Genomic DNA, 112,440 nt, shown 5'->3' with positions numbered 1-112,440 from the left:
ACACCCGGGCGATCGACAACGGGATCGACACCAGAAAACCGATGAAAATCGAGGCGCTGAGCAGCCACATGGTCATCGCCAGACCAGTGATGTTGGTGCCGTCGGTATAAAGGAAGGGTTTCCAGTATTCCTGCAGGAGTTCGATCATCGTACGGCCTCCCGGGCACCGGCGGCGTAGCGACGCTCAAGCCAGCGCAGGATGACGTTGGATGCACTGGTGATCAGCAGATAGATCAAGGCGGCGAGTACCAGGAAGTAGAACAGTTGATAGGTGCTTTTACCGGCGTCCTGCGCGGCTTTGACCAGATCCGCCAGACCGATGATCGACACCAGTGCGGTGGCCTTGAGCATCACCATCCAGTTGTTGCCGATGCCCGGTAGAGCGAAGCGCATCATTTGCGGGAACACCACAAAGCGAAAACGCTGGCCACGCTTGAGGCCGTAGGCGGTGGCCGCTTCGACCTGACCACGCGGTACGGCGAGGATCGCCCCACGGAAGGTTTCGGTGAAATACGCGCCATAGATGAAGCCCAGGGTGATCACCCCGGCGGTAAAGGAGTCGATCTCGATGTAGTCCCACTCCATGACGTCGGTCAGGGCGGTCAGCCAGGTTTGCAGGCTGTAGAAAATCAGCAGCATCAGCACCAGATCCGGCACCCCGCGAATCAGCGTGGTGTAAAGCTGGGCAGGCAGGCGCAGCAGTTTGGATTTCGACAGTTTGGCACTGGCGCCCAAGAGGCCGAGCAACACGGCCACCAGCAGCGACAATGCCGACAATTTGATGGTCATCCAGGTGCCTTCCAACAGCAACGGGCCGAAGCCCTTGAGGCTGAAGGCGGAGAGCCCCAGATTTTGTAAGAGGTTTTCGAACATAAATCAGCAACCTGAGCGGATGGAAAAGGCGCCCATCGAGTGATGGGCGCCAGGGCATTATTTACCGCTGTACAGATTCAGATCGCCAAAGTGTTTCTTTTGAATCTCGGCGTATTTGCCGTCATCGTGTAACGCTTTGATACCTTTATCTAAAAGCGCCTTCAGCTCTTTGTTACCTTTCTTAATACCGACAGCGGTTTTGGCTGGCAGCAATTCGCTGTCGACCGGCTTGCTGACTTCGTAGTTGGCGCCATCCGGCGACTTCAAAAAGCCCAGTTCGGCTTGCAGCATGTCCTGAATCGAGGCGTCGAGACGGCCGTTTTTCAGGTCGGCGTAGACCTGATCCTGGTTGGCGTAAGCCTGGATTTTTACCCCGGCCTTCTCCAATACGGCCTTGGCGTAGGCTTCCTGGATGGTGCCTTGCTCGTAACCGACCGACTTGCCCTTGAGGGAAGCGACGTCATCGCTCAGGCCGGAACCCTTCTTGAACACGTAGGAAGTCGGGCCGGAGAACAGCTCGCTGGAGAAGTCGATCGCCTTTTCACGGGCCGGGGTCACGGTCATCGACGAGATCACACCGTCGAATTTGTTGGCGTTGAGGCCCGGAATCATGCCGTCGAAGTCACTTTCAACCCATTTGCACTTGACCTTCAGCTCGGCGCAGATCGCGTTGCCCAGGTCGATGTCGAAGCCCACCAGGCTGCCGTCGGCCGCTTTCGACTCGAACGGTGCGTAGGAAGGATCAACGCCAAAACGCAGCTCTTTGTATTCCTTGGCCAGCGCGGAGCCGGCAGCCATGCACAACGCCAGTGCAGAAAGGGTCAGCAATGCTTTTTTCATTATTCAATCCCTAAGAACCAATATGAGCGCTTGTGGCGCAGAATTATTGTTACTGGAACGCGTACGACCTATAGAAAGTAGCAATTTCCGAACCAGAGTCCCGAACAAGTGTTTTAAAAGGTTGGGGGAGGGAGGAGGGAGAGGGATTGGTGCACGGGAATGGGCGGCTGTTGAAGGCTGCACCAACTTGGGTCGATGCACGCATTTTTAGGTGCTGGGATGAGCCGTTGTGGCGAGGGAGCTTGCTCCCGCTGGAGGGCGAAGCACTCCCCTGGATTTTTCAAATAGACCATCGTTTTGCGACTGCTGCGCAGTCGAGCGGGAGCAAGCTCCCTCGCCACAGGGCGTTCATCCAGTTAAATGTGATCGGTGTCCCCGGAAACCGGGTCAGGCCAGCAAATCCTGCAGCGTCGCCAGGCTGTCGGCCTCATCCACCGTCTTGTCCTGCCGCCAGCGCAGCATCCTTGGAAAACGCACGGCGATGCCGCTCTTGTGCCGCCGCGACAGGGCGATGCCTTCGAAACCCAGTTCGAACACCAGACTCGGCTTGACGCTGCTGACCGGGCCGAACTTTTCCACGGTGGTCTTGCGCACGATGCTGTCGACCTGGCGCATTTCCTCGTCGGTCAGCCCCGAATAGGCCTTGGCGAACGGCACCAGCGCCCGTTGGCTGGACTCGGGCGGGCCGTCCCACACGGCGAAGGTGTAATCGCTGTACAGACTGGCGCGCCGGCCATGTCCGCGCTGGGCATAGATCAACACCGCATCGACGCTGAACGGATCGACCTTCCACTTCCACCACACGCCCATGTCCTTGGTCCGGCCTACGCCATACAGGGCGTCGCGGGCCTTGAGCATCATGCCCTCGACACCGAGGCGCCGTGAGGCTTCACGCTGTCGGGCGAGATCGAACCAGTCGCTGCCGGTCAGAATCGGCGAGGCTAGTAACACCGGGTTGTTACCGTGAGCGATGACCTGCTCCAGTTGTGCGCGTCGTTCGGCCTGCGGACGGTTGCGCCAGTCTTCGCCTTGCCACTCCAGCAAATCGTAGGCAAGCATCACCACCGGCACTTCTTCGAGGATTTTCTTGTCGAGGGTTTTGCGCCCGATGCGTTGCTGCAGCAGCGCGAACGGTTGCACCGCCGGCGGTGCGCTCGATTGCGGATCGAAGGCGTCTGCGGTGCTCGGATGGGTGCTTTTCCAGACTACAATTTCGCCGTCGATCACCGTGCCGTCGGGTAACGCGTGGATCAATGTATCGAACTCGGGGAAACGCTCGGTCACCAGTTCTTCACCCCGCGACCAGACCCACAGCCGGCCCTCGCGCTTGACCACCTGCGCACGGATGCCATCCCATTTCCATTCCACCTGCCAGTTGCTCGCCGGCCCCAGCAGCGCTTCAAATTCCTCCACCGGTTGTGACAAGCCATGGGCGAGGAAGAACGGGTAGGGCTGGCCGCCGCGCTGCGCATGTTCGTCGGCGGATTCCGGCGCGATCAGTTTCAGGTAGCTGGCAGCGTTCGGCCGGTTCGACAGGTCGGTGTACCCCACCAGGCGCTGCGCCACCCGTTTGCTGTCGAGGCCGGCCATCGACGCCAGAGCGCGGGTGACCAGCAGTTTCGACACGCCGACGCGGAAGCTGCCGGTGATCAACTTGATGCACAGCATCAGGCTCGGCCGATCCAGTTGCGCCCACAGTGCGGGCAATTGGCGGGCGAGGTATTCCGGGGTTTCACCGCGCAGTGGCAGCAGCTTGTCTTCGATCCATTCGGCAAGACCGGCTTCAGAGCTGTGCAGGTTTTCCGGGAGCACCAACGAAATGGTTTCTGCCAGGTCGCCGACGGACTGATAACTTTCCTCGAACAGCCACGGTTGCAGCCCCGAGACTTCCACCGCCAGTTCGCGCAGGATGCGCACCGGTACCAATTGCCGTGGGCGTCCACCGGACAAAAAGTACACTGCCCATGCCGCGTCTTGCGGTGCGGCCTGCGCGAAGTAGGTTTGCATCGCCGCCAGTTTGGCGTTGCTCGATGTGGTGGCGTCGAGTTCGGCGTACAGCTCGGCGAAGGCTTTCATGCTTGCACCTCGGCGATAACCGGCTCGGCGCCAATGTTTTCCTCTTCGTCGTCGCCGTATTCGGTGTTGAAACCCTGCGCGTCCAGGCCTTGTTCGCGCAGATGCCGGACCAGCACGCCGATCGAGCCGTGGGTGACCATCACCCGTTCGGCGCCTGTCTGTTCGATGGCCCAAAGCAGGCCGGGCCAGTCGGCGTGATCCGACAGCACGAAACCGCGATCCACACCGCGCCGCCGGCGGGTGCCGCGCAGGCGCATCCAGCCGCTGGCGAAGGCGTCGCTGTAGTCACCGAACCGGCGCATCCAGGTGCTGCCACCGGCCGAGGGCGGGGCGATCACCAGCGCCTGACGCATGATCGGGTCGGATTTTTTGATGTCGCCGGCGTAGATCGTCGGCGGCAGGTACACGCCGGCCTCGCGGTAGACCCGGTTCAGTGGCTCGACCGCGCCGTGGCTGAGGATCGGGCCGAGGCTGGCGTCGATGCCGTGCAGAATCCGCTGGGCTTTGCCGAACGAGTAGCAGAACAACACGCTGGCCTTGCCGGCGGCGATGTTCGCCTGCCACCACTGGTTGATCTCGCTGAACACCTGCGCCTGTGGTTGCCATCGGTAGATCGGCAGGCCAAAAGTCGATTCGGTGATGAAGGTATGGCAGCGCACCGGTTCGAACGGCGCGCAGGTGCCATCGGGTTCGATCTTGTAGTCCCCCGACGCGACCCAGACTTCGCCGCCGTATTCCAGACGTACCTGGGCCGAACCGAGCACATGCCCGGCGGGATGGAAACTCAAAGTCACGCCGTGATGGGTCAGCCGCTGGCCGTAGGCGAGGGTTTGCAGGTTGATGTCCTGACCCAGACGCGCACGCAAAATCCCTTCGCTGGCGCTGCTGGCAAGGTAGTGCTGATTGCCGTTACGGGCATGATCGCCGTGGGCATGGGTGATCACCGAGCGCTCGACCGGGCGCCACGGATCAATATAGAAATCCCCGGCAGGGCAGTACAAACCTTCGGGGCGGGCGATAACAAGGTCCATGTCGTTACCAGAATGGGGGGCTTGTTAGCTATGAGGTTGGCGCGAGTCCGGAAGTTCTATCGATTATTTTAGAGTCGCTACAAAACCAATGTGGGAGCGGGCTTGCTCCGGGCGGCGTTCCGACGAATGCAGTGTGTCAGGCAATACGAAATCGCCTGACACGACGCCTTCGCGAGCAAGCCCGCTCCCACAGGGAGATTGCGTTTATTTGCCGGGGGTCAGGGTCAAACGCGTCTTGCCATACACCCGGTCAAAGTTCTGCGGCTGCATCGGCAAGCCGATGTACTGACCCTTGAGCCACGCATCGATGCCGTTGAGGTAGCTTGGGCTGGCCGGGTTACCGGACTGGCCGGTGCCGTTCTGCCCCATCAGCGGCTCAGCCTGGCTGAAGTCGACGATGAAACGCATCGACGGCGCACGCGTGGTGTTGAAGTCCTGACCCCAGGCAAACGCCGCGGTATTGAGCGTGGTGTGATCGCCGCCGGCTGCCAGCGGGCCGCGAACGGTCTGGCCATTGGCGTTTTTCCACGTGTAGCTGTGCAGTTTGCCCCACTGCCAGGCCTTGTGATCGCCACCCAACTGACTGTCGCCAGCGTTGATCGCGGCGGCCAGACTGCGCGCCAGAGTCACGGCTTTGTCTTCTTTCTGCGGGGTACGCAAGTCATCCCAGAACGGGCTGTCCTCGCGCCCCAGCAGGTGATCGGCCTGCGCCGCGTAGGACAAGTCGCCATTGGCGATAAAGGCTTTCCACGCCGGGCTCGACTCGGGGCCAAGCTCATCGAGGAAGATCTGCTTCATGCTTTCTTGCAGGAACAGTTCATAGATCGCCGCATCCGCCGAGGTCGGGCTGAGCTTGCCGTCAAACGCCATCAACCGCGTGAAGGCTTCGCGCGCCTTGTTTCGATCGGCTTCCGGCAGGGCGTCGATCGCCTGTTTCAGCGGCTGCTTCATGCCCGGCGCTTCAAACATTTTCTTCAGCTTGGCAGCGAAGGTGGTGGTCTGGTCGTACTGCATGGCGATCACGCTGCGACCGTCCTGTTTGCCGCTGTTGGCCAGTTCCGCCAAGCGCTCGCCGCGCTCCGGCGCCGCCCACGAGTTGGACAACTGCATGCCGTAGCCGTGAGGAATGACCCGCTGATTGGCAGTGCCGAGCCAGCCCTGGGTCGGGTCCTGATCGTACGGGTGGAGCATCGGGTCGGCGTAACCGTCCCAGTCGTAGCGACCCTCCCAGCCCGGCGATGGCAGCAGGCCTTCGCCTTCGCGACGGTTGGGGAAACGCCCGGTGACTTGCCAGCCGATGTTGCTGGCGTCGGCGAACACCATGTTCAGGGCGATGGCGCGGATCTCGCGGCTGGCGTCTGACGCACGTTCAACGTTCTGCGCGCGGGTCAGGTCGAAAAATGCGTCCAGCGATTTGTCGTCGGTGAAGCTCGGGGTCTGCAGGGCCAGGCCAAAACCGTTGCCTTGTACGGCCTGAGCACTGTTGAGCAGCGCGCCGTGGCGGGTTTCGTACACCGCTTCGCGAATTGGTCGCTGGCCTTTGACGAAATAGGTTTCGTTGCGCACGCCCAGCGGCTGCCATTTGCCATTGACCTCATAGGTCAGGCTGTTGCCCTGACGGCGGATTTTTTCCAGGAACAGGTCCTGATTGTCGCCGAGCACGCTGGTGGCGCTCCACGCCACTTTGCCGTTGAAACCACCGAGGACCATCGGCAAACCGGCGACGGTGACACCGGCGGCCTGATATTTCGGCGCGCGGATCTGCACGAAAGTCCACAGCGACGGCGCTGCCAGTGGGCCATGGGCATCGCTGGCGAGAATGCTCTTGCCGCTACGGCTGCGTTGCGGGGCGATGGCCCAGTTGTTCGAGGTGCTGGCGCCCAGCAGATTCACCGCCGCCAGTTGTTGGCTGGCGTTGCTCAGCTCCGTCAGGCCGGGAATCTGCCCGTTGAGCTTGAGGCCTTGCAGCTTGTCAGCCTCGGCCAGTGGCAGGTTTTCATCCGGTGCGGACGGGGTCAGCCAGGCGAGTTTGTCGCTGCTCACGGTTTGCGCTAGCACCAGCGAGGAAATCTCTTCCGGCAGGTTGGCCGACTGGCTGAAGTTCAGCAACGCGAACATCAGTGCCGAATCCTCCGGTTTCCAGTATTCCGGCTTGTAGCCGCTGGAAGCGAGATCACCCGGCAGTTTGTCGGCGTAGCGGAACAGGTAGGCGTTGACGCCCCGCGCATAGACTTCGAAGAAACGCTTGAGGCGTGGCGACGAGGCCTTGTACAGCTCGTCGGCGCTTTTCTTCAGGTTGACCGCGCGCATGTAGCGGTCGGCGTCGAGCATCGAGGCGCCGGACATTTCCGCCAGACGCCCCTGGGCCAACAGGCGCAGGGTGACCATCTGGTTGATGCGGTCGCTGGCATGCACGTAACCGAGGGTGAACAGTGCGTCGTGGAAGCTGTTGCTTTCGATCAACGGCATGCCCATGGCATTGCGTCGCACCGAAACGTTCTGCGCCAGGCCCTTGAGCGGTTGCACGCCGGAGGTAGGCGGGAGGGTGTCCTGCGCGTTCCAGGTCTGGCAACCGGACAGGCTCAAGACACCGGTCACTGCTGCGGCAACGCCGAACCGGGGTAGAAAATGTGTAAGGGCTGGCGAGGCCATGGCAAAGCTCCTGCGGGGGTGTAGAGGCTGGGGGCGCAATAAAGCCGCTACGTTAGTGAGCAGGAGATGGCCGCGCAAGCGGGGCGAGTGGTTATTTCTTGCCATTGATCGATGATTGTCTGATGGCTTGCTTATTTGCAGGGGTGGGTGATGAAGTGCGGGAATCAAATGACTCTCGTGAGAAGACGCCATGGAGCTTCAGGCCAACGCTGCACTGATCATCATCGACCAGCAACAAGGCATTCTGCAGCCGCGCCTGGGGCGGCGGAATAATCCGCAGGCTGAAGAGCGCATGCTCGATTTACTGAGGGCGTGGCGCAGTAGCGGGCGGCCGGTGATTCATGTGCAGCATCTGTCGCGTGAACCGGATTCGGTGTTCTGGCCCGGGCAGTCAGGGGTGGAATTTCAGCAGCGATTCATGCCGCAGGACGGTGAATGGCTGATCCAGAAACAGGTACCGGATGCGTTTTGTGCCACGGGGCTGGAAGCGCAGCTGCATGAGGCGGGGATCGGGCAATTGATCATTGTTGGTGTAGCGACCAACAACTCGGTGGAATCCACAGCGCGCACGGCGGGCAATCTGGGGTTTGAGGCGTGGGTGGCGGAGGATGCGTGTTTCACCTTCGACAAGGCCGATTATTTCGGCACACCGCGTTCAGCCGAAGAGGTGCACGGGATGTCGCTGGGGAATTTGCAGGGGGAGTATGCGACGGTGGTCAGTGCGAAGCAGATTCTGGCGGCTGTCTGAACAGTTTGGGGTGAATGTACCGGCCCATTCGCGAGCAAGCCCGCTCCCACAGTCGACTGCGTTCAGTCAGTAGGAATGCGGTCGAATGTGGGAGCGGGCTTGCTCGCGAAGGCGGCTTGTCAGGCGAAGAAGGACTTCACCTGAAGCATCAAGCGCCGTGGCACTTCTTGAATTTCTTGCCGTTGCCGCATGGGCAAGGGTCGTTGCGGCCGACGTCTTTCAGGGCGTTGCGCACCGGTTCCTGGTGGGCGTGGCCGCAGTTCGGGCCGTGGACATGGCCATGGTCGTGATCGTGATGATGGTCATGATCGTGGTTGCAGTCAGGGCCATGGACATGAGGTTGCTGAGTCATCGGTTGTGCTCCGGAATTAAATCGGCGGGGATTATCACGCCATTGCGCTCCAGGTGCACGTAGTGGGCGATGAATAAACCGGTTTCCATCTCACCCTGCAATCGATAGGGCACCTGCTGGTGCTGACTTTTCAGCATTTTCACCACGTCCTTGACCCGCGGCCACAGGTTGGTGCGGATCGGTATCCGATAGAACGCGCTGCTTTTCGGCCCTACCGTGATCCAGTGTTCATGCTCGCCTTCGGCCAGCAACAGGTCTGCCAGATGAATGCGATATTCCATGCCGCGCACCGTCAGGTCGCTGTCGTTGGGGTTGTCGATGCGAAAGTGCAGGATGAATTTCTGTTCGAGCAGCTTGGCCCGCACCACCTCGACTTTTACCAGGTGCACGGCGGGGTCGACGCTGTCGTCGCTGAACCATGAGGCGCAACCGCCGAGGTTCAGGATCAGCATCAATAACAAGCCATGCAGTGTGCGACAGTGACCGAGCATCGAAAAAACTCCCTTTGTGCCCCAGTCTAGTCGGCACTTCCCTTTATGCGCCGAAATACCCCGCACAGCACTTCTTGAACTTCTGTCCGCTCGTACACGGGCACGCGTCATTGCGCCCCAGCTTCAACTGCACGGTCGGGTCTATGAAGTACCAGCGCCCGGCGTTCTGCACGAACGAGGAGCGCTCGCGGTGGCTGTGTTCGCCCTGGCTGTCGTGCCAGCGCGCGGTGAAGGTGACGAAGGCGTGCTCGGGTTGGCCGCCGAACACTTCCGAGCTTTCGACCTCAAGGCCGAGCCAGGTGCTCTGCGCGCTCCAGGCGCTGATCGACTGGCGATCCAGACCGGCCTGCTGGGCGGGCAGGGTGGTGGCCACCAGATAATCGATCAGCCCCAGCACGTAGGCGCTGTAGCGCGAACGCATCAGCGCTTCGGCGCAAGGCGCCGGGTGGCCTTCGTGATAGTGGCCGCAGCAGGCCTCCAGCAGGTTGCCGCTGCCGCACGGGCAAATGGCTGTACTCATTGCATTACCACCAGTATTTGCCGAAGTTTTCCGGATTGGCCCAGAATCGCGAGTTGAGCCAGTCGGGGACTTGTTTGTAGTCAAGCAGATCATAGGTGAACAGGGTCAGTACCTGATCGTCACGCTGGAAGCGTTCACTGGCCTGCAGCGCCAGCGAGTAGAAATCGGTTTCCTGCCAGCCGCTGGCCGGCAGATCCGCCAGCACCGCGATGCGACTGGCGTTGAGGTTGCGAATCCCGCCCAGCAGATTCAAGCCGTCACGCTTTGGCAGATGCTCCAGGCAATCGACCACCAGCGCCAGGTCGAAGCGCCGCGCCGCGAGTTCGGCGGGCAATGCACCGGGTGCGGCGTGGGCCACGCAGGTGTCCGGATGTGCCTGCTTGAAAGCGGCGAGCGCCGGAAATTCGCTGGCGCCGATCAGCAGCAGACGCGCCGGGGCATAGCGATCCAGTAAAGCAGCCAGCGCCTGTTGCGGCGTGCGCGAAGAAATGGCGACGTTCATCGAAGCTCCTCAATCAGATCGCCAAGACTAGCGCGCCAGACGGATCCGGCCTAGACCCCGATTTGCCGCGGGCGGCAAAAGTGCCGAATCCCTGTGAACACGGTCCCAAATGCCAGTGGCCTATTGCTGGCGGAGATTAAAACTCCGGTCTTTACTCCGTGAATCGGTTCTAAGCCGATCCCTCAGGAGAAAACCAGATGAGCATAGTTCGGACAGCATTACCTTTGATTCTGCTAACCAGTGTGTTGACTGGTTGCGCAGGTTTGCAGAAAACCGACTGGCCGACCTGTGCGGCGGTCGGTGGTGTAGTCGGCGCCGGCCTCGGGGCGACGGAGAGTTCGTCGTGGGCCGGCTACGGCGCGCTGATTGTCGGTGGTACGGCAGCGGCCTATTGCTGGGTACACGGTGATGGCGACGAAGACGGCGATGGTGTGCCGGACAGTCGCGACAAGTGCCCGCACACGCCTAAAGGCGTGCAGGTCGATGCTGACGGCTGCCCACCACCTGCCCCTGCGCCAGTGGTAGAAGAGGCGGTTGTGGTCAAGGAAGAAACTATCGTCATTCGCGATGTGCACTTCCAGTTCGACAAAGCCACCCTGACCGGCTCCGACAAACAGGTGCTGGATAAAGTCGCCACGCGCCTGAAACAAGAGTCGTCCACGGCGCAACTGACCGTGACCGGCCACACCGACAGCGTCGGCAGCGATGCCTACAACAAGAAACTGTCGGATCGTCGTGCGCACTCGGTGGTGGAATACCTGATCCAGCAGGGTGTACCGCGTGCCAGCTTCGTTTCGGTCTCGGGCATGGGTGAAAGCCAGCCAGTGGCGGATAACAAAACCGCAGACGGTCGCGCACAGAACCGTCGTACCGAAATCAAAATCGTCCGCTAGCCCCTCTCGCATCCGCGGCTTGTGCAGTCGCGGATGCGGGTCTTTACTCCTGTGTAACCGGTATGGGCCGGTGACACAGGAGCTTTCACAATGACTGTTTTCTCAAGGTCCGTCTTGCCGGTGCTGCTGCTGGGCAGCCTGCTCACCGGTTGCGCCACTCATAGCGATGGCGATGCCCCCCTCAATCAACGTACGTGGCCGATCTGCAGCCTGATCGGCGGGCTGGTCGGTGGCGGTCTTGGCGCCATTGAAAGTGGCGGCTGGGCCGGTGGCGGTGCGGCGTTGGGGATTCTGACTGGCGGGCTGATCTGTTATGCCCAGGATGGCGATGAAGACGGCGATGGCGTGTTCGACCGCCGCGACCGTTGCCCTGACACCCCGGCCAATACCCCGGTCGATCATCGCGGCTGTCCGCTGCCGCAATATCCGGTCACTACAAAAGCTCCCGAACCTGCGCCGCAATCGGAAGTCATCACCCTCAGCGATGCCGGCAATGTGTTGTTCGATTTCGACAAGTCGGATCTGACCCCGGCCGCCAAGGCCCAGCTCGATACGCTGATGGACAAATTGCGCAATGCCGACGTGGTCAGCATCAAGGTTATCGGCCATACCGACAGCAAAGGTTCGGATGCCTATAACCAGGCGTTGTCGGAACGACGCGCCAGCAGCGTGGCGGCGTACCTGCTGAGTCAGGGCCTGGCGCCGGACAAACTGACCAGTGAAGGGCGCGGCGAGAGCGAGCCGGTGGCTGACAACGCAACGGACGAGGGACGGGCAAAAAACCGTCGGGTGGAGTTGCATATCAATCGCTAGGACTTGTCTGTAGTCCGCAGGCTAGAGCTGCCGGTCGACGATCGTCGTCGAACCGGCAGCGATCCGACGACTGACAAATGTTTTTTCTTTTGCCCCTCTGGCTTATCCCCCGCGTAAGCCGTTACTGTGCGCCCAAAGAATAATTCCGACACGGGGGAGCGTATGAAGGTTTTCTGGGGGCTGGGGCGTTTGCTGACCCTGCTGTTCTGGTGCGTGGTGGTGGTCAATCTGCTGCTGCCGTTTGTGCATCCGCTGCATGCGCTGGTCAATCTGGCCGGTGCCTCGCTGCTGGCGCTGCATGTGCTGGAGTTGCTTTTCTCGCGCCTCAAAGGGCGTCCCAACCCGTGGCGCGACCGTCTGCGCATCCTGCTGTTCGGCGTTTTTCACCTGCAAACCATCCCGGCCCCGGCCGCTCCGGAGGCTTCTTCCCATGCGTAAACTTTGCCTGCTCGCTGCACTCATCAGTCCTCTGGCCTGCGCCCAGGTGGTCAGCGTCGAAACCAATTCCCTGATGCGTTTGCCCAACACCGCCAGCACCTTGCAGCTGGAACGCCTGGAAGTGGCGGACTACGGCACCTTGCTGATTCCTGCCAATGTGACCGAGCTGACCGTCGGTGAATTGCGTCTGGGCCATGAAGCGCGCATTGCGATCGTCCCGAGTGAACAGGCGCTGGACATGAAAGTCATTCGTGCCGAACTGTCCGAAGGCAGCCTGATCACCGCACGCGGCGCGCCGGGCACCTATGAAAAAGCCGCCCGTGCCGGGCGTAATCTGAATTTGCAGTTCAAGGCACTTAACGCGCCAAAACTGTTTGTCGATGCCCGTGGCGGCACCGGCGCACCGGGTTTCGTCGGCCTGGATGGCGGCAACGGCGAAGATCCGGGCTGCACCTGGGGCGCGGCCGGTCATGGTTTTGACGGCAGCAATGGTAGTGACGGCCAGCCGGGTGCACCTGGGGCGCTGGTGCGTCTCGAAGTACCGCGTGAGTTCCCGGCCGAGCTGATCAAGGTCAACGTTGCGGGCGGCGCCGGTGGTCCAGCGGGTGTTGGCGGTAAGGCGGGCAAGGGCGGCCAGTCCAAGGGCTGCCTGGTGTATCGCGCCGATGGCGGCAAGAACGGCAAGGCCGGGGCGGATGGTCAGCCTGGGCCGGTGGGTGCGGCGGGGGCTGTGACCGTACAGCGCCTCTGAATAACAGCACTGTTCACAATTGAGGTGAGGGGTTAAATCCCCTCACCTCAAATAGTGCTTTTAGTGCTTGCCGTCAGCGGGTCAGAACATCGGCCGCGCCGCCGCAATCGCCACCAGCACCAACCCGACAATCAGGTTGATCCCCACCACTCGGCGAATCCGCCCCAATACCGCCGCACCCGCCGGCCAGTCCTTGGCTTCCACCGCTTTACGCAATTCCGGCAGCATCAAGCCCTGAATCCGGATAAACAGCGCCGTCATTACCACATACAGCCCGATCATCACCTGTACGTACTTCGGCGCGGTCTCGAAACCGACCTGCTGCAAGTGCAACATGCCGACGCCGCTGATCGGCAGCAGGATCACCGCGACCCAGACCCAGCGGAAAAAACCTTGAAACACTTCCACCCACAAGGTCAGGCGGCCAGGGCCGTCGAGAGCCTTTACAGCCGCCGGACGCAGGACCATCCAGGCGAAAAACATGCCGCCGACCCAGACCAGGGCGGACAGGACATGCAGCGGATAAACGAGGCTAAAAGGTGTCATTGGGGCACTCCGTTCTGCGCGGGATTAATTAGCGGGGTATGATAGCCGCCATCCGAAACCACTGAAAATTTATCCAGCGTTTTTAGCGCCCGACAATCAATGATCAGCACTGAACTCAAAACCACGATCCAGGGCGCCTATTCGCGTTTTCTTGAAGCCAAGAGCCTCAAGCCGCGTTACGGCCAGCGCCTGATGATCGCTGAAATCGCCAAAGTCCTCGGGGATATCGACACCGACGACGAAGGCCGGCGCAGTGGCGACCCCGCGATTGTCGCGGTGGAAGCCGGCACCGGTACCGGCAAGACCGTGGCCTACAGCCTGGCGGCGATCCCGACGGCGAAGCTGGCCGGCAAGCGCCTGGTGATCGCCACCGCGACCGTGGCTCTGCAAGAGCAGATCGTCTACAAGGACTTGCCCGACCTGATGCGCAACAGCGGGCTGAACTTCAGCTTCGCGCTGGCCAAGGGCCGTGGTCGCTACATGTGCCTGTCCAAGCTCGACATGCTGCTGCAGGAAGGCCACGCGCAAACCGCCACCGCCCAGTTGTTCGAAGAGGAAGGCTTCAAGATCGAGGTCGACGAGGCGAGTCAGAAGCTGTTCACCAGCATGATCGAGAAGCTCGCCGGCAATAAATGGGACGGCGACCGCGACAGCTGGCCCAACGCGCTGGAAGACGCCGACTGGGCGCGCCTGACCACCGATCACAGCCAGTGCACCAACCGTCACTGCCCGAACTTCGGCCAATGCGCTTTCTACAAGGCGCGCGAAGGCATGGGCAAGGTCGACGTGATCGTCACCAACCACGACATGGTGCTGGCTGACCTCGCTTTGGGCGGCGGCGCGGTACTACCGGATCCGCGTGACACCATTTACGTGTTCGACGAAGGCCATCACCTCCCGGACAAGGCCATCGGCCACTTCGCCCACTACACGCGTCTGCGTTCCACCGCCGACTGGCTGGAAACCACCGCGAAGAACCTCACCAAACTGTTGGCCCAGCATCCGCTGCCGGGCGATCTCGGCAAGCTGATCGAGCAAGTGCCCGAGCTGGCGCGCGAGATCAAGACCCAGCAGCAATTCATGTTCACCGCGTGCGAGCAGATTGCCGACTTCAAACCCGGCGAAGACGTCGAGGGTCGCGAGCGGCCACGCCATCGTTTCGTCGGCGGGGTGATTCCCGAGCACATGCGCGAAATGGGCATCGAGCTGAAAAAGGGCTACTCGCGGCTCAACGATCTGTTCACCCGTCTGACCGACCTGCTCAAGGAAGGCATGGACGGCGAGGTCAACATCGGCATCGCCAGCAATCAGGCCGAGGAGTGGTATCCACTGTTCGGCAGCCTGTTGTCCCGGGCTTCGGGCAACTGGGAATTGTGGACTGCATTTACCGCCGAAGATCCGGAAGACAGCCCGCCGATGGCGCGCTGGCTGACGCTGGCCGAAAGCGGTTCGCTGTTCGACATCGAGGTTAACGCCAGCCCGATTCTTGCCGCCGAAACCCTGCGCCGCAGCCTGTGGAACGTGGCCTACGGCTGCCTGGTGACGTCGGCAACGCTGACCGCGCTGGGCACTTTCGACCGTTTCCGCATGCGTGCCGGTCTGCCGAAAAAAGCCGTCACCGCCGTGGTGCCGAGCCCGTTCCATCACGCCGACGCCGGCGTGCTGCGGGTCCCGGATCTGAAGGCCGACCCACGCGACGCCGCTGCTCACACCGCGGCGATCATCCGCGAGTTGCCGGATCTGGTCGAAGGCTCGCGCGGCACGCTGGTGCTGTTCTCCTCGCGCAAACAGATGCAGGACGTGTTCGATGGCCTCGACCGCGACTGGCGCAAGCAAGTATTCATTCAAGGCAACCTGTCGAAACAGGAAACCCTGAACAAGCACAAGGCGCGGGTCGATGGCGGCGATTCCAGCGTGCTGTTCGGCCTCGCCAGTTTCGCCGAAGGCGTGGATTTGCCGGGTGCCTATTGCGAGCACGTGGTGATCGCCAAGATCCCGTTCTCGGTGCCGGACGACCCGGTCGAGGCGGCGCTGTCGGAGTGGATCGAGGCCCGTGGCGGCAATCCGTTCATGGAAATCTCGGTGCCCGATGCCTCCTTGAAACTGGTCCAGGCCTGCGGGCGTCTGCTGCGTACCGAAGAAGACCGCGGCACCATCACCTTGCTCGATCGGCGACTGGTCACCCAGCGCTACGGCAAGGCGATCCTCAATGCGTTACCGCCATTCCGTCGTGAAATATCCTGAGACAACGGTGGGCAGTTTTGCCCGCCGCGCTGTCTATCTCTCTGCCATGCTTTTCCATTGACCTTAGTTGGTCGTTAGGGAGAACTCCGTTCTTATGATTCGCCGTTCGTTGCCTGCCGTATTCGCCTTGATTTTCGCTGCGCCGTTACTGGCGGCGCCTGCGGGTCAGCAGACCCTGTTCAACTTCGTCCGTCCTGCCGACGTGGTGAAAGTCGTCACCGAAAACACTGACCTGCCACAAGCCAACGCCGAGCAAACCCCCGAAGGTGAAGTGCTGCGCCGGGTGACGTTCAACCCGGTAGCCCGTCCGACCCTACGCCTGACCCCGCAGACCGGCGCCTGGGACTGGTCGCAGTCGGGCATGATGAGCCTGCGTCTGCAGAGCGCGATGAACTGGGCCGTGACGGTCTACGTGCAAATCCAGAGCAACAACGGCCAGACCCTGACCAGCCGCGTCGACCTGCCGGCCGGCCCCGCGCAAACCCTGCTGGTGCCGTTGGTTGCGACCTCGCCACTGAGTCAGGGCATGAAGGCCGGGCTGCCAATGCCGATGACCGTCGACGGTCAGCGGATTCTGCTGGCCAGCAGCAGCGGTGAACTCGATCGCAGCCAGGTGGTGTCGGTGAGCTTGTGGATGGATCAGCCGAAAGCCGCGCAGAGCCTGCTGCTCGAACGTTTCGGCGTGCAGGATGGCGATGCCGTGACCCAAGCTGTCTACGGCAATCTGGTGGACGCCTACGGTCAATCGACCCGCAGCAAATGGCCGGAAAAAATCAGCAACGACGAACAACTGAAATCCGCCGCCGCCAAGGAACAGCAACAGCTGAAAACCTGGCTGGCCGAGCGCGAAAAGTCCTCGCTGGACAAGTTCGGTGGCTGGAATAAAGGCCCGGCGTTCAAGGCCAGCGGGTTTTTCCGCACCGAAAAGCGTGACGGTCGCTGGTATCTGGTGACCCCTGAAGGGCATCCGTTCTATTCGTTGGGGGTCAACACCGTCAGCCCGCAGGTCAACCAGACTTACGTGGCCGGGCGTGAGTGGATGTTCGAATCCCTGCCCAAGGCCGACGAGCCGCTCGCCAGCCATTTCGGCGAGGGCGACAACCGTGGCGGCAACGGTGCCGATCAGGGCCGTGGCTATGGCAACGGGCGCTGGTACGATTTCTACGGCGCCAACCTGCAGCGGGTTTACGGCGAGCCCTGCAAACCGGACAGCGATACCAAGGCCGGAATTGCTGAAGCGGCCAAGGCTGGTGCGGTTGAAGAAACCGCAGTAAAAGCTGCCGAGCCTGTGCCAAAGTCAAACGAGGCGAAGGCCGGTGTCGCCGCAGCGGCGAAAACAGACGCCGTAGCGACGACTGCTGAAAAGGCTGCCGATCAACCCGTCGCTGCGCCGTGCAAGGCCACGGTCGATCAGCAGAAGTGGGCCACGCACACCCTCGATCGCCTGCAGGCCTGGGGTTTCAACACCGTCGGCAACTGGAGTGCCGACTCGCTTGCCGACGCCGAACGGGTGCCGTACACCTTGCCGCTGTCGATCGTTGGCGACTACACCAGCATCAGCACCGGCAGCGACTGGTGGGGCGGCATGCCTGACCCGTTCGACCCGCGTTTCGCCATGGCCACCGAGCGTGCCGTGGCCATTGCTGCCCGCGATCATCGTGATGATCCGTGGCTGATCGGTTACTACGCCGACAACGAGCTGGCCTGGGCCGGTCCGGGCGACGATCCGCAGTCGCGCTACGCCCTGGCCTACGGCACATTGAAAATGACCACCGACGTGCCGGCCAAGCGCGCATTCCTCAAGCAACTGCGCGACAAGTACCGCAACCAGGCGGGGCTGTCGAAAGCGTGGGGCATTGATCTGCCGGCGTGGGAATTGATGGAAGACCCGGGTTTCGTGCCACCAATGCCGAATCCGGAGCACCCGGAAATCGAAAACGACTTCAAATACTTCCAGAAAGTGTTCGCCGACACTTACTTCAAAACCATCTCCGATTCGCTGAAGTGGCACGCGCCGAATCAGTTGCTGCTCGGTGGCCGTTTCGCCACCAGCACTCCGGAAGCGGTGGCGTCCTGCGCGCAGTATTGCGACGTGTTGAGTTTCAACATGTACACGCTGAAACCGCAGGACGGCTATGACTTCGCCGCTCTGCGCGCCCTCGACAAACCGGTACTGATCACCGAATTCAACTTCGGCTCCAGTGATCGTGGCCCGTTCTGGGGGGGCGTGACGCAACTGGCGCGGGAAGAAGATCGCGGCCCGGCGTACGCCAATTTCCTCAAACAGGCGCTGAGTGAACCGTCGATTGTCGGCGTGCACTGGTTCCAGTATCTGGATCAACCGGTGACCGGGCGTCTGCTCGATGGCGAGAACGGGCACTTCGGCCTGGTGGGGATTACCGATCTTCCGTATCAGGGCTTTGTCGAGGCGGTACGCAAGAGCAATTTGCAGGCGATCGATCAGTTGGGCAAGCAGGCTGAGAAAGCGGCCGCCGCCGGTCATGAAGCCGAAGGCGGGCGCAAGGCTGAAGCCGGCAAAGGCCCGGGGGGCGGGCATGCCGGTGGGCATTCGGGCAATGGTCATTAAGGTTTAGACCGCGTCATCGTTCTTCGCGAGCAAGCCCGCTCCCACACTGATCTCCAGTGCCGCAGAGATCAAATGTGGGAGCGGGCTTGCTCGCGAAGGCGGCAGCCGTCTCAGCAAACATCTGGAAGTAACCGTCTGGCCCGCAGCTGTTCCCAAATCCGTCAAGGGCTGGAACAATGCGGGCCACTTTGTAGAGCGTTTTCGCGGGGGAGTTGCGGGTGCAGATTCAGGGACATTACGAGCTTCAGTTCGAGGCAGTGCGCGAGGCTTTCGCGGCATTGTTCGACGATCCCCAGGAACGCGGCGCAGCCCTGTGCATCAAGGTCGGCGGAGAAACCGTCCTCGACCTCTGGTCCGGTACGGCCGACAAGGATGGTACCGAAGCCTGGCACAGCGACACCATCGCCAACCTGTTTTCCTGCACCAAGACCTTCACCGCGGTCACGGCGCTGCAACTGGTGGCCGAAGGCAAACTGCAACTGGATGCACCGGTTGCCCGCTACTGGCCGGAATTCGCTGCCGCCGGTAAAGAATCCGTCACCCTGCGCCAACTGCTCTGCCATCAGGCCGGTCTGCCGGCCCTGCGCGAGTTGCTGGCGCCCGCGGCCCTCTACGAATGGCAAACCATGGTCGACGCCCTTGCGGCCGAAGCGCCGTGGTGGACGCCGGGCACCGGCCACGGCTATGCCGCCATCACCTATGGCTGGCTGGTCGGGGAGTTGCTGCGTCGCGCTGACGGTTGTGGGCCGGGCGAGTCGATTGTCGCCCGCGTCGCCAAGCCGCTGGGGTTGGATTTCCACGTCGGCCTGCCTGACGAAGAGTTCCACCGCGTGGCGCATATTGCACGGGGCAAGGGCAACGTCGGCGATGCCGCGGCCCAGCGCCTGTTGCAAGTGACCATGCGCGAACCGACCGCCATGACCACTCGCGCCTTCACCAATCCGCCGTCGGTGCTCACCAGCACCAACAAACCGGAATGGCGCCGCATGCAGCAGCCGGCCGCCAATGGGCATGGCAATGCACGCAGCCTGGCCGGTTTCTACGCCGGTTTGCTCGACGGCAGCCTGCTTGAAAGCGAAATGCTCGAAGAGCTGACCCGCGAACACAGCTACGGCGAGGACAAGACCCTGCTGACCCGCACCCGCTTCGGTCTGGGCTGCATGCTCGATCAACCGGACATGGCGAACGCCACCTACGGCCTCGGCCCGCGGGCGTTTGGTCATCCGGGGGCGGGTGGTTCGGTGGGTTTTGCTGATCCGGAGCACGATGTCGCGTTCGGTTTTGTGACAAATACCCTTGGGCCGTACGTCTTGATGGATCCGCGCGCGCAGCAACTGGCGCGGGTACTTGCCACTTGTCTGTAAAGCTTTACATGAGGTTCCAGGGTTGGAACCAGATCCGGTTTTTCGATTCAAAGCGTCAGTTTATCCGGGCAAAAGAGCTCTGATTTTTCATTACTTCACTTTGTGGATTTTCAATGTCATCCAAAAAAACTCTCGCCCTGGCCCTGTGTGTTGCGATCACCGGTTGTGCACAGACTCCTAAAAACGATGCGGACGGCGGTAGCTGGTGGCCGTTCGGTTCCTCCGACAAAGTGGCGGCCAAAGAGCCGGCCCCAGCCCCGGCTCCTGCCGCAGCCCCGGCGCCGCTCAAACCTGCCGCGACCGCACCGGTGGCCAAGACTGAAAGCAGCAGCCACTGGTACTGGCCGTTCGGCGGTTCCGATGATGCGGCGGCCAAAGCCGAGGTGAAACCCGAAGTCAAACCAGAAGCCAAACCGGCGGTAGTGGCCAAGGCCGATGCCGACACCGGCACGAAGTGGTGGTGGCCGTTCGGCGGCAAGGATCAATCCACTGCCAAAGTGGTGCCGATGCCTGACCCGAAAGTCACCCAAGCCTGGCTGGATGACTACGAGCCACGTCTGCGTGCAGCGATCAAGGACAGCAATCTGCAACTTGAGCGCCGTGACAACGTGCTGGTGGTGATCGCGCCGGTTGAAGGCTCGTTCAACCCGAAACGTCCAGCGATGCTGCTGCCGGTGACCCTCAGCCCGTTCACCAATGTCGCGAAAATCCTCGAAGCTGACCCGAAAACCGCAGTCCTGGTGCTTGGTCACAGCGACAACACCGGTGCCGCGCCGGCCAACGTCAAACTCAGCCAGGAGCGCGCCCAGTCCGTAGCGGCGATCTTCCGTCTGAGCGGCTTGCAGCGTGATCGCCTGATGTTGCGTGGCATGGGCGGCGATGCCCCGCGTGCGGCCAACGACAGTGCCGAAGGCCGTGCCCTCAACCGTCGCGTCGAACTGCTGGTGACCCCGCAGAACACCATGGTTGCGCTGCTGAGCAAGTACAACATGCCGGCGCCGGCACCGACCACGATGCTTGCCGCACAGGACGTCAAGCCTGCAGCCAAACCGGTCACCCCGGCGCCGGCTGCTTCGAAGGCCGCCGTACCTGCAACCAAAAAGGCTCCAGCGAAGAAAGCCGCCGCCAAGGCACCTGCGAAGAAAGCAGCGACCAAGGCACCGGCAAAAACGCCGGCCAAGAAAACCGCTCCGGCCAAAGCGGCGACCACAGACAAGAAAGTCGCCGCCAGCGATACTTCCAAGCAGTGATCCGCTAACGAAAAGGAATGCGCCATGACCCAGGCTCTGGCAGATATGCGTCGTGATTACACCCGGGACGGTCTGACCGAGGCGCAAGCCCCGGCCGAACCCTTTGCGCTGTTCCACCAGTGGTTTGCCGACGCGGTGAAAACCGAACAGGCGCCAGTGGAAGCCAACGCCATGACCCTGGCCACGGTGGATTCGGACGGTCGACCGCATTGCCGCATTCTGCTGCTCAAGGGCCTGGACGCGCAGGGCTTCACCTTTTTCACCAACTACGACAGCGCCAAGGGCCAGCATCTGGCAGCGAATCCTTTCGCGGCCATGACATTTTTCTGGCCAACCCTGGAGCGCCAGGTGCGCATCGAAGGGCGGGTGGTCAAGGTCACGCCGCAAGAGTCCGACGCGTATTATCAGGTGCGACCGCTGGGCAGCCGGCTCGGCGCCTGGGCCTCACCGCAGAGCCGGGTGATCAACGGGCGTGGCGAGCTGGAAGATCTGCTCAAGGCCACCGAACAGCGCTTCAGCGATACTCAGCCCGACTGCCCGGAACATTGGGGCGGTTATCGCCTGCTGCCCGAGCGCATCGAGTTCTGGCAGGGCCGTCCAAGTCGTCTGCACGATCGCCTGAACTACCGTCAGCAGGGTGCCAACTGGATTCTTGAACGTCTGGCGCCCTGAGCAGTCTACCGAGCGGGATAGCCTGCCGCAGCGGCCTCAAGCCACTTCGGCAGGTCCCGACGCTTGATCTTCTGCATGCGGGCATCGGCCAGTCGTTCCAGCATGAAGGCGCGTTTGTCTTCATCCTTGCCCGCCAGCGACAGGGCCAGATCACGATCCATCCAGCGTTTGATCCGCACGTACAGCCACCCATGGAAGTACAGACCGGCGACGGTGGCGACGAAAATGATCAGGTAATCCATGAAAATCCTTGGGTCGGCAGGGCGGATTGAGCGATTTGGCGCTACTGTTGGGTGAGTTTGCAGGTGCCTGTACCGGGCCTGAATAAAATCAAGTTTATCCGGGCTGCGTCGTGACAGGCGTCAAGCAGCGGGGTTTAATGAACACATGTTCTTTTGGAGTTGATGCTATGCGTAAGTCTGTTCTGCTGGTTGCTTCCTTTTCCACGATGGCGATGTTGCTGACCGGCTGCCAGTCGAGCCTGACCGGTGACTCCTACTCCCGTGACGAAGCGCGTCGTGTGCAGACGATTCGCATGGGCACCATCGAATCCCTGCGTCCGGTGAAAATCGAAGGCACCAAGACCCCGATCGGCGGCGCTGCAGGCGCAGTGGTCGGCGGTGTCGGCGGCAGCGCCATCGGTGGCGGCAAAGGCAGCATCGTCGCGGCGGTCATCGGTGCTGTGGCCGGTGGTCTGATCGGTTCCGCGACTGAAGAAGGCCTGACCCGCACCCAGGGCGTGGAAATCACCGTGCGCGAAGACGACGGCAGCATGCGCGCCTACGTGCAACAGGTTCAGGAAAACGAAGTGTTCCGTGTTGGTGAGCGCGTGCGCATCTCCACCGTCGGTGGCACCAGCCGCGTTTCGCACTAAGCGCGAACGAGCGGTAAAACAAAACCCCGATCAGGTGACTGTCGGGGTTTTTTGTTTGTTTCAATTCGCTCGCTCAATGCTGGGCACAGGTGCCCATGAAATATTCCAGACCCTTCGGGAATCTGACATTCAGAAGGTTCTCTAGCGCGGGTATCTGATCTTGATTCAACAGCAACTCGCCGGGTTCAACCTCACCAAGAGGCTTGGACTCTATGAGCAGGGCGATTTTTTCATTCATCTCGCTGCTCGTGATCTCCAGCTCGAACTGCAAAGAGTCGTCCTGAACTACATCGGGAAAAAAACCGGTGATCGAAAGGTAGCGCATTGAGGTCAAACAACCTGTTTATCGATATCAACTGTAGTCAAACGAAATTTGATAGTCGTTAGTATTCAGAGCGATGCGATGTTGAAAGTACGGCTGAATGGTAGCAACCCAATTTTCGACGACGTTGAAGCTGCCATTGTTGATGTTGCCATCCACTGGAATACCTAAGGCATTTAATACTGATTCATCATCTCCCAGATCTTTTGACGTCTCCTCGCCCTGAAATTGCAGGGTTGTCGTGTCGTACCACTCAAGTCTTAGTTCCAGTCCCATTTCTTCCTCACAGATACCTTTTTTTAATGCTTCTTTCTTTTAAAGGGCCTTCGCGTCGTTCACCTGTTTGGGGATCGAAGGCTCCCAGGTGTGCTCCATCGCTTCGATACATTTCTAACTCCCCATGCCTTGAATCCCATTCGTAAATTTTCTTTCCTTTGGCATCTGTCCAGCGCTTACGAAGTCCACCTCCACCCTGAACCGGATTTTTGTCTTTAACTTTTTTCAAGTCTGGAAATGCGGTGATTTGCTCCGTAGTCGGCGGTTTATGGTAGCTATGACCAGCAGGTGCCAAGCCTTTGCGTTCTGTACTCAGTACAACGTATAACGGTTTTACCCCCGAATCCGCCGGAAACACCAGAATGAAATCCCGATACTCCGGCGGATAAACCGGATTCACCAGAATCCCGTCCGCCGCTTTCGTCGGCGGATACACCCAGATGTGCGGTGTTTGCGGTGCAGCCTCCAGCGCGGGGATGCCGAGGGTGTCGGAGCCGTCCACGGCGGGCGTCCAGATCAGTTCGATGCCTTCGCCGAGGTCTGCGACAAAGCGGTTATCACGTGCGGTGAACTGCGCGACATCGACCATTTCCCAGTCGCGATTCTTGCCGGTGTAAAAACCATAACCCTTGAGGCTGCCGTCGGCCTGTTGTTCGACATGTAGGCGCACGCGGGTGCGGGCCTGTCTGAGGGCGAGCAACTGGTCTTCGGTATAGAGGGCGCTGTCGCCCAGGTTCGATGGCATGAGCAACGCCACCAGCCCGACCAAAGGGGTCACAACGGCGGCGGAAGCGATGGCGGGCAATGCCTTGAACGCTTCACCCGCAAGGGCGAAGGTGCCCAGGCCTGCGGGAATGGCAGTGCCGCTGATTTTCTTGAGTGGAACGCCGCCGCTGTCATCGGCTTCACGGCCGCCGAGCAGGACCAGATCTCCGTAATCTTTCAGGCTGTCGGTCGGCACCATCCCCGAAGGATTCGAGTAATCGATGATCGCGTCCGGCAACTTGCAGGACTTGGCGAACACGCACCCGGCGCGTACGGGATCAGGCTTTTTCGCCGCAACCTCTCGACTGCGCTCGAAAGCCTCCTGCCGCGCCAGCATGGCGTCGTATGCATTTTGTCGGGCTTCGCGCTCGGCCAGTTCAGTGGCCGTCATGTAGCGCCAAGTGACGTGATGGCCGTCGCCCGCCGGTGGGTTGGGGACCCGGGGAATGTCCTTGTTGCGAGCCACTGAGCGTCCTTTCGTTCATCCATCGACAACCCTTCGAAAGGGCTGTGCGACGTTAACGAAGCGGACAAATGCTGGCTGTAGGACGGATCTTTGATTAAGTGCGGATTGTTCGCTATTTGTCAGGCAGGGGGGCGAGCAGGCCGCTTCAGTTCAAAGAACGGGGGGATAGGTTTCTGCGCAATTACTGCAAAAGCCTGATACCCATTTGCCCAGAACCTGGCAGTTGGTGGATGAATTGAGCCTCAGCTGTATCTGTGAGCCTTGCCGGTTTTTTCCTATGCTGGGGGACTGAGCCTGTGACAAGGCTACTCCTGCCCGATTCAACGAGAGCATGACCATGAGCGACAACCGCCAGTGGGCCCGCGAAGCCATCCGCATCATCGAAGCGGACTTCCAGCGCAGCGCCGACACCCATCTGATCCCCTTGCCGCTGCCGGGGTTTGCAGGCATCGAGTTGTATTTCAAGGACGAGTCGAGCCATCCCACCGGCAGCCTCAAGCATCGCCTGGCGCGGTCGTTGTTCCTGTATGCGTTGTGTAACGGCTGGCTCAAACCCGGCGCGCCGGTGATCGAGGCGTCCAGCGGTTCGACGGCGATTTCCGAAGCGTATTTCGCGCGCATGCTCGGTTTGCCGTTCATTGCGGTGATGCCGGCGACCACCTCGAAAGAGAAGATCGCGCAGATCGCTTTCTACGGTGGCCAGAGCCATCTGGTGAAAGATCCGACGCAGATTTACGCCGAATCCGAACGTCTGGCCCGCGAGCATGGCGGCCACTTCATCGACCAGTTCACCTACGCCGAGCGGGCCACCGACTGGCGGGCGAACAACAACATCGCCGAATCGATCTTCCAGCAGATGCGTTTCGAGAAACACCCGGAACCGAGCTGGCTGATTTCCAGCCCCGGCACCGGCGGCACCACCGCGACCCTGGGTCGTTACGTGCGTTACCGCCAGCATTGCACCCGGGTGTTGTGCGCCGACGCCGAGCGCTCGGTGTTCTTCGATTACTACCAGACTGGCGACGCCAGTCTGCGTCTGGACTGCGGTTCGCGGATCGAAGGCATTGGCCGGCCTCGGGTGGAAGCGTCGTTCCTGCCCAAGGTTATCGATGCAATGGTCAAGGTGCCGGACGCCTTGTCGCTGGCGGCCATGCATTATCTGGCGCAGCGTCTGGGACGGCATGTCGGCGGGTCGAGCGGCACCAATCTGATCGGCGCGCTGATGGCGGCGCAACAGATGAAAGCGGCGGGGGAGTCGGGGTCGATCGTGGCGATTTTGTGCGATGGCGGCGAGCGTTATGCCGACACCTATTACGATCAGACGTGGCTCAAGGCGCAGGGCTATGAGCTGGAGGGATTGATTGCGGCGGTGGCGGCGAGTGCCGAGAAAGGTGAGACGCTGCCGACTTCAGTGCTGCGCGCCAATATCTAAAGCCAAACGCGGAAACCAATGTGGGAGCGGGCTTGCTCGCGAAGGCGGTGTGTCAGGCAACATTGTGTTGAATGACACTCCGCATTCGCGAGCAAGCCCGCTCCCACAGGAGGTTGGTGTTACTTCAAGACAGATGTATCAGGCTTCCAGACCAAGAATGTCCCGCGCCACAGCTTCCGCAATCCGAATCCCGTCCACACCCGCCGACAGAATCCCGCCGGCATAACCCGCACCTTCACCCGCCGGGAACAGACCTTTGACGTTCATGCTCTGCAGCGACTCGTTACGCGTGATGCGCAGCGGCGACGAGGTGCGGGTTTCGATCCCGGTCAACACCGCGTCGTGCAGCGAGTAGCCGCGAATCTGCTTTTCGAACGCCGGCAACGCTTCACGAATCGCTTCGATGGCAAAGTCCGGCAGCGCCAGGGCCAGGTCGCCCAGGGCCACGCCCGGTTTGTACGACGGCTCGACTTCGCCCAGCTCGGTGGACGGGGTGCCGTTGATGAAGTCGCCGACCAGTTGCGCCGGGGCCTTGTAGTCGCTGCCGCCGAGGATGAACGCGTGGGATTCCAGACGCTCCTGCAACTCGATACCGGCCAGCGGGCCGCCCGGGTAATCGACTTCCGGGGTGATGCCGACGACGATCCCGGAGTTGGCGTTGCGCTCGTTACGCGAGTACTGGCTCATGCCGTTGGTGACCACGCGGTTCGGCTCGGAGGTCGCTGCAACCACGGTGCCGCCCGGGCACATGCAGAAGCTGTAGACCGAACGACCGTTCTTGGCGTGGTGCACCAGTTTGTAGTCAGCGGCACCGAGTTTCGGGTGGCCGGCATATTTGCCCAGCCGCGCACGGTCGATCAGCGATTGCGGGTGCTCGATGCGGAAACCCACCGAGAACGGCTTGGCTTCCATGAACACGCCACGGCTGTGAAGCATGCGGAAGGTGTCGCGGGCGCTGTGGCCGAGGGCCAGAACCACGTGTTTCGAATGCAGGGTTTCGCCGCTCGCCAGTTCGACGCCGACCAGTTGGCCGTCTTCGATCAGCACGTCGGTGACGCGCTCCTGGAAGCGCACTTCGCCGCCCAGGGCGCGGATCTCTTCACGCATGGTCTCGACCATGCCGGTCAGACGGAACGTACCGATGTGCGGTTTGCTGACGTAGAGGATTTCTTCCGGCGCACCGGCCTTGACGAATTCGTGCAGGACTTTGCGACCGAGGAACTTCGGATCCTTGATCTGGCTGTACAGCTTGCCGTCGGAGAACGTGCCCGCGCCGCCTTCGCCGAACTGCACGTTGGACTCGGGGTTGAGCACGCTTTTACGCCACAGGCCCCAGGTGTCCTTGGTGCGCTGACGGACTTCGGTGCCGCGTTCAAGGATGATCGGCTTGAAGCCCATCTGCGCCAGCAGCAGGCCGGCGAAGATCCCGCACGGGCCGAAACCGACCACGATCGGGCGCTGGCTCAGGTCGCTCGGCGCCTGGCCGACGAATTTGTAGCTGACATCCGGCGCCACGTTGACGTTACGGTCGTCGGCGAACTTGCCCAGCACCTTGGCCTCGTCGCGCACGGTGAGGTCGATGGTGTAGATGAAGCACAGTTCGGAGGACTTTTTGCGCGCGTCGTAGCTGCGCTTGAACAAGGTGAAATCGAGCAAGTCATCGCTGGCGATGCCCAGGCGCTGCACGATGGCGGCACGCAGGTCTTCTTCGGGATGGTCGATTGGCAGCTTGAGTTCGGTGATTCGTAACATGGCGAGGATCCGGATTCGCGGGGCGCACAACTGCGCCAGGGCGTTTGAAGGCCGCGATTATAAGCCGCAAAGGCCGGATCCGGTGAGGCTAAAACGCTCAGTCGTTGCGCGATCCGCCGAAATACCCGCAACCACGCTCGACCTTGCCGTCGATGCGCAGCTCGGCGCTCATGTGCTGCACGCTGCCGGTGCTGCTGTCGACGCAGCGTTGCGGCGCGACCCACAACTCGATGCGCTGATTGTTGGCTTCGCTGCTCAGGTTGAAGCGGCCGTCGCCCAATTGCTCTTCGACATAAGGCACCGCCAGCGCCGGCTGGCCTTCACGGTCGATGACCATGCCCTTGCCGCTGACTTTGACGTTCCACTCGGGCCCGTGGCCGGCGGCACGCAGGATCAACAGCTTGAAGTTCGGGTCATCGCACGCAGTGCCAGAGCGCTCGACCCGGTACAACTGGCCGAGGTCGATGCGGTCGCCGACGAGCTTGCCGCGCACATCGGCAAACAGCTTGCCCTGTTGGTCGGCGAGGGTCGCGGCTTCTTGCAGCACGCTGGTGCCGCCGATGTCGTTGACCACGTACTGACGCTGTTCGCCACACGGCTGGAACACCAGTTTGCCCTCGGCTGCCGTCAACTGCCCCTGCATCCGGGTCTGCCCGACGTGGGACGCGCTTTCACGCGGGCCATCGAGCAATTGGCAGGCGGCGAACAACGGCAGCAGGGCAACAACGATCAACGAACGGGCAACACGCATCTTCGGCTCTCCAGACAAGTGCCGCCACGTTACGCAGGCTGACCGTTGATCACAAGGGTTTAGCCCACGTGAAAGGTCTGACCGGTTTGCAGGCCTTCGACACTTTTCGCGTAGGCCAATGCCACATCGGCTGCCGGAACCGGCTTGTAGCCACGGAAGTACGGGGCGTAGCTGCCCATCGCTTCCAGCAGCACGGTCGGGCTGATCGAGTTGATGCGCAGGCCTCGCGGCAACTCGATGGCGGCGGCTTTGACGAAGCTGTCCAGAGCGCCGTTGACCAGTGCCGCCGAGGCGCCGCTACGGATCGGGTCGTGGCTGAGCACGCCGGTGGTGAAGGTGAACGAGGCGCCGTCGTTGGCATATTCGCGGCCGATCAGCAGCAGGTTGACCTGGCCCATCAGCTTGTCTTTCAGGCCCAGGGCGAAGCTGTCGGCGTTCATCTCGCCGAGCGGAGCAAAGGTCACGTTACCGGCGGCGCAGATCAGCGCGTCGAACTTGCCGGTCTGCTCGAACAGCTTGCGAATCGATGCACTGTCGCTGATGTCCACCTGGAAATCGCCGCTGTTGCGACCGATACGGATGACTTCGTGACGCTGGCTCAGCTCTTTGTCCACGGCCGAACCGATGGTGCCGGCGGCACCGATCAACAGAATCTTCATGGGCTGTTCCTCAATGGGTTGAACGAGGTTTCAGTCTAGAGTGGTTTTTTCTGCGGATAAGCGCACTAATAGGCAACCTTTGGTTTTCAAATGGAAACAGTCCATGAGTGAAATGGATGATCTGGCGGCGTTTGCGGTGTTGATCGAGGCCGGCAGCTTTACCCTGGCGGCGCAGCAACTGGGTTGCAGCAAGGGCCAGTTGTCCAAACGCATCAGTCAGCTGGAAGCACAGTTTTCCGTGGTGTTGCTGCAACGCACGACGCGCCGTCTGAGCCTGACTGCCGCCGGCGCCGCGCTGTTGCCCCAGGCGCAGGCGCTGGTCGTTCAGGTGGAACGCGCGCGTCAGGCATTGGCGCGCTTGAAGGACGACATGGCCGGCCCGGTGCGGATGACGGTGCCGGTGTCGCTGGGGGAAACGTTTTTCGACGGCTTGCTGCTGGAGTTCTCGCAGAAATACCCCGAGGTGCAGATCGAACTGGAGCTGAACAACCACTATCGCGACCTGTCCCGGGATGGCTTCGATCTGGCGATTCGCTCCGAGGTGGCCAATGACGAGCGGTTGGTGGCCAAACCCCTGCTGGCGTGGCAGGAATTGACCTGCGCCAGCCCGATATACCTTGAACAATTCGGCGAACCGCTGACCCCGCAGGAGCTGGCCGAACACCGTTGCCTGCTCAACAGCCACTACAGTGGCCGCGAGGAATGGCTGTATCACCAACAGCACGAATTGCTGCGGGTGCGGGTGTCGGGGCCGTTCGCCAGCAACCATTACAACCTGCTGAAGAAAGCCGCACTGGCCGGCGCCGGTATCGCACGATTGCCGTCGTACCTGCTGCAAACGGAGTTGGCTGATGGCCGGTTGCGCTGGCTGCTGCGCGATTTTCAGACGCGCCGGATGCCGATGTATCTGGTGCACCCCTACCAGGGCGGTTTGCCCAAACGCACGCAAGTGCTGGCGGATTATCTGATTGGCTGGTTCAAACGCAGCGGCGAGGCGCTGGATCGCCTTCAGCGCTAACTCATTTCCTGTAGGAGTGAGCCTGCTCGCGATTGCGTAAGCAAATTCAACAGAAATGTTGGCTGGATTACCGCTATCGCGAGCAGGCTCACTCCTACAGTTTGTGGTCAGCTGGCAAAACGTCGTGCGATCAGGTGATCAATCGACAATTTCCCCGGCCCGGTCGCCATCAGGTACAGCAACACTGCCGCCCAGGTGCCATGGGTCGGGTAGGCATCGGGGTAGACAAACACCTCGATGACCAGCGTCATGCCCAGTAGCGCCAGCGCCGAAAACCTCGTGGCGAAGCCAATCAATATCAGCACCGGAAAGAAGTGTTCGGCAAACGCCGCCATGTGCGCGGCGATTTCCGGTGACAGCAGCGGTACGTGGTATTCGCTCTGGAACAACGGAATCGTCGAGTCCGCCAAGCGTGGCCAGCCGAGTTGAACGGTGCCGTCGATCAAGTCGATGGCCAGCCCCTCGACCTTGGTCTGCCCGGATTTCCAGAACACCGCGGCAATCGAGAACCGCGCGATGAAGGCGATCAGGCTGTGGGGGATTTTTTCCATTAATCCGATGGCGCGAATGATGAGGTTGTTCATGGCGATACCTTGGTGTTCAGGTCAGTGATGGCGTTGTGGCCGATCAGCAGGGCGAGGGTCTTCGGCAGATCGAAAGGTGGACTGTCTTGCGCGGCTTGCAGCAGCGGTCGGTGATGGAGCAGATGGCGGATGAATACGCTGGCGCCGTGATCGAGGGCAAACACCTCGACCTCCAGAGTGTTGCGCAGCACCAGTGCGTGTTGCCCTTGATGGATGTCGATGCCTGCCAGCGTCGCTTCTCCTTGATGCGCCGCCCAGATCGAAACCACCGCGTAAGCCGAATCGAGCAGGTGCAGCGAGGGATGCAGGGTGATGTTCAGTTCGGCGAGTGTTTGTGGATCGGCCAGTGCAGCGCTGATCTGTTGCGCACTGACCGTCGCGGCATCGGCGGCGTGATAAGCGCGGGTGCGCAAGCGTTCGAGCCGTGCGACATCGGCCAGATACGGCACCTCGGCCGCCGGTTCGAATGCGTCAATGAAGTCCGCCAGACCGTCGCCGTAACGGTTCATCAACGGACTGTGCGGCGGCTGCTGCTGGATGAATATGCCGGCCATGCCACGGAAGAATTCCTCGCCGACCAACTGCTGCACCACCGGATAACTGTCGGCCAGCGCGTTGATCAACGAACCTTGCACGTTATTGCGATACACCGAGAATCGGCTGGCAGGATCGGCACCGTTGGCGCTGCACAGGCCGGCGGGGCAGGGCAGGCGAGTGTCGAGCAGGGCGGCGCTGAAGTCGGCTTGCGTGCTCATGGCCGACTCCCAGCGTGCAGCAACAACGCTTCGGCCTGATGCGCCTCGGCCAGCAGCACACTGAACGCCGGGACCTGATTGTCCCGCTCGATCAAGGTTGCCACCGGGCCGACTCGTTCGAGCGCCTGTCGGTATAGCGCCCAGACCGCGTCATCAATCGGCGCGCCGTGATCATCGATCAGCAAGCGGTCGCCGAGGCTGTCGGCGTCTTCGGCGAACCCGGCCAGATGAATCTCGCCAACCGCGTGCAACGGCAGCGCGTCGAGGTAGGTCAGTGGATCGCGTTGATGATTGATGCACGAGACGTAGACGTTGTTGACGTCGAGCAGCAGACCACAGCCGCTGCGGCGGATCACCTCGGTAATGAACTCCGGCTCATCGATGGTCGAGCGTTCGAAGCCGAGATAGGTCGCTGGATTTTCCAGCAGCATCGGGCGCTTGAGGCTGTTCTGCACCTGGTCGATATGCGCGCAGACGCGGTTCAGCGTCGGCGTGTCATACGCCAGCGGCAGCAGGTCATTGAGGAACACCGGGCCGTGGCTCGACCAGGCCAGGTGTTCGGAAAAGGCTTGCGGTTGATAGCGCTCGATCAGCGTCTTCAGGCGTTGCAGGTGCTGAACGTCCAGTGGCCCTTCGGCCCCGATCGACAGCCCGACGCCGTGCAGCGACAGCGGATACTGCTCGCGGATCAAGCCGAGAAAATGATGAAACGGACCGCCGTCGACCATGTAGTTTTCGGCGTGGACTTCAAAGAAACCGATGTCCGGTCGGGTGCCGAGCACTTCAACAAAGTGCCCGGTCTTGAGCCCCAGCCCCGCGCGGGGCGGGAGCCCGCAGAGGGCTGCCCGAGTGCGCGGTGGGACAGTTTCGCGGGTGGTGAACATGAGCGTCACTCGGGCAGGCAATGGATCAGGACTTGGCTTTGAAGGCTTCCATCTGACCGAAACCGGTCGGCGAGGTCTTGCTCTCGGTGGTGGTGCAGGTGCCTTTTGGCACGAACTTCCAGGAGTTGGCCTGGTAATCCATTTTCGCGGTGCCGGCACATGTGGTGCCTGCGCCCGCAGCGCAATCGTTGTGACCCTTCATGGCCACGCCGAAGCATTTTTCCATGTTGCTGTTGTCGGCGGCATTGGCGCTGGAAACGGCAGTCATGCTCAGGGCGGAACCAAGAGCCAGAACCAGCGCAGCGGCGGACAGGGTGCGAGTGGTAGCAGTCATGATGTTTCTCCAGATTTGAGCTTGGGTTTTACAAGCGAAGTGCGCTTGCTTACCCCACTAGAGAACGCTCATGGCGATGCGTTACAGCGCAGTGCAAAGTTTTTTCGAAAAGATTTTCGAACACTGCAATCCACTGTGGGAGCGGGCTTGCTCGCGAAGGCGGTGTGTCATCAAACATCAATGGCGTCTGACACTACGCCTTCGCGAGCAAGCCCGCTCCCACACTGGATTGTGTTCACTCTCGCCTGTTCTATAGTCATTTCAACGGCCACTCTGACAGGCCGATTTACCAGGACGGTATCTCATGACGAAGGATCGCTCAGCCCGCGCTGCGCTATTGCGCAGGACTTCATCTTTTGCGCTCGCCTGCACGCTGCCCTTGCTGTTTGGCACGTTTGCGCCCAGACGCAGGTTGATCCGCTGGACACGCTCAAACGCATCAACAGTAATTACAACACCCTCAAGAACAGCTGCCAGGAACCCGATACCGGCGCCGCGCGCGGACTGTATTACTGCAGTGGCGTGACCTTGCGCATGGTCAATGACGGGCCGTTCAATCCGTGGGATTACAGCCCCTATGCGATCAAGATCGGCGCGACGTCCTACTCGTGGATCCGCAAGGATCTGAGCACGCGGATTCTGATTCATCCGGCCGGTTTCATCCTGCGCACACCCACCGATGCGGCGGCGTTGAAGCTGCCGGTCAAAGAGCAGGGTTTCACCTGCATCTATGCGTTTGATGGCGGCACCGGGCCGGAGCGCAAATGGTATGGCTGCGGTTTCTTCGACAGCCGCGAACCGCCGCGCGCGGCGCAAGGCACGCTGAACAATCGCAATGCCGCGCTGGCATACGGCACCTGTGCCGAGGCCGGTGTCACCACCGCCGAGCAGTGGACGCAGAAATACACCGGGCTGATGAAGGGACCGATCCAGTACAGCCAATGTTCGTGGAACGCGGAAAAACCCAGCGACTGGCACGCGATGATCCGCGTGCACGAGTCGCGGCCGAACACCACCAACAAGGATCCTTTTGCCTTCAGTGCCCAGGTCAACGAGTTCATGTTGAAGAACGCTACCGCGACCAACGATGGCAGCGAAAACATGAAGTACATCGATGCCTTCATCTACAACGTCAACAGCACGCAGAATTTTGCGACCCGCGGTGATCAGGCGCCGCCGAAACCGGAGAACGGTCTGAACAGCGCGCGCAATTTCCAGAAAAAACTCCAGGCCCAGGGCTACAGCGTGCCGATCCTGCGTCTGGACTTCACCAAGCCAGCCGAACAGCGTTTCAGCTATGTCGCTGCCGATCAGGCGATCGCCGAAATGGTGGTGGGTGGCGCCCCGGTGCCGCAATACATCGCCTCCGCCGACTGGATCAAACGTTACGACCCCGGCACCCGCAAGGATGAATGGAGCCTGAGCATCGTGCCCACCGCGGCGGGGCGCGCCTTGCCCGGTGAGCAGGTCGGCGCTCTGTACGATCAGTTGTTCGCCCTCAAGGGGCCGGACAGCAACTGGCGCGACAACGAAAAGTCCGCTGGCAGCATGCGTCAGCAACTGCGCTGCGTGCTGGTCAATTACCGCAACAAGACGCCATGGAATCTGGAACCGTTCAGGCCGGCGTTGTCGGACAGCGAAACTCGCGCCGCGGGTTGCAACCCGGTCCCGCGTTGAGTGTGTTGGCTAATCAAGGAGATGCAAGCCATGAAGAAACGTCTGAACAGGATCGCCCCGTTGCTCGTGTTGCCGCTGTTGGTGCATGCGGCATGGGCCAATGCCGAGTCATGCGACGAAACGCTGAGGAAGGTTGAAAAACTCTACAACAATACCGTCGACAGTTGCGGTCAGGACCCCGCGTCGGACTGCTCAGGGCTGCTGGTGCGCGGCACGCACCGGGCCGATCCGGCCAAGGGGCAAAAGTGGGACGTCTGGAACCCCAGCCCGAAAGCCGTGGAGCTGGGCACGTTTGCCGCCTCGTTCATGCGGGCTGACGGCATCAGTTATGAAGACCCTGGCATGAGCACGCAGAACGGCTACCTGATTACGCCACGGGATCTGGTGAAAGACCCCGAGACGCCGGTGCATGTCTATTGCGCGTTTCCCAACGATGCCTGGACCGACTTTCGCAATGACCGTGGTTGTGGTGACAACAAGAATACCGCCCCGACCGAGGCGGTCTGCCAGGCCATGAAACCGCCGATTGCCAGTCCCAATGCCTGGGTCGCGCACTTCACCCAGTACAACAACAATCGCCAGCAGGACCAGTTGCAGTGCGGTTTCAACATGCGCAATCCGATGAGCAGCAAGGAGCGGGTCGACGCCTTCCGCAATTTCATGGGCGCGCGCAAAGTCATCAACAGCCGTGAGTTTCAGACTCAGACGGAGCTGCGCCTGGGCAATCCGAAAACCGATGAACTGCCGATTCTGGCGTTTTTCTACAGCGATCAGCGCGGCTTGAATGATGCCTTGGCCAATCAAAAGGATTACAAGGCCAAGACCGGCAAGGATCGCAACATCATCAAGATCGACTTCCCGAGAACGCCGGTGGCCAAGGCCTCTTTCTCGTGCATCCAGACCTCGACGCCGACAGAACCGAAATTCTGCGACAAGTACATCGAGTCCAGCACCTGGGTACAACGTCCCGATCCGAAACTGGGGCCGAAGACCTGGTCGCTCTCGGTCGTACCGACTGCATGTGGTCGGGCGATCAAGGACGACCAGACCGACCGGATGTTTGCCGAGCTGTACAACAAGCACAAGGACGATGCGCAATGGCGTGAGTACAGCGTCAATGGCGGGTCGTTGCGGCGGCAGATGGTCTGCCATCTGGCGGCGGTCTACGACGGCAAGCCTGTGAGGAACAAGCCTGAGTGGAACCTTGAGCCGGCACGGCCTTATGTCGATCAGGCGAAGGCGGTGGCGCAGTACTGCAACCCCTACTGACGGCTTTTGATTGTGTGGGAGCGGGCTTGCTCGCGAAGGCGTAGTGTCAGACACCATTGATGTCGGATGACACAGCGCTTTCGCGAGCAAGCCCGCTCCCACAGGGGATCTGTGTTGGATTCAATCTATCTGCCAGGCACAAAAAAACGGCCCGAAGGCCGTTTTTCTGTTCAGCGAAAAGCCTCAACCGCCGAGGTACGCCTCGCGCACTTTCGGGTCGGTCAGCAGCGCTTCACCGGTGCCTTGCATGACCACGCGACCGTTCTCCAGAACGTACGCACGGTCAGCGATTTTCAGCGCCTGGTTGGCGTTCTGCTCGACCAGGAACACCGTTACACCGTCCTTGCGCAGCTGTTCGATGATGTCGAAGATCTGCTGGATGATGATCGGTGCCAGGCCCAGCGACGGCTCGTCGAGCAGCAGCAGTTTCGGCTTGCTCATCAGCGCCCGGCCGATGGCGAGCATCTGCTGTTCGCCGCCGGACATGGTGCCGCCGCGCTGGTTGAAGCGTTCTTTCAGGCGCGGGAACAGGCCGAGGACCTTGTCCATCTGCTCCTGATAGTCGCCCTTGTCGGTGAAGAAGCCGCCCATGGACAGGTTCTCTTCGACGGTCAGTCGGGCGAACACCCGACGACCTTCCGGCACCACGGCGATGCTCTTGCGCATGATCTGCGACGAGTCCTGGCCGACCAGTTCCTCACCCATGTAGCGGATGCTGCCGCTGTGCGCCTGCGGCGAACCGCAGAGCGTCATCAGCAGCGTGGACTTGCCGGCACCGTTGGCACCGATCAGGGTCACGATCTCGCCCTGGCGGACTTCGACGTTGACGCTGTGCAGGGCCTGGATCTTGCCGTAAAAGGTGGAAACGTTTTCGAACTGCAGCATTTACGCTTCCCCCAGGTAGGCTTTGATCACTTCAGGATTGTCGCGGATCTGTTCCGGCGTACCGTCAGCCAGAGGTGTGCCCTGGTTGATCACGACGATGTGGTCGGAAATGCTCATGACCAGTTTCATGTCGTGTTCGATCAGCAGCACGGTGACGTTGTGCTCTTCACGCAGTACGCTGATCAGCGCCTTGAGGTCTTCGGTTTCCTTCGGGTTCAGACCGGCGGCCGGTTCGTCGAGCATGAGGATCCGCGGACGGGTCATCATGCAGCGGGCGATTTCCAGGCGCCGTTGCTGACCGTAGGCCAGGGTGCCGGCGGTACGGTTGGCGAACTCTTTCAGGTTGACCTTTTCCAGCCAGTATTCGGCGTATTCCATGGCCTCGCGTTCGCTCTTGCGGAACGCCGGGGTCTTGAACAGGCCGGACAGGAAGTTGGTGTTCAGGTGACGGTGCTGGGCGATCAACAGGTTCTCGACCGCCGTCATGTCCTTGAACAACCGCACGTTCTGGAAGGTGCGCACCACGCCCTTGAGGGCGATCTTGTGCCCCGGCAGGCCCTGGATCGGCTCGCCGTCCAGCAGGATGCTGCCGCCCGAGGGCTGGTAGAAACCGGTCAGGCAGTTGAACACGGTGGTCTTGCCCGCGCCGTTCGGCCCGATCAGCGCCACCACTTGTTTTTCCTTGACGGTCAGGGCCACGCCATTGACCGCGAGCAAGCCGCCGAAGCGCATGCTCAGGTTTTCAACCTTCAGGATCTCGCGGCTCATTTTCGCAACTCCATGTGTGGGCGTTGCATCGGCAGCAGACCTTGTGGACGCCAGATCATCATCAATACCATCAGCGCACCGAACATCAACATCCGGTATTCGCTGAACTCACGCATCATTTCCGGCAACAGGATCATCACCACGGCCGCGAGAATCACGCCCAGTTGCGAGCCCATGCCACCCAGCACGACGATGGCGAGGATGATCGCCGACTCGATGAAGGTGAACGATTCCGGCGTCACCAGACCCTGACGGGCAGCGAAGAAGCTACCGGCGAAACCGGCGAAGCTCGCACCCAGGGTGAACGCCGACAGCTTGATGATCGTCGGATTCAGACCCAGTGCACGGCAGGCGATTTCATCTTCACGCAGCGCTTCCCACGCACGGCCGATCGGCATGCGCAGCAGGCGGTTGATGATGAACAGCGCTGCCAGCGCCAGCAACAGGGCAACCAGGTAGAGGAAGATCACCTTGTTGATCGAGTTGTATTCGAGGCCGAAATATTCGTGGAAGGTTTGCATGCCTTCCGCCGCTTTGCGTTCGAAGGTCAGGCCGAAGAACGTCGGTTTCTCGATGTTGCTGATGCCGTTCGGACCACCGGTGATATCGGTCAGGTTACGCAGGAACAGACGAATGATTTCGCCGAAACCGAGGGTCACGATCGCCAGATAGTCACCGCGCAGACGCAACACGGGGAAGCCCAGCAGGAAGCCGAACGTCGCCGCCATCAGGCCGGCAATCGGCAGGCAGATCCAGAAGCTCAGGCCGTAGTAGTGCGACAGCAGCGCGTAGCTGTAGGCGCCGACGGCGTAGAAGCCGACGTAACCCAGGTCAAGCAGACCGGCCAGACCGACGACGATGTTCAGACCGAGGCCGAGCATCACGTAGATCAGGATCAGCGTGGCGATGTCCACCGCTCCGCGGGAGCCGAAGAACGGCCACACCAGTGCACCGAGGATCAGCGCAATGATGATGTAGCGTTGCGTGGTCGGCAGGGTCAGGAAGTTGCTGGCCTTGGCCGGGATCAACGGCAGGCCCGGCGAGGATTTCCACGCCTTGCTGATCTGCTGGTTGAACAGCACGCGCAGGAACATCAGCACCGAGCACACGGCGATGGTCGCCAGAATGGCCGGGCTGGTGCCGTGCACTTCGAGGTTGATGCCGACGATGGTCAGTTTCAGACCGAGTACCGGGTAGGCCACGGCCCACACCAGCAAGGCACTGAACAGTGCCTGTTTAAGATTCCTAGTCATACTTTCTCAACCTCCGGACGGCCCAGAATGCCGGTCGGACGGAACAACAGCACCAGAACCAACAAGCCGAAAGCCACGACGTCCTTGTACTGGTCGCCGAAGATATCGGCGCCAAAGGCTTCCGCCACCCCAAGCACCAGCCCGCCGAGCATCGCGCCGGGGATGCTGCCGATCCCGCCGAGTACCGCAGCGGTGAAGGCCTTGAGGCCGACGAGGAAACCGGCGTTGGGGTTGATCACGCCGTACTGCATGCTCAGCAGCACAGCCGCAACGGCTGCCAGCGCGGCACCGATGACGAAGGTCAGGGCGATGATGTTGTTGGTGTTGATGCCCAGCAGGTTGGCCATCTTGATGTCTTCGGCGCAGGCGCGGCAGGCGCGCCCCAGGCGAGAGCGGGAGATGAACAGCGTGAGGCCGAGCATGGCGATCAGGGTCACCACGAACACCACGATTTGCATGTAGGAAATCAGCACTTCATGTGCACCACCTGGCCCGATGGAGAAGTTGCCGGGGATCAGGTTGGGGATGGATTTGTCCTTGGAGTCTTGCGCGAGCAGAACCGTGTTCTGCAGGAAGATCGACATACCGATTGCGGAAATCAGCGGGATCAGACGGTTGCTGCCGCGCAGGGGGCGGTAGGCGATCCGTTCGATGCTGTAACCATAGGAACTGGTGACGACGATGCTCGCGATGAACGCGGCGGTCATCAACAGCGGGACGTTGTCGATTCCCATCATGGCCAGCCCGGCGATGGCGATGAACGCCACGTAGGAACCGATCATGTACACCTCGCCGTGGGCGAAGTTGATCATTCCAATGATGCCGTAAACCATCGTATAGCCGATGGCGATCAGGGCATACGTGCTGCCAATGGTCAGGCCATTAACCAGCTGTTGGAAGAAGTGATAGATGTCAGGCATTACAACGCTCCTAAAAACCTGATACGCATTTCACTGGTGGAGTCATTTTCCCGCCCGGCCCCGTGGATCTTTATCCACTTCGAATCCGGGTTTTGCCAGCGAACCGCTGATGACGGTTTTGAGATTTTCAGGTGGGGAGACTGGCGGATCACGCCAGCGCGGCCCATACATTCGTAAAACAAAGCCCACGGCACGCCGTGGGCTTTATTGGCAGTCAGTCAGGGCGCGCCTTACTGAGGCGAAACTTCAGTTTTCGGTTTGCCGAAGTGCCACTCGTAAACCACAAATTTGAAGTCCTTCAGGTCGCCCTTGGCGTCGAAGCTCAGGTCGCCGGTAGGGGTCTTGAAGGTGCCGGCGTGGATGGCTTCGGCCACTTTGGCCGCGTCTTCGGATTTGGCTGCCTTGATGCCTTCGGCAATCACTTCAACCGCCGAGTAGGAAGGGAACACGAACGGGCCGCTCGGGTCTTCTTTCTTCGCCTTGAAGGCATCAGCCAGGGCAACGTTGGCCGGATCCTGGTCGAAGGATTTCGGCAGGGTCACCAGCAGGCCTTCGGAGGACTCTTTGGCGATCTGCGAAATGGAGTCGTTACCCACGCCTTCCGGACCCATGAACTTGGCTTTCAGGCCTTTTTCCTGGGATTGACGCAGGATCAGACCCAGCTCCGGGTGGTAGCCGCCGTAGTAGACGAAGTCGACGTTGGCTTGCTTGAGCTTGGCGATCATCGAGGAGAAGTCCTTGTCGCCGGCGTTGACGCCTTCGAACACGGCGACTTTCACGCCTTTCTTCTCCAGGGTCGCTTTGACTGCGGTAGCGATGCCTTCACCGTATTGCTGCTTGTCGTGCAGTACGGCAACGATTTTCGGCTTCACGTGGTCGGCGATGTAGTTACCGGCGGCAGGGCCCTGGGCGCTGTCCAGACCGATGGTGCGGAAGACCATTTTGTAACCACGGGCGGTGATGTCCGGGCTGGTGGCAGCCGGGGTGATCATGATCACGCCTTCGTCTTCATAGATGTCCGAAGCAGGCTGAGTGGAGCTGGAGCACAGGTGACCGACCACGAACTTGACGCCGTCGTTGACGACCTTGTTCGCGACCGCTACCGCTTGTTTAGGATCGCACGCGTCATCGTATTCAACGGCTTCGAGTTTCTTGCCGTCGACGCCGCCCTTGGCGTTGATCTGCTCGATGGCCATTTTCGCGCCACTGAACTGCATGTCGCCGTATTGGGCTACAGGACCGGTTTTAGGGCCGGCGATACCGATCTTGATGGTGTCAGCGGCGAACGAATGGCTGGCAACCCCGGCCAGAACCATAGCGGCAAACAGTTTGGAAATCTGCTTAGTAGCCTTAGTCATAGTGCTCCACTCTTACTGTTGTAATTTTTTTGAGTTCTGGCGCCGTAGCAGCAGAACCGGGTCAGATATCTTTGCGATACCCTCCGGAAATGCCCCCGGCAACTGTACCGGTACAGTGTAGAGCGCCGGTTGTTGGCCTGGGAAGCAGGCGCCGAGGGGCAAAACTTGGAGGTGTCGCATTTTTGAATGAAAAAGACAGAATTGCGGCGGGGCTTTCGTGGGCATATATCCCAAACACCAGCATTCCTTGGCGTTCCTGCTCTTTTCGTTCGGTGAAGCCATTTGCAACCGGGTTTTTCTGCCGGACCACCGACGTTATCATTCGCGTCGATTTCTTTTCCGGACAGTCCCATGAATCAAGAACCTAGCACCCTCTATGCCAAGCTGCTTGGTGAAACCGCATCTATTACCTGGAAAGAGCTGGAGCCGTTCTTCGCCAAGGGTGCCCTATTGTGGGTCGACCCAGCCCTGGATTTGATCGCCGCCGCCGAGGCCGTGGCTTCGGATGATGGCGAGAAAGTCGCCGCCTGGCTGGCCGAGGACAAGGTCGCCAAGCTGTCTGAAACGCGGGCGCTGGATATTTTCGAACGTGATCCAGCGCTGTGGGCGGTGGTGGTGAGTCCGTGGATTCTGATCCAGGAAAGGGCGGTCGCCTAAGTCTGCGCACCTTTGTGGTGCGCCTGACCAGCAGCGAAAAGTGTGTAGCCGAGTAGCGTGATGGCACGTTGCCGTAGAGAAAGGCCACAAGCGTGGGTGGCCTCACGGTGACGTAAACGTAACGGGAACAGTTTATTGAGCAGCCTGAGGGCTGCTTNCAGGTTGCGACCGCGACGGAAGAACAGTCGGCGGTGACCGAGGAGATCAACCGCAACGTGCAGGGGATTTCCGATCTGGCCCGGGCGACGGCGGGCGAGGTGCGGGCGTGTCGTGAGGATTGTCAGATGTTGCAGAAGCTGGCGGATGATCTGGCACGGCACATGGGTGGGTTCAAGCTGTCCTGAGAGATGTGTTGTTTGAACTGACGCTATCGCGAGCAGGCTCACTCCTACAGAGGAACGCATTCCAACTGTAGGAGTGAGCCTGCTCGCGATAGGGGCAACTCGGATCTGGATCAGACCGAGTAAGTCTTCCCGGTATGGTTATTCAGCGAAATAACCTTGGTCTTGCCGATCCTGTGACGGTAGATCTCGCGCAGGTACTTGATCGACTTCTTCACGCAATCGCGCGACAGGCGAATGTCGTTGATCGAGACGAACTTGTCCTTGTCGTTGATCAGCTCGCGGTACTTCTTCTCGTACATCGGCTTGATCGCGTACCAGTTGGTGTCGAGGATCTTCGCCGGGTTCTCGAACTCGTTGAGCAGATCGTCGATGCGGCCTTCGTCGAAGTCTTCATTGATGATGAAGTCGAGGATCGAGTTGTCCAGAGTCTCGTCAAAACGGTACGGGGTCTTGGCGAAGCAGCGCTTGATGAACGCCACGATCAACGTCAGGAAGTCGTCCGACAGGCAGGGGCTCTTGGCGATCAGGGTGGTCAGCGACAGGTTGGCCGAGGCACCGATCACCAGCGCATAACGCTTGAGCGTGGTATTGGGGAACAGGCTGTTGAGGTGGGTCTTCAACCGGTTCAGGTCCATGTACGACAGCTTGTAGTCTTTGGGCAACGAGACGATCGACACCACCGACGAGCAGTTCTTGAAGAAGTGCAGGTCGTGCAGCGCGGCGGCGTCGTAGCCGGAATTCTTGTACTGCTCCAGCGAGGCGCGATAGCGCTTGGATTCGATCGGCAGCAGGCTGATGCCTTCGATGGCCTGGGTGACTTTATTGAAGTGCGGCAGGTCGATCGAACGGAAGAACAGGTCATCGATGTTCAGACGCTGTGGCTCTTTGTCGAACACCTTGAACTTGTCGCTGCTCGGCGGCGGGGTTTCCGGCACCACCGATTCGGCGTAGGCAATCGCCACCGGGCCGGCCAGACTCATGAACAGGTCGTTGGCATCGAGGCGAATGGTTTCGCCGATGTCGATGCCGGCGCGGCGGAAGTAGTTCTGGTCGTAGTCGGTGGTCACCGCCTGCGCCGTCAGAATGTTGAAGATCTGCTGCGAGATGTACTGGTTGGCGTGCTTCTCCATCGCATTGACATCAATGTTCTGGATGTTGCCGTCATCGCTCTCTTCGGCGTAACGCATGATGTCGTTGGAGATCAGCATCATCGCGTTCCATGGGCGGATACGGCCCATGACGCTGGCTTCGCTGCTGTCTTCATTGGCGAAGTTGTAGGAGAAATCCCATTCCTCCGACAGGTATTTGCACAGCAGGCGTCCGGCGTTGATGTGCAGCGCCTCGGACATTTCACTGCGGTGATCGGAAATGTTCGGCAGCACGCAGATGCCGCTGGTGAAGATCGGCTCGAACACGAACGAATGTCCGCTCTTGCCGTCGTGTTCGTCCATCGGCTTGGTGTCGAACGTCTTGTTCATGTACGAGTGCTGCTGGGCCAGACCGAATTCCGAAGCCATGCCCGAACCGGTACCGCCGCCGGCACTGAAGATCGAGAAGTACAGGCGCGACTGGTTGGCCTTGATGCCGCAGCTGTCGATCAGGTACGAGTGGATCATTTTCCAGTCAGGGCTGGAGAAGCGTTGGGTGTCCTTGTTGAGGATGATCTTCGCCAGATACTGGCCGAGGATCGGCGCGTTACCGGCGCCACCGGCGTGGACTTCGGACAAGTCCATGATCTTCATTTTGCTGTAATCGCGCAGGAAGCCGCTTTTCTCGCCCTTGCGCGAGAAACGGATGCGCCCGGCGATGTCCTTGTCGAGGTCGCCCAGCATCACCAGCGGTTCGACGAGGAACACCGGTTTGCTCGACTTGTTGGTGCCGATCCGCAGGTTGTTTTTGATCCACTGCGCCGGGCTGTAGCCCTTGTCGGCCAGACGGCGGTCAGCAGCGCGGTCTTCGTTGTTGAATTCGTTGAGGTAGAACTTGCGCGCGTTGTACACCAGCTCCGCGACATCGAGGGCGATGTTCGAGCCGCAGCGACCGAGGCCGATCAGGCACACCGACGGAAACTCCTGATCGTTGTGCTGTTCGTTGTCGCCTTCCAGGTGCGGTGGACGCGGGAACACCAGATCACGCAGGCCATCGAGGTTGTCGAGGATGCGGTCGGTGTTGGTTTCGGTGTAGTACAGATATTGCTGAGTGCCCAGCGGGCGCGAGGGAGGCAATGGCTTCGATGATGACGGGCTGTTTGCGGCAGGGCTCAGGGGCAGATCGGATACCGCAGTGGCGGGATTGTTTTTAGAAGTCATTGTGCGCCATATACCTGGACTGGTTGGTCCGCTGACCAGTGTCAGCGAGCCTCACGGAATAAGATCTCGCGTCTTTTATTGCGCGAATTTGGCCCGGGCGTCAGGGGCTTGGCCTGATCGTCGCACGGGGGAATCCTTTCCTGATCGCTCATGAATCGGCCATTATTCAGTGATCTTTAATCAAAAAGAGGCGAAATGATGTCAACGCTCCCTTCGTTGGGTTTTGCCGGAATCGGCCTGATGGGCCTGCCGATGTGCCGCCGTTTGCTGGCTGCCGGCTACCCGTTGACCGTGTGGAATCGCAACCCGGCCAAGTGCGCGCCACTGGTCGAAGCCGGCGCCCGGCAGGTGGCAAGCCCCGCTGAACTGTGCGAACACGCGGACGTGGTGATGCTCTGTCTGGCCGACACGGCGGTGGTGCGCGAGGTGGTGTTTGGCGCCGGGGGTGTCGCTGAAGGTGCGAAAAGCGGCCAGTTGCTGGTGGACTTTTCCAGCCTCGAACCGACCGCTACCCGCGAAATGGCCACCGAGTTGGCCGACAAGACCGGGATGAGCTGGCTCGACTCACCAGTGTCCGGCGGCGTGGTGGGTGCCGAGGCCGGCAGTCTGGCGATCATGGTCGGCGGCGCGGTGGCGGATCTGGAGCGGGTGCGCCCGGTGCTGCTCAGCCTTGGTCAACGGGTCACGCACATGGGTGGCATCGGCGCCGGGCAAGTGACCAAGGCCTGCAACCAGATGATCGTCGCCTGCAATGCGCTGGTGATCGCCGAAGTAGTGGCGCTGGCCGAACAGGCCGGAGTCGATGCGAGCCTGATTGCCGAAGCGCTGGCCGGTGGTTTTGCCGATTCGAAACCGTTGCAGATCCTCGCCCCGCAAATGGCCGAGAGCCGTTTTGAACCGGTGAAATGGCACGTGCGCACGCTGCTCAAGGATCTCGATACCGCAGTGAAATTCTCCCGCGAACAAGGCTCGGCCACGCCGATCAGCGGATTGGCCGCACAATTGATGCGCCTGCATGGGGCGCAGGGCTTTTTGCAGAAGGATCCAGCGACACTGGTACAAATGTACCGCGCGCCAGACTCAACGGATTGACTGCATGCGAGTGTTTGCGCTGATTGATTTCTTCCAGCACCGGGCGTAACTCGTCCAGCGGCACCGGGCGGCTGAGCAGGTAGCCCTGAATGAAATCGCAGCCTGAGCGCTCGAGGAATTCGTACTGTTCCAGGCTCTCCACGCCTTCGGTCACCACCTGCAAATGCAGGGTGTGGGCCATGACGATGATCGCCTGGACGATCTCCATGTCGGCGGTCGCCGTGGGAATGTCGAGGATGAACGAGCGGTCGATTTTCAGCGTATTGAGCGGCAGGCGCTTGAGGTAGGCCAGCGACGAATAGCCAGTGCCGAAGTCGTCGATCGACAGCGAGACGCCGAGAGCGCGGATCTGCCGCAGTAGCACCAGGGTGTTGGCGATGTTGCCCATCAGCGCGTTTTCGGTGACTTCCAGTTCCAGCCGTTCCGGCGCAACGCCAGCGCTGCGCAGTGCGCTTTCGATCTCATCGGCCAGCTCTTCCCGGGCAAGGTTGAGCGGCGAGCAGTTCCAGGCGATTTTCAGGTCGTTGCAGCCATGCCGGGTCAGTTCGCCAAGATCGGTGCAGGCCCGGCGCAGCACCCAGTTATCCAGTTCGGCGATCAGGCCATTGGTTTCGGCAATCGCGATGAAGCGATCCGGGGCCAGCAAGCCATGCACCGGATGCTGCCAGCGGATCAGCGCTTCGAGTTTGGTCACTCGACCGGTTTTCAGTTCGAAGATCGGTTGGTAATACAGCGTCAGCCCGTTTTCTTCGCGCAGGGCCTGGCGCAGTTCTTCTTCCAGTTGCAGTTCGAGGCTGGCGCGGGTCTTCATGTTGGCACTGAAAAAATGCAGGCCGTTACGCCCGGCGCCCTTGGATTGATACAGCGCCAGATCCGCGTGCTTGAGCAGTTCTTCGCAGGTGGTGCCGTCGTCGGGGAACAGGCTGATGCCGATGCTGGTGGTCATCACCATACGGCGGCCGGCCAGTTCGATCGGCTCCTTCATTTTCAGCATGATCCGTTGCGCCATGTTGCGCGCTTCCTCACGTTCACGCAGGCTGATCAGGATGCAGAACTCGTCACCGCCGAAGCGGGCGACCACGTCTTCATGGCTGCGCACCGAGCCTTTGATGTGATTGGCGATGACTTTGAGCAGGGCGTCGCCGGCGTCATGGCCGAGGCTGTCGTTGATTCGCTTGAAGTGGTCGATGTCGAGAAACATCACCGCGAGCATGCCGCCTTCGCTGGTTTTCTGGTTGAGTTTCTCGGCGAAAAGCTGGTTGAAACCGCGGCGGTTGATCAGGTTGGTCAGCGCGTCGTAATTGGCCACTTGCTGCAATGACATCCGCGCCTGATCGAGCTGGCCGAGCAGGGCGTTGACCCGGCGCAGATCGTGTTCCTTGCTTTGCAGTTTCTTGTCGGCCAGTGCCGCGCTGATCGCGCTGCCGAGAATCAGCAGGATGATCAATGCGACGGTCAGGCCCAGTTGCAGGTAATTGGTTTCGCCGCTCAGGGTCGGTGCTGCGCCCTCGGGCACCACCAGATTCAACGCGGCCATGCCGGTGAAGTGCATGCTGATGATGCCGGCGCCGAGGATCACTGCGGCGGTGTATTTGAGCAACTGATGAAAACGGCCGCTGCCTTCACGCAGATAACCGGCGACCCACAGCGCGGCGAAGCTGGCGCCGATGGCAATCACGATCGACAGGCAGAACAGCAGCGGCTGGTAATACGCAGTGGCCACCGAGTGCATCGCCGCCATGCCGACGTAATGCATGCCGGCGATGCCCAAGCCAATAACGATGGCGGTTTTCAGGTATTGCATCAGCGAGGGTTGAGGCACGCTCAGGGTGTGCATCGCCAGCCATGAGGCGAGCAGGGCGATCACCAGGGAAAACAGAGTGGTGGCCAGTTCGTAATGGATTTCCAGCGGCGCCTGGAATGCCAGCATGGCGATGAAGTGCATGGCCCAGATGCCGCCAGCCAGGCAGGTGGCGCCGATCCAGCGCCAGACCCGTTGCGAACCCGGATCTTCGGCGTGGCCAACCCGCTCGGCCATGTCGAGGGTGGCAAAACTCGCGGCGCAGGCGACCAGATAGGCCACCAGCACCAGCAAGGGATTGTGTGTGCAATCGAGAATGACCTGCCCGCTCTGCGGCAGCTCGGTAACAAACTGCAAACCAAGCCACTCCATAGCATCCCCGTCTGTGAAGTCGTCCCTGCTGCGTCAGCAACGCAGGCGAATGAGAGGAGTATAGAGGCGGTTTTTGCCATGCAAGCGGTAGTGGCACATTGGCGCCAACCATTTCGGCATGAGCCTTATAGCGATTGGCGCTAAACCATCAGGCGGTTTGGTCGTAAGGGATCTGATTCCATTCCGGTTCGAGCGGCGGCAAGCCGAAGCGGGCGCGCGCCTTGTCGCAATCGACATTCTGTTCGCCGTATTCCCAGGAAGCATCGAATTCGCGGCAGGGACTGGAGCGTTGCTCGTAAATCGAGCACTGCACGTTACTGCCCACTTCACCGATCAACGCCGTACACCGCGGCGATTTGCAGTCGGTGCCGTTCATCGCTACCCGACTGGGACTGATCTGCGTCACCAGTTCATCGGGCACCGTACCGCCGGAGGAGGCGCATTCACCCCAGAAAAAAGACACGCGAAAATGGGAACAGCAGGCACCGCAATTCAGACACGGACTGACTTCGGACATGGGGAGGGTATCAAAGGGGTTGATCGGCGAATCCGGACGGATCCGGCGGCTATTCTAGGCTTCGCCATGAACTTGGGAAGGGGGGCGCGAAAGTATTTTTTTGTAGCCGGGTTTTGCCGCGAAACCCCCGGTTTATGGGGGATTTCAGTGTTATCAAGGGCTTACGTTTCGTTACAGTGCCATGGCCCGTTATCAGGCTGACGAATGATCACAGACAGCCCCGGCAGGCCTGTCTAGATTGCAGGTTCCGGGCTCGGATGCGTCGGCAGTGAAGCCCACATAACAATAAAGAGACGGACCCATGCAGAACTCGACCCAAGCGGCGAATGCCTGGCGCATTCTGTTCCTGTTGTTCCTTGCCAACCTGTTCAATTTCTTCGACCGCACCATTCCGGCGATCATCATCGAGCCGATCCGCATGGAATGGCACCTCAGCGATTTTCAACTGGGAATCGTCGGCACCGCGTTCACCCTGGTTTATGCGATCGCCGGCCTGCCGCTGGGGCGCATGGCCGATACCGGTTCGCGCAGCAAACTGATGGGCTGGGGCCTGGCGACCTGGAGCGCGCTGACCGCGGTCAACGGGCTGGTCGGCAGTTTCTGGAGTTTTCTGCTGGTGCGCATGGGCATCGGCATTGGCGAGGCCAGTTACGCGCCGGCCGCCAACTCGTTGATCGGTGACCTGTTCCCGGCGCACCGTCGGGCGCGGGCCATGGGTATTTTCATGCTCGGCTTGCCGTTGGGCCTGCTGCTGGCGTTCTTCACCATCGGCGCGATGGTCAAGGCCTTCGACAGCTGGCGCGCGCCGTTCTTTATCGCGGCGGTGCCGGGGCTGATCCTCGCGGTGTTCATGTTCTTCATCAAGGAACCCAAACGCGGCGCGGCGGAAACCGTGCAGGTGTCCCAAGAGAGAGTCGACAAGCCTATCCGCCGGGTGCTGGCGGTGCCGACATTCCTGTGGCTGGTGATGGCCGGTTTGTGCTTCAACTTCGCCACCTATGCCTGCAACTCGTTTCTGGTGCCGATGCTGCAGCGCTACTTCCTGATGCCGTTGCAGGAGGCGGCGGTGGCGACCGGCGTGATCGTCGGTGTCACCGGGTTGATCGGTCTGACCCTCGGCGGCTGGATCGCTGACAAGATTCATCAACGAGTCGCCAACGGTCGGCTGCTGTTTGCCGGCTTCAGCCTGATCATCTCGACCCTGTGCACCGCGTGGGCGCTGCATGCCGGACGGGTCGAGATCGGCGTGTTCGTCGCGGTGTTCAGTGTCGGCTGGCTGTTTGCCTATAACTTCTACACCTGCGTGTACACGGCGATTCAGGACGTGGTCGAACCACGCCTGCGGGCCACGGCGATGGCGCTGTTCTTTGCCGGGTTGTACCTGCTCGGCGGCGGCTTGGGGCCGGTGGTGGTGGGGGCCTTGTCCGACCATTTCGCCAAATCGGCGATGATTTCGGCAGGCGCCGAACAGATGACTGAGGCGTTCAAGGCTGTGGGGCTGCATGACGCGATGTACCTGATTCCGGTGGCGCTGTTCTTGACCATGGTGTTTCTGTTTCTGGCGGCGCGGTGTTTTGTGCGCGATGCGCAGCGGATGAGGGAGGGGTTGGTGGCTGTGGTTGAGCCTGATGTTTCTGTGGCGACTGCATAACCGCCTTCGCGAGCAAGCCCACTCCCACATGGGAACGCATTCCAAACTGTGGGAGCGGGCTTGCTCGCGAAAGGGCCATCAGCATCAGCCGATAAATACCAGACAAACAAAAAGGCCCGCATCGCTGCGGGCCTCTTCATTTATAGCGCTAGAGCGGGGGACTTAACCCGCCACCAGCACCCGGATCGCTTCCAGACGCAACGCCGCTTTATCGAGCATCGCCAGACCCAGTTCACGCTGCTTGCGCAACGCATCCAGTTCGCTGTCGCGCACGGTCGGGTTGACTGCTTGCAACGCGGTCAGGCGCGCCAGTTCTTCGTCGGTGTCCGCCGCCAGACGACGACGGGCCTCGGCCACGCGCTCGGCGTGACGCGGGGTGATCTTGTCTTCACCAGCGTTGATCCGTGGCGTCAGCTGATCGCGCTGGGCCTGGATGAACTTGTTGGCGCTGGCGCGGGGCACGCTTTCCAGTTGATCGTTCAAGGTTTCGAACGAGACGCGGGCCGACAGATCGTTGCCGTTGGCGTCGAGCAGGCAGCGCAGGGCGGCCGGCGGCAGGTAGCGGCCCAGTTGCAGCGAGCGCGGTGCAACCACTTCGCTGACGTAGAGCAGTTCCAGCAACACCGTGCCCGGTTTCAGCGCCTTGTTCTTGATCAGTGCGACGGCGGTGTTGCCCATCGAGCCGGATAGCACCAGGTCCATGCCGCCCTGCACCATCGGGTGTTCCCAGGTGATGAACTGCATGTCTTCGCGCGACAGCGCCTGGTTGCGGTCGTAGGTGATGGTCACGCCTTCGTCATCGCCCAGCGGGAAGCTGGCGTCGAGCATCTTCTCGCTCGGCTTGAGGATCAGGGCGTTTTCCGAATGGTCTTCGCTGTCGATGCCGAACGCGTCGAACAGGGTTTCCATATAAATCGGCAGGGCGAACTGATCGTCTTGCTCAAGGATGTCCTCGACCAACTGATCGCCTTCGCCCGAACCACCGGAGTTCAGCTCCAGCAGACGGTCGCGGCCGGTGTGCAGCTCGGCTTCCAGACGCTCACGCTCGGTGCGCGCTTCGTCGATCAGCGCTTGCCACTCACCGTCGTCGGCTTCTTCAAGCAGCGGCAGCAGGCGCGGGCCGAACTGATGCTGCAAGGCGTTGCCGGTCGGGCAGGTGTTGAGGAACGCGTTCAGGGCTTCGTGGTACCACTGGAACAGGCGCTCTTGCGGGCTGGTTTCCAGGTACGGCACGTGCAGTTCGATGATGTGCTTCTGGCCGATCCGGTCGAGACGACCGATACGCTGCTCAAGCAGGTCCGGGTGCGACGGCAGATCGAACAGCACCAGGTGGTGAGCGAATTGGAAGTTGCGACCTTCACTGCCGATTTCCGAGCAGATCAGCACTTGCGCGCCGAACTCTTCGTCGGCGAAGTAGGCGGCTGCGCGGTCACGTTCAAGGATGTTCATGCCTTCGTGGAACACCGTGGCCGGGATGCCGGAGCGCACGCGCAGGGCGTCTTCCAGGTCCATCGCGGTTTCGGCGTGGGCGCAGATCACCAGCACTTTGGTGCGCTTGAGCATTTTCAGCTGATCGATCAGCCACTCGACGCGCGGGTCGAATTTCCACCAGCGCTGTTCTTCGCTGGCGTCCGGCTGGGCCTGGAAGCTGACTTCCGGGTACAGCTCGGCGTGATCGCCCAGCGGCAGTTCGAGGTATTCGTCCGGGCATGGCAGCGGGTACGGGTGCAGTTTGCGCTCCGGGAAACCCTGCACGGCGGCGCGGGTGTTACGGAACAGCACGCGGCCGGTGCCGTGGCGGTCGAGCAACTCGCGCACCAGACGGGCGCTGGCTTCGCTATCGCCATCGTTGACCGCAGTCAGCAGGGCTTCGCCTTCGTTGCCGAGGAAACCGTGGATGGTCTTGTGCGCTTCCGGCGACAGGCGCCCTTTGTCGAGCAGTTCCTGAACGGCTTCAGCCACCGGGCGATAGTTCTCACTCTCGGCGCGGAACGCGGCCAGGTCATGGAAACGGTTCGGGTCGAGCAGGCGCAGACGGGCGAAGTGGCTGTCCTGACCGAGTTGTTCCGGGGTCGCGGTGAGCAGCAGCACGCCGGGAATCACTTCAGCCAATTGTTCGACCAGCGAGTACTCGGGGCTGGCCTTGTCTTCGTGCCACACCAGGTGGTGGGCTTCGTCGACCACCATCAGATCCCAGCCGGCGGCGAACAAGGCGTCCTGCGCCTTCTCGTCTTCGACCAGCCACTCCAGGGCAACCAATGCCAGCTGGGTGTCTTCGAACGGGTTGGTGGCATCGCTTTCGATGAAGCGTTCTTCGTCGAACAGCGCGACCTGCAGGTTGAAACGGCGGCGCATTTCCACCAGCCACTGGTGCTGCAGGTTTTCCGGCACCAGGATCAGTACGCGGTTGGCGCGGCCCGAGAGCAGTTGGCGATGGATCACCAGACCGGCTTCGATGGTTTTCCCCAGACCCACTTCGTCCGCCAGCAGAACCCGCGGCGCGATACGGTCGGCGACTTCACGGGCGATGTGCAACTGGTGCGCGATCGGTTGCGCACGCACGCCGCCCAGGCCCCAGAGCGAAGACTGCAACTGGCGGCTGGTGTGTTCCAGGGTGTTGTAGCGCAGGGAGAACCACGACAGCGGGTCGATCTGCCCGGCGAACAGACGATCGCTGGCCAGACGGAACTGAATGAAGTTCGACAGCTGGGTTTCCGGCAGGGTGACGGCTTCGTTCTGCCCGTTGAGGCCGTGATAGACCATCAGCCCGTCGACGTCGTCGACTTCGCGCACGGTCATCTTCCAGCCTTCGAAGTGAGTAATGGTGTCACCCGGCGAGAACCGTACGCGGGTGAGGGGCGCATTCCGTAGCGCGTACTGGCGGGTTTCGCCAGTGGCCGGGTAAAGCACGGTCAACAAGCGGCCGTCCTGTGCCAGAACGGTGCCTAAACCAAGCTCTGCTTCGCTGTCACTGATCCAGCGTTGCCCCGGTTGATACTGCTGCGCCATGCTGCCTGACTCCCACCTTGAAAAAGCGGGCTATCTTAACGGAATGCAGGCTTCAGGGCCAAAGATTACTGGGCAGAAGCTACCGCAGACAGCGATCTTCTGATCTTTGGAAACACTTGAGTTTTGTGATGTCCGATTAAAAGATCGCAGCCTGCGGCAGCTCCTGCAGTGCCAACCCGATCACAGATTTGCGACGGATGGCTCAAGGCGCCTTTGCCGCAGCCGATAGCCTGCTGACAGGAGACCCTTTATATGCTGCCACCGATGCTCCCCCTGAGCGCTGTGCCGATCACTTCCCAGCAGGATCCGATTCGCCAGCGGCCGGACATTCCTCCGGTGGTGCCGGTGCAGGAAAGCTCCAACGAAAGCACGATTGATCTGCAAAAACGCGACCCGGAAGAGGATCGACTGCTGGCGCGCGAGGAACAGCGCCGTCAGCAGGAACGTGATCGCCGCCGCCGCGAAGCCGACGAAGACCCGGAAGAGCATCTGGCCGTGCCGGGCACCGAGCTGAATGCCGACAACACCGTGCCGGTGGTGCCGCTGATGGAAGATCAGCCGCGTCAGGGCTTGTGGGTCGATATCGAGATCTGAGTCTGCTTATTTACATCAATTGTTGTCGAGCGCTGGCGTCAGGCTGCATGATTGGCGCAGTCCTGCCTCTGATGCGGCAGTTGTGTTTTCTTCAAGTGATGCGCTGAACGTCATGAGCCAAGATGAAAAACTGATCGACCTCGGCACCGAGCGCGCCAAGCGTGTGCATGATCTCAACGAAAAGCGGCTGAACGAAGTGCGCAAGGCCTTCGAGCAAGCCATGCCGTTGGGAAAAGCTCAGAAAAAGCCGAAAAAGAAACCGAAAAAGCGTTGATCTTCCCCTGCATCCTTTGATGCAGGTCAGTTATTTTCCCGCCTTTGCCTTCTGTGTTGTCCGGACTTGATCCTGGTCAATTTCTGCGCCTGCGCGATTGGTTAACTTAGCTCCATCGCAGCAAAGCAGGGGCCAGGAGGCCACAGTCATGTTTTTCGATAACGTGGTGTTTGCCGGGGTTCTGACCGTGGGGCTCATGGTTCTGTTTTTTGCAGGGTTTGGATTTTTTATCTGGAAGGATGCGAATAAGCGCAAGAAGTAGGTCTTTCCGGGTTTGATGAGCACGCAAGGCATTTTGGGGCGACTTCGGTTGCCCCTTTTTTTTGTGTCTTGGCGGCCTTTGGGCCGACCATGCTGTGGGTTGTTGGGTGTGAATATCCGTTGCTGCGGGTGTTGCTGATTAGGGTTCCGCCCTTACGGCGGGTCACTTTTGACAAACGCCTCAAAAGTAACCAAAAAGGCTTTACCCTGACGTTCGGCCCTCGCTTAGGCTCGGGTTCCTTCGCTGCGGGATTCATCCGGGGGGCAGCGCCTACGGTTTGCTTCGCTGCACCTCCTCTCGCTGTGTTTGGCTGCGCCAAACGGTCGCTGCGCTCCCACCCCCGGATAAACCCCTCCACTCAGCCTGCCGACGGGCCCTCAGATCAAAAGCTTTACTCGAGCTAACGCTCATCGTGTTGAGTGGTGGAAAAGCGTGCGCTCGGCTTTTGCTTTTCTGTAGGAGCCAGCCTGCTGGCGATGGCGGCCTACGAGCCGACCGATCTCTGACTGAATGCACTCATCCAACTGTGGGAGCGAGCTTGCTCGCGAAGGCGGCCTGACAGCCGACCAAATCTCAAAACTGAATACACCCAATCCCCTGTAGGAACTGCCGAAGGCTGTGATCTTTTGATCTGCTTTGGCTTTGGCTTTGGCTTTGGCTTTGGCTTTGGCTCTTGCTCTGGCTCTTGATGTGGCTTTTGATCTTCAGCCCCTTCGGCAGGCCGAGCGTAGGTGTCCATCAGGGGGTTAGGCGCGCAGCGCCATGCGGCGAAGCCGCATACATCGAGAGGAGGTGCAGCGAAGCAAACCGGAGGCGATGCCCCCTGATGGACACCGTAGCGAGGGAACACTGAGCCTCAGCGAAGTGCCGTACGCCGGGGGAAGCCTTTTTGGTTACTTTTTCGGCGTTTGGAAAAAGTGACCCGCCGTAAGGGCGGAACCGTAATCAGCAACCCCCGCAGCAATGGATATTCCCCCAATCCAACTCGCAGCCAAAACAAAAAAAGGCGCGATCCTCACGAATCGCGCCTTTCTCATGTACTGCGGTCTATCAGCTACCCAGCGCTTTGGATGCCAACCAGAACAACCCAGCCGACAACGCCACAGTCGCTGGCAAGGTCAGCACCCACGCCAGCAGGATAGTGCGAACAGTCCCACCCTGCAGGCCGCTCTTGTTGGCGACCATGGTGCCGGCCACGCCCGAGGACAGCACGTGAGTGGTCGATACCGGCAGACTGAAGATGTTGGCCATACCGATCAAACTGGCGGTAGTGATCTGCGCCGACATGCCTTGAGAGTAGGTCATGCCCTGCTTGCCGATCTTCTCGCCGATGGTCAGTACCACGCGTTTCCAGCCGACCATGGTACCCAGGCCAAGGGCCAGGGCCACCGCCAGAATCACCCAGAACGGGGCGTATTCGGTGGTGGTGGTCAGGTCTTTGCGCAGTTTGTCCAGGTCAGCCTTCTCACGCGCTTCCAGGCCTGGCAGCTTGCCGACTTTCTTCGCGGTGTCGTCCAGGCACAGCAGGTAACGACGCACTTCGATGCGGCTTTCCGAGGACAGCGAATGGTAGTCCGCTACACCTTTAAGGGTGCCAAGCAGGGCGTTGATGGTCGGTTCGGTCTGCTGCGGGTTGCAGCGGAATTTCTCCGGCAGATCGCCTTCAACACTTTTGCCCAGGGCCAGGAATTCGCCCAGAGAATCGGCATTGCGCTTGTAGAACTGGCTCAGGTGCAGGGTCGCGTCGCGGGTGCGCTCGATCTGGTAGGTGGTGCTGCTCAGGTCGAGGACGAACTGCGCAGGCACGATACCGATCAATACCAGCATGATCAGGCCGATGCCTTTCTGGCCATCGTTGGAACCGTGCACGAAGCTCACGGCCATGGCCGAAATCACCAGAACCAGACGGTTCCAGAACGGCGGGTGCTTTTTGTCGTCGATCTTGCGGCGCTGTTCCGGGGTCTTGTGCATCTTCGACAGCGGACGCCACCACTTCAGGCCGATCAGGATCAGCGCGGCAATCAGGAAGCCAGCCATTGGCGAAAACACCAGCGAGGCGCCGATGTCGATCGCTTTCTGCCAGTTCACGCCGTCGGCCAACGGGATGTTGTTGATCAGGGCATTGGCCAGGCCGACGCCGAGGATCGAGCCGATCAGGGTGTGGGAACTGGAGGCCGGGATACCGAAGTACCAGGTGCCCAGGTTCCAGGTGATCGCCGCGGCGAGCAACGAGAACACCATCGCCAGGCCATGGCCGGTATTCACATTGATCAGCAGTTCTACCGGCAGCAGGTGAACAATGGCATACGCCACGCCAACGCCGCCCAGCAACACGCCGAGGAAGTTGAACACACCGGAGAAGAACACCGCCAGGTGAGGCGGCATGGCTTTGGTGTAGATAACAGTGGCTACCGCGTTAGCGGTGTCATGAAATCCATTGATGAACTCGAAGGCGAGGACAAACGTCAGGGCGAGCAAGAGGCTCACAAGCACCCAAGCATCCAGTCCGCTGAATAAATCGATCATGAAGGTTTTCTGACCCGGTCATAAGGGGGCGCGATTATGCCAGAAAAGACTGGAAATCGATCCCCTACCTGCTCATCGGTAGCAATCAATGTCGAATTAAATTGTTGCAAGGTGCAAAGCCCTAGCGTGACGCAGGGTTTTTTAAGTCATTGATTAGCTTGTAAAAACCTTTGGGCAGCAAGCAATTTGTCGAGCGCGCGCGAGCCTCAAACGCCTGTGTGAAATATCTCTGAAACGAGTCAGACACGCTCCTTTCCCGTGCAGGCCGGGGGAGGTAGGCCGCTGCCCGCGGATAGCGGGCGCGCAAGGCATGGTCGGGTCACCGTGCTTTTAGCCGGTGGCGACGCAGACCCTCGAAAATCTCAGGATCGCCCGTTCAGGGCTCTTCGGTTTTGAGTTCTTCTTCCATCTTTTTCAGTTCTTGCTGGAAAACCTGATCCTGAACGGTGGGGCGTTTGCGCCATGCCTTGCGTTCCGGTTCGGGTTGCGCGGCGTAGGTGGTGACTTCCCCGCCGTAAACTTCCTTGTAACGTTGTTCCTGGCGCTCAAGTTCCGCGCGCAGTTCGTCTTTCGTCACAGTGCTACCTGTTTGAGTTGAGATAAATATCTGGTGAAACGCACGGCAACGAGTCGATTGAACACGTCCACCAAAGGGCCATGCCGGTTCAGGCATTGGCGTTATCGGCAAGGCGATCAAGACTTCCATGTTGCAGGCGGCTACGGCACCAGATTAAAACTGACGCAGCATCAGTTTCCTGTTTCAGCAAGCGCGCTGGCGGTGCATGAATAATGAGCGTCAGGCGCTGGCCGGGCTGACGGCAATAGGCATCGGGTCAGCGGGCGGCACCCTCGGCCAGTGAAAACGTGGCGCCACTGAGGTGCATTATAGCGGTCGATTCGGGAATGACTATCTTTGCCAAGTTAAAAACGGTTCGGGATGTGTGATCGTTTTGTTACTGACAAGTTTTATCGCTAGTTGAAATTCGCCGAAACCTTTTAAGGACTCGCGTTCAGTTTCTGGCGCCATTAAGTCGATCAACTAATGAGGCATGCGAAGTTGGATGAACAGGCAGGTGAATGAATGAAGAAGCCAAGAAGGACAGCGGCTGATGGATTGCGATAATCGGTCGGCGGTTCGATAATCGCCCAATCTTGGCGTCTCGACTCTTGTGCATCTGCTGGCGAGCCGCTTGTATAGCCATTGATCCGTGCCGGAAACAAGGACAAGAAATGAACGATCAAATGCGCAACTCCTTCACCTCCGTGGCGCCGCCGATCGTCGCTTCGCCGGCCAAACGCATCCAGGCGCTGACCGGCGATCCGGATTTCATGACCTCGCTGGCCCGTGGCCTGGCGGTGGTGCAGGCGTTTCAGGAGCGCAAGCGGCACCTGACCATCGCCCAGATCAGCCATCGCACGGAAATTCCCCGCGCTGCCGTGCGCCGTTGCCTGCACACACTGATCAAACTGGGTTACGCCACCACTGATGGCCGTACTTACTCGTTGCTGCCCAAAGTGCTGACTCTCGGGCACGCGTATCTGTCGTCGACGCCGCTGGCGGTGTCGGCCCAGCCGTATCTCGACCGCATGAGCGAGCAACTGCACGAAGCCTGCAACATGGCCACGCTCGAAGGTGACGACATTCTGTACATCGCCCGTTCGGCGACCACGCAGCGGTTGATCTCGGTGGATCTGTCGGTGGGCGGGCGTCTGCCGGCCTATTGCACATCGATGGGCCGCATCCTGCTGGCGGCGCTGGACGACACCTCGCTGCGCGAATACCTCGACCATGCCGAACTGGTGGCCAAGACCAGCCGCACGCTGCACACCCCCGAAAGTCTGCTCGAATGCCTGCAGGAAGTACGGCAGCAGGGATGGTGCATCGTCGATCAGGAACTCGAACAAGGCCTGCGTTCGATTGCCGTGCCGGTTTACGATGCGTCGGGCCAGGTGGTGGCGGCGCTTAATGTCAGCACCCACGCCGGCCGCGTCAGCCGTACCGAACTGGAACAACGCTTCCTGCCGGGCCTGCTCAGTGCCAGCCGCGACCTCAGCGCGCAGTTGTTCGCCTGATGAAGCTGTTCGATAAACGCACAGTGTTGCGTTTATCGAATTGACGCTAAAAGCCCCGGATCATTAATGTCGCGGCAGCGTCATCCGGCGCAGATTCGAATGAGCCTGCCGGATTGTCGACTCCCATAATAATGACAAGAGGCAACTCACCATGCGCATGCTCCCCGACTGTCTCAGCTCCATTCCCTGTTGCCGGATTCACCGCAACGCCTGATTTCGATCTTCTATTCTTGTGACCGTGCCGCTCTCTGGCCGGCCGCCGTTCGACTGCGTTTTTTGCGTGGAATAAAAATAATGAACCAGCCTCAGTCCGCTGTAGGTAACTGCCTCGACGTGCAGACCTTCATCAATGCCCAACCGATCTCGCGCTATCAGTGGCGGGTGGTGATTCTGTGTTTCCTGATTGTATTTCTCGATGGTCTCGACACCGCGGCGATGGGTTTTATCGCGCCGGCACTGTCCCAGGACTGGGGCATCGACCGCGCCAGCCTTGGCCCGGTAATGAGCGCCGCGTTGATCGGCATGGTCTTCGGCGCACTGGGTTCCGGCCCGCTGGCTGACCGCTTCGGACGCAAAGTGGTGCTGGTTGGCGCGGTGCTGCTGTTCGGCGCTTTCAGCCTGGCCTCGGCCTACAGCACCAACGTCGAGCAACTGCTGGTGTTGCGCTTCCTCACCGGCCTCGGTCTGGGCGCCGGCATGCCCAACGCCACCACGCTGCTCTCGGAATACACCCCGGAGCGCAAGAAATCCTTGCTGGTGACCAGCATGTTCTGCGGCTTCAACCTTGGCATGGCCGGTGGCGGTTTCATTTCGGCGAAGCTGATCCCGGCGTTCGGCTGGCACAGCCTGCTGCTGATCGGCGGGATCCTGCCGCTGATCCTCGCGGTGGTGCTGCTGTTCTGGCTGCCGGAGTCGGCGCGTTTTCTGGTGGTGCGCAATCGCGGCACCGACAAAGTACGCAAGACCTTGTCGCCAATCGATCCGGTCACCGTCGCGCAGGCCTCGAGTTTCAGCGTGCCGGAACAGAAAACCGTCAAGGCGCGCAACGTGTTCGCGGTGATTTTCTCCGGCACCTACAGCGTCGGTACCTTGCTGCTGTGGCTGACCTACTTCATGGGCCTGGTCATCGTTTATCTGCTGACCAGTTGGCTGCCGACCCTGATGCGTGACAGCGGCGCGAGCATGGAGCAGGCGGCGTTCATCGGCGCGTTGTTCCAGTTCGGCGGGGTGTTGAGTGCGGTCGCTGTGGGCTGGGCGATGGATCGCTTCAATCCGCACAAGGTCATCGGCACTTTTTACCTGCTGGCCGGGGTGTTTGCCTACGCGGTGGGGCAGAGTCTGGGCAACATCACATTGCTCGCGACCTTGGTGCTGGTGGCCGGGATGTGCGTCAACGGTGCGCAATCGGCGATGCCTTCATTGGCGGCGCGGTTTTATCCGACGCAGGGGCGGGCGACCGGGGTGTCGTGGATGCTCGGGATTGGCCGGTTTGGCGCGATTCTCGGGGCGTGGATGGGCGCGACGTTGCTGGGGTTGGGTTGGAACTTCGAACAGGTGCTGACGGCGTTGGTGATTCCGGCGGCGTTGGCGACGACGGCCGTGGTGATTAAAGGCATGGTCAGTCATGCGGATGCGACCTGAGTCGAGTCATTTTGATTTGCGTTGAATGTTCCGACGCCTTCGCGAGCAAGCCCGCTCCCACAGGGAAAACACATTTCAAATGTGGGAGCGGGCTTGCTCGCGAAGCTTTTGCTTGTGATTGATAGGGTGATAACAATCCGTTCGATAAACGAACACTCAGTCGATTATCGGATTGTTTGGCGATTTTCAGCGGCTTAATCTTCAGTGACTCCGGCGCTGAACCTCGCGCCTTTTTATCACTGGCGATTCACTACAAAAACGGGAGCCTGCTCCATGGCTGAGATCCTTTCGCTGCACGACGCGGTGAAGCAATTCGTCAACGACGGCGACACCGTCGCGCTCGAAGGCTTCACTCACCTGATCCCTACGGCGGCAGGTCATGAAATCATTCGGCAGGGCAAGAAAGATCTGACCCTGGTGCGGATGACGCCTGACCTGATCTACGACCAACTGATCGGTGCCGGTTGTGCACGCAAGCTGATCTTTTCCTGGGGCGGCAATCCGGGTGTGGGTTCGCTGCACCGTCTGCGCGATGCGGTCGAGAAGCAGTGGCCGCATGCCCTGGAAATCGAAGAGCACAGCCACGCCGACCTGGCCAACGCCTACGTCGCCGGCGCTTCCGGCCTACCGTTCGCCGTGCTGCGGGCCTACGCCGGTTCCGACCTGCCGAAGGTCAACCCGCTGATCAAGTCCGTGACCTGCCCGTTCACCGGTGAAGTGCTGGCGGCCGTGCCGTCGGTGCGTCCGGACGTCACCGTGATCCACGCGCAGAAAGCCGACCGTCAGGGCAACGTGCTGCTGTGGGGCATTCTCGGGGTGCAGAAAGAAGCGGCACTGGCGGCCAAGCGCTGCATCGTCACCGTCGAGGAAATCGTCGACAACCTCAACGCCCCGATGAACGCTTGCGTGCTGCCGACCTGGGCCTTGAGCGCGGTTTGCCACGTACCCGGCGGTGCGCATCCGTCCTACGCCCACGGTTACACCGAGCGTGACAATCGCTTCTATCAGGCGTGGGATCCGATCGCCCGCGACCGTGAGACGTTTACCGCGTGGATCAACGAATACATCCATGGCTGCGCTGACTTCAGCGAGTTCCAGGCCAAGTTGGCCGCTGCTTCGGAGGCCAAGTAATGACTTACACCACCAATGAAATGATGACCGTCGCTGCGGCCCGTCGCCTGAAGAACGGCTCGGTGTGCTTCGTCGGCATCGGCCTGCCGTCGAAAGCCGCCAACCTCGCGCGCCTGACTTCGTCGCCGGACGTGGTGCTGATCTATGAATCGGGCCCGATTGGCGCCAAGCCTAGCGTGCTGCCGCTGTCGATCGGTGACGGCGAGTTGGCAGAGACCGCCGACACCGTCGTGCCGACCGGTGAGATTTTTCGCTACTGGCTGCAGGGCGGGCGCATCGACGTCGGTTTTCTCGGCGCGGCGCAGGTCGACCGTTTCGGCAACATCAACACCACGGTGGTCGGCGACTATCACGCACCGAAAGTTCGCCTGCCGGGTGCCGGTGGCGCGCCGGAAATCGCCGGTTCGGCGAAGAGCGTGTTGATTATCCTCAAGCAGTCGGCGCGCTCGTTCGTCGACAAGCTCGACTTCATTACCTCGGTCGGGCATGGCGAGGGCGGCGATTCGCGCAAGCGTCTGGGCCTGCCGGGTGCCGGCCCGGTCGGGATCATCACCGACCTGTGCATCATGGAACCGGAGCAGGGCACCCACGAATTCGTGGTCACCGCACTGCATCCGGGCGTGACCCGCGAGCAAGTGGTCGCCGCCACCGGTTGGGCGATCCGCTTTGCCGACAACGTTGAAACCACGGCGGCACCGACCGAGGTCGAACTCACTGCACTGCGCGATCTCGAAGCGCGCACCGCCGCCGCCCACGGCCAGGCACCGGGAGAAGCATGATGCGTGACGTGTATATCTGCGACGCGATTCGCACCCCCATCGGCCGTTTTGGCGGCGGTTTGTCCGCCGTGCGCGCCGACGATCTGGCCGCCGTGCCGATCAAGGCGCTGATGGAACGCAATCCCTCGGTGGACTGGAACGCGATCGACGAAGTGTTCCTCGGCTGCGCCAACCAGGCTGGTGAAGACAACCGCAACGTGGCGCGCATGGCGCTGCTGCTGGCGGGTCTGCCGGACAGCGTGCCGGGCGTGACCCTCAACCGTCTGTGTGCTTCGGGCATGGACGCGATCGGCACTGCTTTCCGTGCGATTGCCAGCGGCGAGATGGAGCTGGCGATTGCCGGCGGCGTCGAGTCGATGTCCCGCGCGCCGTTCGTGATGGGCAAGTCGGACGCAGCGTTCTCGCGCAACATGAAACTGGAAGACACCACCATTGGCTGGCGTTTCATCAACCCGCTGATGAAGGCCCAGTACGGCGTCGACGCGATGCCGCAGACCGCCGACAACGTGGCAGACGACTATAAAGTGTCGCGTGCCGACCAAGACGCGTTTGCCCTGCGCAGTCAGCAACGCACGGCCGCTGCACAGGCTGCGGGCTACTTCGCCGAGGAAATCGTCGAAGTGCGGATCGCCCACAAGAAGGGCGAAACCGTGGTCAGCCAGGACGAGCATCCACGCGCCGACACGACAATTGAAGCGCTGACCAAACTCAAACCGGTCAACGGCCCGGACAAGACCGTCACCGCCGGCAACGCGTCCGGGGTCAACGACGGCGCTGCCGCGCTGATTCTCGCGTCGGCGGAAGCGGTGAAAAAACACGGCCTGACAGCACGGGCCAAAGTGCTGGGTATGGCCAGCGCCGGTGTTGCACCTAGGGTGATGGGCATCGGCCCGGTGCCGGCGGTGCGCAAACTGATCGAGCGTCTCGGCGTGGCGGTCAGCGATTTCGATGTGATCGAACTCAACGAAGCCTTCGCCAGCCAGGGCCTGGCGGTGCTGCGTGAATTGGGTCTGGCCGACGATGCGCCGCAGGTCAACCCGAACGGTGGCGCGATTGCCTTGGGCCACCCGTTGGGCATGAGCGGCGCGCGACTGGTGCTGACTGCGCTGCATCAGCTGGAAAAGACTGGCGGCAAGAAAGGTCTGGCGACCATGTGCGTCGGCGTCGGACAGGGTCTGGCCCTGGCCATCGAACGCGTCTGACGCAGCGCGTCGACTGATAAGAACTGAGGAAAGCGAAATGACTGACAAGCCTGGCTACCGTCGTCCGCAGGAAGGCACCCAGCCCGAGTACCTGCACCCGACGTATCAATCCACCAACCTGCGCTCGCCGTCCAAACCGTTGGTGTTTCTGCCGCATTCGTTGTCGGAGATCACCGGCCCGACCATCGGTGCCGAACGCGTCGCCGAGAAAGACAACGACCTGACCGCGCAGCACGACGGCGAGCCGTTGGGCGAGCGCATCATCATTCACGGCCGTGTGCTCGACGAAAACGGTTTGCCGGTCCCGGGGATTCTGGTGGAGATCTGGCAGGCCAACGCCGCCGGTCGCTACAACCACAAGCGCGACCTGCACGACGCACCGCTGGACCCGAACTTCACCGGCACCGGCCGCACCGTGACCGACGCCGATGGCTGGTATCAGTTCCAGACCATCAAGCCCGGCGCCTATCCGTGGGGTAACCACCACAACGCGTGGCGACCGGCGCACATCCATTTCTCGCTGTTCGGGCCGAGCATCCTCACCCGTCTGGTGACGCAGATGTATTTCCCCGGCGACCCGCTGCTGGCCTACGACCCGATCTACAACTGCGTGCCGGACACCTCCGCCAAGGAACGTCTGATCGCCGCTTTCGATCTGGAAAAAACCATTCCGTCCTACGCCCTCGGCTATCGCTGGGACATCGTCTTGCGCGGCCGCGACGCCACGCCGATGGAGAAATAAGATGACGCTGACTGCCACCACGTCCCACACCGTCGGGCCGTACTACCACATCGGCCTGACCTGGCTGAACCGCGAAAACCTCGCGGTCGAACAAACCCTCGGCGAGCGCGTGGCGATCACCGGCCAAGTCGTTGACGGCAACGGCGATGTGGTCAACGACGCGATGCTCGAAGTCTGGCAGGCCAACGCCGCAGGCAAGTACGCGCACCCGGAAGACGAGCAGGACAAACCGCTGGATCCGCACTTCGAAGGTTTTGGCCGGGTGCCGGTGGACGCCGAAGGGCGCTTCCGTTTCACCACGATCAAACCGGGCACGGTCGAAGGCCTGAAGGGCTCGACCCAGGCGCCGCATCTGGTGGTGCTGGTATTTGCCCGTGGTCTGGTCAAGCACTTGCTGACACGCATCTACTTTGAAGGCGATCCGGCGAACGTCGATGATCCGCTGCTGGAATGTGTGCCGGCGGAGCGCCGCGGGACGTTGCTGGCGAAGCCGGATGCGGCGGGTGTGTATCAGTGGAATGTGATTTTGCAGGGCACTGAGGCTGAGACGGTGTTCTTCGATTACTGAAGTTCGCCCCAATCCCCTGTGGGAGCGAGCCTGCTCGCGAAAGCGGTGGGTCAGCCAACGTAAATGTCGTCTGGCACTCCCTCTTCGCGAGCAGGCTCGCTCCCACAGCGGAGAACTGTGTTGCAGATGGAACTGTGGAACGGGACTGTTGCGAAGTGTGTCTAGACTCTCACCTGTCCCTTCAGAGTAAAAAACAATGACCACTACCACCGCTCATTACACCGGCGAGGAGCGCAGCAAGCGCATCTTCGCCATTGTCGGTGCCTCGTCCGGCAACCTGGTCGAATGGTTCGACTTCTACGTCTACGCCTTCTGCGCGATCTATTTCGCCCCGGCGTTTTTCCCCTCCGACAACCCTACGGTGCAACTGGTCAACACGGCCGGGGTGTTCGCTGCCGGGTTTCTGATGCGCCCGATTGGCGGCTGGATTTTCGGGCGGCTGGCGGACAAGAAGGGCCGCAAGACCTCGATGATGATTTCGGTGCTGATGATGTGTTTCGGCTCCCTGCTCATCGCCTGTCTGCCGACTTACGCCAGCATCGGCGTCTGGGCACCGCTGCTGTTGCTGTTCGCGCGGCTGCTGCAAGGCCTGTCGGTGGGTGGCGAATATGGCACCACCGCCACCTACATGAGTGAAGTCGCGCTCAAGGGCCAGCGCGGCTTTTTCGCCTCGTTCCAGTACGTGACGCTGATTGGCGGGCAACTGCTGGCGGTGTCGCTGGTGGTGATCCTGCAACAGTTCCTCAGTGAAGATGAACTGCGTGCTTACGGCTGGCGGATTCCATTTGTTGTCGGTGCGGTGGCGGCGGTGATTTCGCTGTTCCTGCGTCGCTCCCTGAAAGAAACCACCAGCAAGGAAATGCGCGAGAACAAGGACGCCGGCAGCATCCGCGCGCTGTTCCGTGATCACAAAGCCGCTTTCATCACCGTGCTCGGTTACACCGCCGGTGGCTCGCTGATTTTCTACACCTTCACCACGTACATGCAGAAGTACCTGGTGAACACCGCCGGCATGCACGCCAAGACCGCCAGCTACATCATGACCGGCGCGCTGTTCCTGTATATGTGCATGCAGCCGCTGTTCGGCATGCTCGCCGACAAGATCGGCCGACGTAATTCGATGCTCTGGTTCGGCGCGCTCGGTACGCTGTTCACTGTGCCGATCCTGTTGAGCCTGAAAAGCATCAGCAGCCCGATTCTGGCCTTTGTGCTGATCACCGTGGCGCTGGCGATTGTCAGTTTCTACACCTCGATCAGCGGCCTGGTGAAAGCCGAAATGTTCCCGCCGGAAGTCCGCGCCCTCGGCGTCGGTCTGGCCTATGCGGTGGCCAACGCGATCTTCGGCGGTTCGGCGGAATACGTGGCCCTGAGCCTGAAAGCCGGGGGCATGGAAAACGCGTTCTACTGGTACGTCACGGTGATGATGGCGGTGGCGTTCCTGTTTAGCCTGCGCCTGCCGAAACAGGCGGCGTACTTGCACCACGATCTGTAAACCGATGTGCGCGGGCCGCATTGGCCCGCGCCGGCAAGGACTGTTTATGACTCAGCGACCGGGCAATCAATTGTTCGATGCCTACTTCACGGCCCGCGACATGCGCGAGGTGTTCTGCGATCAGGGCCGGGTGCAGGCCATGCTCGATTTCGAAGCGGCGCTGGCCCGGGCCGAGGCGCGGGTCGGGGTGATTCCGGCGTCTGCCGTGGCGCCGATTGCCGCCGCCTGCAATGCCGGTCTGTATGACTTCGCGGCGCTGGGCGAGGCGATTGCCACGGCCGGTAACTCGGCGATTCCACTGGTCAAGGCATTGGGCAAGCAGATCGCCGCGAGCAGTGCCGAGGCCGAGCGCTATGTGCATCTGGGCGCTACCAGTCAGGACGTGATGGATTCCGGGCTGGTCCTGCAATTGCGGCAGGCGCTGGAGCTGATTGAAAGCGATCTGGCAGCGCTGGCCGATTCGCTCGCCACCCAAGCGCAGCGGCATGCGGCGACGCCATTGGCCGGGCGCACCTGGCTGCAGCACGCCACACCGGTCACCCTCGGGATGAAGATCGCCGGTTGGCTCGGCGCGGTGACCCGCAGCCGTCAGCGTCTGCGCGAACTCAAGCCACGGCTGCTGGTGCTGCAATTCGGCGGTGCTTCCGGCACCCTCGCGGCGCTCGGCGAGCAAGCGCTGCCGATCGCCCAGGCGTTGGCCGAAGAGCTGCAACTGACGTTGCCTGAGCAACCGTGGCACACCCAGCGGGATCGCATCGTCGAGTTCGGCGCGGTACTCGGTTTGATCGCTGGCAGCCTCGGCAAACTCGGGCGCGACGTCAGTCTGTTGATGCAGACCGAAGCGGCGGAGGTGTTCGAGCCGTCGGCGCCGGGCAAGGGCGGTTCGTCGACCATGCCGCACAAGCGCAATCCGGTCGGCGCGGCGGTGTTGATCGGCGCAGCGACGCGGGTGCCGGGGCTGGTCTCGACGCTGTTCAGCGCCATGCCCCAGGAGCACGAACGCAGTCTCGGTCTGTGGCATGCCGAATGGGAAACCCTGCCGGACATCTGCTGCCTAGTGTCCGGTGCGCTGCAACAGGCACGCCTTTTGGCCGATGGTCTGGAGGTCGATGCCGAGCGCATGGCGCGCAATCTCGAATTGACCCAAGGGCTGGTGCTGGCCGAAGCGGTGAGCATCGTCCTCGCGCAACGGGTCGGCCGCGACACCGCACATCACCTGCTCGAACAATGCTGCAAACGCGCGGTGGCCGAACAGCGCCACCTGCGTGCGGTACTCGGCGACGAGCCGCAAGTGACCGCCGAACTGAGCAGCACCGAACTGGATCATCTGCTCGACCCCGCGCATTACCTCGGCCAGGCGCAAGTCTGGGTCGAGCGCGCGGTGGCCGAACATAACGCATTGTCTGTCTGATAGGAGAGAGCTGTGGCTTTCGTTCAACTCGCCGATGGCGAACTGCATTACGTTATTGAAGGCCCGGTCGATGCGCCGGTGCTGGTGCTGTCCAACTCGCTGGGCACCGACCTGCACATGTGGGACGCGCAGATGCCGGCGTTCACCGAGCACTTCCGGGTGCTGCGTTTCGACACCCGTGGTCACGGCCAGTCGTTGGTGACACCGGGGCCATACAGCATCGAGCAACTGGGCCGCGACGTGCTGAGTCTGCTGGATGCGCTGCACATCGAGCGTGCGCATTTCTGCGGACTGTCGATGGGCGGGTTGATCGGCCAGTGGCTGGGGATCAATGCCGGTCATCGTCTGCACAAGTTGATCGTGTGCAACACCGCCGCGAAGATCGGCGATCCGTCGGTGTGGAACCCGCGTATTGAAACCGTGCTGCGTGACGGTCCGGCAGCGATGGTCGCCCTGCGTGATGCGTCGATTGCCCGTTGGTTCACGCCTGATTTTTCCGCGGCCAATCCGGCCGCGGCGAAGAAGATCACCGACATGCTCGCGGCGACTTCGCCTGAAGGTTATGCGGCCAATTGTGCGGCAGTGCGCGATGCCGATTTCCGTGAGCAACTGGCCTCGATCAACCTGCCGCTGCTGGTGATCGCGGGTACCGAAGATGCGGTGACGCCACCGTCCGGTGGGCATTTCATTCAGGAGCATGTGCGCGGCGCCGAGTACGCCGAGTTCTATGCTGCGCACCTGTCCAACGTGCAGGCCGGTGCCGCTTTCAGTGATCGTGTGTTGGCGTTTCTGAACGCTCAGTGAGGAAGTTTTTGTGGACGAGAAACAACGTTACGACGAAGGCCTGCAAGTCCGCCGCGCGGTATTGGGCGATGCTCACGTCGACCGCAGCCTGAATGCGCTGACCGAGTTCAACTCGGAATTCCAGGAGATGATCACGCGTCACGCCTGGGGCGACATCTGGACCCGCCCGGGCCTGCCACGGCACACGCGCAGCCTGATCACCATCGCCATGCTGATCGGGATGAATCGCGAGGCCGAGCTGAAATTGCATCTGCGTGCGGCGGCCAACAACGGTGTGAGCAGGAGCGAGATCAAGGAAGTGATCATGCAGAGCGCGATTTATTGCGGGATCCCGGCGGCGAATGCCACGTTTCATCTGGCGGAGTCGGTGTGGGATGAGCTGGGAGTCGAATCCCGGGAGTGATGGTGCCTGAACTGACGCCTTCGCGAGCAAGCCCGCTCCCACATTTAGAATGCATTTCCCTGTGGGAGCGGGCTTGCTCGCGAAAGCGGCAGACGCCGTGACGCATCAATCAGCACAGGCACTCAAACCCTGGCAACATTGAAAATCCGCTCCCACATTGGGAATGCATTTCCCTGTGGGAGCGGGCTTGCTCGCGAAAGCGGCAGGCGCCGTGATGCATCAATCAGCACATGCACTCAAACCCTGGCGACAATGAAAATCCACTCCCACATTGGGAATGCATTTCCCTGTGGGAGCGGGCTTGCTCGCGAAAGCGGCAGGCGCCGTGATGCATCAATCAGCACAGGCACTCAGATCCTGGCGACAATGAAAATCCGCTTGAACGGAAACAGCGTCTGCCCGTTTTTCTCCGGCGGGTAATGTTTATGCACCCGCATCAGGAAGTGATAGATAAACCGCGCCTGTTCCTGAGACGTCAGCGTCTGCATCACCGGCCGCAGCGCCGAGACCTTCACCCAGTCGTACACCGGCGATTTGCCGCCAACCACCTGCAATTGCTCGGTTTCCCAGATCTCCAGCGACGTGGTCAGCGGCGCCAGCACGCGGTAATAGTCCTCCAGTGTCAACAATGACCGCGCAGCCATGCACTGGCGCAGTTGCGGTGTGCCGATGGGGGTGTGTCCCGGTCCCGCGTCGTCGAGGGTGTCGAGCATCAATCGATACCACAAGGCCTCGCGCCAGTCCGGCATGTGCACCGCCAGACAGCCGCCCGGGCGCAGATACCCCAGCAGGCGCGGCAGCAGGTGTTGATGATCGCCAATGAAATGCAGCACCGCCGCCGCGAGCAGCAGATCGGCCGGTTGTTCGGGTTGCCAGTCGAGCAGGTCGCACTCTTGCCATTGGGCGTTGATCGGCAGGCACCGGGCCTGATCAAGCATCTGCCGCGAGCTGTCGACACCCAGCAACTGCGCACGCGGCCAGCGCTCGGCCAGCAGTTGAGTGGCGATGCCGGTGCCGCAGCCCAGGTCATAAATTCGTCTGGGGTCGTGCAGATCGATACGGTCGAGCAATTCGTTGACCGGGCGTTGCCTGAGACGGGAAAACTGCTGGTACGCCTTGGCGTCCCAGTGGGTGCAGGCGTTCCCTGCCGTTTCGAGTTTGGCGCTCATGAGGAGGTCCTCTCTGGCGGATTACAGTTGTCGTCCAATGACGTTGAGGGTTTTCAGGACAACGGCCACGCCTTTGCGTGTGTCCTCTTCATTCAGCAGTTTGAGCAACGCCAGAGTGCCCGGCGCCGCTGACTGTGCCGATACTTCGGCTTTGGCTACGCGCACTGCATTACTGACTGTCCAGGTGGCGGCTGTGCTGCTCTCGAACAATTGCGCGAGTTTTTCCACCATGGCCGGGTCGAGCAAATCGGCGATGTCGGAAACCAGGGAAAGCAGGTCGACAATATTCTCCAGGCGTCCGCCATCGATTAACGGCTGCAGTTTTGCCATCAAGGCAGTGAACCCGGGCGTGGCTGACATTTCCTCGGGCATGTTCATGAGCAATCACTCCTCCCTGTGCAGGGTCAAAGCATTCCCCGGGCCACCGCCCAGTAAAGACCGCGATTGAAACCGTTTCTGAGCAGACCGCCCAATTTGGTCGGGGGTGTCGGCAATACATCGTGGGCGTAGTCGTACCACAGTGGCATCCCGGCATTCAGGCCCATTTGGGCTACCGCCTGTACCCGACCGTCGTATACCGAGTTGGGGGCGCCAAGACGGATCTGGGCGGTGATGTTGTTGGCGATCACCGGCGCCTGGTTATGACAGGCGCCGCCGGCCTTGCTGACCGGCAGGTCGACGGTGTCGCCGATCACGTAGACATTCTCCAGACCGTAGACCTGCAGCGTTTCGTGATTGGTCGGCAGCCATCCTTCATCATTGGCGGCGTGTGAGATGCCGCACTCACGCACCACCTCGACGGCCTGGATGGGTGGAGTAGCCATCAGAATGTCGAAGGGTTGCGCGTCGCCCTCGGCTGAGTGGGCGACTTTTGCATCGGGATCCACATGGCTCAAGGTGAAGCCACGCTGAAAATGAATGTTTTTCCGGGCAAAAATGCTCGGCAGAATTTCACCCGTGGGACGCTGCAAGAACAGACAATTGCGCAATAGCTGGGCAACCGTCGGGTAGGTGTAAATGATTTCCACTTGCTCGCGAACACCCCGGCGACGCAATAAATCATCCAGCATCAATGTCGTTTCCACGGGCGCGATTCCGCATTGGTGCGGGACGTTCGGTGTCTGCGGGAAGGACACGGTAATGAAAATCCGGCCTTTTTCGATGGTGTTCAGGCGTTGCGCCAGCTGCCGGGCAGGAAGGTATTGATAGAAGTGGTCGCCGGCTTCTTGCAGACCCGCGATGCGTTCCGGCGCCGGCACGCAGCCGGTGGCGATCACCAGAAAATCATAGTCGAAGCGCTTGCCGGTGCGGGTGCGCAATTGCTGCCCGGGAAAGTCGAAACGGGTGACTTCTTCAACGTGGAAACTGATTTCCGGGCGCAGCAATGAGCGTTCCGGACGTTTGAGTTCTTCTTCGAAGAACTGGCTGAACGCCACGTACATGAACGCAGGTTTGTAGTAATGATCGGGGGAACTGGACAGTAATGTGATCGAGACGTCGCCGCGTAGAACTTCGGGATACAGCTTGCCGACCAGTTGATTGGCCAGCATGGTTCCACCTACACCGCCACCGACGATAACTATTCGCTTGCTCATACCTGACCTCCGTGGCCAAGGCAGCTTCGCGTACAGCATCCGGAGATAACGGAAGAAAACTAAGGGCTCCTACAGCAGGCTGGAGAATTTACACACTCTGTTGACTGTATCTGCGCTTCGACAAATCGCCAGTCCGGCTGACCAGTGGTTGATGCCGGCGCCGCTTGTGCAGCGCCGGCGTGCGGGTTCAGAGCAGGCTGATCGGATAGCTGATGATCAGACGGTTTTCGTCGAACTCGTTGTTGCTGAAATCGCGGCGCATGGTCGAGTTGCGCCAGCGCACGTTGAGGTCACGCAGGGCGCCGCTCTGTACGGTGTAGCCCAGTTCCGATTCGCGGCCCCATTCCTTGCCATCGGTGATGGTTCCGGTGTGCACGTTGTCGCCGCTGATGTAGCGGTTCATCAGGGTCAGGCCGGGGATGCCCAGGGCGGCGAAGTTGTAGTCGTGGCGCACCTGCCAGGAGCGTTCCTGAGCGTTGTCGTAGCTGGCGTTGTAACTGTCGTTGGCCAGGGTGCCGCCGCTGGTGCCGTTGACCCGCATCCAGGCGCTGTCGCCGGTAAGTTTCTGCAGGCCGACGTAGAAGGTGTTGCCGCCGTAGCGGGCCGAGAACATCCCCGACCAGGTCTTGTTGTCGAGTTCGCCGGCGCGGGCGCTGCCGTCGTCCTTGCCGTAGAAGAAACCGAGGTTGGCGCCCAGCGTCCAGTCCCCGAGTGGCTGGCTGTGAGTCAGGTTGAGGTATTGCTGGCTGTAGATGTCCTTGAGTTCGGCGTTCCACAGGCCGATCTGCGTGCGTTTTTCGTTGAAAACGTACTCGCCGCCCTGAAAGTTGAAGCGATCAGAGGTGAACGCCGCTTTGCCGGTCATCGACATGTCGCTCATGCTGCTGTCGTCGCGCGGGCTGTTGGCGCGGAACTGCCCGCCATACAGGGTCAGCCCGTTGATTTCCTTCGAAGTGATCTGCCCGCCACGGAAGGTTTGCGGCAGCGAACGGCCGTCATCCGAGCGCAGGATCGGCAGCACCGGCATCCATTCGCCAACCTTGATTTCGGTCTGAGAGAGCTTGGCCTTGAACGCGACGTTGGTGCGGCCGAAGTTGTCCGCCGGCCGTCCGTCGTGATCCAGCGGCAGCAGTTGCGTGCCACCGGTGCCTTTGCCGCCATCGAGTTTCACCGAGTACAGGCCGAGCACGTCCATGCCGAAGCCGACGGTGCCTTGGGTGAAGCCGGATTTGGCGTCGAGGATGAAGTTCTGCGTCCACTCTTCAGCCTTGCCCTGAGCCTTGGTCGGGTTGGTGAAGTTGCGGTTGATGTAGAAGTTGCGCAGGTTGAGGTTGACCTTGGCACCTTCGACGAAACCGGCTTCTTCGGCTGCGGCGGGGAGGGCGACGCCGGTCAGGGCCAGGGCGATCAGGCCGGGGAGTGCGTACGGCGCAGTGGGATGAGTCATCGCAGGGTCTCTTGTTATTTTTTTAGGTCGAACAGAGCCGTTGCCGCCATTTCGGGGCGGGCACAAGCTTGCAGAATCAGGGATGAAGCGGCGGCGATCAGCCGGACGGGACAGGGCGCGGGAGCATGGTGTCGAACCTGTTGTTATTGGTTTTGTGGAGCGAATGGTGCGGGGGGCGGATGTTTTGATTCAATTGGTAAAAGCGGGTTCTGGGCGATTATCGAACGCAAGATTGAGCCGGGTTTTGTGGTGGTCGATAAGGCGCTATCGCGAGCAGGCTCACTCCTACAATTGGAATGCGTTCCCCTGTAGGAGTGAGCCTGCTCGCGATAGCGCCATTCCAGACAACACATTTGTTTCAGGCAACAAAAAGCCCGCCAAATGGCGGGCTCCTTGTGTTCACCGGATGATCAGAACAGCTTCATCTTCGGTGCTTCTTCTTTCAGCGGTTCGTTCTGCGCGGTCTGCGCATTCCAGCCACCACCCAGGGCCTTGTACAGGTTGACCGCACTGGTCAGCTGCGCGAGGCGGTCGGTGATCAGTGCCTGTTGCGCACTGAACAACTGACGCTGGGCGTCGAGGAAGGTCAGGTTGCTGTCGACACCGATGCGGTAACGACGCTCGGCCAGGCGGTAGTAATCCTGGTTGGCCGCGACGAAGTCACGCTGCGCTTGCAGCTGCTCGGTGTAGGTCTGGCGCGCGGCCAGGCCGTCGGCGACTTCCTGGAAGGCGGTTTGAATTGACTTCTCGTAGTTCGCCACGCCAATGTCCTTCTGGATCTTGGCATAGTCGAGGCTGGCGCGCAGGCTGCCGGCGTTGAAGATCGGCAGGTTGATCTGCGGTTGGAACAGCCAGGTCCCCGAACCGCCCTTGAACAGACCGGACAGGTCCGGGCTCAGGCTGCCCGCGTTGGCGGTCAGGCTGATGCTCGGGAAGAACGCTGCACGGGCGGCGCCGATGTTGGCGTTGGCCGCTTTCAGGTTGTACTCGGCCTGGAGGATGTCCGGACGACGCTGCAGCAGGTCCGAAGGCAGACCGGCCGGTACGTCGCTGAGCAGATCATCCGACAGCGGTTTGGCCGCTTGCAGATTGGCCGGGATGCCGGTGCCGAGCAGCAGCGTCAGGCTGTTTTCGTCCTGAGCCACCTGACGGGTGTACTTGGCCAATTGCGCCCGGGCGTTTTCCACCGAGGTGCGCGACTGCGCCAGGTCCAGCGCCGAGGCCACACCGACTTCGTTGCTGCGGCTGGTCAGCTTGTAGCTTTCTTCAAAGGCACCGAGGGTGTCTTGCGTCAGCTTGAGCAGCTCCTTGTCGGCCTGCCAGGTCATGTAAGCGTTGGCGACACTGGCCACCAGACTGATCTGCGTGCTGCGGCGCGCTTCTTCGGTGGCGAAGTATTGTTGCAGCGCTTGTTCGCTCAGGCTGCGCACCCGACCGAACAGGTCGAGTTCGTAGGCGCTGATGCCGACGGTCGCGGTGTAGGAACTGCTGATGTTCGCTTCACCGGTCTGCGAGGCACGGGCCGGAACCCGCTGACGGCTGCCGCTGGCATTGGCCGAAACCGCCGGGAACAGGTCGGCACGCTGGATGCGGTATTGAGCCGCATAGGCGTCGATGTTCAGCGCCGCGACACGCAGGTCGCGGTTGTTTTCCAGTGATACCTGGATCAGCTGTTGCAGGGCCGGGTCATGGAAAAACTGCTTCCAGCCCTGTTCGGCAGCGGCTTGCGCCGGCGCCTGGGCCGGCGAGTACGCCGGCCCCTGCGGGTACTGGCCCGCGACCGGTGCTTCAGGCTGCTGATAATCGGGGATCAGCGAGCAACCGCTCAGCACGAAGGCGGCGACTGCGATGGAGAGTAGCGACTTGCTCATTGGCCAGCCTCTTTAGGAGTTTCAGTCGTCTCGTCCGGGTCGGCGATTTTACGCTGGCCGATGGACGAAACCGTGACGAAGAACAGTGGGACCCAGAAGATCGCCAGGATCGTGGCCGTGAGCATACCGCCAATCACGCCAGTACCGATCGCGTGCTGGCTACCCGAACCGGCACCGGTGGAGATCGCCAGCGGTACTACACCGAGGACGAACGCCAGCGAGGTCATGATGATCGGTCGCAGACGCATGCGGCACGCTTCGATCGCCGCATCGCGCAGACTGCGCCCTTGTTCATGCAGCTCCTTGGCGAACTCGACGATCAGAATGGCGTTTTTAGCCGCAAGACCGATGGTCGTCAACAGGCCCACCTGGAAGTACACGTCGTTGGACAGCCCGCGCAGGCTGGTGGCCATCAGCGCACCGATGATCCCCAGCGGTACCACGAGCATGACCGCGATCGGAATCGACCAGCTTTCATACAACGCCGCCAGACACAGGAACACCATCAGCAGCGACAGGGCGTACAGCGCTGGCGCTTGCGAGCCCGACAGACGTTCCTCGTAGGACAGACCGGTCCAGGAGATACCGACACCGGCCGGCAGCTTCTTGGCAATCGCTTCGACTTCGGCCATCGCTTCACCGGTGGAGTAACCCGGCGCCGGAGAACCGAGCACTTCCATCGCTTCGACGCCGTTGTAACGGGCCAGTTTCGGCGAACCGTAGATCCACTCGCCCTTGGCGAACGCGGAGAACGGCACCATGGTCCCGGCGCTGTTGCGCACGTACCACTTTTTCAGGTCTTCAGGGCTCATGCGCGCACCGGCCTGACCTTGCACATACACCTTCTTCACCCGACCACGGTCGATGAAGTCGTTGACGTAGCTACTACCGAAGGAGATCGACAGGGTGCTGTTGATGTCGGAGAGGCTCAGACCCAGGGCCTGGGCTTTCTCATCGTCGATTTCCAGATGGTATTGCGGCTCGTCGTTCAGACCGTTCGGACGCACCTGGTAGAGCACCTTGCTCTGCGCGGCCATGCCGAGGAACTGGTTACGGGCTTCCATCAGTTTTTCGTGACCGATGCCGGCGCGGTCCTGCAGGAACACGTCGAAACCGGTGGCGTTACCCAATTCCAGTACCGCAGGCGGGGCGAACGCAAACACCATCGCATCGCGGAAACTGAAGAAGTGTTGCTGCGCCCGCTGTGCCAGGGCAAACACGCTGTTGCCCGAATCACGCTCGTGCCACGGCTTGAGCATGATGAACGCCAGACCCGAGCTCTGACCACGACCGGCAAAGTTGAAGCCGTTCACGGTGAACACCGAGGACACCGCACCCGCTTCTTTATCCAGCAGGTAGGTACGCATCTCGTCGATCACGACTTGAGTACGTTCCGCACTGGAACCGGCCGGGGTTTGCACCTGGGCGAACAGTACGCCCTGGTCTTCTTCCGGCAGGAACGCGGTTGGAATGCGGGTGAACAGCCAGATCATGCCGACGACGATCAGCAGGTACGCCAGCAGGTACGGGGCTTTGCGCGACAGCATGTTGCCGACACCGCGCTCATAACTTCTGACACCGCGATCGAAATTGCGGTTGAACCAGCCGAAGAAACCTTTTTTCGGCGTGCCGTGGTCACCCTTGGCAATCGGCTTGAGCATGGTCGCGCAGAGTGCCGGGGTGAAGATCAGTGCAACCATTACCGACAGGGCCATGGCCGAGACGATGGTGATCGAGAACTGCTTGTAGATCACACCGGTGGAACCGCTGAAGAACGCCATCGGCAGCAGTACCGCCGACAGCACCAGGGCGATACCGACCAGGGCACCCTGGATCTGACCCATCGACTTCTTGGTCGCTTCCTTCGGTGACAGGCCTTCTTCGGCCATCACCCGCTCGACGTTTTCCACCACGACGATGGCGTCGTCCACCAGCAAGCCGATGGCCAGCACCATACCGAACATGGTCAGGGTGTTGATGCTGAAACCGGCGGCGGCGAGGATGCCGAACGTACCGAGCAATACCACCGGCACGGTCATCGTGGTGATGACGGTGGCGCGGAAGTTCTGCAGGAACAGGAACATCACCAGGAACACCAGCACGATCGCTTCGACCAGGGTTTCAACCACACCCTTGATCGACTCGGTCACGACCGGAGTGGTGTCATACGGGAACACCACTTCCATGCCTTGCGGGAAGAACGGCTTGAGGTCGTCAATCGTCTTGCGCAGCGCTTTGGCGGTGTCGAGGGCGTTGGCGCCGTTGGCCAGTTTTACCGCCAGACCGGACGCCGGGCTGCCGTTGAACTGCGCAGAAATACTCGAGTTTTCACCACCCAGACCGACGTCGGCCACGTCGCCGACACGGACCTGGGAGCCGTCCTGATTGACCTTCAGCAGGATCGCCTTGAACTGCTCGGCAGTCTGCAGACGGGTCTTGCCGATGATCGTAGCGTTCAGTTGCTGGCCAGGCAGCGCCGGCAAACCGCCGAGCTGACCGGAAGACACCTGGACGTTCTGCGCCGAGATCGCGGCGCTGACATCAGACGGCGTCAGGTTGTACTTGTTCAGCTTGGCCGGATCGAGCCAGATGCGCATCGCGTACTGGGCACCGAAGACCTGGAAGTCACCGACACCGGCGGTCCGCGAGATCGGGTCCTGCATGTTCGACACGATGTAGTTGGACAGGTCGTCCTTGGTCATGCTGCCGTCACGCGACACCACGCCGATCACCAGCAGGAAGTTCTTCACTGCCTTGGTCACGCGGATACCCTGTTGCTGCACTTCCTGCGGCAGCAGCGGGGTGGCCAGGTTCAGCTTGTTCTGAACCTGAACCTGCGCGGTGTCGGAGTTGGTGCCTTGCTCGAAGGTCGCGGTGATGGTCATGCTGCCGTCGGAGTTACTTTCCGAGGACACATAACGCAGGTTGTCGATACCGTTGAGCTGCTGCTCGATCACCTGGACCACGGTGTCCTGCACGGTTTGCGCCGAAGCGCCCGGGTAGGTCACGGAGATCGCGATGGCCGGCGGTGCAATGCTCGGGTACTGGTTGATTGGCAATTTCAGGATCGATAGTGCCCCGACCAACATGATCACCAGGGCAATTACCCAGGCGAAAATCGGACGGTCGATAAAAAATTTCGACATGAGTTACTCCCCTTTGCCGCCAGCGGCTTTGTCAGCTGCTTGAGCGGGGGCCGGGTTCTTGGCTACGTTGGTCGCTTCGGTCGGGTTGACCTGAGCACCTGGGCGAACGTATTGCAGGCCTTCGGTGATCAGACGATCGCCGGCTTTCAGGCCATCTTCGATCAGCCACTGGCTGCCAACGGTACGGCTGGCCTTGAGCTGACGCAGTTCAACCTTGTTATCCGGGCCGACGACCAGTGCGGTCGGAGTGCCCTTGAGGTCACGGGTCACGCCTTGTTGCGGCGCCAGAATGGCCGCGGCGTTGACCCCGGCCTGCAACTGGGCGCGGACGAACATGCCTGGCAACAGGGTGTGATCCGGGTTCGGGAACACGGCGCGCAGGGTCACGGAACCGGTAGTCGGATCAACCGATACTTCGGAGAATTCCAGCTTACCGTCGAGCTTGTATTGGCTGCCGTCCTCAAGGGTCAACTTGACCGCTGCCGAGTTGTCGCCGGCCTTCTGCAGGCGACCGCTTTCCAGCTCGCGGCGCAGTTCCAGCAGCTCAACCGAGGACTGGGTAACGTCGACGTAGATCGGGTCCAGTTGCTGGATCGTCGCCATCGCGTCGGCCTGACCATTGCTGACCAGTGCGCCTTCGGTCACCGAAGAACGGCCGATACGGCCGGAGATCGGCGCGTAGACCTTGGTGTATTTCACGTTGATCTGCGCACTCTGCAACGACGCTTCCGATTCCATGCGATTGGCCACGGCGGTGTCGTATTCCTGGCGGCTCACGGCCTGCTCGTCGACCAGTTGCTTGTAGCGGTCGGAGATCGACTTGGTCGAACGCAGGTTGGCTTCGGCGCTTTTCAGGGTCGCTTCATAGACTGCCGGATCGATCTGATACAGCTGCTGGCCGGCTTTGACGTCGCCGCCTTCCTTGAACAGACGTTTGAGAATGATGCCGTTGACCTGTGGTCGAACTTCAGCGATGCGGTACGCACTGGTGCGCCCCGGCAGTTCCGACGTGAGGGTGAACGCTTGTGGTTGCAGGGTGACGACGCCGACCTGAGGAGGCGGAGCGGCTGGGGCCGCTTCTTCCTTTTTACATCCGCTGAGCAGCGATGCCAGGGCGACGGCAGTGACCAGAGCGGTAACAGCTGGCTTGAATTGCATGAAGATCCTCGGGTCAGGCGCGCACATTGCGCACAAGAAGTGTGAAAGGGTAAAAAAATCGGGTCGAGTGGATAAGTAGCTTGCTAAGGAATATACTTACGTTCATGGTTGTTTGTAAATAGCTTGGCGTCGTACCCACCCTGTTACAAAATGCGTCGCAAGGTTTGAAATTGTAGGCCGGGGAGCCGATTCGTGAGAGATCAGCCCCCTCTTTATTCAGCGGATATTCAGCCATCCCTGAAACATCCTGTTTGAGGTTTTACTGCCATGGTCCGTCGTACCAAAGAGGAAGCTCAGGAAACGCGCAGCCAGATTCTCGAAGCGGCCGAGAAAGCGTTTTATGAAAGGGGCGTGGCCCGCACGACCCTGGCGGATATCGCGACGATGGCCGGCGTTACGCGCGGTGCCATCTATTGGCATTTCAGCAACAAGGCCGATCTGGTGCAGGCGATGCTCGACAGCCTGCATGAACCGCTGGATGAATTGGCCAAGGCCAGCGAGAGCGAGGACGAACTCGACCCGTTGGGGTGCATGCGCAAGCTGTTGATCCATCTGTTTCATCAGGTAGCCCTGGATCCGAAGACCCGTCGCATCAACGAGATTCTGTTTCATAAGTGCGAATTCACCGATGAAATGTGCGATCTGCGCCAGCAGCGCCGCACGGCCAGTCTCGATTGCAACCTGCGCATCGGTCTGACCCTGCGTAATGCGGTCAATCGCGGCCAGTTGCCGGAAGATCTCGACACTGCCCGGGCGGCCATCAGCATTCATGCGTATATCGATGGCCTCCTGTATGGATGGCTGTTGGCGCCGGACAGCTTTCAATTGCATGCCGAAGCCGAGCGCTGGGTCGATACAGGACTGGATATGCTGCGCCTGAGCCCCAGCCTGCGCAAATGAAACAAAATGCGTAATTGAATCTATCCGTGTCAAGACTTGAAGCGGGGGAAATGTCCCTGCTTCAAGTCTTTTTGTAATGGGTGCTTTTATATACGTACGTTGGCCAGGTTGATAGGTAGCGAGCTACGTATTTTGTAGGGGTTTTGTGTCGACTGTGTGAATGAATGTTAACGACTCGGGCTAAAAGGGCGCCGAGCAGCCGATACGCACCAACCGATCCGTTTCGTTTCTGAGTTCCCTTTGCCCGATCCTCACCACCAGGCTGCGTTACTTCCGATGGTCTTGAGCCACGGCCTTGAGTTTGCTCGCGCCTTTATAATGTCAGCATTGTCCGTACCGTTACTGCATGAGCAGTAAACTCTCTATCAGGCCGATGGCGTCATGAATGCGATCATCTTATAGCTGTAAGGGTAAACCGGGTTTTCATTTTCCAATGCCGCGCCGCAGGTGATGGGTTCGGCGCCAATAGAGAAAGCATTGGTATCCCAGAAGAGTTCGACCTTTGGAGGCCGGTGCCCCGCCATTTGTCGGTAGCAATAACTGAGCGTAGTGTCGAATTGTACTTTCTGTTTGTAGTTGGTGTAGCAGACGTAAGTGCTGAATACCTCCTTTTTGATATCGTAATCAATAACGATGTCCTGCTTCAGATGAGGATCTCCTTCAAACATCATGAAGACGGTCTGGTAGGGGAGGATCTTGTCGATACGCGTCAGGGGTGGGTGCTTTGCAGAGGAATCCTCAAGCCAGAAAGTAGAGTCCGTGGCATTGGTGATTTGCAGAAGGAATGTAAGTTTGTTTGGATCTATATCATTCATTTTTATATAACCTTGCTTGATTAAGTTGGTGGGTTGTAATTGATGAGTTGCTGGGCGGAGCTTAGGTTTATATTGTTCTGATGGCGAATCTTTAAATGTATGAAAATAAAAAAGCCCCGCCTCTTTCGAGGCGGGGCTTACTTGTTAGTTGTTGTTGTTTACAGCGTTGGATAATCGATATAACCGACCGGGCCTTTCGCGTAGAACAACTCAGGACGTGCGTCATTCAGCGGTGCGTCGGCCTTCAGGCGTGCCGGCAGATCCGGGTTGGCAATGAACGGTACGCCGAACGCTACCGCGTCAGCCTTGCCTTCAGCCAGCCACGCATTGGCGCTGTCCTTGGTGAAGCGTTCGTTGGCGATGTACGCGCCGCCGAAAGCTTCTTTCAGCTGTGGGCCGAGGCTGTCGGCGCCTTCTTTCTCGCGGGAGCAGATGAAGGCGATGCCGCGCTTGCCCAGCTCGCGAGCCACATAAGTGAAGGTCTCGGCCAGATTGTCGTCGCCCATGTCATGGGAATCGGCGCGGGGTGCCAAGTGCACGCCGACACGGCCGGCGCCCCAGACGTCGATCGCTGCGTCAGTCACTTCCAGCAGGAGACGCGCACGGTTTTCCAGGGAGCCACCGTAGTTGTCGGTGCGCTGGTTGGTGCTGCTTTGCAGGAACTGGTCGAGCAGGTAGCCGTTGGCGCCGTGGATTTCCACGCCGTCGAAACCGGCGGCTTTGGCGTTTTCGGCACCGGTGCGGTAGGCCTCGACGATCTCGGCGATTTCAGCGGTTTCCAGAGCTCGCGGGGTCGGATAGTCGGCCAATGGACGCACCAGGCTGACGTGACCTTTAGGCTGGATGGCGCTCGGCGCGACCGGGGTTTCGCCGTTGAGGTACGACGGATGCGAGATGCGGCCGACGTGCCACAGTTGCAGGACGATCTTGCCGCCGGCAGCGTGCACGGCTTTGGTCACGTTGGTCCAGCCGCGCACCTGGTCGTTGGACCAGATGCCCGGGGTGTCCGGGTAGCCGACGCCCATCGGCGTCACCGAAGTGGCTTCGGACAGGATCAGGCCAGCCGACGCGCGCTGTACGTAGTATTCAGCCATCAGCGCGTTCGGCACGCGGCCTTCGTCGGCGCGGCAGCGGGTCAGCGGAGCCATGATGATGCGGTTGGACAGCTCAAGGTCGCCCAGTTTGATCGGATCGAAAATAGTTGCCATGTGTACAACCCTCGTCAGTGAAGTGGTTAATCAGTGGGTAGCAGGGGCCAGGCCGGCATCGCCGTTCTGACGGAAAGTGATCAGGGTCACCAGCAGCGCGAGCACGGCCAGCGCGGCGGCGGCCAGGGGCACGCTGGTCAGGCCGAAACCGTGGGCGATGACGCTGCCACCGACCCAGGCGCCCAGGGCGTTGCCGATGTTGAAAGCGCCGATGTTCAGGGTCGACACCAGGTTCGGTGCGGCCTTGCCGAAGGTCACCACGTTGACTTGCAGCGCCGGGACGGCGGCAAACGAAGCGGTGGCCCAGAGGAACAGGGTGATCTCCGTCGGGATCAGCGCGACGCTGGTCCAGCTCAGCACGGTGGAAACCACCGCCATCGCCACGAACACGCCGATCAGGGTCGCGCCGAGACGCTTGTCCGCCAGCTTGCCGCCGATGATGTTGCCCACCGTCAGACCGAGGCCGATCAGCAGCAGGGTCCAGGTCACGCCTTTTGGCGAGACACCGGTGACATCACCGAGCAGCGGCGCGACATAGGTGAAGAGGGTGAACATCGACGCGGCGAACAGCGCGGTCATGCTCAGCGACAGCCAGATGCCGGCGCCTTTGAGGGCGGCGAGTTCGGCGCGCATGTCGAGTTTTTCCTCGTCACGTTTGGCCGGCAGGAAGCGGATCAGACCGATCAGCGCCACTACACCAATCACGGTCACCGCCCAGAAGGTCGAGCGCCAGCCGGCTTCCTGGCCCAGCGCCGTGCCCAGCGGTACACCGAGCACGTTGGCCAGGGTTAGCCCGGTGAACATCAGCGCCACGGCCGATGCGCGTTTGTTCGGCGCGACCAGCCCGGCGGCTACCACAGAACCGATACCGAAGAACGCACCATGGCACAGCGCCGTGACGACACGGGCAAACATCAGCACGTTGTAGTCACTGGCGATGGCACACAGCAGGTTACCGACGATGAAAATGCCCATCAGCGCTACCAGTGCGGCCTTGCGCGGCAGTCTGGCAGTGGCCAGTGCCATGAACGGCGCACCGATGGCCACGCCCAGGGCGTAACCGGTCACCAGCCAGCCGGCGCCGGGAATCGACACACCGAGGTCGGCCGCCACATCGGGCAGCAGGCCCATGATGACGAACTCGGTGGTGCCGATGGCGAAGGCGCTCAAGGCCAGAATGAGTAGCGAGAGGGGCATTTGAATCAATTCCTTGTGGGAGCGCTGAGCTCTTTGACGATGGCGTCGAGGAACGCCTGGATCACGTCCTCGTTGCGTTTGAAGAAGTGCCACTGGCCGGCTTTCTGGCTGCTGATCAGACCTGCGCGTTGCAGGGTCGCCAGATGGGCGGAGACGGTCGACTGCGACAGGCCGCAGCGTTGATCGATCTGCCCGGCGCAGATGCCGTACTCGTGGTTGTGTATCTGCTCAGGAAACTGGGCTTTGGGGTCTTTCAGCCAGATGAGAATGTCTCGCCGTACTGGGTGTGCCAGGGCTTTTATTATTTCGTCGAGGTCGAGGTTCATGGCTTTATGCTCGTGATGTGTAGCGCTATATCGCGATGAGGCGAACTTTAAATCGGTATTTCGCGATATACCAATATGAATTTGATCTGACGACCGCATAAATCGGTATATCGGGTTATAACGATACGTGTGCTGTAACGATGAAAGCGCGCAGTGCTAAGCTGCGCCCATGAACTATCTCGCACATTTACACCTCGGAGGCCAGCACCCCGAGCAATTACTCGGCAGTCTGTATGGCGATTTCGTCAAAGGACGCCTGCAAGGGCAATTTGCACCCCAGATTGAAGCGGCGATTCAGTTGCATCGGCGGATTGATGTGTTCACCGATCGCCATCCGTTGGTGGACATCGCCCTCGGGCGTTTCACCGAGACCCGGCGGCGTTACGCGGGGATTGTCCTCGATGTGTTTTTCGACCATTGCCTGGCCCGCGACTGGACGCTGTACGCCGATCAACCGCTGCAGCAGTTCACCCGTGACGTGTACCGGGTGCTGTCGAATGAGCGGCAATTGCCCGAACGCCTGGCGAAAATCGCGCCGCACATGGTTGCCAATGACTGGCTGGGTTCGTATCAAGAGTTTGAAGTGTTGGAGCAGGTGCTGCGCGGGATCTCCCGCCGCCTGACCCGGCCTGAGGAGCTGGCGGGGGCGATGCAGGAATTACGGCGCTTGTATGAACCGCTGAGTGAGGATTTCCGCTTGTTCTATCCGCAGCTTCAAGAATTTGCACAAACGTCGGCAACGCAGTAACCCCCTGTGGGAGCGGGCTCGCTCGCGAATGCGGTAGGTCATTCAACATGTGCATTGGCTGAACCACCGCTTTCGCGAGCAAGCCCGCTCCCACAGGGGGGATCTGTGTTTCAGGCAGCGATCAATTCGCCGGCGCGACGCGGTTCGGCCGCTTTGGCGATATCACCAAACAACGCCTTCTGCACCGCCTGCTGCGCTTCGAACGCCAGCGCCGCACGTTCGCGGCCCTGACAGGCGATCGGCTTGAGCAGATGCACTTCGACATCGCCGCAGTCGTGGCTGAACAGACGCATCAGATGCGACAGCAGATCATCGTCACCAATGAACGGCGCCAGCGCGTCGATTTCGCCATTGCGCAGATAACGGATCGCCACCGGTTGCAGCATCACCTCCGAATCAATCGCCGCCGACAGCAGGCGACCATGAAAGGTGCGCAGCGAGCGGCCATCGGTGGTGGTGCCTTCCGGGAACATCAGCAACGGATGTTGCGTTTGCAGGTGACGGGTCATCTGTTTGCGGATCAACTGGCTGTCACCCGAACCGCGACGGATGAACAGACTGCCGGCCTTCGCCGCCAGCCAGCCGGCCACCGGCCAAGTGCGTACTTCGGCCTTGGACAGAAACGACAGCGGCGTGAGCATGCCCAGCAGCGGAATGTCAGTCCATGACACATGATTGCTGACCCACAGCATCGGCTGCTTCGGCAGGTCGCCGTGCACGGTCACGCGAAAGGGCAGGGCATTGCTCAAACGCGCCATGAAAAACCGCGACCAGCGCTGCCGACGTTGCATCGAGTGCGCCAGGCCCAGACGTTCGAACACGCCGAAGACGCTGGCCATGGTCAAGCCCAGCGCCACCACCAGCAGCACCCGCGTGATCCGCGCGTACACGCGCAACCGGCTCATCACACGGCCGCCTTGAAGTGCTTGGCGTAGCGTGGGCAGAGTTCGTCGCGCTTGAGCAGGATGAACACGTCGGCGACCTGGAAGTCTTCGTCCCAGCACGGCTCGCCGCAGATCTTCGCACCCAGGCGCATGTAGGCCTTGAGCAGCGGTGGCATTTCGGCGATCACGTTCGATGGAATATCCAGCGACGGCAGGGGATTCTTCGGCTCGGCGCGCAGGTGTTCGGTGCACAGATAACGCTCGCGCAGACGCTGCATGATCGCGTGGGCCTGCACGCCGCCATCCTGCATCGGAATGCTCGCGCAACCCATCAGGTAGCTGTAGCCGCCCTGATTCAACACTTCGGCCAGTTCACCCCAGAGCACGGCGATGGTGCCGCCGTTGCGGTAGGCCGGGTCGACGCAGGTGCGGCCGATTTCGAGGATCGGGCCTTGCAGATGGGCGAGGCCATGCAGACTGAATTCTTCTTCGCTGTAGAACTTGCCCAGGCTGCTGGCGGCGGTGTGATCGAGCAAACGGGTGGTGGCGACCAGACGCCCGGTGTTCAGGTCACGCACGCCGATGTGGCTGCAGTGAACATCATAGTCATCCATGTCCAGACCCAGTTCCGCGCCTTTCAGCTTGGCGTTGAACTCGCCGCTGAATACGCTGAAGCGCAAGGCCTGGGCTTGCTGCAAGGCCTCGGCGCCGATCAGGCGTTCGGCTTGCAGGCGGCGTTCATTGCCGGTGTCGCTGATGCGGGCGATCTGAGTCATTTGAATCTCCGTACGGGCCTTGAACCCGTCGTGGGTTGCAGCCGATCGACTTTCTTTATGCAGCCATGTTGTGCAAAGTCAGGCTATGTAGCCCCGGTGTCATCACCGTGAACGTTTGGTGATGCTTGTATGACAGCCCTCAAGGAGCCTCTTATGCCCTGGCCCAGCCTGCTCGAAAGCCATGAACGCCTGCCCGCCGTGACTGATCTGGCGGAAGGTTTCGCTACCTTGCTGCATCAATTGGGCAACGTGACGCCGTTCGAACTGGCGGTGGCCGGAGGGCGGCGCATGGCGACGCCGGGGCTGGCGTTTCTGGTGGGGTATCAGGCGGCGTTGCGCATGCTCTGGCCGAGCGCGCCGCCGAGTCTTGGCGCGTTGTGTGCGACCGAGCAGCGCAGCCTGCGCCCGGCGGACATGCAGACGCGCCTGACGGATTTGCGCCTCAACGGGCGAAAGGATTTCGTCACCGCCGGGGACGCGGCGGACTGGCTGCTCGTCGCCGCGCGCAGTGAAGAACCCGGCGAAACGCCGCGCCTGAGTCTGGCGGTGGTCTATCCCGGCGAACCCGGCGTGCGTGTGGAAAAACTCCCAGCGCTGCCGCTGATGCCGGACATCAGTCACGGTCGGCTGCATCTGGACGGCGCGTTGTGCGAATTGCTCGCGGGCGATGGCTGGGACGCTTATGTGAAGCCGTTTCGTAGCCTGGAAGATGTCTATGTGCTGAGCGCGATGACCGCGTGGCTGTACGGTGTCGGTCAGGACAGCGGCTGGTCGCAGCCGCTGCTGTTGCGCTTGCTGGCGCTGTTGGCCGGGTGCGCGGAAGCGAGTCGCCAGCCACCGAACAACCCGGCCGGGCATGTGCTGTTGGGCGGTTTGTTTGCGCAGTTTGATGCGCTGAAGGGCGAGATCGATCAGGCGTTGGCCGAGGGTAGTCCGGAGTGGGCGCAGATGTGGCAGCGTGATCAGGGAGTGATGCAGTTGGCGGCCGGCGCGCGGGCCAAACGCTTGGCCAAGGCTTTGGCGGTGGGCTGACTGGCCTCTTCGCGAGCAAGCCCGCTCCCACCCTTGGAATGCGTTTCAAATGTGGGAGCGGGCTTGCTCGCGAAGGCGGCGGCAAAAACACCACACATCTGTCATGTGGCAAGACTACCCTCAGCAGGTTCTCCCCAAGAGCCCTCACCATGCGCAAAAGCCTGTCCCTGTTTCTGCTGCTGATCAGCTTCACGGTCCAGGCCGAACAATGGCCCGGTGAGCAATGGCCGACTGACGCAAAAATCAGCGGCGCAGCGGTCGAGGCATTGGAGACCTACGCCTTCCCACCCCGCGACGACACTACCCGCCAGGGCATCCGCACGGACGCGCTGCTGATCATCCGCGACAGCCAGTTGATCTACGAACGCTACGCCGGCCCGACCCGTGCCGAGACCCCGCACCTGACCTGGTCGATCAGCAAAAGCCTGATGGCCACCGTGCTGGGTGTGGCCTATGGCGAAGGCCTGTTCAAACTGGATGATCCGGTCGCGAAGTTTTATCCGGCGCTGGAACAACACCCCACGATCACCGTGGCGGATCTGCTGCACTGGGCTTCCGGGCTGGACTGGCAGGAAGACTACGAATACGCGCCGCTGAAATCCTCGGTGGTGGCGATGCTCTACACCCGTGGGCACCGCGACATGCCCGCGTTCACTGCCAATCACGACGCTTATGCGCCGCCGGGGCAGACGTTCCGTTACTCCAGTGGCGACAGCAATCTGCTGGCGGCGGCGCTGAAGAACATGGTGGGCCCGCAGCGTTATCCCGACTATCCATGGACCGCGTTGTTCGAGCCGCTGGGCATCCGCCACGCCGTGTGGGAAACCGATGCCGGCGGTACGTTTGTCGCGTCCTCTTATGCCTATCTCACGGCGCGGGATCTGGCGCGGGTCGGTCTGCTGATGGCTCGCGACGGACGTTGGCACGACCGGCAATTGCTGCCCAAGGATTGGGTCGCTTTCAACCGCACTGCCTTTGCCGGCTACAAGGCGCATCAGGACGAAGCGGTGCCCGGTGGTCAGTGGTGGCTCAATCGCCCGGCGGATGGCGCCGCCGCGCCGTGGCCCGACGCGCCGCCCGACACCTTCGCCGCCCTCGGCCACTGGGGCCAGGCGCTGTATGTGATCCCCAGCGAGAAACTGGTGATCGTGCGTTACGCCGATGATCGCGACGGCAACTATCGCCATAACGAACTGCTCAAACGCGTACTCAAGGCGGTGCAGCCATGAAACTGTTGAAGCGGGTGTTGCTGCTGGCGCTGATCGTGCTGCTCGGCTGGATCTGGCTCGAACGGGAAAACCTCTGGGCGTTCCCCGACATCATCAGCGCGTACACGGCCAAGGAATATTGTTCGTGTCGTTACGTGATGAACAACGATGCCGAATACTGCCGGGGTTATGTGAAACAGTGGCTGCCAACCAGCCACTTTAGCGATGACAGCGCGAGCAAAACCATCACCGTCAGCGGCATGGGCCGCAGCAATCGTGCCCAGTGGCTGGGCGAACGCCAGGGCTGCCGCCTCAATCCTCAAGTCAATAGATAACCCTGTGGGAGCGGGCTTGCTCGCGAATGTGGTGTGCCATTCAGTATTTGTGTTGACTGACTCACCGCCTTTGCGAGCAAGCCAGCTCCCACAGGAGGTTTCACCAATCGATAGATTTGCGGCGATCAGTTTGCAATAACGGCGTGGGCGGTTAAGGTTCGTGCAGGTTTATCGCCCCCACGAGTATTCAATGTTCAACCGCTCCCTCTATACAACCTTCGCCAGTCTGCTGCTGACTGCCGCCGCGCTGCCGGCGCAGGCCAACTGGTATCTGGATGGCGAGTCGTCGCGGCTGTCGTTCGTCAGCACGAAAAACGCCCACATTTCTGAAGTGCAGCGCTTTCTGGTGCTGCACGGCAAGGTCGATCCGGATGGCCGCGCTGAAGTCGAAGTCGAGCTGGATTCGATCAACAGCGGCATCCCGCTGCGCGACGAGCGCATGCGCAAGGAGCTGTTCCAGATCGAGCAATTCCCCGAAGCGACCATCAGCACCCGGATCGACCTGCGCCCGATCAACGATCTGGCCCCCGGTGCGCAGCTGGAATTGCGTCTGCCGCTGACCGTCAACCTGCACGGCAAGCAACATGAATACCCGGCAGAGTTGCTGGCCACCCGTCTCGACGACCGGCGTTTTCAAGTGGTGACCCTGGAGCCGTTGGTGATCAACGCCGAGGATTTCGATCTGGCGCCGGGGCTGGAAACCCTGCGCGACCTGGCCGGCCTGTCGGCCATCAGTCTGTCGGTACCGGTGGGTGCGGTGCTGATTTTCACGGCGCGCTGACATGCGCGGCGCGGTGTTTCCGTGGCGTGACGGCAACCGGTTCGAACTGTTGATCGACGGCCCGCAATTCTTCCCGCGCATGCTGGTGGAAATTGCCCGCGCCGAGGAGCAGGTCGAACTGGAGTTGTATCTGGTGGAGGCGGGCGCTTGTGCCGAGGCCGTGGTTCAGGCGCTGGTCCAGGCCGCCGAGCGCGGAGTGCGGGTACGCTGCCTGTTCGATGACTACGGCAGCCTCGCGTTTACCCTGCACCTGCGTCAGCGCCTGACCAAAGCCGGGGTCGAACTGCGTTTCTACAATCGCCTGAACTGGCGGCGCTGGGTCGGCAACTTCTATCGCGATCACCGCAAATTGCTGCTGGTCGATCAGCGTCTGGCGGTGGTCGGTGGCACCGGTGTCACCGATGAGTTCTGGACGCCGGGGCAGGACAGCAGCGAATGGCACGAAGTGATGGTGGAAATCAGCGGCCCGCTGGTGCTGGACTGGCAAGTGCTGTTCGACCGCCAATGGATCGCCAACCGCCATCGCCGGGCGTGGAAACCGTCGGCGCATGTCGGCCTGCCACGCTTGCCCAAGGTTCCGGACATGGGCGAGGGCATGGGCCGTGTGGCCTATGCCGATGCCCGTCAGCATCGCGACATTCTGCAGTCGCTGTTTCGTGCACTGAACAGCGGGCAGAAACGCATCTGGATGGCCACCCCGTATTTCCTGCCGACCTGGAACATCCGCCGCTCGCTGCGCAAGGCCGCTGCCCGTGGTGTCGACGTGCGGTTATTGCTGACCGGGCCGCGTACCGATCACCCGTCGGTGCGTTACGCCGGCCATCGCTACTACCCGCGCCTGCTCAAGGCCGGGGTGCAGATCTTCGAATATCAGCCGTGCTTCCTGCACCTGAAAATGGTGTTGGTGGACGAGTGGGTGAGCATCGGTTCGTGCAACTTCGATCACTGGAACCTGCGCTTCAATCTGGAGGCGAACCTGGAAGCGCTGGACCCGTCGTTGACGGCAGCGGTGGTGCAGAGTTTCGAGAAGGATTTCGGTCTGAGCCAGCAGGTCAGTCTGGAGGAGTGGCAGCGCCGGCCGTTGTGGCGGCGGGTGAAGCAGCGGGTTTGGGGCTGGGTGGATCGGTTGGTGGTCAATATCCTCGACAGACGCGGCTAGCAGCCACACACCAAAACCAAATGTGGGAGTGAGCCTGCTCGCGATGGCGTCGTGTCATTCAGCATTGATCTGGCTGATAGACCGCTATCGCGAGCAGGCTCACTCCTACAGGGGTTTATGTGTTGCCTGAATAATTACAGCAACTCAAAACTCTGCTGCGTCACATCCTGCGAATCCAGGCCGATCTGCACGTTGAACTTGCCAGGCTCGGCTGCGTACTTGAGCTGGGCGTTGTAGAACTTCAGGTCATCCTCGGTGATGGTGAAGTGCACGACTTTCTGTTCGCCGGCCTTGAGCATGACTTTCTGGAAGTTCTTCAGTTCTTTCACCGGGCGAATCATCGAACCGGCGACGTCCTGGATGTACAGCTGTACCACGGTTTCGCCGTCACGTTTGCCGGTATTTTTCAGGGTGACACTGGCATCGAGCTTGCCGGTCTTGTTCAGCGTGGTTGACGACAGCGCCATGTCGCTCAGCGTGAACCGGGTGTAGCTCAGGCCGTAACCGAACGGGAACAGGGGACCGGTGGTGTCATCGAAATACTGCGAGGTGTAGTTGCCCGGTTTGCCCGGCGTGAACGGCCGGCCAATGCTCAGGTGGTTGTAGTAGGTCGGGATCTGGCCCACGGAACGCGGGAACGTCACCGGCAGTTTGCCCGAAGGGTTGTAGTCGCCGAACAGCACGTCGGCGATCGCGTTACCGCCCTCGGTGCCGCTGAACCAGGTTTCCAGAATCGCATCAGCCGACTGGTTCTCTTCGAGGATGGTCAGCGGACGGCCGTTCATCAGTACCAGTACCAGTGGTTTGCCGGTGGCTTTCAGGGCCCGGATCAGCTCGCGCTGATTTTCCGGGATGTTCAGGTCGGTGCGGCTGGAGGACTCGTGGGACATGCCACGGGACTCGCCAACGGCGGCGACGATCACGTCAGCGTCCTTGGCGGCTTTCACCGCTTCGTCAATCAACACGTTGGCCGGGCGCGGATCATCGACCACTTCCGGGGCGTCGAAGTTGAGGAAGTTCAGGTAATCCAGAACCTTCTTGTCGCTGGTGATGTTCGCGCCACGGGCGTAGATCAGATTCGCCTTGTCGCCGATCACTGAGCTCATACCGTCGAACAGCGTCACCGATTGCGCCGGCTTACCGGCCGCCGCCCAACTGCCCATCATGTCGATCGGCGCCTTGGCCAATGGGCCGACCAGCGCGACTTTCGCGTCTTTCTTCAGCGGCAGGGTGTCGTTCTGATTCTTCAGCAGCACCAGGCTGCGCCGCGCGACGTCACGCGCTTCGGCGCGGTGCAGACGGCTTTCGGCGTAGGTGTCGGCCGGATCATCCTCGGCCTTGCCGATGCGCAGGTACGGATCCTTGAACAGGCCCATGTCGTACTTGGCGGCGAGCACTTCGCGCACGGCGTTGTCGATGTCTTTCTGCTCGATCTCGCCGGACTTGAGCAGCCCCGGCAGCTCTTTGCCGTACAGGGTGTCGTTCATGCTCATGTCGATGCCGGCCTTGATCGCCAGTTTCGCCGCTTCACGACCGTCGGCGGCCACGCCGTGCTTGATCAGCTCGAAGATCGCCCCGTGGTCGCTGACGGCCAGGCCCTTGAAGCCCCAGTCCTTGCGCAGCAGGTCGTTCATCAGCCAGGTGTTGGCGGTGGCCGGAATGCCGTTGATCGAGTTCAACGCCACCATCACCCCGCCGGCACCGGCGTCGATCGCCGCGCGGTACGGTGGCAGGTAGTCCTGGTACATCTTCACCGGGCTCATGTCGACGACGTTGTAGTCGCGCCCGCCCTCGACCGCGCCATACAGGGCGAAGTGCTTGACGCTGGCCATGATGCTGTCAGCCGCGCTCGGCGTGTCGCCCTGATAGGCCTTGACCATCACTTTGGCAATGCGCGAGGTCAGGTAGGTGTCTTCACCGAACCCTTCGGAGCTGCGGCCCCAGCGCGGATCGCGGGAGATGTCGACCATCGGCGCGAAGGTGATGTCGAGGCTGTCGGCCGCGGCTTCCTTGGCGGCAACGCGCCCGGACTGACCGATGGCGTCCATGTCCCAGCTCGATGCCAGGGCCAGCGGAATCGGGAAAATCGTACGGTGACCGTGGATCACGTCGTACGCAAAAAACATCGGAATCTTCAGGCGACTGCGCATCGCCGCGTCCTGCATCGGACGGTTTTCCGGGCGGGTGATCGAGTTGAACGTACCGCCGATGTTGCCCGCAGCGATCTCTTTGCGGATCAACTCACGGGGCATTTCCGGGCCGATGCTGATCAGGCGCAACTGGCCGATCTTTTCATCGAGGGTCATTTGTTTCATCAGATTGCTGATGAACGCGTCCTTGTTTTCCAGGGGTACCGGGGTCGTGGCGGCCAATACTTGATGACTGGCCAGGCTGACGAACAGGCCCAGCAAACACAGCTTCTTCATGAATATTTTTCTCAAGGGCCCAAGCGGCAATGCAATGCCGGCCAGCCAAAAGTTAGGGAGCGACTATTGTTGTTCGGGTGCAGGCTCAAAATGACCGAGCCAAAAACGCCCGCCGACACTCGGCTGCGTTTGCGCAGGGCCTCTTTTTAGCCCATCGGCCCGTTGCAATCCAGTGGCGCGGCCGATTATGCCCCAACCGCTGATGCAGAAGGTTTCACGGTCGGTTTTTTATGAAATATGCCAGGGAGCATCACTTTGATGAATGTCAGTCCAACCTACCGCTCGCGTCTGCAGGTCGCCACGCTGCTGGTGCTTGCCACTTTGTTGACCGCATGCGGCATCAACAATATCCCGACCCTCGATGAACAGGCCAAGGCGGCCTGGGGCCAGGTCCAGAACCAGTACCAGCGCCGTGCCGACCTGATCCCCAACCTGGTGGAGACCGTCAGAGGCTACGCCAAGCATGAGGAGGCGACCCTGACCGCCGTGGTCGAGGCGCGGGCCAAGGCGACGTCGATCCAGGTCGATGCCAGCACCCTCGACAACCCGGAAAAACTCAAGCAGTTCCAGCAGGCCCAAGATCAGTTGAGCGGTGCGCTCAGCCGTTTGATGGTGGTGTCCGAGCGCTACCCGGATCTGAAAGCCAACCAGAACTTCCTCGCCCTGCAATCGCAGCTCGAAGGCACGGAAAACCGGATTGCCGTGGCGCGGCGCGATTTCATTCTGGCGGTGCAGAAATACAACACCGAGATCCGCACCTTTCCCGGGCGCCTCTGGCACAGCGTGATGTACAGCGATCTGCCGATTCGCGAAACCTTCGAAGCCACCACCCCCGGCGCGGAAAAGGCCCCGGAAGTGAAGTTCTGATTCGAGGTTGCCCATGCGTGTGTTGAAGATAGGCCTGGTGCTGATGCTGTGGCTGTTCGCCCTCAGCGCCCGGGCCGAATTGACGTTCCCGGCGCTGAGCGGGCGGGTGGTGGACGAGGCGCAGATGATCGAGCCCTCGGTGCGCGCCCAGTTGAGCCAGCAATTGCAGGCGCATGAACAGGCGACCGGCGAGCAACTGGTGGTGGTCACGGTGCCTGATCTGCAGGGCACCACCATCGAGGATTACGGCGTGCAACTGGGCCGGCACTGGGGCATCGGTCAGAAGGACAAGAACAACGGCGCGCTGCTGATCGTTGCCCGTGACGAGCGCAAACTGCGCATCGAAGTCGGCTATGGCCTGGAGGATCGGCTGACCGATGCGCAGAGTTCGGTGATCATCCATCAAGTGATCACCCCCGCGTTCAAGGCCGGCAATTTCAGCAAGGGCATCAGCGACGGTGTGGCGGCGATGCTGGTGGTGCTCGGCGGCAATCCGCTGGACGAGCCATCGACGGTGTACGAGTCGAGCGGTGATCCGCAGAGTGATTTTGTCTCGCGGCATCCGCTGTTGTTCGTGTTTCTGGTGGTGTTGTTCATCCTGACCGTGTTTGTCTGCCAGATGCTCGGTATCCTTCCCGCCGGCCGTGGCGGCTCCGGAGGCGGGGGCGGTTTCGGCGGTGGTGGATTTGGCGGTGGCGGTGGAGGCGGGGGCTTCAGCGGCGGCGGGGGCAGTTTCGGCGGCGGCGGTTCGTCCGGCGGCTGGTGAACACACAACAATAATGATCAGGCACTTTTCGACATGGCATTACTGACTGAACACGAACAACGCAAAGTCGCCGAGGCGATTGCCCGGGTCGAGCGCGACACCGACGCCGAACTGGTCACCGTGCTGGCAGCCCGCGCCGATGACTACGCGTACATTCCGCTGCTGTGGGCCAGCCTGCTGGCGCTGCTGGTGCCGGGCATCGTCCATTACCTGACGGGCTGGCTGACCATGCACAGCCTGTTGCTGGTGCAATGGGGGCTGTTCATCGTCCTGTGCCTGCTGTTTCGCCTGCCGAAGATCACCACCCATCTGATCCCGCGCCGCGTGCGCCACTGGCGGGCATCGAATCTGGCGCGGCGGCAGTTCCTCGAACAGAACCTGCACCACACCGTCGGCAGCACCGGGATGCTGATCTTTGTCTGCGAGGCCGAGCGCTACGTGGAGATTCTGGTGGACGAGGGGATTTCCCGGCGGCTGGACAACAAAAGCTGGGACGCGATCGTCGCCGCGTTCACCGAGCAGGTGCGGCAGGGGCGCACGCTCGAGGGCTTTGTCACCTGCATCGATGCCTGTGGGGAACTGCTCAAGGTGCACGTGCCGGTAACGCAGGTGAGGAATGAATTGCCCAATCGGTTGATTGTGTTGGGCTGAGTCTGGGTGCGGTTCTTTCCGGTCCCGCTGAACAAGGCCTGTCTGATACATATGGCCGGATTACGCCGAGCCAGTGTGGGAGCGGGCTTGCTTGCGAATACGGTCTGACATTCAACATCGATGTCGCCTGATACGCCGCTTTCGCGAGCAAGCCCGCTCCCACAGGGGCCAGGCAGTGCGCTGAGTTCTTGTGCCGTTGGGTAAATAAGAACGTGTCCCCAAGCGCCATCCCCCCTAAAATACCCGCCATTCCCGATTTCGCCCGTCCGAGGCCGCTTTTCCATGTCCGTTACCGCCCCCTCCCTCAAGCCCGCACCCGATCACCACACCCAGTTCATCGAGCTGCTGCAAACCAGCCTCGAACACAACGGCTTCATCAAACTGGTGCTGGCCAAGTACATGGGTGAAGAGGCGGATCTGCAGCGGATCATCATCAAAGCGGTGACGGTCAAGGCGCAGCCACACCTGTCGTTTGTCTATCGCTACAAGACCCGTGACATCACCAAGAATCTGCCGCTGAGCGAAGGCGTGGCGGTGATTGCCGAGCTGTTGCCGGCCGCGTTCAAGAATGCGCATTTGCTGACCGTGACCGACGAAGCCCAGCTCGAATACAGCAAAAAGGGCAAGAGTTCACTGTTCAAGAGCAAACCTCAGCAATTGCGTGAAGCGCCGTCCGCCGAGCACAACCGTGAGAAGAACCGTTTTCTGGACTTGAGCCGGCCGTTCCTCAAGGACCTGGGCGTGACCAACGCGCAACACGAGCTGATCCCGGCGATGTCGCGCAAGTGGAAGCAGATCAACAAATTCATCGAAGTCTTCAGCCATGCGTTGACCTCGTCACCGCTGGCGCTGGATAAACCGGTGCGGGTGGCGGACTTCGGCTCGGGCAAGGGTTACCTGACGTTCGCCATCCACGATTACCTGCGCAACACGCTCAAGGCCGAAGGCGAAGTCACCGGCGTCGAGCTGCGCGAAGAGATGGTCAACCTGTGCAACGCCGCCGCGGCGAAACTGGAGCACCCGGGGCTGGTGTTCAAGTGCGGTGACGTGCGCAGCGTGGCGCCGAGCGAACTGGACGTGATGATCGCCCTGCATGCCTGCGACATCGCCACCGACTACGCGATCCACACCGGCATCCGTTCCGGCGCGTCGATCATCATGTGCTCGCCGTGCTGCCACAAACAGATCCGCCTGCAGATCCAGAGCCCGGCGCTGCTCAAGCCGATGCTGCAATACGGTCTGCACCTGGGCCAACAGGCGGAAATGGTCACCGACAGCCTGCGTGCACTGTTCCTCGAAGCCTGCGGTTACGAGACCAAAGTGTTCGAATTCATCTCGCTGGAACACACCAACAAGAACAAGATGATTCTCGCGGTGAAACGCGCCGAGCCGGTGGACCCGGCTCAGTTGCTGGTGAAGATTCAGGAGCTCAAGGATTTCTACAACATCAGCGAGCACTGTCTGGAAACCCTGCTGCGCGCCGACGGCTTTCTCGTCTGATCTTGTGGGAGCGAGCCTGCTCGCGAACGCGGAGTGCCAGCCAAGGATGCTGCTGGCTGTTATGGCCCCTTCGCGAGCAGGCTCGCTCCCACATGGGGTTTGATGGCGGTCTTGCGCCCAAGCATCACCGTTGCGATGACCCCGCAGGCAAACACCCAGGTAATCGGCTCGACATGTTCACCAAAGAACAGCGCCGAAAACGCGATGGTGAAGAAGATCTGCAGCAACTGGATCTGACTGACCCGCGCGATCCCGCCCATCGCCAACCCGGCGTACCAGGCGAAGAAGCCGAGAAACTGCGAAAACAGTGCCACGTAGCCGAACGCCCACCAGGCCTTGGCTGACACTGCACCGTGATGTTGCAGCGCCAGATACAAGACTGGCCCGATCAGCAGCGGCGTCGACAGCACCAGCGCCCAGCAGATCACCTGCCAGCCGCCCATTTCCCTGGCCAACCGGCCACCCTCGGCATACCCCAGACCGCCGACGGCAATTGCGCCGAGCATCAACAAGTCACCGGCCTGAATGCTCCCGGCGCCGGTGTACAACGCGTAGCCGAGCACCAGCGCACTGCCCAGTGCGGCGCAGGCCCAGAAGGCTTTCGACGGGCGTTCATGGGACAGCCAGGCGGCATACAGCGCCACGCACAGCGGCTGCAAACCGTTGACCAGGGCGCCGTGGGACGCCGGTAAGGTCTGCATGGCCCACGCCGACAGCACCGGGAAGCCGAGAATCACCCCGGCGATCACCAGGCTCAGGCCTTTGATCTGCTGCCAGCTCGGCCACTTCTCGCGTCGCCATAACAACAACGCTGCCGCGGGAATCGCCGCGAACAGCGCGCGGCCGAGGCCGTTGAGCAGCGGATGCAGTTCCTGCACCACAATCCGGGTGAAGGGCAGGGTGAGGCTGAAAATCACAACCCCGAGCAGGCCGAGGGCCATGCCGGTGTTTTCGCGCGAGGACATGTGAGTGACCAGAATTGAAGGTGACAGGAAGGTGGCTTCATCTAGCCATAAACCGGGCGGGTCGGGCTGTTACAGCTAGGCACAGACTTAGGCGTACAGTTTGCGGACGCTATCGCGAGCAGGCTCACTCCTACAATTGGAATGCATTCCCCTGTAGGAGTGAGCCTGCTCGCGAAAAACGATAACGCGGTCTTCGAGGTAGTAGCCGGTTGTTACCCGCCCCAACGGATAAGGTCTACCTTGAATACTCCTGCAAGCCCATTCCCAGAGGAGTCCTCCCCATGGCCGCGAAAAAAATCCTGATGCTGGTCGGCGATTACGTCGAAGACTACGAAGTGATGGTGCCGTTCCAGGCCCTGCAAATGGTCGGTCACACTGTGCACGCCGTGTGCCCGGACAAGGCTGCGGGCAAGACTGTGCGCACCGCGATTCATGACTTCGAAGGCGACCAGACTTACAGTGAGAAACCGGGTCACCTGTTCGCCCTCAATTTCGACTTTGCCAAGGTCACCGAGGCCGATTACGACGCGCTGCTGATCCCCGGCGGTCGTGCGCCGGAATACCTGCGCCTGAACGAAAAAGTCCTGGAGCTGGTGCGCGCCTTCGACAAGGCCGGCAAGCCGATTGCTGCGGTCTGCCACGGTGCGCAATTGCTGGCAGCGGCCGGCGTTCTCGAAGGTCGCGAGTGCAGCGCCTATCCGGCCTGCGCCCCGGAAGTTCGGCTGGCCGGTGGCACGTTCATCGATATCCCGGTGACCGACGGCCACGTTCAGGGCAATCTGGCGACTGCGCCAGCCTGGCCGGCGCATCCGAACTGGCTGGCCGGTTTCCTCGGCCTGCTCGGCACCAAGATCACCCTGTAACGAGGATCCGCCGATGTGCGAGCTCTACGTCAAGGCCGACCCGATTCTCTACGAATCCCGCTCGCGCTCGTTGCGCATCTGCGGCGTGGTGACGACCCTGCGCCTGGAAAACCAGTTCTGGGACATCCTCAGCGAAATCGCCGAAGTCGATGGCATGACCACCAACCAGTTGATCGCCAAGCTGTATGAAGAGGTGATGGATTATCGCGGGGAGGTGGTGAATTTCGCTTCGTTCCTGCGGGTGAGTTGCACGCGGTATCTGAGTCAGCGACGGGTGAGTGCGCCGGAGTTGTCGGTGGTGCGGGCGGGGGTGAAATAGCCAACACCGGGGTGACGCCTTCGCGAGCAGGCTCGCTCCCACATTGATTGCCGAGTGCTCACCTATTTTTGTGATCACTGGAGATCTACTGTGGGAGCGGGCTTGCTCGCGAAGAGGCCATTACAGGCGACAGAAGTCATGGGCTGGTCTTTACTCATTGGCGCAAAACCTTTCAACCGCCAAGGAGAAACGAGCATGTCCGGATGGTACGAAGTGAGCAAAAGCAGCAACGGCCAGTTCAGGTTTGTGCTGAAGGCCGCCAACGCTGAAACCATTCTCACCAGCGAGCTCTACACCACCCGCGCGGCTGCCGACAGCGGCATTGCTTCGGTGCAGACCAATAGCCCGCTGGATGAACGCTATGAGAAAAAGACCACCAAGGATGGTCATCCTTACTTCAACCTCAAGGCCGCCAACCATCAGATCATCGGCAGCAGCGAGTCCTATTCCAACGACGCCGCGTGTGCCAAAGGTATCGCCAGCGTCAAGGCCAACGGGCCGAGCAAAGTGATCAAGGACAAGACCTTGCCGGTGCTCTGAAGAGCACAGATGAGCAAAAATATGGGAGCGGGCTTGCTCGCGAAAGCGGTGGATCAGTCAATGGAGATGTCGACTGACACGACGCCTTCGCGAGCAAGCCCGCTCCCACATGGGGTAGTGTGTGTTAGCGCAGGGTGTTGAGGATTGCTTTTAGCTGAGCTTGCCCAGCTTCGCTCAACGGAAACACCGGTAGTCGTGGAGCGCCGACTTCCAGCCCGGTTTCGCGCAATCCGGCCTTGATCGTCGCCGGCAAACCGCCCTTGAGAATGAAGTCCAGCAGCGGCAACTGGCGGTAGAACAACTCACGCGCCCGTTCCAGATCACCGGCCAGAGCGGCCGCATACAGATCCAGGTTCAACTGCGGGATCAGGTTCGGCGCAGCGGTGCACCAACCCTTGGCCCCGGCGGCGAAAGCCTCCAGTGCCAGCGGATTGCAGCCGTTGTAGAACGGCACCTGACCTTCACCAAGCAATTGCAGCTTGTGCATGCGCTGAATGTCGCCAGTGCTCTCCTTGACCATGGTCACGTTTTCCACGCCATTGACGATGCGCAGAATCAGCTCGACCGACATGTCGGTGCCGCTGGTGGCCGGGTTGTTGTAGAGCATGATCGGCACACCGACGCTGTCGCCGATGGCGCGGTAGTGCGCGAGGATTTCCGCTTCAGTCAGCTTCCAGTACGACGCCGGCAGCACCATCACCACGTCGGCGCCGTGGGCTTCAGCGAAGCGTGCGCGGCGTACGGCTTTGGCGGTGGTCAGGTCGGACACGCTGACGATGGTCGGCACCCGTTTGCCCACGTGCTTGATGCTGAACTCGGCGACCTGATCCCACTCGGCGTCGCTGAGGTAAGCGCCTTCGCCGGTGCTGCCGAGCGGGGCGATGGCATGGACGCCGCTGTCGATCAGACGATCGATCGATTGGCCGAGAGCCGGCAGATCGAGGTCTTCGCCGTGGGTGCTGAACGGGGTGATGGTGTAGCCGATGATGCCGTGAATGTTGGACATGATGAGTCTCCGGAAAAAGCTGAAATCAGTTCAGGCAATCGGCGTGTTGGCGCAGGTTCTGCCGGGCGTAGTAGTTGAAAGCGGCGGCGTGGCGTTTGGGTTTCGACACCCAGTCATGGGCCTCGCGCCCCAGCGCCGGAATGATCGGTTTGATCGTGCCGGCGGCCATCGCCAGCAGCTGCAGTTTGGCGGCGCGCTCGATCAGTTGGGCGATGACACAGGCTTCTTCGATCGTGCTGCCGGTCGACAGTTGGCCGTGGTGCGACAGTAGAATCGCGCGCTTGTCGCCCAGTGCACCGGCAATCAGTTCGCCCTCTTCGTTACCCACCGGCACGCCCGGCCAGCCTTCGAGAAACGCGCAGTCGTCGTACAGCGGGCACAGGTCCATGTGGGAAATCTGCAGCGGCACCTCCAGCATCGACAGCGCGGCAATGTGCGTCGGGTGCGTGTGGATGATGCAGTTCACGTCCGGCCGGGCGCGGTAGACCCAGCTGTGGAAACGGTTGGCCGGGTTGGCCATGCCGTGGCCTTCGAGCACTTCCAGATCTTCGTTGACCAGCAGCAGATTGCTCGCGGTGATTTCATCGAAACCCAGGCCTAGTTGTTGAGTGTAATAGGTCCCCGGCTGCGGGCCGCGAGCGGTGATTTGTCCGGCCAGACCGGAGTCGTGACCGCTCTCGAACAGGATCCGGCAGGTCAGCGCCAGCTTTTGCCGGTCAGTCCACGTATTATCCGACAGGGTGTTTTGCATCTGGGTCAGCGCTTGCTTGACCAGTTGCTCTTTGGGTAGTGCTAATGTCTTGGCCATGTCTGTGTCCTATGGGTGATTGCAAATGACACTAAAGAGCCTATATGACACAAAGTGTCATAAGCAAGCATCAATCGTCGTTTCCTTGATGGAATAACTGCTGCGCATGTCTATCCGTTTGAAATTGTTGAGAAAAAAACTTGGCGTGACACTTGAGGCGCTGGCGGAAAAATCCGGCATGACCAAGAGTTATCTGTCGAAGGTCGAGCGCGGGCTGAACACCCCGTCGATTGCGGCCGCGCTGAAACTGGCGAAGGCACTGAACGTGAAGGTCGAGGAATTGTTCTCCGAAGACAACGTCAGCCTCGACAGCTACAGCCTGGTGCGCAGCCACGAACGCCAGTCACTGGCGGCCAACGATCAGAGCCCGGGGTATGCGGTGCTGGCGCATCAGGTCAGCGAGCGCAACCTGCTGCCGTTCATCATCTACCCGCCGCGCGAGTTCACCGACAAGACCTTCAAGGAGCATTTGGGCGAGGAGTTTCTGTTCGTCCACGAAGGGCAGGTGGAAGTGGATTTCATGAACGAGCGGGTGCTGCTCGAACGTGGCGATGCGCTGCACTTCAACGCGCAGAAGCCGCACCGGATCAGGTCGGTGGGCGAGGTGCAGGCGCAGTTGCTGGTGGTGGTGCACAGCTCGGAAGAATGAGCCGCCAGAAAAATCTTCGCGAGCAAGCCCGCTCCCACATTTGGAATGCATTCCAAGGTGGGAGCGGGCTTGCTCGCGAAGGCGTCAGTACTGCTTACATCAAATCTCGACGGGAACCGAAAGCTTCGGACTCCCCAACGCATGCGTCTTCGCATCAAAAAAACGCAACGCAATCCCGGTGCCCTCGAACACCTTGGCGTAATGGCGTTTCTGATGCTGAATGAACGCCGCACTGCGCGGGTAAATCGAGATCGCCACGCTCGCCGGTTTCGCCAGACGCAGCGCCCTGACGATGTGAGCATCCTGCTCGCCCAAGGCATGACCGAAGATGCACAGGTTCTGCGCGTGTCCCAATAACTGCTCATAACAGAACGACAGATAATCCGAACTGCGGATGGTCTTGAGCTTGTCTGCGCTCGGCCCTTCGTTGACGAACAGCGGCACGTCGTCGAGCGTCTTGATTGTGTTGTTGATCGCGAAACTGCCGAGCAGGGTGCCCTCGGTCGAGGTCAGTTTGCGCGCGGTGCCGTCCTGATTGCGCACCAGGTGCAGCCCGCCGTGCAGATACAACAGAAGCGGTTTGGCGCTGGCGCTTGCGCTCAGATCGAAACTGGCATCGGGACCGTTGAACAGGTCGTCGATCGCCTCGCTGCGGTGCTGAATCGCCCAGTAGTTGAGCAGGTCGTAATTGGTGGTGAACACCGTGCGATAACGGGCCAGTTCTTCATTGAGCGTGGCCAGGGTCGAGGCCTGCACCAGGCGCCATGGAATGTGCACCGCATGTACGCTGTTGATCAGCGCTTCCTTGATCGCGTAGTAGCGATTGCGCGGTGCGGCCGAGCTGACGGCCAACGCCTTGTTGACCCGGCTGGTTGTTTTCAGCGCGCCGAGTACCTGCTCGAAGCTGCGCGTCTGCATCGCGTCGAACACGCTCAGTTCTGACGGGCTCAGTGGCTTCTCTTCCACGGTGCGCGCGTTTTCGAACAGCGAGTCATAGCCAAAATCGTCCCACACCGCGCGGCTGGCGCCATTGCCCACCAGCAGACCGTTGAAGTCGGCGGTGGCGCGCAGGTCGCTCCAGTCTTCGAGGGTGGCGTCGACGTCCAGAAAATCGGTCATTGCGTGGGCAGTCTCAAAACAAAGGGCGGATGGACGGCGACTTTATCACGAGCGGGCATTGAGCCAGATCAACATCGGTGGTGACCGATCAGTCGATCCTGTGCACATCCGCCGGATCGGAGCAGTCGATTCGGCCCCAGTCAGGAGACGCGCATGAGCAGCACCTTTTTCATTCCGGCGGTAAACATCATGGGCAACGGATGCCTCGACGAAGCCATGGTTGCGATCCGCAACTACGGTTTTCGCAAGGCGCTGATCGTCACCGACGCGGGGCTGGCCAAGGCTGGCGTGGCGACCATGCTTGCCGAAAAACTGGCGATGCAGGACATCGATTCGGTGATCTTCGACGGCGCCAAACCGAATCCGAGCATTGCCAATGTCGAGGCCGGGTTGGCGCTGCTCAAGGACAGTCGCTGCGATTTCGTGGTGTCGCTGGGCGGCGGTTCGCCCCATGACTGCGCCAAGGGCATTGCTCTGTGTGCGACCAACGGCGGGCAGATCCGCGACTACGAAGGCGTCGATCAATCGAGCAAGCCGCAATTGCCGCTGATCGCCATCAACACCACCGCCGGCACCGCCAGCGAGATGACCCGTTTCTGCATCATCACCGACGAATCGCGGCATGTGAAAATGGCCATCGTCGACCGCAACGTCACGCCGCTGCTGTCGGTCAACGACCCGGCCCTGATGGTCGCCATGCCGAAAAGCCTGACGGCCGCCACCGGCATGGACGCGCTGACCCACGCCATCGAAGCCTACGTGTCGACCGCCGCCAACCCGATCACCGACGCCTGCGCACTGAAGGCCATGACTCTGATCAGCAACAATCTGCGTCTGGCGGTGCGTGACGGCAGCGATCTCGCGGCGCGGGAAAACATGGCTTACGCGCAGTTCCTCGCCGGCATGGCGTTCAACAACGCATCGCTTGGCTACGTGCACGCCATGGCCCACCAGTTGGGCGGTTTCTACGACTTGCCCCATGGCGTGTGCAACGCCGTGCTGCTGCCGCATGTGCAGACCTTCAACGCGCTGGTCTGCGCCGAACGCCTGACTGACGTCGCCCACGCCATGGGCGCGGACATCCGTGGTTTCAGCCCGGAAGAGGGGGCTCAGGCGGCGATCAACGCGATCCGTTGTCTGGCCAAGGACGTCGATATTCCCGGCGGCCTGCGTGAACTCGGCGCCAAGCTCAGTGACATCCCGGTGCTTGCCACCAACGCGCTGAAAGATGCATGCGGCCTGACCAACCCACGGGCGGCGGATCAGCGGCAGATCGAGGAGATTTTCCGTAATGCGTTTTGAGATGCGCCGTCCTGATATTTTTTAGCCGAACTCACCGGCCCTTTCGCGAGCAAGCCCGCTCCCACAGTTGAAATGCGATCAACTGTGGGAGCGAGCCTGCTCGCGAAGACTGACTCGTCAACACCACAAAACCATGAGCTCTCAGATCAGCCAACCGCCGCCACATTCCGCTCAAACACCCCACCAAACTGAATCAACACCACCCCGCCAATCAGCAACAACGCGCCCAATACCCGCGACGCCGTCAGCTGTTTCTCCACCAGCCCAAACAACCCGAAGTGATCCAGCAGCATCGACGCAATCACCTGGCCGGCCAAGGCCAGCGCAACAAACCCCGACGCGCCGAGCTTCGGCAGCAACATCACCGCCAGCGCCACAAAGCACACGCCGAACGCACCGCCAGCCCACATCCACAACGGCGCCTTGCTGATAAAACCCAGCGACGGCAGCGGCAGGCGCAACGCCAGAATCACCGGCAACAGCACCAACACACTCACCAGCAACGAGGCCAAGGTTGCCCATAGCGGATGGCCAAGCCCCCGCGCCAGGTTGCTGTTGATCGCACTTTGAAACGGCACCACCGCCCCGGCAAACGCGGCCAGCAGCAACAAGCCAACCCACTGCAACGTACTCATGCTCACTCTCCAACAGGTTTTTCTGGACTCTAGAGTATTCGTCGAGCAGATTTAAATTCCGTTTTGTCATCCAGAACATGCACGAGATGAATGATCTACGCCGTATTGATTTGAACCTGCTGGTGGTCCTCGATGCCTTGCTCAGCGAGCAACACGTCACCCGCGCTGCCGAGCGGCTGCACCTGAGTCAACCGGCGGTCAGCCATGCGCTGGCGCGGCTGCGCGACTTGCTCGGCGATCCGCTGCTGGTGCGCGCCGGTTCGACTCTGGTGCCGACGGCGCGGGCGCTGGAACTGGTTGCGCCACTGGCCGAAGCGTTGGCCCAGGTGCAGTCGCTGCTGGCGCCGAACACGTTCGATCCGGCCACTGCGCGGCGGACCTTTCGTGTGGCGATGTCCGACTACGGCGCGGCCATCATCCTGCCCGGGCTGATCCGCACCTTGCGCCGTGAGGCGCCGGGCATCGACCTGCAGATCAGCCATGCGAGCCGCGAGGGCATGCTGGAGGGTGTGCTCAACGGTGACATCGATTTGGCCGCCGGGGTGTTCCCGGAAATGCCCAACGAGTTGCGCAGCAGCGTGCTGTTCGAAGAGCGCTACGTCTGCCTGCTGGATCGCCGCAGCTTGCCGGCCGACGGCGTACTGGATTTGCCGACCTACCTGTCGCGCCCCCATGTGTTGCTGGAAATGCGCGGCAGCGGCACTCCGGAAATCGAACGGGCGCTGACCTCATTGCGCGAACGCCGCCGCGTCACCATCAGCCTGCCGCACTGGAACGTCGCGCCGCAGTTGATCAGCGGTACGGATCTGATTCTCACGGTGTCGTCGCGCAGCGTGCGCGAGATTGATCAGCAGGAGCTGATTGTGCTGCCGCCACCGTTCGAGATCGCGCCGTTCACGTTTGTGCTGGCGTGGCATAAGCGCCGGGGTGGGGATCAGGCGTTGAACTGGTTGAATCACCGGATTGAGGAGGGGATAGTGCGCGGCTGAAAACGTTATCAAGGAGTGGGATGTGACAGTGAAGTCTGGATGGATCGGGTGGGTGGCCCTGAGTGGGTGGTTGATGGCGGGGCAGGTGTTGGCTGGTTGCGTGCCAACACCGATGGCAGGAGATCTGGATCTTTCTGTCTGCAAGGAATGGCCTGCATATCCAGGATTAACCATCAACGCCACTGCACAGTTTAAGCGCGGATCCCCATCTGATGACCCAGAAGCGCTGAGTACCTACGATTTCGACTTGTCCGTTCTGGACACCGCTCAATCGAAGCCCATTGCGACTTATTACAAAGCGGCTGCATTTGTATTGGATGGCGTCAGTTTGCGAGAAATAACGCTCGATACGGCTCGCTACACACTGACTACCGATCTTCGTGCCTTTGGCGTACGTGCGTTATCCACTAATGGATCCCGGATCAATCCGATGGAAGAAAACCTGCTTTCGCTCTACGTGAAAGAGGGCGAAAAATTGCGCCCGGTATTGAATAAATTAGTGGTTTATCGGTATGGCGGCGAGTGGGATGGTGACTGCGAAGGCGAGCGATATGAGATTTCAAGAACGGTAGAAATCGCTAAAACGAGCTCTCACGGCTATGCAGATCTGATTGTCAAAACCTTGGAGAAAGACACAACAAGTGTGGGGACGGGAGACGCATGTAAAACTAAAACCACTGACAACAAACCCGTTTTGACAACATTGCACTACGACGGAAAGTCCTACGTTTTGCCAAACGGTTTCCAAGGTCTATAACCCGCCAGCCCAACACGACACTTATCAAGGAAGAACCATGCTCACCCCCACCAGACTCCTGATCGCCCTCGGTTTGCTGGCCATCACCACTCAAGCCCACGCCGCCTGCACCACCAAGAGTTTCGACGGCAAATCCATGTCGCGCTGCAATGTCTGGCCGGCGTTTCCGAGTCAGGCGATTTCGGTCAAGTCCACCTATCTGGCCGATTCTGGTGGTGACGATGCCGGGGCGTTCGATCTGGATCTGGCGCTGCTCAATGCGAGCAACGCCAAACCGATCGCCACCTACCGTAAACCGGGCGCTTACAACTCTGATGCCGTGCGCCTGGATGATGTGCGCATCGACACGGCGCGCTACCGTTTGACGCCGGATATCCGCGCTTTTGGGCTGCGAGCCAAGTTCGTCCACAGTTCCCATGCCATTCCCTACGAGAAAACCGATCTGGCGCTGTATGTGCGCGAGGGTGACAGCCTGCGTCCGGTGCTCGAAGGCCTGGTGGTCTTCAAGAACAACGGTGAGTTCGTGAATGACTGCGAGGGCTACAGCAAAAAAATCCGCCGGACCCTCGAGATCGCTCCAACGAGCCACAATGGTTTCGCCGATCTGATCGTCACCACCACCGGCAGTAAAATGAAAAACACCAAGTCCGGCAATCAGTGCGTTTCGACAAACACCGACCTGAAGAAAAAACAGATCACCCTGACGTACGATGGCCAGCAGTACAACATCCCTGAAGACCTCAGAGGTTACTGACCCCATGCTTACCGGCCTCAACCACCTGACCCTCGCCGTCAGTGATTTGCCCCGCAGCCTGGCGTTCTATCGCGATGTATTGGGTCTGCGCGTCGAAGCCACATGGGATGCCGGTGCCTACCTTTCGCTGCCGGGGCTGTGGTTGTGTCTGTCGCTGGAGGCGCAGCGCACCACCGAGCCGTCCGTCGACTACACCCATTACGCGTTCAGCCTCGCCGAGGCAGATTTTCCGTTGTTTGTGCAGACGCTAAAAGCGGCGAATGTGAAGGAATGGCGCGACAACCGCAGCGAAGGTGCGTCGTTCTACTTTCTTGACCCTGATGGCCACAAGCTTGAGGTTCACGTCGGTGATCTGGCTTCGCGACTGGCAGCCTGTCGGTTGAAACCGTACTCAGGCATGCGTTTTTACGACGCGTCGTGATCAGACACATTGGGCTGATATAGACTGGCCATCATTTGTACTGGCGCCAGCAGGTTTTCCATGACTCCATCGCTGCTAATGGCCGTTCTGGCCTCGGGTTTCATTTACGGCATCACGCCGGGGCCGGGTGTGCTGGCGGTGTTCGGCATTGGCGCGGCGCATGGGCGACGGGCCGGGGCCGGGTTTCTTTGTGGGCATTTGCTTGGCGATGTAGTCTGGTGCAGCACCGCGCTGATCGCCATCGTCGGTGCCCGCGAGATCGGCAGCACCGCATTCGATGTGCTGGGTGTGCTCAGCGGCTTGTACCTGTTCTGGCTTGGCTGGCGCGCAGTGCGAGCCCAGCGGCGCAGCGCTGATCAGCCACAGGGCGCAGCGCGTCAGCCGTTCTGGCACGGCATCCTGTTCGGCCTGACCAATCCCAAGGCGTACCCGGTGGCGGTGGCGACGTTTACGGCGCTGCTGTCGAGCCGCGCCGAACTGCTCAACTGGTCGATGTTGCCGGCGCTGATCGCCCTGAGCTTTCTCGGCGGATTGCTGGCTTACGCTATCTTGATCGGCGTTGTCGGCGCCCGACGGGTGCGCACGCTGTATCAGCGCCACGAGCTGATGATCACGCGTTTGTGTGGCGTGATGTTCATCGGTTTTGCGATCAACGCACTGATGCACGCACTACCGGGATTGCTGCCGAACAAGGCTTGAATTTGTGTGCAGGGATGCGTGAACAAGGGGTCAGGGATGGTTGAACAGTGCTGCATTGTCCGGACACCCACGCTGAACCATGGAAAGCCGAAATTCCGCGCCGTTGGCGAGTTATATGGACCTGTTGCTCGATGCCGTCTGCGCGGTGGACAGGCAGGGCCGTTTCGTTTTTGTCAGTGCTGCCTGCGAGCGTATTTTTGGTTATACGCCTGACGAGTTGATCGGCCAGTCGATGATCGAACTGGTGCATCCCGCAGACCGCCAGCGCACCTTGGCCGCCGCCCACGACATCATGGGCGGCGAACCCAAGCACAACTTTGAAAACCGTTACGTGCGCAAGGATGGCCGCATCGTCAACATCCTCTGGTCGGCGCGCTGGTCGGAGGTCGATCAACTGCGCATCGCCGTGGCCCGCGACATCACCGAGCGCAAGCAGGCGGAATCGCGTCAGGCTGCGCTGTACGCGATTTCCGAGGCGGCGCATGTCGCCGAAGACTTGCTGGCGCTGTTCAAGCGCATCCACCTGATCATCGGTGAGTGGCTGCCGGCGCTGAATTTCTCCGTGGCGCTGTACGACGAGCACTGTGCGCAGCTGAATTTTCCCTATCACGTCGACGATCACGAATTGCAGCCCGAGCAACCTGGCACCGTTACCGGGCGTTTGTGTGCGGAGGTCATCCGCAGCGGTCAGCCGATTCTGCTGACGCCGGACAGCCCCGACGCCTCGCCCGACTTCGCCGCGCTGGTGGCGGGGCAGGACTCACCGTGCTGGCTCGGTGTGCCGCTGAATTCGAAGAACGGCACCATCGGTGCGCTGATTGTCAAAAGCCTGCCGGGCGGCGAGCGTTACACCGAGCAGGACAAGGAACTGCTGCAATACGTCTGCGCCCAGGTCGCCACCGCCATCGAGCGCCAGCAGTTGCACGCGCGGCTCAAACGCATGGCGCAGTACGATCAACTGACCCAGTTGCCCAATCGCGGGTTGCTCAAAGACCGCCTCAAGGCTGCGCTGGCCGCTGCCCGTGATACCTCGGGAAACATGGCGCTGCTGTACGTCGATCTGGATCGCTTCAAACAGGTCAACGACACCTTTGGCCATGCGGTCGGCGACATGCTGCTGCAAACGGTGGCGAGTCGGCTCAAGGGCTGCGTACGCGACACCGATACCGTGGCGCGCATCGGTGGCGACGAATTCGTGGTGCTGTTGCACAGCGTTCACGCCGCTGAAGACGCCGACAACGTGGCCGGAAAAATCCGCCAGGTGCTGGTGCAGCCGATGCGCCTGGACGGTCACAACCTGCATATCGAACCGAGCATCGGCGTGGCCCGTTATCCCGAACATGGCAGTGAGGAGCAACAATTGTTCCGGCATGCCGACCAAGCGATGTACGCCGCCAAACGCCTCAATCATCGGGCGGTGGATAGCTGAAACAGTGTGCGCCGTTCGTCGCCGCGCGGGCAACTTTTCTAAACCTTTGGCAGTCCGGCAATTCTCAATCTAGGCGGGCATCTGCTCGCCAACGATCAACACCAAGAGGAAGAGAATCATGCCTAATTCAAGAAACTCGAACTCGGGAAACTTCGCCAACGATCGAACCAAGGCCTCTGAAGCCGGTCGCAAAGGTGGGAAAACCACCACCACGACGGTCGACAAAGAGCCTGCGAAAACCGAAATGGGCCGCAAGCCAGCTCAGAAGTCGAAGTAGTCGGTGAGGTAGTTTTGATTGAGAGGCGGGGGTGCAAGCCCCCGCTTGAATTTGCAGAGATAGGAGGGCGCGACCATGAGCCGGATGGCCACCCAGATACGTCGTTTCAGTTTTGCCACGCTGTTGGGTTTGTTCGCGGGCACAGCATTCGCCCAGTCGCCTGCCGACTTCATCAACGATGCGTCCGCCAAAGGCATGGCCGACATCGAAGCCAGCCGTCTGGCGCACCAGAAAGCCGAATCCAAAGAGGTCAAGGATTACACCATCGTCGTGATCAATGACCGCACCACGGCCAACCAGCATCTGGCGAAGATCGCGAAGAAACTCGATCTGCCGGTCGCTCCCCGTGAAGAAATCGCCGACAAGGCCAAGAGCATGATCCCGGAGGTTAAAGACGGTGAAACCTTCGACCAGGCCTACGCCGCGAGCCAGGTGAAAGCGACCGAAGAGGCCATCCAGCAGATCCAGCAGGAAGCGCAGTCGACCGACGTGCCGGAAATCAAGGCATTTGCCGACGAGACGCTGCCAAAACTGCAAAGCCATCTGGAAATGGCCCGGGCGCTGCAAGCCAGTCGCTGACACCAACTGCCAATCAAAAGATCGCAGCCTGCGGCAGCTCCTACATAGAACGGTGTAGGAACTGCCGCAGGCTGCGATCTTTTGCTTTGTTCAACTTTACTTAGCAGTCATTCAAATCCTGCTTCGGCTTGCTCTTCTCTCCCAGCCCCTCAAGGTTGAACACCTCGCTTTCCCCCAGGCTGCGGTAATGCTTGCGCAGCGCCTCGAGTTGTTTGAGATCCAGCGATTCCAGGCCGAGCATTGCGTTCTGCGCTTCCTTGTTCACCCGCAACAACTCATCGAGTTTCAGGTGCAGGATGTCGGTATCGCGGTTCTGCGTGTTCTGGATCAGGAACACCATCAGAAAGGTGATGATTGTAGTCGAGGTGTTGATGATCAGTTGCCAGGTGTCATTGAAATCAAAAATCGGCCCACTCAAACCCCACAGAAAAATCAGGATCAATGCGCCCATGAAGGTTTTCGGGCTACCGGCCCAGAGGGCCAGGGTCTGGGAGATTTTCGCGAATTTCATTGCGGTGTTCCTTATTGGGAGAGCTTGAAATTCAGACATCCGGGGCGCGATGAAAATTCTACTTACTAATGACGTCTGCCAATAATTGTGAGGGTGAAGACATCCCTTGCAATAAGCCTGTCTGGAACTGCGCGCAGTGCTGCCTGTATTGTGACGAACCGCACGAATGTCCCGACAGGAGAACGCAATGAGTTGGTCCGCCAGACAATACGTCGCTTTCGAAGATGAACGCACCCGCCCGGCCCGTGATCTGCTCGCGGCGATTCCCCCGGTTCAGGCGCGATCGGTGGTCGATATCGGTTGCGGCCCGGGTAACTCCACCGAGCTGCTGGTGCAGCGTTTTGAGCTGGCGCAGATCCGGGGTCTGGACAGTTCGGCAGACATGATCGCTGCGGCGCGCAAGCGCCTGCCGGAGTTGCAGTTTGAGGTCGCGCAAATCGATAGTTGGGCGGATCAAGGGCCGTTCGATGTGATCTTCGCCAACGCCGTGTTGCAGTGGGTGCCGGATCACGCGGCGTTGCTGCCGGCGTTGGCGGGTAAGCTTTCGGACGGTGGCAGTCTGGCGATCCAGATGCCGGACAACCTCAACGAGCCTTCCCATCGACTGATGCGCGAAGTCGCCGCCAACGGCCCATGGGCCGCGAAACTCGCCGGCGCCGCCGGACAGCGCACCGACATGGCCAGCGCCAGCGAGTACTTCTCGATGTTGCGTCCGCACTGCTCGCGGGTCGATTTGTGGCGCACCACCTATCACCATCAGTTGTCCGGTGGAGCGGCGGGGATCGTGGAGTGGTTCAAGGGCAGTGGCTTGATTCCGTTTCTGAATCCGCTGACCGAAGAGGAGCGGGCGCAGTATCTGCAGCAGTATCTGGCGGCGGTTGCCGAGGCGTATCCGGCGTTGCCCGATGGTTCGGTGCTGTTGCCGTTTCCGCGGTTGTTTATCGTCGCGACTCGGTAAAGGCAAACACCAATTCTGTGGCGAGGGAGCTTGCTCCCGCTGGACTGCGAAGCAGGCCCAAGATCTTCGGGGCTCTTCGCGCCCCAGCGGGAGCAAGCTTCCTCGCCACAATGTATATGCCGCGAGTTAGCGCTGCACCGCCACCAACATCATCATTGGCCGCTCCCGCTCTTCAGCCAGCGCCGGTTGCGCCGCCACCTGCGCATCGCTCGGCCCCCATTCGTTGACATGGCGAATGGCAAAACCTGCCGCGATCAACGAATTCAACAGCGTGCCCATCGTGCGGTGCTGCTTGATTACCCCTTCGGCCAGCCAGTGGGTCACCCGCTCGCCCTCCATCTGATAGCTGTCCAGCGGCCAGCGCTTGTGACCGTCGCTGTCGACCAGCCAGCCCGGATTGCGCGGGGCCATGAAGATCGGATGTTCGATGGAGAACACAAAATGCGAACCCGGTTTCAACGTCGCGTACAGATGAGCGAACAGCCCTGGCAGATCCTTGATGTAATGCAGCGCCAGTGAACTGTAGGCGAGATCGAAACTGCACGCTGGAAGATCGAGATGCTCAAGATCGGCGCGTTCATAGCGGATGTTCGCCG

111 protein-coding genes and 3 pseudogenes (2 of these 114 only partly in view) are annotated in these 112,440 nt (G+C 60.7%); 60 read left to right on the top strand and 54 right to left on the bottom strand.

Going from position 1 to position 112,440, the window contains the following annotated elements:
• From VLA07_RS02150 to VLA07_RS02125, 6 genes are all read right to left on the bottom strand, one after another.
• A protein-coding gene (locus VLA07_RS02150; RefSeq protein ID WP_041070638.1) for an ABC transporter permease crosses the window boundary here: on the bottom strand, positions 1–148 show its start. Its footprint begins 563 nt before the window's first position; the window shows 148 of its 711 coding nt (coding positions 1–148); it begins with the start codon at positions 146–148; the stop codon falls past the left edge of the window.
• Positions 145–873: an ABC transporter permease gene (locus tag VLA07_RS02145; protein WP_003222319.1), complete on the bottom strand. Its 729-nt coding sequence runs from the start codon at positions 871–873 to the stop codon at positions 145–147. The genes VLA07_RS02150 and VLA07_RS02145 overlap by 4 nt, the downstream gene beginning before the upstream one ends.
• 57 nt (positions 874–930) lie before the next feature.
• A complete protein-coding gene (locus VLA07_RS02140) occupies positions 931–1,713 on the bottom strand; it encodes a transporter substrate-binding domain-containing protein (RefSeq protein ID WP_003222321.1) in 783 nt (260 codons plus the stop codon).
• 387 nt (positions 1,714–2,100) lie between these two features.
• Positions 2,101–3,789: an ATP-dependent DNA ligase gene (locus tag VLA07_RS02135; protein WP_333988333.1), complete on the bottom strand. Its 1,689-nt coding sequence runs from the start codon at positions 3,787–3,789 to the stop codon at positions 2,101–2,103.
• Positions 3,786–4,820 (bottom strand): ligase-associated DNA damage response exonuclease, encoded by a 1,035-nt coding sequence (locus tag VLA07_RS02130; RefSeq protein ID WP_097086545.1) that lies wholly within the window; start codon positions 4,818–4,820, stop codon positions 3,786–3,788. Before VLA07_RS02130 ends, VLA07_RS02135 begins: the two co-directional genes overlap by 4 nt.
• A 204-nt stretch (positions 4,821–5,024) precedes the next feature.
• The gene (locus VLA07_RS02125; protein ID WP_333988332.1) at positions 5,025–7,472 is read right to left on the bottom strand and encodes a penicillin acylase family protein; all 2,448 of its coding nucleotides are present in this window, start codon (positions 7,470–7,472) and stop codon (positions 5,025–5,027) included.
• Positions 7,473–7,662: 190 nt separating this feature from the next.
• On the opposite strand from VLA07_RS02125, the gene VLA07_RS02120 reads away from it, so the two are divergent.
• A complete protein-coding gene (locus VLA07_RS02120; RefSeq protein WP_333988331.1) occupies positions 7,663–8,220 on the top strand; it encodes a cysteine hydrolase family protein in 558 nt (185 codons plus the stop codon).
• A gap of 148 nt (positions 8,221–8,368) precedes the next feature.
• Here VLA07_RS02120 and VLA07_RS02115 read toward each other — a convergent pair whose 3' ends face one another.
• The 4 genes from VLA07_RS02115 to VLA07_RS02100 are packed head-to-tail and all read right to left on the bottom strand — an operon-like array spanning position 8,369 to position 10,085.
• The gene (locus VLA07_RS02115; protein ID WP_003198420.1) at positions 8,369–8,572 is read right to left on the bottom strand and encodes an SEC-C metal-binding domain-containing protein; all 204 of its coding nucleotides are present in this window, start codon (positions 8,570–8,572) and stop codon (positions 8,369–8,371) included.
• On the bottom strand, positions 8,569–9,063 hold the full coding sequence (locus VLA07_RS02110; RefSeq protein ID WP_027614355.1) for an LEA type 2 family protein: 495 nt from the start codon (positions 9,061–9,063) through the stop codon (positions 8,569–8,571). Before VLA07_RS02110 ends, VLA07_RS02115 begins: the two co-directional genes overlap by 4 nt.
• A gap of 43 nt (positions 9,064–9,106) precedes the next feature.
• On the bottom strand, positions 9,107–9,583 hold the full coding sequence (locus VLA07_RS02105) for a YchJ family protein (protein WP_333988329.1): 477 nt from the start codon (positions 9,581–9,583) through the stop codon (positions 9,107–9,109).
• A 4-nt stretch (positions 9,584–9,587) separates the two neighbouring features.
• The gene (locus tag VLA07_RS02100) at positions 9,588–10,085 is read right to left on the bottom strand and encodes a DUF6231 family protein (protein WP_027614357.1); all 498 of its coding nucleotides are present in this window, start codon (positions 10,083–10,085) and stop codon (positions 9,588–9,590) included.
• Positions 10,086–10,282: 197 nt separating this feature from the next.
• Between VLA07_RS02100 and VLA07_RS02095 the strand changes: the two genes are divergently transcribed.
• The 4 genes from VLA07_RS02095 (at position 10,283) to VLA07_RS02080 (ending at position 12,980) form a co-directional block, all read left to right on the top strand.
• A complete protein-coding gene (locus VLA07_RS02095; protein ID WP_027614358.1) occupies positions 10,283–10,978 on the top strand; it encodes an OmpA family protein in 696 nt (231 codons plus the stop codon).
• 90 nt (positions 10,979–11,068) lie between these two features.
• Positions 11,069–11,791, top strand: coding sequence for an OmpA family protein (locus tag VLA07_RS02090; RefSeq protein ID WP_096797515.1), 723 nt, complete (start codon positions 11,069–11,071; stop codon positions 11,789–11,791).
• 162 nt (positions 11,792–11,953) lie between these two features.
• Positions 11,954–12,229, top strand: a complete 276-nt coding sequence (locus tag VLA07_RS02085; protein ID WP_027614360.1) for a DUF1145 domain-containing protein — start codon at positions 11,954–11,956, stop codon at positions 12,227–12,229.
• The gene (locus VLA07_RS02080; RefSeq protein WP_027614361.1) at positions 12,222–12,980 is read left to right on the top strand and encodes a collagen-like protein; all 759 of its coding nucleotides are present in this window, start codon (positions 12,222–12,224) and stop codon (positions 12,978–12,980) included. Before VLA07_RS02085 ends, VLA07_RS02080 begins: the two co-directional genes overlap by 8 nt.
• 81 nt (positions 12,981–13,061) lie before the next feature.
• On the opposite strand, the gene VLA07_RS02075 is transcribed toward VLA07_RS02080, so the two are convergent.
• On the bottom strand, positions 13,062–13,526 hold the full coding sequence (locus VLA07_RS02075) for a CopD family protein (RefSeq protein WP_096797516.1): 465 nt from the start codon (positions 13,524–13,526) through the stop codon (positions 13,062–13,064).
• A 99-nt stretch (positions 13,527–13,625) separates the two neighbouring features.
• On the opposite strand from VLA07_RS02075, the gene dinG reads away from it, so the two are divergent.
• From dinG to pdxH, 5 genes are all read left to right on the top strand, one after another.
• A complete protein-coding gene (gene dinG / locus VLA07_RS02070) occupies positions 13,626–15,770 on the top strand; it encodes an ATP-dependent DNA helicase DinG (protein WP_003222341.1) in 2,145 nt (714 codons plus the stop codon).
• A gap of 94 nt (positions 15,771–15,864) precedes the next feature.
• Positions 15,865–18,357 carry a beta-galactosidase gene (locus tag VLA07_RS02065; protein ID WP_333988328.1) on the top strand — a complete coding sequence of 831 codons (2,493 nt, stop codon included), beginning with the start codon at positions 15,865–15,867 and terminating at the stop codon, positions 18,355–18,357.
• A 218-nt stretch (positions 18,358–18,575) separates the two neighbouring features.
• A complete protein-coding gene (locus VLA07_RS02060) occupies positions 18,576–19,721 on the top strand; it encodes a serine hydrolase domain-containing protein (protein ID WP_097086555.1) in 1,146 nt (381 codons plus the stop codon).
• Between the two features lie 113 nt (positions 19,722–19,834).
• Complete coding sequence (locus VLA07_RS02055; RefSeq protein ID WP_330206370.1) at positions 19,835–20,971, top strand: OmpA family protein; 1,137 nt, start codon at positions 19,835–19,837, stop codon at positions 20,969–20,971.
• A 24-nt stretch (positions 20,972–20,995) separates the two neighbouring features.
• The gene (gene pdxH, locus VLA07_RS02050) at positions 20,996–21,643 is read left to right on the top strand and encodes a pyridoxamine 5'-phosphate oxidase (protein WP_333988327.1); all 648 of its coding nucleotides are present in this window, start codon (positions 20,996–20,998) and stop codon (positions 21,641–21,643) included.
• A gap of 5 nt (positions 21,644–21,648) precedes the next feature.
• Here pdxH and VLA07_RS02045 read toward each other — a convergent pair whose 3' ends face one another.
• Positions 21,649–21,885, bottom strand: a complete 237-nt coding sequence (locus VLA07_RS02045; RefSeq protein WP_333988326.1) for a hypothetical protein — start codon at positions 21,883–21,885, stop codon at positions 21,649–21,651.
• Between the two features lie 167 nt (positions 21,886–22,052).
• Between VLA07_RS02045 and VLA07_RS02040 the strand changes: the two genes are divergently transcribed.
• Positions 22,053–22,517, top strand: coding sequence for a glycine zipper 2TM domain-containing protein (locus VLA07_RS02040; protein WP_007969461.1), 465 nt, complete (start codon positions 22,053–22,055; stop codon positions 22,515–22,517).
• A 73-nt stretch (positions 22,518–22,590) separates the two neighbouring features.
• Here the strand turns inward: VLA07_RS02040 and VLA07_RS02035 are convergent, their stop codons facing one another.
• Genes VLA07_RS02035 through VLA07_RS02025 form a run of 3 tightly spaced genes read right to left on the bottom strand, consistent with a single transcriptional unit; the run spans position 22,591 to position 24,346 of the window.
• A complete protein-coding gene (locus VLA07_RS02035) occupies positions 22,591–22,842 on the bottom strand; it encodes a pyocin S6 family toxin immunity protein (protein WP_041070597.1) in 252 nt (83 codons plus the stop codon).
• A 27-nt stretch (positions 22,843–22,869) separates the two neighbouring features.
• The gene (locus VLA07_RS02030) at positions 22,870–23,115 is read right to left on the bottom strand and encodes a colicin E3-like toxin immunity protein (protein WP_041070595.1); all 246 of its coding nucleotides are present in this window, start codon (positions 23,113–23,115) and stop codon (positions 22,870–22,872) included.
• A 7-nt stretch (positions 23,116–23,122) separates the two neighbouring features.
• Complete coding sequence (locus VLA07_RS02025) at positions 23,123–24,346, bottom strand: S-type pyocin domain-containing protein (RefSeq protein WP_330206372.1); 1,224 nt, start codon at positions 24,344–24,346, stop codon at positions 23,123–23,125.
• A 337-nt stretch (positions 24,347–24,683) separates the two neighbouring features.
• Between VLA07_RS02025 and VLA07_RS02020 the strand changes: the two genes are divergently transcribed.
• Complete coding sequence (locus tag VLA07_RS02020) at positions 24,684–25,778, top strand: PLP-dependent cysteine synthase family protein (RefSeq protein ID WP_431061413.1); 1,095 nt, start codon at positions 24,684–24,686, stop codon at positions 25,776–25,778.
• A gap of 138 nt (positions 25,779–25,916) precedes the next feature.
• On the opposite strand, the gene VLA07_RS02015 is transcribed toward VLA07_RS02020, so the two are convergent.
• The 3 genes from VLA07_RS02015 to VLA07_RS02005 all read right to left on the bottom strand — a co-directional run bounded on the left by VLA07_RS02015 (position 25,917) and on the right by VLA07_RS02005 (position 28,940).
• Positions 25,917–27,530, bottom strand: coding sequence for an NAD(P)/FAD-dependent oxidoreductase (locus VLA07_RS02015; RefSeq protein WP_003222357.1), 1,614 nt, complete (start codon positions 27,528–27,530; stop codon positions 25,917–25,919).
• A gap of 97 nt (positions 27,531–27,627) precedes the next feature.
• On the bottom strand, positions 27,628–28,281 hold the full coding sequence (locus VLA07_RS02010; protein WP_247269446.1) for a COG3650 family protein: 654 nt from the start codon (positions 28,279–28,281) through the stop codon (positions 27,628–27,630).
• Between the two features lie 59 nt (positions 28,282–28,340).
• A complete protein-coding gene (locus VLA07_RS02005; RefSeq protein ID WP_333988325.1) occupies positions 28,341–28,940 on the bottom strand; it encodes a short chain dehydrogenase in 600 nt (199 codons plus the stop codon).
• A gap of 103 nt (positions 28,941–29,043) precedes the next feature.
• On the opposite strand from VLA07_RS02005, the pseudogene VLA07_RS27090 reads away from it, so the two are divergent.
• From VLA07_RS27090 to VLA07_RS02000, 3 genes and pseudogenes are all read left to right on the top strand, one after another.
• A pseudogene (locus tag VLA07_RS27090) lies at positions 29,044–29,169 on the top strand (helix-turn-helix domain-containing protein); the annotation flags it as partial.
• A pseudogene (locus tag VLA07_RS27085) lies at positions 29,124–29,276 on the top strand (hypothetical protein); the annotation flags it as partial. The pseudogenes VLA07_RS27090 and VLA07_RS27085, both read left to right, overlap by 46 nt.
• Before the next feature lie 34 nt (positions 29,277–29,310).
• On the top strand, positions 29,311–29,958 hold the full coding sequence (locus tag VLA07_RS02000; RefSeq protein WP_442969533.1) for a substrate binding domain-containing protein: 648 nt from the start codon (positions 29,311–29,313) through the stop codon (positions 29,956–29,958).
• 107 nt (positions 29,959–30,065) lie between these two features.
• Here VLA07_RS02000 and VLA07_RS01995 read toward each other — a convergent pair whose 3' ends face one another.
• Genes VLA07_RS01995 through VLA07_RS01980 form a run of 4 tightly spaced genes read right to left on the bottom strand, consistent with a single transcriptional unit; the run spans position 30,066 to position 32,515 of the window.
• Positions 30,066–30,542, bottom strand: a complete 477-nt coding sequence (locus tag VLA07_RS01995) for a DoxX family protein (RefSeq protein WP_333988324.1) — start codon at positions 30,540–30,542, stop codon at positions 30,066–30,068.
• Positions 30,539–31,297, bottom strand: a complete 759-nt coding sequence (locus tag VLA07_RS01990) for an HvfC/BufC N-terminal domain-containing protein (RefSeq protein WP_333988323.1) — start codon at positions 31,295–31,297, stop codon at positions 30,539–30,541. The genes VLA07_RS01995 and VLA07_RS01990 overlap by 4 nt, the downstream gene beginning before the upstream one ends.
• A complete protein-coding gene (gene bufB / locus VLA07_RS01985) occupies positions 31,294–32,181 on the bottom strand; it encodes an MNIO family bufferin maturase (RefSeq protein ID WP_333988322.1) in 888 nt (295 codons plus the stop codon). The genes VLA07_RS01990 and bufB overlap by 4 nt, the downstream gene beginning before the upstream one ends.
• A 25-nt stretch (positions 32,182–32,206) precedes the next feature.
• Positions 32,207–32,515: a BufA1 family periplasmic bufferin-type metallophore gene (locus VLA07_RS01980; RefSeq protein ID WP_007969475.1), complete on the bottom strand. Its 309-nt coding sequence runs from the start codon at positions 32,513–32,515 to the stop codon at positions 32,207–32,209.
• Between the two features lie 534 nt (positions 32,516–33,049).
• Here VLA07_RS01980 and VLA07_RS01975 point away from each other — a divergent pair.
• Both VLA07_RS01975 and VLA07_RS01970 read left to right on the top strand, forming a co-directional pair.
• The gene (locus VLA07_RS01975) at positions 33,050–34,192 is read left to right on the top strand and encodes a DUF2599 domain-containing protein (RefSeq protein WP_333988505.1); all 1,143 of its coding nucleotides are present in this window, start codon (positions 33,050–33,052) and stop codon (positions 34,190–34,192) included.
• Between the two features lie 30 nt (positions 34,193–34,222).
• The gene (locus tag VLA07_RS01970) at positions 34,223–35,461 is read left to right on the top strand and encodes a DUF2599 domain-containing protein (RefSeq protein ID WP_330206380.1); all 1,239 of its coding nucleotides are present in this window, start codon (positions 34,223–34,225) and stop codon (positions 35,459–35,461) included.
• A gap of 183 nt (positions 35,462–35,644) precedes the next feature.
• On the opposite strand, the gene VLA07_RS01965 is transcribed toward VLA07_RS01970, so the two are convergent.
• From VLA07_RS01965 to VLA07_RS01945, 5 genes are all read right to left on the bottom strand, one after another.
• The gene (locus VLA07_RS01965) at positions 35,645–36,346 is read right to left on the bottom strand and encodes an ABC transporter ATP-binding protein (protein WP_003222380.1); all 702 of its coding nucleotides are present in this window, start codon (positions 36,344–36,346) and stop codon (positions 35,645–35,647) included.
• Positions 36,347–37,114 (bottom strand): high-affinity branched-chain amino acid ABC transporter ATP-binding protein LivG, encoded by a 768-nt coding sequence (livG, locus tag VLA07_RS01960; RefSeq protein ID WP_007969480.1) that lies wholly within the window; start codon positions 37,112–37,114, stop codon positions 36,347–36,349.
• Positions 37,111–38,367 (bottom strand): high-affinity branched-chain amino acid ABC transporter permease LivM, encoded by a 1,257-nt coding sequence (locus VLA07_RS01955; protein WP_007969481.1) that lies wholly within the window; start codon positions 38,365–38,367, stop codon positions 37,111–37,113. The genes livG and VLA07_RS01955 overlap by 4 nt, the downstream gene beginning before the upstream one ends.
• Complete coding sequence (livH, locus tag VLA07_RS01950; protein WP_047601144.1) at positions 38,364–39,287, bottom strand: high-affinity branched-chain amino acid ABC transporter permease LivH; 924 nt, start codon at positions 39,285–39,287, stop codon at positions 38,364–38,366. The genes VLA07_RS01955 and livH overlap by 4 nt, the downstream gene beginning before the upstream one ends.
• Positions 39,288–39,517: 230 nt before the next feature.
• Positions 39,518–40,645 carry a branched-chain amino acid ABC transporter substrate-binding protein gene (locus VLA07_RS01945; protein ID WP_047601142.1) on the bottom strand — a complete coding sequence of 376 codons (1,128 nt, stop codon included), beginning with the start codon at positions 40,643–40,645 and terminating at the stop codon, positions 39,518–39,520.
• A 351-nt stretch (positions 40,646–40,996) separates the two neighbouring features.
• Between VLA07_RS01945 and VLA07_RS01940 the strand changes: the two genes are divergently transcribed.
• Both VLA07_RS01940 and VLA07_RS01935 read left to right on the top strand, forming a co-directional pair.
• Positions 40,997–41,302 carry a DUF2288 domain-containing protein gene (locus tag VLA07_RS01940; protein WP_047292130.1) on the top strand — a complete coding sequence of 102 codons (306 nt, stop codon included), beginning with the start codon at positions 40,997–40,999 and terminating at the stop codon, positions 41,300–41,302.
• A 158-nt stretch (positions 41,303–41,460) separates the two neighbouring features.
• Positions 41,461–41,646: pseudogene (locus VLA07_RS01935) on the top strand (hypothetical protein); the annotation flags it as partial.
• 110 nt (positions 41,647–41,756) lie between these two features.
• On the opposite strand, the gene VLA07_RS01930 reads toward VLA07_RS01935, so the two are convergent.
• Complete coding sequence (locus VLA07_RS01930) at positions 41,757–43,955, bottom strand: hypothetical protein (protein ID WP_333988321.1); 2,199 nt, start codon at positions 43,953–43,955, stop codon at positions 41,757–41,759.
• Positions 43,956–44,150: 195 nt separating this feature from the next.
• Between VLA07_RS01930 and VLA07_RS01925 the strand changes: the two genes are divergently transcribed.
• Positions 44,151–45,047 carry an NAD(P)-dependent oxidoreductase gene (locus VLA07_RS01925; protein ID WP_178085263.1) on the top strand — a complete coding sequence of 299 codons (897 nt, stop codon included), beginning with the start codon at positions 44,151–44,153 and terminating at the stop codon, positions 45,045–45,047.
• Here VLA07_RS01925 and VLA07_RS01920 read toward each other — a convergent pair.
• Together VLA07_RS01920 and VLA07_RS01915 are read right to left on the bottom strand one after the other, a co-directional pair.
• Entirely contained in the window at positions 44,938–47,220 is a 2,283-nt protein-coding gene (locus VLA07_RS01920; protein ID WP_115988066.1) for a putative bifunctional diguanylate cyclase/phosphodiesterase, read from the bottom strand. The genes VLA07_RS01925 and VLA07_RS01920 overlap by 110 nt on opposite strands.
• Before the next feature lie 148 nt (positions 47,221–47,368).
• On the bottom strand, positions 47,369–47,737 hold the full coding sequence (locus tag VLA07_RS01915) for a YkgJ family cysteine cluster protein (protein ID WP_027614387.1): 369 nt from the start codon (positions 47,735–47,737) through the stop codon (positions 47,369–47,371).
• A 301-nt stretch (positions 47,738–48,038) separates the two neighbouring features.
• Between VLA07_RS01915 and VLA07_RS01910 the strand changes: the two genes are divergently transcribed.
• Positions 48,039–49,388, top strand: coding sequence for a spinster family MFS transporter (locus tag VLA07_RS01910; protein ID WP_333988320.1), 1,350 nt, complete (start codon positions 48,039–48,041; stop codon positions 49,386–49,388).
• A gap of 162 nt (positions 49,389–49,550) precedes the next feature.
• On the opposite strand, the gene rapA is transcribed toward VLA07_RS01910, so the two are convergent.
• Positions 49,551–52,397, bottom strand: coding sequence for an RNA polymerase-associated protein RapA (rapA, locus tag VLA07_RS01905; protein WP_333988319.1), 2,847 nt, complete (start codon positions 52,395–52,397; stop codon positions 49,551–49,553).
• A 252-nt stretch (positions 52,398–52,649) separates the two neighbouring features.
• On the opposite strand from rapA, the gene VLA07_RS01900 reads away from it, so the two are divergent.
• The 3 genes from VLA07_RS01900 (at position 52,650) to ccoM (ending at position 53,527) form a co-directional block, all read left to right on the top strand.
• A complete protein-coding gene (locus VLA07_RS01900) occupies positions 52,650–52,991 on the top strand; it encodes a hypothetical protein (RefSeq protein ID WP_003222394.1) in 342 nt (113 codons plus the stop codon).
• Between the two features lie 112 nt (positions 52,992–53,103).
• Entirely contained in the window at positions 53,104–53,265 is a 162-nt protein-coding gene (locus VLA07_RS01895) for a hypothetical protein (protein ID WP_096797040.1), read from the top strand.
• A gap of 148 nt (positions 53,266–53,413) precedes the next feature.
• Complete coding sequence (gene ccoM, locus VLA07_RS01890) at positions 53,414–53,527, top strand: cytochrome c oxidase subunit CcoM (RefSeq protein ID WP_003222396.1); 114 nt, start codon at positions 53,414–53,416, stop codon at positions 53,525–53,527.
• Between the two features lie 1,050 nt (positions 53,528–54,577).
• Here ccoM and VLA07_RS01885 read toward each other — a convergent pair.
• Both VLA07_RS01885 and VLA07_RS01880 read right to left on the bottom strand, forming a co-directional pair.
• Positions 54,578–56,053: an inorganic phosphate transporter gene (locus tag VLA07_RS01885; protein ID WP_003222397.1), complete on the bottom strand. Its 1,476-nt coding sequence runs from the start codon at positions 56,051–56,053 to the stop codon at positions 54,578–54,580.
• Between the two features lie 376 nt (positions 56,054–56,429).
• Complete coding sequence (locus VLA07_RS01880; protein WP_003222398.1) at positions 56,430–56,630, bottom strand: hypothetical protein; 201 nt, start codon at positions 56,628–56,630, stop codon at positions 56,430–56,432.
• A 653-nt stretch (positions 56,631–57,283) separates the two neighbouring features.
• On the opposite strand from VLA07_RS01880, the gene pcaR reads away from it, so the two are divergent.
• From pcaR to pcaC, 11 genes are all read left to right on the top strand, one after another.
• Entirely contained in the window at positions 57,284–58,126 is an 843-nt protein-coding gene (gene pcaR / locus VLA07_RS01875) for a pca regulon transcriptional regulator PcaR (RefSeq protein WP_007963153.1), read from the top strand.
• Between the two features lie 294 nt (positions 58,127–58,420).
• Positions 58,421–59,767: an MFS transporter gene (locus VLA07_RS01870; RefSeq protein ID WP_027614391.1), complete on the top strand. Its 1,347-nt coding sequence runs from the start codon at positions 58,421–58,423 to the stop codon at positions 59,765–59,767.
• Between the two features lie 273 nt (positions 59,768–60,040).
• Positions 60,041–60,898: a CoA transferase subunit A gene (locus VLA07_RS01865; RefSeq protein WP_003222404.1), complete on the top strand. Its 858-nt coding sequence runs from the start codon at positions 60,041–60,043 to the stop codon at positions 60,896–60,898.
• Positions 60,898–61,677 (top strand): CoA-transferase subunit beta, encoded by a 780-nt coding sequence (locus VLA07_RS01860; RefSeq protein WP_027614392.1) that lies wholly within the window; start codon positions 60,898–60,900, stop codon positions 61,675–61,677. Before VLA07_RS01865 ends, VLA07_RS01860 begins: the two co-directional genes overlap by 1 nt.
• Positions 61,674–62,879 (top strand): 3-oxoadipyl-CoA thiolase, encoded by a 1,206-nt coding sequence (gene pcaF, locus VLA07_RS01855; protein ID WP_285373241.1) that lies wholly within the window; start codon positions 61,674–61,676, stop codon positions 62,877–62,879. The genes VLA07_RS01860 and pcaF overlap by 4 nt, the downstream gene beginning before the upstream one ends.
• A gap of 37 nt (positions 62,880–62,916) precedes the next feature.
• A complete protein-coding gene (gene pcaH / locus VLA07_RS01850) occupies positions 62,917–63,621 on the top strand; it encodes a protocatechuate 3,4-dioxygenase subunit beta (protein ID WP_027614394.1) in 705 nt (234 codons plus the stop codon).
• 1 nt (position 63,622) lies between these two features.
• Positions 63,623–64,189 carry a protocatechuate 3,4-dioxygenase subunit alpha gene (pcaG, locus tag VLA07_RS01845; protein WP_027614395.1) on the top strand — a complete coding sequence of 189 codons (567 nt, stop codon included), beginning with the start codon at positions 63,623–63,625 and terminating at the stop codon, positions 64,187–64,189.
• Between the two features lie 196 nt (positions 64,190–64,385).
• On the top strand, positions 64,386–65,681 hold the full coding sequence (locus tag VLA07_RS01840) for an MFS family transporter (protein ID WP_041070509.1): 1,296 nt from the start codon (positions 64,386–64,388) through the stop codon (positions 65,679–65,681).
• 46 nt (positions 65,682–65,727) lie between these two features.
• On the top strand, positions 65,728–67,092 hold the full coding sequence (locus VLA07_RS01835) for a 3-carboxy-cis,cis-muconate cycloisomerase (RefSeq protein WP_333988318.1): 1,365 nt from the start codon (positions 65,728–65,730) through the stop codon (positions 67,090–67,092).
• 12 nt (positions 67,093–67,104) lie between these two features.
• A complete protein-coding gene (pcaD, locus tag VLA07_RS01830; RefSeq protein WP_103369029.1) occupies positions 67,105–67,896 on the top strand; it encodes a 3-oxoadipate enol-lactonase in 792 nt (263 codons plus the stop codon).
• Between the two features lie 10 nt (positions 67,897–67,906).
• Positions 67,907–68,299: a 4-carboxymuconolactone decarboxylase gene (pcaC, locus tag VLA07_RS01825; RefSeq protein WP_027614399.1), complete on the top strand. Its 393-nt coding sequence runs from the start codon at positions 67,907–67,909 to the stop codon at positions 68,297–68,299.
• A gap of 350 nt (positions 68,300–68,649) precedes the next feature.
• Here the strand turns inward: pcaC and VLA07_RS01820 are convergent, their stop codons facing one another.
• The 7 genes from VLA07_RS01820 to emhA all read right to left on the bottom strand — a co-directional run bounded on the left by VLA07_RS01820 (position 68,650) and on the right by emhA (position 78,685).
• Positions 68,650–69,468 carry a methyltransferase domain-containing protein gene (locus tag VLA07_RS01820; RefSeq protein WP_333988317.1) on the bottom strand — a complete coding sequence of 273 codons (819 nt, stop codon included), beginning with the start codon at positions 69,466–69,468 and terminating at the stop codon, positions 68,650–68,652.
• 21 nt (positions 69,469–69,489) lie between these two features.
• Positions 69,490–69,846, bottom strand: coding sequence for a DUF1641 domain-containing protein (locus VLA07_RS01815; RefSeq protein ID WP_095138480.1), 357 nt, complete (start codon positions 69,844–69,846; stop codon positions 69,490–69,492).
• A gap of 26 nt (positions 69,847–69,872) precedes the next feature.
• A complete protein-coding gene (locus tag VLA07_RS01810; RefSeq protein WP_333988316.1) occupies positions 69,873–71,063 on the bottom strand; it encodes an NAD(P)/FAD-dependent oxidoreductase in 1,191 nt (396 codons plus the stop codon).
• 187 nt (positions 71,064–71,250) lie between these two features.
• Positions 71,251–72,510, bottom strand: coding sequence for an OprD family porin (locus tag VLA07_RS01805; protein WP_097086604.1), 1,260 nt, complete (start codon positions 72,508–72,510; stop codon positions 71,251–71,253).
• A gap of 410 nt (positions 72,511–72,920) precedes the next feature.
• Positions 72,921–74,381 carry an efflux RND transporter outer membrane subunit EmhC gene (emhC, locus tag VLA07_RS01800; protein ID WP_027614404.1) on the bottom strand — a complete coding sequence of 487 codons (1,461 nt, stop codon included), beginning with the start codon at positions 74,379–74,381 and terminating at the stop codon, positions 72,921–72,923.
• Positions 74,378–77,527, bottom strand: coding sequence for an efflux RND transporter permease subunit EmhB (emhB, locus tag VLA07_RS01795; protein WP_027614405.1), 3,150 nt, complete (start codon positions 77,525–77,527; stop codon positions 74,378–74,380). Before emhB ends, emhC begins: the two co-directional genes overlap by 4 nt.
• A gap of 3 nt (positions 77,528–77,530) precedes the next feature.
• A complete protein-coding gene (emhA, locus tag VLA07_RS01790; RefSeq protein WP_027614406.1) occupies positions 77,531–78,685 on the bottom strand; it encodes an efflux RND transporter periplasmic adaptor subunit EmhA in 1,155 nt (384 codons plus the stop codon).
• Positions 78,686–78,952: 267 nt separating this feature from the next.
• On the opposite strand from emhA, the gene emhR reads away from it, so the two are divergent.
• Positions 78,953–79,585, top strand: a complete 633-nt coding sequence (gene emhR / locus VLA07_RS01785; protein ID WP_027614407.1) for an efflux system transcriptional repressor EmhR — start codon at positions 78,953–78,955, stop codon at positions 79,583–79,585.
• 365 nt (positions 79,586–79,950) lie between these two features.
• Here the strand turns inward: emhR and VLA07_RS01780 are convergent, their stop codons facing one another.
• From VLA07_RS01780 to VLA07_RS01765, 4 genes are all read right to left on the bottom strand, one after another.
• Positions 79,951–80,400 (bottom strand): hypothetical protein, encoded by a 450-nt coding sequence (locus VLA07_RS01780; protein WP_103369021.1) that lies wholly within the window; start codon positions 80,398–80,400, stop codon positions 79,951–79,953.
• 158 nt (positions 80,401–80,558) lie between these two features.
• On the bottom strand, positions 80,559–81,608 hold the full coding sequence (locus VLA07_RS01775; RefSeq protein WP_096797051.1) for an alkene reductase: 1,050 nt from the start codon (positions 81,606–81,608) through the stop codon (positions 80,559–80,561).
• Positions 81,609–81,638: 30 nt separating this feature from the next.
• Positions 81,639–82,805 (bottom strand): MFS transporter, encoded by a 1,167-nt coding sequence (locus VLA07_RS01770; protein ID WP_003222434.1) that lies wholly within the window; start codon positions 82,803–82,805, stop codon positions 81,639–81,641.
• 5 nt (positions 82,806–82,810) lie between these two features.
• On the bottom strand, positions 82,811–83,131 hold the full coding sequence (locus VLA07_RS01765) for an ArsR/SmtB family transcription factor (protein ID WP_003222436.1): 321 nt from the start codon (positions 83,129–83,131) through the stop codon (positions 82,811–82,813).
• Positions 83,132–83,300: 169 nt separating this feature from the next.
• Here VLA07_RS01765 and VLA07_RS01760 point away from each other — a divergent pair, with 169 nt between their 5' ends.
• Positions 83,301–83,879: an acyl carrier protein phosphodiesterase gene (locus tag VLA07_RS01760; RefSeq protein WP_115988055.1), complete on the top strand. Its 579-nt coding sequence runs from the start codon at positions 83,301–83,303 to the stop codon at positions 83,877–83,879.
• Between the two features lie 110 nt (positions 83,880–83,989).
• Here VLA07_RS01760 and VLA07_RS01755 read toward each other — a convergent pair whose 3' ends face one another.
• A complete protein-coding gene (locus VLA07_RS01755) occupies positions 83,990–84,784 on the bottom strand; it encodes a lysophospholipid acyltransferase family protein (RefSeq protein WP_333988315.1) in 795 nt (264 codons plus the stop codon).
• A complete protein-coding gene (gene olsB / locus VLA07_RS01750; protein ID WP_007963187.1) occupies positions 84,784–85,539 on the bottom strand; it encodes an L-ornithine N(alpha)-acyltransferase in 756 nt (251 codons plus the stop codon). Before olsB ends, VLA07_RS01755 begins: the two co-directional genes overlap by 1 nt.
• 153 nt (positions 85,540–85,692) lie before the next feature.
• Here olsB and VLA07_RS01745 point away from each other — a divergent pair, with 153 nt between their 5' ends.
• From VLA07_RS01745 to VLA07_RS01725, 5 genes are all read left to right on the top strand, one after another.
• Positions 85,693–86,571: an acyl-CoA dehydrogenase family protein gene (locus tag VLA07_RS01745; RefSeq protein WP_027614413.1), complete on the top strand. Its 879-nt coding sequence runs from the start codon at positions 85,693–85,695 to the stop codon at positions 86,569–86,571.
• A gap of 149 nt (positions 86,572–86,720) precedes the next feature.
• The gene (locus VLA07_RS01740; RefSeq protein WP_333988314.1) at positions 86,721–87,800 is read left to right on the top strand and encodes a serine hydrolase domain-containing protein; all 1,080 of its coding nucleotides are present in this window, start codon (positions 86,721–86,723) and stop codon (positions 87,798–87,800) included.
• Positions 87,797–88,114, top strand: coding sequence for an amidase (locus tag VLA07_RS01735; protein ID WP_096797055.1), 318 nt, complete (start codon positions 87,797–87,799; stop codon positions 88,112–88,114). Before VLA07_RS01740 ends, VLA07_RS01735 begins: the two co-directional genes overlap by 4 nt.
• Positions 88,115–88,304: 190 nt before the next feature.
• Positions 88,305–88,895 (top strand): YceI family protein, encoded by a 591-nt coding sequence (locus VLA07_RS01730; RefSeq protein ID WP_333988313.1) that lies wholly within the window; start codon positions 88,305–88,307, stop codon positions 88,893–88,895.
• 1 nt (position 88,896) lies between these two features.
• Positions 88,897–90,054: a phospholipase D-like domain-containing protein gene (locus VLA07_RS01725; RefSeq protein WP_333988312.1), complete on the top strand. Its 1,158-nt coding sequence runs from the start codon at positions 88,897–88,899 to the stop codon at positions 90,052–90,054.
• A gap of 134 nt (positions 90,055–90,188) precedes the next feature.
• On the opposite strand, the gene bglX is transcribed toward VLA07_RS01725, so the two are convergent.
• Positions 90,189–92,480 (bottom strand): beta-glucosidase BglX, encoded by a 2,292-nt coding sequence (gene bglX, locus VLA07_RS01720; RefSeq protein ID WP_258678795.1) that lies wholly within the window; start codon positions 92,478–92,480, stop codon positions 90,189–90,191.
• Between the two features lie 258 nt (positions 92,481–92,738).
• On the opposite strand from bglX, the gene VLA07_RS01715 reads away from it, so the two are divergent.
• From VLA07_RS01715 to VLA07_RS01700, 4 genes are all read left to right on the top strand, one after another.
• Positions 92,739–93,347, top strand: coding sequence for a LemA family protein (locus tag VLA07_RS01715; protein WP_007963199.1), 609 nt, complete (start codon positions 92,739–92,741; stop codon positions 93,345–93,347).
• 13 nt (positions 93,348–93,360) lie between these two features.
• On the top strand, positions 93,361–94,113 hold the full coding sequence (locus VLA07_RS01710; RefSeq protein ID WP_115986204.1) for a TPM domain-containing protein: 753 nt from the start codon (positions 93,361–93,363) through the stop codon (positions 94,111–94,113).
• A 33-nt stretch (positions 94,114–94,146) separates the two neighbouring features.
• On the top strand, positions 94,147–94,764 hold the full coding sequence (locus VLA07_RS01705) for a TPM domain-containing protein (protein ID WP_330206392.1): 618 nt from the start codon (positions 94,147–94,149) through the stop codon (positions 94,762–94,764).
• Between the two features lie 282 nt (positions 94,765–95,046).
• Positions 95,047–96,264, top strand: a complete 1,218-nt coding sequence (locus VLA07_RS01700) for a class I SAM-dependent methyltransferase (protein WP_333988310.1) — start codon at positions 95,047–95,049, stop codon at positions 96,262–96,264.
• A 59-nt stretch (positions 96,265–96,323) separates the two neighbouring features.
• On the opposite strand, the gene VLA07_RS01695 is transcribed toward VLA07_RS01700, so the two are convergent.
• Complete coding sequence (locus VLA07_RS01695; RefSeq protein ID WP_330206394.1) at positions 96,324–97,229, bottom strand: DMT family transporter; 906 nt, start codon at positions 97,227–97,229, stop codon at positions 96,324–96,326.
• Between the two features lie 281 nt (positions 97,230–97,510).
• Here VLA07_RS01695 and VLA07_RS01690 point away from each other — a divergent pair, with 281 nt between their 5' ends.
• The 3 genes from VLA07_RS01690 (at position 97,511) to VLA07_RS01680 (ending at position 98,951) form a co-directional block, all read left to right on the top strand.
• On the top strand, positions 97,511–98,092 hold the full coding sequence (locus VLA07_RS01690) for a DJ-1/PfpI family protein (protein WP_103368246.1): 582 nt from the start codon (positions 97,511–97,513) through the stop codon (positions 98,090–98,092).
• Positions 98,093–98,105: 13 nt separating this feature from the next.
• Positions 98,106–98,411, top strand: coding sequence for a ribbon-helix-helix domain-containing protein (locus tag VLA07_RS01685; protein WP_150370430.1), 306 nt, complete (start codon positions 98,106–98,108; stop codon positions 98,409–98,411).
• Positions 98,412–98,606: 195 nt separating this feature from the next.
• On the top strand, positions 98,607–98,951 hold the full coding sequence (locus VLA07_RS01680) for a YegP family protein (RefSeq protein WP_041070456.1): 345 nt from the start codon (positions 98,607–98,609) through the stop codon (positions 98,949–98,951).
• Positions 98,952–99,075: 124 nt separating this feature from the next.
• On the opposite strand, the gene VLA07_RS01675 is transcribed toward VLA07_RS01680, so the two are convergent.
• Together VLA07_RS01675 and VLA07_RS01670 are read right to left on the bottom strand one after the other, a co-directional pair.
• Entirely contained in the window at positions 99,076–99,960 is an 885-nt protein-coding gene (locus VLA07_RS01675; RefSeq protein ID WP_333988504.1) for a dihydrodipicolinate synthase family protein, read from the bottom strand.
• A 22-nt stretch (positions 99,961–99,982) separates the two neighbouring features.
• The gene (locus tag VLA07_RS01670) at positions 99,983–100,765 is read right to left on the bottom strand and encodes an aldolase (RefSeq protein ID WP_333988307.1); all 783 of its coding nucleotides are present in this window, start codon (positions 100,763–100,765) and stop codon (positions 99,983–99,985) included.
• Between the two features lie 106 nt (positions 100,766–100,871).
• Here VLA07_RS01670 and VLA07_RS01665 point away from each other — a divergent pair, with 106 nt between their 5' ends.
• Positions 100,872–101,414 carry a helix-turn-helix domain-containing protein gene (locus tag VLA07_RS01665; RefSeq protein WP_027614428.1) on the top strand — a complete coding sequence of 181 codons (543 nt, stop codon included), beginning with the start codon at positions 100,872–100,874 and terminating at the stop codon, positions 101,412–101,414.
• Positions 101,415–101,513: 99 nt separating this feature from the next.
• Here the strand turns inward: VLA07_RS01665 and VLA07_RS01660 are convergent, their stop codons facing one another.
• Positions 101,514–102,533 (bottom strand): DUF4917 family protein, encoded by a 1,020-nt coding sequence (locus VLA07_RS01660; protein WP_333988306.1) that lies wholly within the window; start codon positions 102,531–102,533, stop codon positions 101,514–101,516.
• Between the two features lie 153 nt (positions 102,534–102,686).
• Here VLA07_RS01660 and yiaY point away from each other — a divergent pair, with 153 nt between their 5' ends.
• Positions 102,687–103,835, top strand: coding sequence for an L-threonine dehydrogenase (gene yiaY, locus VLA07_RS01655; RefSeq protein ID WP_333988305.1), 1,149 nt, complete (start codon positions 102,687–102,689; stop codon positions 103,833–103,835).
• Between the two features lie 146 nt (positions 103,836–103,981).
• Here the strand turns inward: yiaY and VLA07_RS01650 are convergent, their stop codons facing one another.
• Positions 103,982–104,470, bottom strand: a complete 489-nt coding sequence (locus tag VLA07_RS01650) for a DMT family transporter (RefSeq protein ID WP_027614431.1) — start codon at positions 104,468–104,470, stop codon at positions 103,982–103,984.
• Between the two features lie 77 nt (positions 104,471–104,547).
• Here VLA07_RS01650 and VLA07_RS01645 point away from each other — a divergent pair, with 77 nt between their 5' ends.
• The 8 genes from VLA07_RS01645 to VLA07_RS01610 all read left to right on the top strand — a co-directional run bounded on the left by VLA07_RS01645 (position 104,548) and on the right by VLA07_RS01610 (position 110,375).
• Entirely contained in the window at positions 104,548–105,459 is a 912-nt protein-coding gene (locus tag VLA07_RS01645) for a LysR substrate-binding domain-containing protein (protein WP_333988304.1), read from the top strand.
• Between the two features lie 22 nt (positions 105,460–105,481).
• Positions 105,482–106,216, top strand: a complete 735-nt coding sequence (locus tag VLA07_RS01640; RefSeq protein WP_333988303.1) for a hypothetical protein — start codon at positions 105,482–105,484, stop codon at positions 106,214–106,216.
• Positions 106,217–106,253: 37 nt separating this feature from the next.
• Positions 106,254–106,970, top strand: a complete 717-nt coding sequence (locus tag VLA07_RS01635; RefSeq protein ID WP_333988302.1) for a hypothetical protein — start codon at positions 106,254–106,256, stop codon at positions 106,968–106,970.
• A 4-nt stretch (positions 106,971–106,974) separates the two neighbouring features.
• On the top strand, positions 106,975–107,391 hold the full coding sequence (gene fos / locus VLA07_RS01630; RefSeq protein ID WP_333988301.1) for a fosfomycin resistance glutathione transferase: 417 nt from the start codon (positions 106,975–106,977) through the stop codon (positions 107,389–107,391).
• A gap of 60 nt (positions 107,392–107,451) precedes the next feature.
• Positions 107,452–108,090, top strand: coding sequence for a LysE family translocator (locus tag VLA07_RS01625; protein ID WP_027614436.1), 639 nt, complete (start codon positions 107,452–107,454; stop codon positions 108,088–108,090).
• A gap of 79 nt (positions 108,091–108,169) precedes the next feature.
• Complete coding sequence (locus tag VLA07_RS01620) at positions 108,170–109,519, top strand: sensor domain-containing protein (protein WP_333988300.1); 1,350 nt, start codon at positions 108,170–108,172, stop codon at positions 109,517–109,519.
• A 118-nt stretch (positions 109,520–109,637) separates the two neighbouring features.
• The gene (locus VLA07_RS01615) at positions 109,638–109,796 is read left to right on the top strand and encodes a KGG domain-containing protein (protein WP_003222499.1); all 159 of its coding nucleotides are present in this window, start codon (positions 109,638–109,640) and stop codon (positions 109,794–109,796) included.
• Between the two features lie 75 nt (positions 109,797–109,871).
• Positions 109,872–110,375, top strand: a complete 504-nt coding sequence (locus tag VLA07_RS01610; protein ID WP_330206404.1) for a DUF4142 domain-containing protein — start codon at positions 109,872–109,874, stop codon at positions 110,373–110,375.
• Positions 110,376–110,475: 100 nt separating this feature from the next.
• Here VLA07_RS01610 and VLA07_RS01605 read toward each other — a convergent pair whose 3' ends face one another.
• Positions 110,476–110,886 carry a low affinity iron permease family protein gene (locus tag VLA07_RS01605; protein WP_047598058.1) on the bottom strand — a complete coding sequence of 137 codons (411 nt, stop codon included), beginning with the start codon at positions 110,884–110,886 and terminating at the stop codon, positions 110,476–110,478.
• Between the two features lie 187 nt (positions 110,887–111,073).
• On the opposite strand from VLA07_RS01605, the gene tam reads away from it, so the two are divergent.
• On the top strand, positions 111,074–111,844 hold the full coding sequence (gene tam, locus VLA07_RS01600) for a trans-aconitate 2-methyltransferase (protein ID WP_333988299.1): 771 nt from the start codon (positions 111,074–111,076) through the stop codon (positions 111,842–111,844).
• A gap of 126 nt (positions 111,845–111,970) precedes the next feature.
• Here tam and VLA07_RS01595 read toward each other — a convergent pair whose 3' ends face one another.
• Positions 111,971–112,440, bottom strand: partial view of a class I SAM-dependent methyltransferase gene (locus VLA07_RS01595; RefSeq protein ID WP_333988298.1) — the 3' portion only. 259 nt of this gene lie beyond the right edge of the window; only the last 470 of its 729 coding nucleotides appear in the window; its start codon lies off the right edge, out of view; it ends in the stop codon at positions 111,971–111,973.

Source organism: Pseudomonas sp. S3(2024), from assembly GCF_036861315.1.
Lineage (GTDB): Bacteria > Pseudomonadota > Gammaproteobacteria > Pseudomonadales > Pseudomonadaceae > Aquipseudomonas > Aquipseudomonas putida_A.
This window is presented reverse-complemented; position numbering and strand designations above follow the sequence as displayed.

Coding starts and splice junctions, on each gene's coding strand:
- VLA07_RS01860 (WP_027614392.1), top strand. CDS start 60,898: ATGACTTACACCACCAATGAAATGATGACCGTCGCTGCGGCCCGTCGC.
- emhA (WP_027614406.1), bottom strand. CDS start 78,685: ATGCAATTCAAGCCAGCTGTTACCGCTCTGGTCACTGCCGTCGCCCTG.
- VLA07_RS02145 (WP_003222319.1), bottom strand. CDS start 873: ATGTTCGAAAACCTCTTACAAAATCTGGGGCTCTCCGCCTTCAGCCTC.
- VLA07_RS02125 (WP_333988332.1), bottom strand. CDS start 7,472: ATGGCCTCGCCAGCCCTTACACATTTTCTACCCCGGTTCGGCGTTGCC.
- VLA07_RS01925 (WP_178085263.1), top strand. CDS start 44,151: ATGATGTCAACGCTCCCTTCGTTGGGTTTTGCCGGAATCGGCCTGATG.
- VLA07_RS02075 (WP_096797516.1), bottom strand. CDS start 13,526: ATGACACCTTTTAGCCTCGTTTATCCGCTGCATGTCCTGTCCGCCCTG.
- livH (WP_047601144.1), bottom strand. CDS start 39,287: ATGCCTGACATCTATCACTTCTTCCAACAGCTGGTTAATGGCCTGACC.
- VLA07_RS01665 (WP_027614428.1), top strand. CDS start 100,872: ATGTCTATCCGTTTGAAATTGTTGAGAAAAAAACTTGGCGTGACACTT.
- VLA07_RS01735 (WP_096797055.1), top strand. CDS start 87,797: ATGAAACTGTTGAAGCGGGTGTTGCTGCTGGCGCTGATCGTGCTGCTC.
- VLA07_RS01810 (WP_333988316.1), bottom strand. CDS start 71,063: ATGAGCAAGCGAATAGTTATCGTCGGTGGCGGTGTAGGTGGAACCATG.
- VLA07_RS01710 (WP_115986204.1), top strand. CDS start 93,361: ATGCGTGTGTTGAAGATAGGCCTGGTGCTGATGCTGTGGCTGTTCGCC.
- VLA07_RS01660 (WP_333988306.1), bottom strand. CDS start 102,533: ATGACCGATTTTCTGGACGTCGACGCCACCCTCGAAGACTGGAGCGAC.
- VLA07_RS02065 (WP_333988328.1), top strand. CDS start 15,865: ATGATTCGCCGTTCGTTGCCTGCCGTATTCGCCTTGATTTTCGCTGCG.
- VLA07_RS02140 (WP_003222321.1), bottom strand. CDS start 1,713: ATGAAAAAAGCATTGCTGACCCTTTCTGCACTGGCGTTGTGCATGGCT.
- VLA07_RS01980 (WP_007969475.1), bottom strand. CDS start 32,515: ATGACTGCTACCACTCGCACCCTGTCCGCCGCTGCGCTGGTTCTGGCT.
- VLA07_RS01765 (WP_003222436.1), bottom strand. CDS start 83,131: ATGAACCTCGACCTCGACGAAATAATAAAAGCCCTGGCACACCCAGTA.
- VLA07_RS02035 (WP_041070597.1), bottom strand. CDS start 22,842: ATGCGCTACCTTTCGATCACCGGTTTTTTTCCCGATGTAGTTCAGGAC.
- emhB (WP_027614405.1), bottom strand. CDS start 77,527: ATGTCGAAATTTTTTATCGACCGTCCGATTTTCGCCTGGGTAATTGCC.
- VLA07_RS01975 (WP_333988505.1), top strand. CDS start 33,050: ATGGTCAATGACGGGCCGTTCAATCCGTGGGATTACAGCCCCTATGCG.
- VLA07_RS02000 (WP_442969533.1), top strand. CDS start 29,311: ATGGCCGGCCCGGTGCGGATGACGGTGCCGGTGTCGCTGGGGGAAACG.
- pdxH (WP_333988327.1), top strand. CDS start 20,996: ATGACCCAGGCTCTGGCAGATATGCGTCGTGATTACACCCGGGACGGT.
- VLA07_RS01740 (WP_333988314.1), top strand. CDS start 86,721: ATGCGCAAAAGCCTGTCCCTGTTTCTGCTGCTGATCAGCTTCACGGTC.
- VLA07_RS01625 (WP_027614436.1), top strand. CDS start 107,452: ATGACTCCATCGCTGCTAATGGCCGTTCTGGCCTCGGGTTTCATTTAC.
- VLA07_RS01820 (WP_333988317.1), bottom strand. CDS start 69,468: ATGAGCGCCAAACTCGAAACGGCAGGGAACGCCTGCACCCACTGGGAC.
- VLA07_RS02015 (WP_003222357.1), bottom strand. CDS start 27,530: ATGTTACGAATCACCGAACTCAAGCTGCCAATCGACCATCCCGAAGAA.
- VLA07_RS02045 (WP_333988326.1), bottom strand. CDS start 21,885: ATGGATTACCTGATCATTTTCGTCGCCACCGTCGCCGGTCTGTACTTC.
- VLA07_RS01700 (WP_333988310.1), top strand. CDS start 95,047: ATGTCCGTTACCGCCCCCTCCCTCAAGCCCGCACCCGATCACCACACC.
- VLA07_RS02085 (WP_027614360.1), top strand. CDS start 11,954: ATGAAGGTTTTCTGGGGGCTGGGGCGTTTGCTGACCCTGCTGTTCTGG.
- VLA07_RS01915 (WP_027614387.1), bottom strand. CDS start 47,737: ATGTCCGAAGTCAGTCCGTGTCTGAATTGCGGTGCCTGCTGTTCCCAT.
- bglX (WP_258678795.1), bottom strand. CDS start 92,480: ATGAAGAAGCTGTGTTTGCTGGGCCTGTTCGTCAGCCTGGCCAGTCAT.
- VLA07_RS02095 (WP_027614358.1), top strand. CDS start 10,283: ATGAGCATAGTTCGGACAGCATTACCTTTGATTCTGCTAACCAGTGTG.
- VLA07_RS02120 (WP_333988331.1), top strand. CDS start 7,663: ATGGAGCTTCAGGCCAACGCTGCACTGATCATCATCGACCAGCAACAA.
- VLA07_RS01680 (WP_041070456.1), top strand. CDS start 98,607: ATGTCCGGATGGTACGAAGTGAGCAAAAGCAGCAACGGCCAGTTCAGG.
- VLA07_RS01920 (WP_115988066.1), bottom strand. CDS start 47,220: ATGGAGTGGCTTGGTTTGCAGTTTGTTACCGAGCTGCCGCAGAGCGGG.
- VLA07_RS01870 (WP_027614391.1), top strand. CDS start 58,421: ATGAACCAGCCTCAGTCCGCTGTAGGTAACTGCCTCGACGTGCAGACC.
- ccoM (WP_003222396.1), top strand. CDS start 53,414: ATGTTTTTCGATAACGTGGTGTTTGCCGGGGTTCTGACCGTGGGGCTC.
- VLA07_RS01885 (WP_003222397.1), bottom strand. CDS start 56,053: ATGATCGATTTATTCAGCGGACTGGATGCTTGGGTGCTTGTGAGCCTC.
- pcaF (WP_285373241.1), top strand. CDS start 61,674: ATGATGCGTGACGTGTATATCTGCGACGCGATTCGCACCCCCATCGGC.
- VLA07_RS01865 (WP_003222404.1), top strand. CDS start 60,041: ATGGCTGAGATCCTTTCGCTGCACGACGCGGTGAAGCAATTCGTCAAC.
- VLA07_RS01910 (WP_333988320.1), top strand. CDS start 48,039: ATGCAGAACTCGACCCAAGCGGCGAATGCCTGGCGCATTCTGTTCCTG.
- VLA07_RS01690 (WP_103368246.1), top strand. CDS start 97,511: ATGGCCGCGAAAAAAATCCTGATGCTGGTCGGCGATTACGTCGAAGAC.
- VLA07_RS01645 (WP_333988304.1), top strand. CDS start 104,548: ATGCACGAGATGAATGATCTACGCCGTATTGATTTGAACCTGCTGGTG.
- VLA07_RS02005 (WP_333988325.1), bottom strand. CDS start 28,940: ATGAAGATTCTGTTGATCGGTGCCGCCGGCACCATCGGTTCGGCCGTG.
- VLA07_RS01780 (WP_103369021.1), bottom strand. CDS start 80,400: ATGAATGATATAGATCCAAACAAACTTACATTCCTTCTGCAAATCACC.
- VLA07_RS01635 (WP_333988302.1), top strand. CDS start 106,254: ATGCTCACCCCCACCAGACTCCTGATCGCCCTCGGTTTGCTGGCCATC.
- VLA07_RS01755 (WP_333988315.1), bottom strand. CDS start 84,784: ATGAGCCGGTTGCGCGTGTACGCGCGGATCACGCGGGTGCTGCTGGTG.
- VLA07_RS02020 (WP_431061413.1), top strand. CDS start 24,684: ATGAGCGACAACCGCCAGTGGGCCCGCGAAGCCATCCGCATCATCGAA.
- VLA07_RS01615 (WP_003222499.1), top strand. CDS start 109,638: ATGCCTAATTCAAGAAACTCGAACTCGGGAAACTTCGCCAACGATCGA.
- livG (WP_007969480.1), bottom strand. CDS start 37,114: ATGAGCCGCGAGATCCTGAAGGTTGAAAACCTGAGCATGCGCTTCGGC.
- VLA07_RS01805 (WP_097086604.1), bottom strand. CDS start 72,510: ATGACTCATCCCACTGCGCCGTACGCACTCCCCGGCCTGATCGCCCTG.
- VLA07_RS01955 (WP_007969481.1), bottom strand. CDS start 38,367: ATGACTAGGAATCTTAAACAGGCACTGTTCAGTGCCTTGCTGGTGTGG.
- VLA07_RS02110 (WP_027614355.1), bottom strand. CDS start 9,063: ATGCTCGGTCACTGTCGCACACTGCATGGCTTGTTATTGATGCTGATC.
- VLA07_RS01685 (WP_150370430.1), top strand. CDS start 98,106: ATGTGCGAGCTCTACGTCAAGGCCGACCCGATTCTCTACGAATCCCGC.
- VLA07_RS01895 (WP_096797040.1), top strand. CDS start 53,104: ATGAGCCAAGATGAAAAACTGATCGACCTCGGCACCGAGCGCGCCAAG.
- VLA07_RS02135 (WP_333988333.1), bottom strand. CDS start 3,789: ATGAAAGCCTTCGCCGAGCTGTACGCCGAACTCGACGCCACCACATCG.
- VLA07_RS02040 (WP_007969461.1), top strand. CDS start 22,053: ATGCGTAAGTCTGTTCTGCTGGTTGCTTCCTTTTCCACGATGGCGATG.
- VLA07_RS01945 (WP_047601142.1), bottom strand. CDS start 40,645: ATGACTAAGGCTACTAAGCAGATTTCCAAACTGTTTGCCGCTATGGTT.
- VLA07_RS01900 (WP_003222394.1), top strand. CDS start 52,650: ATGCTGCCACCGATGCTCCCCCTGAGCGCTGTGCCGATCACTTCCCAG.
- VLA07_RS01940 (WP_047292130.1), top strand. CDS start 40,997: ATGAATCAAGAACCTAGCACCCTCTATGCCAAGCTGCTTGGTGAAACC.
- VLA07_RS01990 (WP_333988323.1), bottom strand. CDS start 31,297: ATGAGCACGCAAGCCGACTTCAGCGCCGCCCTGCTCGACACTCGCCTG.
- VLA07_RS02010 (WP_247269446.1), bottom strand. CDS start 28,281: ATGCGTGTTGCCCGTTCGTTGATCGTTGTTGCCCTGCTGCCGTTGTTC.
- VLA07_RS01650 (WP_027614431.1), bottom strand. CDS start 104,470: ATGAGTACGTTGCAGTGGGTTGGCTTGTTGCTGCTGGCCGCGTTTGCC.
- VLA07_RS02130 (WP_097086545.1), bottom strand. CDS start 4,820: ATGGACCTTGTTATCGCCCGCCCCGAAGGTTTGTACTGCCCTGCCGGG.
- VLA07_RS01695 (WP_330206394.1), bottom strand. CDS start 97,229: ATGTCCTCGCGCGAAAACACCGGCATGGCCCTCGGCCTGCTCGGGGTT.
- fos (WP_333988301.1), top strand. CDS start 106,975: ATGCTTACCGGCCTCAACCACCTGACCCTCGCCGTCAGTGATTTGCCC.
- VLA07_RS02115 (WP_003198420.1), bottom strand. CDS start 8,572: ATGACTCAGCAACCTCATGTCCATGGCCCTGACTGCAACCACGATCAT.
- VLA07_RS02055 (WP_330206370.1), top strand. CDS start 19,835: ATGTCATCCAAAAAAACTCTCGCCCTGGCCCTGTGTGTTGCGATCACC.
- VLA07_RS01730 (WP_333988313.1), top strand. CDS start 88,305: ATGTTCAACCGCTCCCTCTATACAACCTTCGCCAGTCTGCTGCTGACT.
- VLA07_RS01775 (WP_096797051.1), bottom strand. CDS start 81,608: ATGGCAACTATTTTCGATCCGATCAAACTGGGCGACCTTGAGCTGTCC.
- VLA07_RS01840 (WP_041070509.1), top strand. CDS start 64,386: ATGACCACTACCACCGCTCATTACACCGGCGAGGAGCGCAGCAAGCGC.
- VLA07_RS01605 (WP_047598058.1), bottom strand. CDS start 110,886: ATGAAATTCGCGAAAATCTCCCAGACCCTGGCCCTCTGGGCCGGTAGC.
- VLA07_RS02030 (WP_041070595.1), bottom strand. CDS start 23,115: ATGGGACTGGAACTAAGACTTGAGTGGTACGACACGACAACCCTGCAA.
- olsB (WP_007963187.1), bottom strand. CDS start 85,539: ATGACTCAGATCGCCCGCATCAGCGACACCGGCAATGAACGCCGCCTG.
- dinG (WP_003222341.1), top strand. CDS start 13,626: ATGATCAGCACTGAACTCAAAACCACGATCCAGGGCGCCTATTCGCGT.
- VLA07_RS02100 (WP_027614357.1), bottom strand. CDS start 10,085: ATGAACGTCGCCATTTCTTCGCGCACGCCGCAACAGGCGCTGGCTGCT.
- VLA07_RS01745 (WP_027614413.1), top strand. CDS start 85,693: ATGCCCTGGCCCAGCCTGCTCGAAAGCCATGAACGCCTGCCCGCCGTG.
- VLA07_RS01670 (WP_333988307.1), bottom strand. CDS start 100,765: ATGGCCAAGACATTAGCACTACCCAAAGAGCAACTGGTCAAGCAAGCG.
- VLA07_RS01760 (WP_115988055.1), top strand. CDS start 83,301: ATGAACTATCTCGCACATTTACACCTCGGAGGCCAGCACCCCGAGCAA.
- VLA07_RS01725 (WP_333988312.1), top strand. CDS start 88,897: ATGCGCGGCGCGGTGTTTCCGTGGCGTGACGGCAACCGGTTCGAACTG.
- VLA07_RS01715 (WP_007963199.1), top strand. CDS start 92,739: ATGAATGTCAGTCCAACCTACCGCTCGCGTCTGCAGGTCGCCACGCTG.
- VLA07_RS01705 (WP_330206392.1), top strand. CDS start 94,147: ATGGCATTACTGACTGAACACGAACAACGCAAAGTCGCCGAGGCGATT.
- emhC (WP_027614404.1), bottom strand. CDS start 74,381: ATGAGCAAGTCGCTACTCTCCATCGCAGTCGCCGCCTTCGTGCTGAGC.
- pcaR (WP_007963153.1), top strand. CDS start 57,284: ATGAACGATCAAATGCGCAACTCCTTCACCTCCGTGGCGCCGCCGATC.
- VLA07_RS01770 (WP_003222434.1), bottom strand. CDS start 82,805: ATGCCCCTCTCGCTACTCATTCTGGCCTTGAGCGCCTTCGCCATCGGC.
- VLA07_RS01930 (WP_333988321.1), bottom strand. CDS start 43,955: ATGACTTCTAAAAACAATCCCGCCACTGCGGTATCCGATCTGCCCCTG.
- VLA07_RS01995 (WP_333988324.1), bottom strand. CDS start 30,542: ATGAACAACCTCATCATTCGCGCCATCGGATTAATGGAAAAAATCCCC.
- VLA07_RS02080 (WP_027614361.1), top strand. CDS start 12,222: ATGCGTAAACTTTGCCTGCTCGCTGCACTCATCAGTCCTCTGGCCTGC.
- rapA (WP_333988319.1), bottom strand. CDS start 52,397: ATGGCGCAGCAGTATCAACCGGGGCAACGCTGGATCAGTGACAGCGAA.
- emhR (WP_027614407.1), top strand. CDS start 78,953: ATGGTCCGTCGTACCAAAGAGGAAGCTCAGGAAACGCGCAGCCAGATT.
- VLA07_RS01970 (WP_330206380.1), top strand. CDS start 34,223: ATGAAGAAACGTCTGAACAGGATCGCCCCGTTGCTCGTGTTGCCGCTG.
- VLA07_RS01815 (WP_095138480.1), bottom strand. CDS start 69,846: ATGAACATGCCCGAGGAAATGTCAGCCACGCCCGGGTTCACTGCCTTG.
- VLA07_RS01835 (WP_333988318.1), top strand. CDS start 65,728: ATGACTCAGCGACCGGGCAATCAATTGTTCGATGCCTACTTCACGGCC.
- pcaG (WP_027614395.1), top strand. CDS start 63,623: ATGACGCTGACTGCCACCACGTCCCACACCGTCGGGCCGTACTACCAC.
- VLA07_RS02090 (WP_096797515.1), top strand. CDS start 11,069: ATGACTGTTTTCTCAAGGTCCGTCTTGCCGGTGCTGCTGCTGGGCAGC.
- pcaH (WP_027614394.1), top strand. CDS start 62,917: ATGACTGACAAGCCTGGCTACCGTCGTCCGCAGGAAGGCACCCAGCCC.
- VLA07_RS01965 (WP_003222380.1), bottom strand. CDS start 36,346: ATGCTGCAGTTCGAAAACGTTTCCACCTTTTACGGCAAGATCCAGGCC.
- bufB (WP_333988322.1), bottom strand. CDS start 32,181: ATGTTCACCACCCGCGAAACTGTCCCACCGCGCACTCGGGCAGCCCTC.
- VLA07_RS01620 (WP_333988300.1), top strand. CDS start 108,170: ATGGAAAGCCGAAATTCCGCGCCGTTGGCGAGTTATATGGACCTGTTG.
- yiaY (WP_333988305.1), top strand. CDS start 102,687: ATGAGCAGCACCTTTTTCATTCCGGCGGTAAACATCATGGGCAACGGA.
- VLA07_RS01610 (WP_330206404.1), top strand. CDS start 109,872: ATGAGCCGGATGGCCACCCAGATACGTCGTTTCAGTTTTGCCACGCTG.
- tam (WP_333988299.1), top strand. CDS start 111,074: ATGAGTTGGTCCGCCAGACAATACGTCGCTTTCGAAGATGAACGCACC.
- VLA07_RS02105 (WP_333988329.1), bottom strand. CDS start 9,583: ATGAGTACAGCCATTTGCCCGTGCGGCAGCGGCAACCTGCTGGAGGCC.